Annotated in this window: 124 protein-coding genes (2 of these 124 running past the window's edge); 52 read left to right on the top strand and 72 right to left on the bottom strand. The window is 55.8% G+C overall.

From position 1 onward, the window contains the following. Positions 1 to 76, top strand: partial view of a response regulator gene (locus AC0L7R_RS12945; protein ID WP_473657280.1) — the 3' end only. It extends 266 nt beyond the left edge of the window; 76 of the gene's 342 nt are visible here — the last part of the coding sequence; the start codon falls outside the window, past its left edge; its stop codon occupies positions 74 to 76. Between the two features lie 182 nt (positions 77 to 258). After that, a complete protein-coding gene (gene ptsP / locus AC0L7R_RS12950; RefSeq protein ID WP_473657281.1) occupies positions 259 to 2,502 on the top strand; it encodes a phosphoenolpyruvate--protein phosphotransferase in 2,244 nt (747 codons plus the stop codon). Here ptsP and AC0L7R_RS12955 read toward each other — a convergent pair. Next, on the bottom strand, positions 2,499 to 3,317 hold the full coding sequence (locus AC0L7R_RS12955; protein ID WP_247126177.1) for an EcsC family protein: 819 nt from the start codon (positions 3,315 to 3,317) through the stop codon (positions 2,499 to 2,501). The genes ptsP and AC0L7R_RS12955 overlap by 4 nt on opposite strands. Before the next feature lie 25 nt (positions 3,318 to 3,342). After that, positions 3,343 to 3,849 (bottom strand): GNAT family N-acetyltransferase, encoded by a 507-nt coding sequence (locus tag AC0L7R_RS12960; RefSeq protein ID WP_473657283.1) that lies wholly within the window; start codon positions 3,847 to 3,849, stop codon positions 3,343 to 3,345. Between the two features lie 82 nt (positions 3,850 to 3,931). Here AC0L7R_RS12960 and AC0L7R_RS12965 point away from each other — a divergent pair, with 82 nt between their 5' ends. Then, entirely contained in the window at positions 3,932 to 4,540 is a 609-nt protein-coding gene (locus AC0L7R_RS12965) for a flavin reductase (RefSeq protein ID WP_473657284.1), read from the top strand. A gap of 80 nt (positions 4,541 to 4,620) precedes the next feature. Here AC0L7R_RS12965 and AC0L7R_RS12970 read toward each other — a convergent pair whose 3' ends face one another. Continuing rightward, a complete protein-coding gene (locus tag AC0L7R_RS12970) occupies positions 4,621 to 6,270 on the bottom strand; it encodes a SulP family inorganic anion transporter (RefSeq protein WP_473657285.1) in 1,650 nt (549 codons plus the stop codon). Between the two features lie 146 nt (positions 6,271 to 6,416). Next, positions 6,417 to 6,944, bottom strand: a complete 528-nt coding sequence (pyrE, locus tag AC0L7R_RS12975) for an orotate phosphoribosyltransferase (RefSeq protein ID WP_473657286.1) — start codon at positions 6,942 to 6,944, stop codon at positions 6,417 to 6,419. 129 nt (positions 6,945 to 7,073) lie between these two features. On the opposite strand from pyrE, the gene AC0L7R_RS12980 reads away from it, so the two are divergent. From AC0L7R_RS12980 to AC0L7R_RS12990, 3 genes are all read left to right on the top strand, one after another. Then, positions 7,074 to 7,937, top strand: coding sequence for an S-methyl-5'-thioadenosine phosphorylase (locus AC0L7R_RS12980; RefSeq protein ID WP_473657288.1), 864 nt, complete (start codon positions 7,074 to 7,076; stop codon positions 7,935 to 7,937). Between the two features lie 13 nt (positions 7,938 to 7,950). Next, complete coding sequence (locus AC0L7R_RS12985; protein WP_247126167.1) at positions 7,951 to 8,481, top strand: adenine phosphoribosyltransferase; 531 nt, start codon at positions 7,951 to 7,953, stop codon at positions 8,479 to 8,481. 98 nt (positions 8,482 to 8,579) lie between these two features. Next, positions 8,580 to 8,885, top strand: a complete 306-nt coding sequence (locus AC0L7R_RS12990; RefSeq protein ID WP_247126165.1) for an arginine transporter — start codon at positions 8,580 to 8,582, stop codon at positions 8,883 to 8,885. 73 nt (positions 8,886 to 8,958) lie between these two features. Here AC0L7R_RS12990 and AC0L7R_RS12995 read toward each other — a convergent pair whose 3' ends face one another. Continuing rightward, on the bottom strand, positions 8,959 to 9,381 hold the full coding sequence (locus tag AC0L7R_RS12995; RefSeq protein ID WP_473657290.1) for a hypothetical protein: 423 nt from the start codon (positions 9,379 to 9,381) through the stop codon (positions 8,959 to 8,961). An 83-nt stretch (positions 9,382 to 9,464) separates the two neighbouring features. Then, positions 9,465 to 10,163 carry a site-2 protease family protein gene (locus AC0L7R_RS13000; RefSeq protein ID WP_473657291.1) on the bottom strand — a complete coding sequence of 233 codons (699 nt, stop codon included), beginning with the start codon at positions 10,161 to 10,163 and terminating at the stop codon, positions 9,465 to 9,467. Positions 10,164 to 10,302: 139 nt separating this feature from the next. Here AC0L7R_RS13000 and meaB point away from each other — a divergent pair, with 139 nt between their 5' ends. Then, complete coding sequence (meaB, locus tag AC0L7R_RS13005; protein WP_348107106.1) at positions 10,303 to 11,283, top strand: methylmalonyl Co-A mutase-associated GTPase MeaB; 981 nt, start codon at positions 10,303 to 10,305, stop codon at positions 11,281 to 11,283. 9 nt (positions 11,284 to 11,292) lie between these two features. Then, positions 11,293 to 12,108 (top strand): zinc-dependent peptidase, encoded by an 816-nt coding sequence (locus AC0L7R_RS13010; RefSeq protein ID WP_473657293.1) that lies wholly within the window; start codon positions 11,293 to 11,295, stop codon positions 12,106 to 12,108. A 10-nt stretch (positions 12,109 to 12,118) separates the two neighbouring features. On the opposite strand, the gene AC0L7R_RS13015 is transcribed toward AC0L7R_RS13010, so the two are convergent. Together AC0L7R_RS13015 and AC0L7R_RS13020 are read right to left on the bottom strand one after the other, a co-directional pair. Beyond that, on the bottom strand, positions 12,119 to 12,307 hold the full coding sequence (locus AC0L7R_RS13015; RefSeq protein WP_348107108.1) for a CTP synthetase: 189 nt from the start codon (positions 12,305 to 12,307) through the stop codon (positions 12,119 to 12,121). Between the two features lie 118 nt (positions 12,308 to 12,425). Beyond that, a complete protein-coding gene (locus AC0L7R_RS13020) occupies positions 12,426 to 13,634 on the bottom strand; it encodes a BCCT family transporter (RefSeq protein WP_473660415.1) in 1,209 nt (402 codons plus the stop codon). Positions 13,635 to 13,934: 300 nt separating this feature from the next. On the opposite strand from AC0L7R_RS13020, the gene rpmB reads away from it, so the two are divergent. The 3 genes from rpmB (at position 13,935) to hrpB (ending at position 17,227) form a co-directional block, all read left to right on the top strand. Beyond that, the gene (gene rpmB, locus AC0L7R_RS13025; RefSeq protein WP_247126154.1) at positions 13,935 to 14,219 is read left to right on the top strand and encodes a 50S ribosomal protein L28; all 285 of its coding nucleotides are present in this window, start codon (positions 13,935 to 13,937) and stop codon (positions 14,217 to 14,219) included. Between the two features lie 74 nt (positions 14,220 to 14,293). After that, positions 14,294 to 14,749: a GNAT family N-acetyltransferase gene (locus AC0L7R_RS13030; protein WP_473657295.1), complete on the top strand. Its 456-nt coding sequence runs from the start codon at positions 14,294 to 14,296 to the stop codon at positions 14,747 to 14,749. Positions 14,750 to 14,815: 66 nt separating this feature from the next. Further along, on the top strand, positions 14,816 to 17,227 hold the full coding sequence (hrpB, locus tag AC0L7R_RS13035; RefSeq protein WP_473657297.1) for an ATP-dependent helicase HrpB: 2,412 nt from the start codon (positions 14,816 to 14,818) through the stop codon (positions 17,225 to 17,227). 88 nt (positions 17,228 to 17,315) lie between these two features. On the opposite strand, the gene argF is transcribed toward hrpB, so the two are convergent. Both argF and AC0L7R_RS13045 read right to left on the bottom strand, forming a co-directional pair. Further along, on the bottom strand, positions 17,316 to 18,221 hold the full coding sequence (gene argF, locus AC0L7R_RS13040; RefSeq protein ID WP_247126149.1) for an ornithine carbamoyltransferase: 906 nt from the start codon (positions 18,219 to 18,221) through the stop codon (positions 17,316 to 17,318). 77 nt (positions 18,222 to 18,298) lie between these two features. After that, positions 18,299 to 19,468, bottom strand: a complete 1,170-nt coding sequence (locus AC0L7R_RS13045; protein WP_473657298.1) for an acetylornithine transaminase — start codon at positions 19,466 to 19,468, stop codon at positions 18,299 to 18,301. Between the two features lie 239 nt (positions 19,469 to 19,707). On the opposite strand from AC0L7R_RS13045, the gene AC0L7R_RS13050 reads away from it, so the two are divergent. After that, entirely contained in the window at positions 19,708 to 20,589 is an 882-nt protein-coding gene (locus AC0L7R_RS13050; RefSeq protein ID WP_473660417.1) for an EamA family transporter, read from the top strand. 36 nt (positions 20,590 to 20,625) lie between these two features. Here AC0L7R_RS13050 and AC0L7R_RS13055 read toward each other — a convergent pair whose 3' ends face one another. Further along, positions 20,626 to 21,441, bottom strand: coding sequence for an ABC transporter permease (locus AC0L7R_RS13055; protein ID WP_473657300.1), 816 nt, complete (start codon positions 21,439 to 21,441; stop codon positions 20,626 to 20,628). A 127-nt stretch (positions 21,442 to 21,568) separates the two neighbouring features. Between AC0L7R_RS13055 and AC0L7R_RS13060 the strand changes: the two genes are divergently transcribed. Beyond that, the gene (locus AC0L7R_RS13060) at positions 21,569 to 22,177 is read left to right on the top strand and encodes a GcrA family cell cycle regulator (RefSeq protein ID WP_473657301.1); all 609 of its coding nucleotides are present in this window, start codon (positions 21,569 to 21,571) and stop codon (positions 22,175 to 22,177) included. 105 nt (positions 22,178 to 22,282) lie between these two features. On the opposite strand, the gene tmpT is transcribed toward AC0L7R_RS13060, so the two are convergent. The 4 genes from tmpT to AC0L7R_RS13080 are packed head-to-tail and all read right to left on the bottom strand — an operon-like array spanning position 22,283 to position 24,791. Further along, complete coding sequence (gene tmpT, locus AC0L7R_RS13065; protein WP_473657302.1) at positions 22,283 to 22,918, bottom strand: thiopurine S-methyltransferase; 636 nt, start codon at positions 22,916 to 22,918, stop codon at positions 22,283 to 22,285. Further along, complete coding sequence (locus AC0L7R_RS13070; RefSeq protein ID WP_473657303.1) at positions 22,918 to 23,115, bottom strand: hypothetical protein; 198 nt, start codon at positions 23,113 to 23,115, stop codon at positions 22,918 to 22,920. The genes tmpT and AC0L7R_RS13070 overlap by 1 nt, the downstream gene beginning before the upstream one ends. Position 23,116: 1 nt before the next feature. Beyond that, positions 23,117 to 23,626: a DUF1697 domain-containing protein gene (locus AC0L7R_RS13075; protein WP_473657304.1), complete on the bottom strand. Its 510-nt coding sequence runs from the start codon at positions 23,624 to 23,626 to the stop codon at positions 23,117 to 23,119. Position 23,627: 1 nt separating this feature from the next. After that, positions 23,628 to 24,791: an iron-containing alcohol dehydrogenase gene (locus tag AC0L7R_RS13080; protein ID WP_473657305.1), complete on the bottom strand. Its 1,164-nt coding sequence runs from the start codon at positions 24,789 to 24,791 to the stop codon at positions 23,628 to 23,630. 216 nt (positions 24,792 to 25,007) lie between these two features. On the opposite strand from AC0L7R_RS13080, the gene AC0L7R_RS13085 reads away from it, so the two are divergent. Then, positions 25,008 to 25,781, top strand: coding sequence for an SDR family NAD(P)-dependent oxidoreductase (locus AC0L7R_RS13085; RefSeq protein WP_473657306.1), 774 nt, complete (start codon positions 25,008 to 25,010; stop codon positions 25,779 to 25,781). 42 nt (positions 25,782 to 25,823) lie between these two features. On the opposite strand, the gene AC0L7R_RS13090 is transcribed toward AC0L7R_RS13085, so the two are convergent. The 3 genes from AC0L7R_RS13090 to AC0L7R_RS13100 form a co-directional block, all read right to left on the bottom strand. Further along, positions 25,824 to 26,060, bottom strand: coding sequence for an HP1242/YdcH family protein (locus AC0L7R_RS13090; protein WP_348107122.1), 237 nt, complete (start codon positions 26,058 to 26,060; stop codon positions 25,824 to 25,826). A 43-nt stretch (positions 26,061 to 26,103) separates the two neighbouring features. Then, a complete protein-coding gene (ppk2, locus tag AC0L7R_RS13095; RefSeq protein ID WP_473660419.1) occupies positions 26,104 to 26,937 on the bottom strand; it encodes a polyphosphate kinase 2 in 834 nt (277 codons plus the stop codon). A gap of 151 nt (positions 26,938 to 27,088) precedes the next feature. Next, on the bottom strand, positions 27,089 to 27,889 hold the full coding sequence (locus AC0L7R_RS13100; protein ID WP_473657308.1) for a hypothetical protein: 801 nt from the start codon (positions 27,887 to 27,889) through the stop codon (positions 27,089 to 27,091). Between the two features lie 133 nt (positions 27,890 to 28,022). On the opposite strand from AC0L7R_RS13100, the gene rimO reads away from it, so the two are divergent. Further along, positions 28,023 to 29,414: a 30S ribosomal protein S12 methylthiotransferase RimO gene (gene rimO / locus AC0L7R_RS13105; protein ID WP_473657309.1), complete on the top strand. Its 1,392-nt coding sequence runs from the start codon at positions 28,023 to 28,025 to the stop codon at positions 29,412 to 29,414. A gap of 54 nt (positions 29,415 to 29,468) precedes the next feature. Here rimO and AC0L7R_RS13110 read toward each other — a convergent pair whose 3' ends face one another. The 3 genes from AC0L7R_RS13110 to AC0L7R_RS13120 all read right to left on the bottom strand — a co-directional run bounded on the left by AC0L7R_RS13110 (position 29,469) and on the right by AC0L7R_RS13120 (position 31,176). Next, entirely contained in the window at positions 29,469 to 30,146 is a 678-nt protein-coding gene (locus AC0L7R_RS13110) for a hypothetical protein (RefSeq protein ID WP_473657310.1), read from the bottom strand. A gap of 276 nt (positions 30,147 to 30,422) precedes the next feature. Next, positions 30,423 to 30,689: a DUF6455 family protein gene (locus AC0L7R_RS13115; RefSeq protein WP_473657311.1), complete on the bottom strand. Its 267-nt coding sequence runs from the start codon at positions 30,687 to 30,689 to the stop codon at positions 30,423 to 30,425. A gap of 145 nt (positions 30,690 to 30,834) precedes the next feature. Next, complete coding sequence (locus AC0L7R_RS13120; RefSeq protein ID WP_473657312.1) at positions 30,835 to 31,176, bottom strand: YigZ family protein; 342 nt, start codon at positions 31,174 to 31,176, stop codon at positions 30,835 to 30,837. A 57-nt stretch (positions 31,177 to 31,233) separates the two neighbouring features. On the opposite strand from AC0L7R_RS13120, the gene AC0L7R_RS13125 reads away from it, so the two are divergent. From AC0L7R_RS13125 to AC0L7R_RS13135, 3 genes are all read left to right on the top strand, one after another. Then, complete coding sequence (locus AC0L7R_RS13125; protein WP_473657314.1) at positions 31,234 to 31,602, top strand: DCC1-like thiol-disulfide oxidoreductase family protein; 369 nt, start codon at positions 31,234 to 31,236, stop codon at positions 31,600 to 31,602. Positions 31,603 to 31,610: 8 nt separating this feature from the next. Continuing rightward, a complete protein-coding gene (gene trhA / locus AC0L7R_RS13130) occupies positions 31,611 to 32,300 on the top strand; it encodes a PAQR family membrane homeostasis protein TrhA (RefSeq protein WP_473657315.1) in 690 nt (229 codons plus the stop codon). A 178-nt stretch (positions 32,301 to 32,478) separates the two neighbouring features. Next, positions 32,479 to 32,775, top strand: coding sequence for a CBU_0592 family membrane protein (locus AC0L7R_RS13135; RefSeq protein WP_348107131.1), 297 nt, complete (start codon positions 32,479 to 32,481; stop codon positions 32,773 to 32,775). Here the strand turns inward: AC0L7R_RS13135 and AC0L7R_RS13140 are convergent. Then, the gene (locus AC0L7R_RS13140) at positions 32,772 to 33,527 is read right to left on the bottom strand and encodes a M48 family metalloprotease (RefSeq protein WP_473657317.1); all 756 of its coding nucleotides are present in this window, start codon (positions 33,525 to 33,527) and stop codon (positions 32,772 to 32,774) included. The two genes, AC0L7R_RS13135 and AC0L7R_RS13140, sit on opposite strands and share 4 nt — an antisense overlap. Positions 33,528 to 33,700: 173 nt before the next feature. Here AC0L7R_RS13140 and AC0L7R_RS13145 point away from each other — a divergent pair, with 173 nt between their 5' ends. The 4 genes from AC0L7R_RS13145 (at position 33,701) to AC0L7R_RS13160 (ending at position 36,407) form a co-directional block, all read left to right on the top strand. Beyond that, positions 33,701 to 33,940, top strand: coding sequence for a hypothetical protein (locus tag AC0L7R_RS13145; protein ID WP_247126112.1), 240 nt, complete (start codon positions 33,701 to 33,703; stop codon positions 33,938 to 33,940). 62 nt (positions 33,941 to 34,002) lie between these two features. After that, positions 34,003 to 35,103, top strand: a complete 1,101-nt coding sequence (locus AC0L7R_RS13150; protein WP_473657318.1) for a class II histone deacetylase — start codon at positions 34,003 to 34,005, stop codon at positions 35,101 to 35,103. A gap of 36 nt (positions 35,104 to 35,139) precedes the next feature. Then, a complete protein-coding gene (locus tag AC0L7R_RS13155; RefSeq protein ID WP_473657320.1) occupies positions 35,140 to 35,718 on the top strand; it encodes a nitroreductase family protein in 579 nt (192 codons plus the stop codon). Beyond that, positions 35,715 to 36,407 carry an EI24 domain-containing protein gene (locus tag AC0L7R_RS13160; RefSeq protein ID WP_473657322.1) on the top strand — a complete coding sequence of 231 codons (693 nt, stop codon included), beginning with the start codon at positions 35,715 to 35,717 and terminating at the stop codon, positions 36,405 to 36,407. Before AC0L7R_RS13155 ends, AC0L7R_RS13160 begins: the two co-directional genes overlap by 4 nt. On the opposite strand, the gene AC0L7R_RS13165 is transcribed toward AC0L7R_RS13160, so the two are convergent. Both AC0L7R_RS13165 and mce read right to left on the bottom strand, forming a co-directional pair. After that, entirely contained in the window at positions 36,394 to 36,681 is a 288-nt protein-coding gene (locus tag AC0L7R_RS13165) for a DUF1467 family protein (RefSeq protein ID WP_473660421.1), read from the bottom strand. The genes AC0L7R_RS13160 and AC0L7R_RS13165 overlap by 14 nt on opposite strands. A gap of 92 nt (positions 36,682 to 36,773) precedes the next feature. Next, positions 36,774 to 37,178, bottom strand: coding sequence for a methylmalonyl-CoA epimerase (gene mce / locus AC0L7R_RS13170; protein WP_473657323.1), 405 nt, complete (start codon positions 37,176 to 37,178; stop codon positions 36,774 to 36,776). A 162-nt stretch (positions 37,179 to 37,340) separates the two neighbouring features. Between mce and AC0L7R_RS13175 the strand changes: the two genes are divergently transcribed. Beyond that, the gene (locus AC0L7R_RS13175) at positions 37,341 to 38,057 is read left to right on the top strand and encodes a response regulator (protein WP_348107136.1); all 717 of its coding nucleotides are present in this window, start codon (positions 37,341 to 37,343) and stop codon (positions 38,055 to 38,057) included. On the opposite strand, the gene AC0L7R_RS13180 is transcribed toward AC0L7R_RS13175, so the two are convergent. Both AC0L7R_RS13180 and aspS read right to left on the bottom strand, forming a co-directional pair. Next, on the bottom strand, positions 38,050 to 38,760 hold the full coding sequence (locus tag AC0L7R_RS13180) for a GNAT family N-acetyltransferase (protein ID WP_473657325.1): 711 nt from the start codon (positions 38,758 to 38,760) through the stop codon (positions 38,050 to 38,052). The two genes, AC0L7R_RS13175 and AC0L7R_RS13180, sit on opposite strands and share 8 nt — an antisense overlap. Positions 38,761 to 38,897: 137 nt before the next feature. Beyond that, positions 38,898 to 40,751, bottom strand: a complete 1,854-nt coding sequence (gene aspS, locus AC0L7R_RS13185; RefSeq protein WP_473657326.1) for an aspartate--tRNA ligase — start codon at positions 40,749 to 40,751, stop codon at positions 38,898 to 38,900. Between the two features lie 253 nt (positions 40,752 to 41,004). On the opposite strand from aspS, the gene carB reads away from it, so the two are divergent. Then, positions 41,005 to 44,337 carry a carbamoyl-phosphate synthase large subunit gene (gene carB, locus AC0L7R_RS13190; protein WP_473657327.1) on the top strand — a complete coding sequence of 1,111 codons (3,333 nt, stop codon included), beginning with the start codon at positions 41,005 to 41,007 and terminating at the stop codon, positions 44,335 to 44,337. 52 nt (positions 44,338 to 44,389) lie between these two features. On the opposite strand, the gene AC0L7R_RS13195 is transcribed toward carB, so the two are convergent. Continuing rightward, on the bottom strand, positions 44,390 to 45,019 hold the full coding sequence (locus tag AC0L7R_RS13195; RefSeq protein ID WP_473657328.1) for an RES domain-containing protein: 630 nt from the start codon (positions 45,017 to 45,019) through the stop codon (positions 44,390 to 44,392). A gap of 61 nt (positions 45,020 to 45,080) precedes the next feature. Beyond that, positions 45,081 to 45,461, bottom strand: a complete 381-nt coding sequence (locus tag AC0L7R_RS13200; RefSeq protein WP_348107140.1) for an MbcA/ParS/Xre antitoxin family protein — start codon at positions 45,459 to 45,461, stop codon at positions 45,081 to 45,083. A 159-nt stretch (positions 45,462 to 45,620) separates the two neighbouring features. Between AC0L7R_RS13200 and AC0L7R_RS13205 the strand changes: the two genes are divergently transcribed. Then, the gene (locus AC0L7R_RS13205; RefSeq protein WP_473657329.1) at positions 45,621 to 46,835 is read left to right on the top strand and encodes an alpha/beta hydrolase; all 1,215 of its coding nucleotides are present in this window, start codon (positions 45,621 to 45,623) and stop codon (positions 46,833 to 46,835) included. 67 nt (positions 46,836 to 46,902) lie between these two features. Then, positions 46,903 to 48,021 (top strand): beta-ketoacyl-ACP synthase III, encoded by a 1,119-nt coding sequence (locus AC0L7R_RS13210; protein ID WP_473657330.1) that lies wholly within the window; start codon positions 46,903 to 46,905, stop codon positions 48,019 to 48,021. Here the strand turns inward: AC0L7R_RS13210 and arsH are convergent. Both arsH and AC0L7R_RS13220 read right to left on the bottom strand, forming a co-directional pair. After that, a complete protein-coding gene (gene arsH, locus AC0L7R_RS13215) occupies positions 48,018 to 48,758 on the bottom strand; it encodes an arsenical resistance protein ArsH (protein ID WP_348107143.1) in 741 nt (246 codons plus the stop codon). The genes AC0L7R_RS13210 and arsH overlap by 4 nt on opposite strands. Beyond that, entirely contained in the window at positions 48,745 to 49,197 is a 453-nt protein-coding gene (locus tag AC0L7R_RS13220) for a hypothetical protein (protein WP_247126089.1), read from the bottom strand. Before AC0L7R_RS13220 ends, arsH begins: the two co-directional genes overlap by 14 nt. 301 nt (positions 49,198 to 49,498) lie before the next feature. Between AC0L7R_RS13220 and AC0L7R_RS13225 the strand changes: the two genes are divergently transcribed. Beyond that, positions 49,499 to 50,083, top strand: coding sequence for a thymidine kinase (locus tag AC0L7R_RS13225; RefSeq protein WP_247126087.1), 585 nt, complete (start codon positions 49,499 to 49,501; stop codon positions 50,081 to 50,083). Between the two features lie 84 nt (positions 50,084 to 50,167). On the opposite strand, the gene AC0L7R_RS13230 is transcribed toward AC0L7R_RS13225, so the two are convergent. From AC0L7R_RS13230 to AC0L7R_RS13270, 9 genes are all read right to left on the bottom strand, one after another. Beyond that, complete coding sequence (locus AC0L7R_RS13230) at positions 50,168 to 51,121, bottom strand: NAD(P)-dependent oxidoreductase (RefSeq protein WP_473657332.1); 954 nt, start codon at positions 51,119 to 51,121, stop codon at positions 50,168 to 50,170. After that, positions 51,118 to 51,459, bottom strand: a complete 342-nt coding sequence (locus tag AC0L7R_RS13235) for a tRNA-binding protein (RefSeq protein ID WP_473657334.1) — start codon at positions 51,457 to 51,459, stop codon at positions 51,118 to 51,120. Before AC0L7R_RS13235 ends, AC0L7R_RS13230 begins: the two co-directional genes overlap by 4 nt. Next, the gene (proC, locus tag AC0L7R_RS13240; protein ID WP_473657335.1) at positions 51,452 to 52,267 is read right to left on the bottom strand and encodes a pyrroline-5-carboxylate reductase; all 816 of its coding nucleotides are present in this window, start codon (positions 52,265 to 52,267) and stop codon (positions 51,452 to 51,454) included. The genes AC0L7R_RS13235 and proC overlap by 8 nt, the downstream gene beginning before the upstream one ends. 49 nt (positions 52,268 to 52,316) lie before the next feature. Continuing rightward, positions 52,317 to 53,279: a LysR family transcriptional regulator gene (locus AC0L7R_RS13245; RefSeq protein WP_348107147.1), complete on the bottom strand. Its 963-nt coding sequence runs from the start codon at positions 53,277 to 53,279 to the stop codon at positions 52,317 to 52,319. 27 nt (positions 53,280 to 53,306) lie between these two features. Then, positions 53,307 to 53,861 carry a polyhydroxyalkanoate synthesis repressor PhaR gene (gene phaR / locus AC0L7R_RS13250; RefSeq protein WP_348107148.1) on the bottom strand — a complete coding sequence of 185 codons (555 nt, stop codon included), beginning with the start codon at positions 53,859 to 53,861 and terminating at the stop codon, positions 53,307 to 53,309. A gap of 134 nt (positions 53,862 to 53,995) precedes the next feature. Further along, positions 53,996 to 55,480, bottom strand: coding sequence for an inorganic phosphate transporter (locus tag AC0L7R_RS13255; RefSeq protein ID WP_473657337.1), 1,485 nt, complete (start codon positions 55,478 to 55,480; stop codon positions 53,996 to 53,998). A gap of 70 nt (positions 55,481 to 55,550) precedes the next feature. Then, on the bottom strand, positions 55,551 to 56,009 hold the full coding sequence (locus AC0L7R_RS13260; protein ID WP_473657338.1) for an NUDIX domain-containing protein: 459 nt from the start codon (positions 56,007 to 56,009) through the stop codon (positions 55,551 to 55,553). Positions 56,010 to 56,247: 238 nt separating this feature from the next. Beyond that, positions 56,248 to 56,697, bottom strand: a complete 450-nt coding sequence (locus tag AC0L7R_RS13265) for a phasin family protein (RefSeq protein WP_247126070.1) — start codon at positions 56,695 to 56,697, stop codon at positions 56,248 to 56,250. A 238-nt stretch (positions 56,698 to 56,935) separates the two neighbouring features. Then, on the bottom strand, positions 56,936 to 58,729 hold the full coding sequence (locus tag AC0L7R_RS13270; protein WP_473657340.1) for a class I poly(R)-hydroxyalkanoic acid synthase: 1,794 nt from the start codon (positions 58,727 to 58,729) through the stop codon (positions 56,936 to 56,938). Positions 58,730 to 58,829: 100 nt separating this feature from the next. Between AC0L7R_RS13270 and phaZ the strand changes: the two genes are divergently transcribed. Then, positions 58,830 to 60,272, top strand: a complete 1,443-nt coding sequence (gene phaZ / locus AC0L7R_RS13275; protein WP_473657341.1) for a polyhydroxyalkanoate depolymerase — start codon at positions 58,830 to 58,832, stop codon at positions 60,270 to 60,272. Positions 60,273 to 60,303: 31 nt separating this feature from the next. On the opposite strand, the gene AC0L7R_RS13280 is transcribed toward phaZ, so the two are convergent. From AC0L7R_RS13280 to AC0L7R_RS13300, 5 genes are all read right to left on the bottom strand, one after another. Then, positions 60,304 to 61,014, bottom strand: coding sequence for an alpha/beta fold hydrolase (locus AC0L7R_RS13280; protein ID WP_473657343.1), 711 nt, complete (start codon positions 61,012 to 61,014; stop codon positions 60,304 to 60,306). A gap of 118 nt (positions 61,015 to 61,132) precedes the next feature. Then, positions 61,133 to 62,002, bottom strand: a complete 870-nt coding sequence (locus AC0L7R_RS13285) for an alpha/beta fold hydrolase (protein ID WP_473657344.1) — start codon at positions 62,000 to 62,002, stop codon at positions 61,133 to 61,135. Next, positions 62,003 to 63,343: an MFS transporter gene (locus tag AC0L7R_RS13290; protein WP_473657345.1), complete on the bottom strand. Its 1,341-nt coding sequence runs from the start codon at positions 63,341 to 63,343 to the stop codon at positions 62,003 to 62,005. It abuts the gene before it with no gap. Positions 63,344 to 63,428: 85 nt separating this feature from the next. Then, a complete protein-coding gene (locus AC0L7R_RS13295) occupies positions 63,429 to 64,187 on the bottom strand; it encodes an alpha/beta fold hydrolase (protein ID WP_473657346.1) in 759 nt (252 codons plus the stop codon). A gap of 59 nt (positions 64,188 to 64,246) precedes the next feature. Beyond that, positions 64,247 to 64,840 carry a hypothetical protein gene (locus tag AC0L7R_RS13300; protein WP_473657347.1) on the bottom strand — a complete coding sequence of 198 codons (594 nt, stop codon included), beginning with the start codon at positions 64,838 to 64,840 and terminating at the stop codon, positions 64,247 to 64,249. Positions 64,841 to 65,075: 235 nt separating this feature from the next. Here AC0L7R_RS13300 and thrS point away from each other — a divergent pair, with 235 nt between their 5' ends. Then, positions 65,076 to 67,025 carry a threonine--tRNA ligase gene (gene thrS, locus AC0L7R_RS13305; protein WP_473657348.1) on the top strand — a complete coding sequence of 650 codons (1,950 nt, stop codon included), beginning with the start codon at positions 65,076 to 65,078 and terminating at the stop codon, positions 67,023 to 67,025. Positions 67,026 to 67,125: 100 nt separating this feature from the next. Here the strand turns inward: thrS and AC0L7R_RS13310 are convergent, their stop codons facing one another. Next, a complete protein-coding gene (locus AC0L7R_RS13310) occupies positions 67,126 to 67,494 on the bottom strand; it encodes a hypothetical protein (protein WP_348107875.1) in 369 nt (122 codons plus the stop codon). 36 nt (positions 67,495 to 67,530) lie between these two features. Beyond that, a complete protein-coding gene (locus AC0L7R_RS13315; protein ID WP_473657349.1) occupies positions 67,531 to 67,857 on the bottom strand; it encodes an ArsC/Spx/MgsR family protein in 327 nt (108 codons plus the stop codon). A 137-nt stretch (positions 67,858 to 67,994) separates the two neighbouring features. On the opposite strand from AC0L7R_RS13315, the gene AC0L7R_RS13320 reads away from it, so the two are divergent. Next, a complete protein-coding gene (locus AC0L7R_RS13320; protein ID WP_247126051.1) occupies positions 67,995 to 68,201 on the top strand; it encodes a cold-shock protein in 207 nt (68 codons plus the stop codon). A gap of 66 nt (positions 68,202 to 68,267) precedes the next feature. Here the strand turns inward: AC0L7R_RS13320 and AC0L7R_RS13325 are convergent, their stop codons facing one another. Both AC0L7R_RS13325 and AC0L7R_RS13330 read right to left on the bottom strand, forming a co-directional pair. Continuing rightward, the gene (locus tag AC0L7R_RS13325) at positions 68,268 to 68,750 is read right to left on the bottom strand and encodes a dihydrofolate reductase (protein WP_473657350.1); all 483 of its coding nucleotides are present in this window, start codon (positions 68,748 to 68,750) and stop codon (positions 68,268 to 68,270) included. Between the two features lie 3 nt (positions 68,751 to 68,753). Then, positions 68,754 to 69,560: a thymidylate synthase gene (locus AC0L7R_RS13330; protein WP_473657351.1), complete on the bottom strand. Its 807-nt coding sequence runs from the start codon at positions 69,558 to 69,560 to the stop codon at positions 68,754 to 68,756. A 382-nt stretch (positions 69,561 to 69,942) separates the two neighbouring features. On the opposite strand from AC0L7R_RS13330, the gene AC0L7R_RS13335 reads away from it, so the two are divergent. The 4 genes from AC0L7R_RS13335 (at position 69,943) to AC0L7R_RS13350 (ending at position 73,629) form a co-directional block, all read left to right on the top strand. Continuing rightward, on the top strand, positions 69,943 to 71,064 hold the full coding sequence (locus tag AC0L7R_RS13335; protein WP_473657352.1) for a hypothetical protein: 1,122 nt from the start codon (positions 69,943 to 69,945) through the stop codon (positions 71,062 to 71,064). After that, the gene (locus AC0L7R_RS13340) at positions 71,051 to 72,430 is read left to right on the top strand and encodes a surface lipoprotein assembly modifier (protein WP_473657353.1); all 1,380 of its coding nucleotides are present in this window, start codon (positions 71,051 to 71,053) and stop codon (positions 72,428 to 72,430) included. Before AC0L7R_RS13335 ends, AC0L7R_RS13340 begins: the two co-directional genes overlap by 14 nt. A 63-nt stretch (positions 72,431 to 72,493) precedes the next feature. Continuing rightward, positions 72,494 to 72,922 carry a VOC family protein gene (locus tag AC0L7R_RS13345; RefSeq protein ID WP_473657355.1) on the top strand — a complete coding sequence of 143 codons (429 nt, stop codon included), beginning with the start codon at positions 72,494 to 72,496 and terminating at the stop codon, positions 72,920 to 72,922. A 17-nt stretch (positions 72,923 to 72,939) separates the two neighbouring features. After that, complete coding sequence (locus AC0L7R_RS13350) at positions 72,940 to 73,629, top strand: DUF1194 domain-containing protein (protein ID WP_473657356.1); 690 nt, start codon at positions 72,940 to 72,942, stop codon at positions 73,627 to 73,629. On the opposite strand, the gene AC0L7R_RS13355 is transcribed toward AC0L7R_RS13350, so the two are convergent. From AC0L7R_RS13355 to AC0L7R_RS13365, 3 genes are all read right to left on the bottom strand, one after another. Then, positions 73,630 to 74,148 carry a MarR family winged helix-turn-helix transcriptional regulator gene (locus AC0L7R_RS13355; protein WP_247126044.1) on the bottom strand — a complete coding sequence of 173 codons (519 nt, stop codon included), beginning with the start codon at positions 74,146 to 74,148 and terminating at the stop codon, positions 73,630 to 73,632. An 84-nt stretch (positions 74,149 to 74,232) separates the two neighbouring features. Beyond that, complete coding sequence (locus AC0L7R_RS13360; protein ID WP_473657358.1) at positions 74,233 to 74,508, bottom strand: succinate dehydrogenase assembly factor 2; 276 nt, start codon at positions 74,506 to 74,508, stop codon at positions 74,233 to 74,235. Then, the gene (locus AC0L7R_RS13365) at positions 74,505 to 74,894 is read right to left on the bottom strand and encodes a helix-turn-helix domain-containing protein (RefSeq protein WP_473657359.1); all 390 of its coding nucleotides are present in this window, start codon (positions 74,892 to 74,894) and stop codon (positions 74,505 to 74,507) included. Before AC0L7R_RS13365 ends, AC0L7R_RS13360 begins: the two co-directional genes overlap by 4 nt. A gap of 78 nt (positions 74,895 to 74,972) precedes the next feature. On the opposite strand from AC0L7R_RS13365, the gene AC0L7R_RS13370 reads away from it, so the two are divergent. From AC0L7R_RS13370 to AC0L7R_RS13380, 3 genes are all read left to right on the top strand, one after another. Further along, positions 74,973 to 76,175: an aminotransferase class I/II-fold pyridoxal phosphate-dependent enzyme gene (locus AC0L7R_RS13370; RefSeq protein ID WP_473657361.1), complete on the top strand. Its 1,203-nt coding sequence runs from the start codon at positions 74,973 to 74,975 to the stop codon at positions 76,173 to 76,175. Positions 76,176 to 76,254: 79 nt separating this feature from the next. After that, on the top strand, positions 76,255 to 76,668 hold the full coding sequence (locus AC0L7R_RS13375; protein WP_473657362.1) for a hypothetical protein: 414 nt from the start codon (positions 76,255 to 76,257) through the stop codon (positions 76,666 to 76,668). 323 nt (positions 76,669 to 76,991) lie between these two features. Further along, positions 76,992 to 77,270, top strand: coding sequence for a hypothetical protein (locus AC0L7R_RS13380; protein ID WP_348107886.1), 279 nt, complete (start codon positions 76,992 to 76,994; stop codon positions 77,268 to 77,270). Between the two features lie 54 nt (positions 77,271 to 77,324). On the opposite strand, the gene AC0L7R_RS13385 is transcribed toward AC0L7R_RS13380, so the two are convergent. The 3 genes from AC0L7R_RS13385 to AC0L7R_RS13395 form a co-directional block, all read right to left on the bottom strand. After that, positions 77,325 to 78,695 carry an MATE family efflux transporter gene (locus AC0L7R_RS13385; protein WP_473657363.1) on the bottom strand — a complete coding sequence of 457 codons (1,371 nt, stop codon included), beginning with the start codon at positions 78,693 to 78,695 and terminating at the stop codon, positions 77,325 to 77,327. A 101-nt stretch (positions 78,696 to 78,796) separates the two neighbouring features. Further along, positions 78,797 to 79,294 carry a hypothetical protein gene (locus AC0L7R_RS13390; RefSeq protein WP_473657364.1) on the bottom strand — a complete coding sequence of 166 codons (498 nt, stop codon included), beginning with the start codon at positions 79,292 to 79,294 and terminating at the stop codon, positions 78,797 to 78,799. 80 nt (positions 79,295 to 79,374) lie between these two features. Beyond that, a complete protein-coding gene (locus tag AC0L7R_RS13395) occupies positions 79,375 to 80,313 on the bottom strand; it encodes a 2OG-Fe(II) oxygenase family protein (RefSeq protein ID WP_473657365.1) in 939 nt (312 codons plus the stop codon). 175 nt (positions 80,314 to 80,488) lie between these two features. Here AC0L7R_RS13395 and AC0L7R_RS13400 point away from each other — a divergent pair, with 175 nt between their 5' ends. Both AC0L7R_RS13400 and AC0L7R_RS13405 read left to right on the top strand, forming a co-directional pair. Next, positions 80,489 to 81,784 (top strand): alpha/beta fold hydrolase, encoded by a 1,296-nt coding sequence (locus AC0L7R_RS13400; RefSeq protein WP_473657367.1) that lies wholly within the window; start codon positions 80,489 to 80,491, stop codon positions 81,782 to 81,784. 90 nt (positions 81,785 to 81,874) lie between these two features. After that, positions 81,875 to 83,842: a DNA gyrase/topoisomerase IV subunit B gene (locus AC0L7R_RS13405; protein WP_247126033.1), complete on the top strand. Its 1,968-nt coding sequence runs from the start codon at positions 81,875 to 81,877 to the stop codon at positions 83,840 to 83,842. Between the two features lie 3 nt (positions 83,843 to 83,845). Here AC0L7R_RS13405 and AC0L7R_RS13410 read toward each other — a convergent pair whose 3' ends face one another. Then, complete coding sequence (locus AC0L7R_RS13410) at positions 83,846 to 84,547, bottom strand: AbiU2 domain-containing protein (RefSeq protein WP_473657368.1); 702 nt, start codon at positions 84,545 to 84,547, stop codon at positions 83,846 to 83,848. Between the two features lie 308 nt (positions 84,548 to 84,855). Here AC0L7R_RS13410 and AC0L7R_RS13415 point away from each other — a divergent pair, with 308 nt between their 5' ends. Beyond that, positions 84,856 to 85,488: a hypothetical protein gene (locus AC0L7R_RS13415; RefSeq protein ID WP_473657369.1), complete on the top strand. Its 633-nt coding sequence runs from the start codon at positions 84,856 to 84,858 to the stop codon at positions 85,486 to 85,488. Between the two features lie 47 nt (positions 85,489 to 85,535). Here the strand turns inward: AC0L7R_RS13415 and AC0L7R_RS13420 are convergent, their stop codons facing one another. From AC0L7R_RS13420 to AC0L7R_RS13430, 3 genes are all read right to left on the bottom strand, one after another. Continuing rightward, positions 85,536 to 86,318, bottom strand: a complete 783-nt coding sequence (locus AC0L7R_RS13420; protein ID WP_473657370.1) for a prolyl oligopeptidase family serine peptidase — start codon at positions 86,316 to 86,318, stop codon at positions 85,536 to 85,538. Then, positions 86,318 to 86,959: a DUF3047 domain-containing protein gene (locus tag AC0L7R_RS13425; protein ID WP_473657371.1), complete on the bottom strand. Its 642-nt coding sequence runs from the start codon at positions 86,957 to 86,959 to the stop codon at positions 86,318 to 86,320. The genes AC0L7R_RS13420 and AC0L7R_RS13425 overlap by 1 nt, the downstream gene beginning before the upstream one ends. A gap of 88 nt (positions 86,960 to 87,047) precedes the next feature. Then, entirely contained in the window at positions 87,048 to 87,443 is a 396-nt protein-coding gene (locus AC0L7R_RS13430) for a c-type cytochrome (protein ID WP_473657372.1), read from the bottom strand. A gap of 108 nt (positions 87,444 to 87,551) precedes the next feature. On the opposite strand from AC0L7R_RS13430, the gene AC0L7R_RS13435 reads away from it, so the two are divergent. Beyond that, positions 87,552 to 87,986, top strand: coding sequence for a DMT family transporter (locus AC0L7R_RS13435; RefSeq protein WP_348108549.1), 435 nt, complete (start codon positions 87,552 to 87,554; stop codon positions 87,984 to 87,986). On the opposite strand, the gene AC0L7R_RS13440 is transcribed toward AC0L7R_RS13435, so the two are convergent. The 4 genes from AC0L7R_RS13440 to AC0L7R_RS13455 are packed head-to-tail and all read right to left on the bottom strand — an operon-like array spanning position 87,983 to position 91,358. Then, the gene (locus tag AC0L7R_RS13440; RefSeq protein ID WP_473657373.1) at positions 87,983 to 88,957 is read right to left on the bottom strand and encodes an Ldh family oxidoreductase; all 975 of its coding nucleotides are present in this window, start codon (positions 88,955 to 88,957) and stop codon (positions 87,983 to 87,985) included. The two genes, AC0L7R_RS13435 and AC0L7R_RS13440, sit on opposite strands and share 4 nt — an antisense overlap. Before the next feature lie 24 nt (positions 88,958 to 88,981). Next, positions 88,982 to 89,662, bottom strand: coding sequence for an ABC transporter ATP-binding protein (locus AC0L7R_RS13445; protein ID WP_348108547.1), 681 nt, complete (start codon positions 89,660 to 89,662; stop codon positions 88,982 to 88,984). Next, positions 89,655 to 90,944, bottom strand: a complete 1,290-nt coding sequence (locus AC0L7R_RS13450; protein WP_473657374.1) for an ABC transporter permease — start codon at positions 90,942 to 90,944, stop codon at positions 89,655 to 89,657. The genes AC0L7R_RS13445 and AC0L7R_RS13450 overlap by 8 nt, the downstream gene beginning before the upstream one ends. 51 nt (positions 90,945 to 90,995) lie before the next feature. Beyond that, a complete protein-coding gene (locus tag AC0L7R_RS13455) occupies positions 90,996 to 91,358 on the bottom strand; it encodes a MerR family transcriptional regulator (protein WP_473657375.1) in 363 nt (120 codons plus the stop codon). A gap of 74 nt (positions 91,359 to 91,432) precedes the next feature. Here AC0L7R_RS13455 and AC0L7R_RS13460 point away from each other — a divergent pair, with 74 nt between their 5' ends. Continuing rightward, positions 91,433 to 91,831, top strand: coding sequence for a hypothetical protein (locus AC0L7R_RS13460; protein ID WP_473657376.1), 399 nt, complete (start codon positions 91,433 to 91,435; stop codon positions 91,829 to 91,831). Positions 91,832 to 91,867: 36 nt separating this feature from the next. Here the strand turns inward: AC0L7R_RS13460 and AC0L7R_RS13465 are convergent, their stop codons facing one another. Both AC0L7R_RS13465 and AC0L7R_RS13470 read right to left on the bottom strand, forming a co-directional pair. Then, on the bottom strand, positions 91,868 to 92,575 hold the full coding sequence (locus AC0L7R_RS13465; protein WP_473657377.1) for a ThuA domain-containing protein: 708 nt from the start codon (positions 92,573 to 92,575) through the stop codon (positions 91,868 to 91,870). Beyond that, a complete protein-coding gene (locus tag AC0L7R_RS13470) occupies positions 92,572 to 93,165 on the bottom strand; it encodes a DUF2937 family protein (RefSeq protein ID WP_473657378.1) in 594 nt (197 codons plus the stop codon). The genes AC0L7R_RS13465 and AC0L7R_RS13470 overlap by 4 nt, the downstream gene beginning before the upstream one ends. A gap of 173 nt (positions 93,166 to 93,338) precedes the next feature. Here AC0L7R_RS13470 and AC0L7R_RS13475 point away from each other — a divergent pair, with 173 nt between their 5' ends. Genes AC0L7R_RS13475 through AC0L7R_RS13490 form a run of 4 tightly spaced genes read left to right on the top strand, consistent with a single transcriptional unit; the run spans position 93,339 to position 95,282 of the window. Further along, the gene (locus AC0L7R_RS13475) at positions 93,339 to 93,788 is read left to right on the top strand and encodes a hypothetical protein (protein WP_247126012.1); all 450 of its coding nucleotides are present in this window, start codon (positions 93,339 to 93,341) and stop codon (positions 93,786 to 93,788) included. A gap of 3 nt (positions 93,789 to 93,791) precedes the next feature. After that, positions 93,792 to 94,004, top strand: a complete 213-nt coding sequence (locus AC0L7R_RS13480) for a helix-turn-helix transcriptional regulator (protein WP_247126011.1) — start codon at positions 93,792 to 93,794, stop codon at positions 94,002 to 94,004. Between the two features lie 22 nt (positions 94,005 to 94,026). Continuing rightward, a complete protein-coding gene (locus AC0L7R_RS13485) occupies positions 94,027 to 94,671 on the top strand; it encodes a DUF2306 domain-containing protein (RefSeq protein WP_473657379.1) in 645 nt (214 codons plus the stop codon). Continuing rightward, positions 94,668 to 95,282 (top strand): methyltransferase domain-containing protein, encoded by a 615-nt coding sequence (locus AC0L7R_RS13490; RefSeq protein ID WP_473657380.1) that lies wholly within the window; start codon positions 94,668 to 94,670, stop codon positions 95,280 to 95,282. Before AC0L7R_RS13485 ends, AC0L7R_RS13490 begins: the two co-directional genes overlap by 4 nt. Here AC0L7R_RS13490 and proS read toward each other — a convergent pair. After that, on the bottom strand, positions 95,279 to 96,616 hold the full coding sequence (gene proS, locus AC0L7R_RS13495) for a proline--tRNA ligase (protein ID WP_473657382.1): 1,338 nt from the start codon (positions 96,614 to 96,616) through the stop codon (positions 95,279 to 95,281). The genes AC0L7R_RS13490 and proS overlap by 4 nt on opposite strands. 214 nt (positions 96,617 to 96,830) lie before the next feature. On the opposite strand from proS, the gene AC0L7R_RS13500 reads away from it, so the two are divergent. From AC0L7R_RS13500 to AC0L7R_RS13520, 5 genes are all read left to right on the top strand, one after another. Next, positions 96,831 to 97,346 (top strand): fasciclin domain-containing protein, encoded by a 516-nt coding sequence (locus AC0L7R_RS13500; RefSeq protein ID WP_473657383.1) that lies wholly within the window; start codon positions 96,831 to 96,833, stop codon positions 97,344 to 97,346. Positions 97,347 to 97,467: 121 nt separating this feature from the next. Next, a complete protein-coding gene (locus tag AC0L7R_RS13505) occupies positions 97,468 to 98,526 on the top strand; it encodes an AI-2E family transporter (protein WP_473657385.1) in 1,059 nt (352 codons plus the stop codon). 3 nt (positions 98,527 to 98,529) lie between these two features. Further along, positions 98,530 to 99,198 (top strand): P-loop NTPase family protein, encoded by a 669-nt coding sequence (locus AC0L7R_RS13510; RefSeq protein WP_247126001.1) that lies wholly within the window; start codon positions 98,530 to 98,532, stop codon positions 99,196 to 99,198. Positions 99,199 to 99,259: 61 nt separating this feature from the next. Continuing rightward, positions 99,260 to 101,437, top strand: a complete 2,178-nt coding sequence (locus tag AC0L7R_RS13515; protein ID WP_473657386.1) for an RNA degradosome polyphosphate kinase — start codon at positions 99,260 to 99,262, stop codon at positions 101,435 to 101,437. A 68-nt stretch (positions 101,438 to 101,505) separates the two neighbouring features. Next, the gene (locus tag AC0L7R_RS13520; RefSeq protein ID WP_473657388.1) at positions 101,506 to 103,056 is read left to right on the top strand and encodes a Ppx/GppA phosphatase family protein; all 1,551 of its coding nucleotides are present in this window, start codon (positions 101,506 to 101,508) and stop codon (positions 103,054 to 103,056) included. A 4-nt stretch (positions 103,057 to 103,060) separates the two neighbouring features. Here the strand turns inward: AC0L7R_RS13520 and AC0L7R_RS13525 are convergent, their stop codons facing one another. The 6 genes from AC0L7R_RS13525 to scpA are packed head-to-tail and all read right to left on the bottom strand — an operon-like array spanning position 103,061 to position 108,423. Beyond that, the gene (locus AC0L7R_RS13525) at positions 103,061 to 103,435 is read right to left on the bottom strand and encodes a hypothetical protein (RefSeq protein ID WP_473657389.1); all 375 of its coding nucleotides are present in this window, start codon (positions 103,433 to 103,435) and stop codon (positions 103,061 to 103,063) included. Positions 103,436 to 103,471: 36 nt separating this feature from the next. Continuing rightward, positions 103,472 to 104,482 carry an endonuclease/exonuclease/phosphatase family protein gene (locus AC0L7R_RS13530; protein ID WP_473660423.1) on the bottom strand — a complete coding sequence of 337 codons (1,011 nt, stop codon included), beginning with the start codon at positions 104,480 to 104,482 and terminating at the stop codon, positions 103,472 to 103,474. Positions 104,483 to 104,490: 8 nt separating this feature from the next. Further along, positions 104,491 to 105,195, bottom strand: coding sequence for a TerB family tellurite resistance protein (locus tag AC0L7R_RS13535; RefSeq protein ID WP_473657390.1), 705 nt, complete (start codon positions 105,193 to 105,195; stop codon positions 104,491 to 104,493). Between the two features lie 31 nt (positions 105,196 to 105,226). Next, positions 105,227 to 105,703, bottom strand: a complete 477-nt coding sequence (locus AC0L7R_RS13540) for a GNAT family N-acetyltransferase (protein WP_473657391.1) — start codon at positions 105,701 to 105,703, stop codon at positions 105,227 to 105,229. After that, positions 105,700 to 106,296, bottom strand: coding sequence for a VOC family protein (locus tag AC0L7R_RS13545; RefSeq protein WP_473657392.1), 597 nt, complete (start codon positions 106,294 to 106,296; stop codon positions 105,700 to 105,702). Before AC0L7R_RS13545 ends, AC0L7R_RS13540 begins: the two co-directional genes overlap by 4 nt. Continuing rightward, a complete protein-coding gene (scpA, locus tag AC0L7R_RS13550; protein WP_473657394.1) occupies positions 106,297 to 108,423 on the bottom strand; it encodes a methylmalonyl-CoA mutase in 2,127 nt (708 codons plus the stop codon). A gap of 89 nt (positions 108,424 to 108,512) precedes the next feature. Between scpA and AC0L7R_RS13555 the strand changes: the two genes are divergently transcribed. Continuing rightward, a complete protein-coding gene (locus tag AC0L7R_RS13555; RefSeq protein ID WP_473657395.1) occupies positions 108,513 to 108,959 on the top strand; it encodes a DUF4174 domain-containing protein in 447 nt (148 codons plus the stop codon). 13 nt (positions 108,960 to 108,972) lie between these two features. Here AC0L7R_RS13555 and AC0L7R_RS13560 read toward each other — a convergent pair whose 3' ends face one another. Beyond that, a protein-coding gene (locus AC0L7R_RS13560; protein WP_473657396.1) for an acetyl-CoA carboxylase biotin carboxylase subunit crosses the window boundary here: on the bottom strand, positions 108,973 to 110,530 show its 3' portion. It continues 440 nt past the right edge of the window; only the last 1,558 of its 1,998 coding nucleotides appear in the window; its start codon lies off the right edge, out of view; it ends in the stop codon at positions 108,973 to 108,975.

A 110,530-nucleotide genomic window follows, 5' to 3' on the forward strand; every position in this document is an offset into this window, starting at 1 on the left:
CGGTTTCGCAGGGGCCAAGACGTTGGGAAAGCCATATTTGACCGAAGATCTCATTGCATTGTTGCCTGCCAATTAGCGCGGATCGCGCCCTTCCCGTCATGACTATCACCCGCGCCCAATCGCCGCGTTTTTAGGCCCGTCGGCACAAAGCCCCCAAAAAATACCACTATAAGGCGAATTGCACGGGATCACCTGCCATTAGCTCTCCCAATCCGGCTTGTTTGCCCATATAGCGGTGGCAGGAACAAAGGGAACATCATGCCGCACCGGGTTGAATCCGAAAGCAGAAAACTGCTGGGCAAGTTACGTCAAACGATGGCGGCACAGACCGCCGGTCAGGAACGGCTGGACGAAATCGTCGCGTTGATCGCGATGTCGATGCAGGCCGAAGTGTGTTCGATCTATCTGTTCCGCGATTCTGAAACGCTCGAACTTTGCGCGACGCAGGGTCTGGCTGCTGCTGCGGTTCACGAAACACGGATGCGTTTGGGCGAAGGTCTAGTCGGGCGCACCGCGCGGTCCCGTCGTGTGATCAACACTGCAGATGCGCCGTCTGAACGCGGTTTTCGTTATATGCCTGAGACGGGCGAAGAACGGTTTTCGTCGTTCTGCGGTGTCCCTGTACAGCGTGTTGGCGATATCCTTGGCGTGCTTGTCGTTCAGTCCAAAACCGCCCGCAAATTCACGCCTGACGAAGTCTACGCGCTTGAAGTCGTGGCGATGGTGCTGGCCGAAATGGCCGAGCTTGGCGCTTTTGTCGGTGAAGGTGCGGCTCTTGCTGCCCCCCATCAGCGCCCAAGCCTGATCAAAGGGTCGATTGCACAAGAAGGTGCCGCCGAGGGCCGCGTTTACCTGCACGAACCGCGCGTCGTTGTCACAAACCCGATCTCGGACGATCCCGAAGTCGAATTGGCCCGTTTGCGCGAAGCGATTGAAACCCTGCGGACATCCGTCGACGACATGCTGTCCGGTAATCGTTCGCTAAACGGTGAACAAAAACAGATCCTTGAAGCCTATCGCATGTTTGCCAACTCGCGCAGTTGGAAAAAGCGGATGGAAGACGACGTCAGCAACGGTCTGTCTGCCGAAGCCGCCGTCGAAAAAGAACAATCCCTTGCCAAGGCCCGCCTCAGCCATGCGGGCGACGCTTACATGCGTGAACGCCTGAACGATCTCGACGATCTGTCGAACCGTTTGCTGCGTATTCTGACAGGCCAAGGGGCAGAAACCGGCGCGGAAATGCCGGATAACCCGATCCTTGTCGCCAAAAACATCGGCCCCGGCGAACTGCTGGACTACGGCAAAAAGCTGCGCGGGATTGTGTTGGAAGAAGGGTCTGTCGGGTCTCACGCGACCATCGTTGCGCGGGCTTGGGCCATTCCGCTTGTGATCAACGCAAAAGGCGTCACGACACAGGCGCTGAACGGCGACAACATGTTGGTCGATGGCGATCAGGGTTTTGTGCACCTGCGTCCGGACGAAACTGTGCAAAGCGCCTTCCGCGAAAAAATCGCAATGCAGGCGCTGGCACAAGAACGTTACGCATCGATCCGCGAACATCCGGCGAAGACCAAATGCGGGTCAGTCATCCGGCTGGATATGAACGCGGGACTGATGGCCGATCTGCCGTCGCTTGAAGGGTCCGGTGCCGAAGGCGTTGGCCTGTTCCGCACCGAATTGCAGTTTCTGGTCCGCAACAAGATGCCCCGCCGCGGTGAACTCTCCGCGCTTTATTCGCGGGTGCTGAAAGCCTCTGCTGGTAAACGGGTTGCATTCCGGACGCTTGATATCGGGTCTGACAAAGTGCTGACCTACATGAAACCGAACGACGAACCGAACCCTGCGATGGGCTGGCGTGCGATCCGCGTAGGGCTTGATAAGCCCGGCGTGCTGCGGATGCAGTTGCAGGCGTTAATCCGTGCGGCAGACGGTGGGCCCCTGACAGTCATGTTCCCGTTCATCACGCTCCACGAAGAATTCATCGCAGCCAAGGCCGAAATGGACAAAGCCTTGGCGCGCGAAAAACGCTTGGGACATCCGGTACCGTCATCATTGGAAGTCGGCGCAATGATGGAAACACCATCACTGGCCTACGCGCCTGACGCATTCTTCAAAGATGTCGATTTCATCTCGATTGGCGGGAACGACCTGAAACAGTTCTTCTTTGCGGCCGACCGTGAAAATGAACGGGTGCGCAAACGCTATGATACGTTGTCGCCGAGCTTCTTGAATTTCCTGTCCATGGTGATCGCGCGCTGCGAACAGAACGGCACGCCGATTTCATTCTGCGGCGAAGATGCCGGTCGCCCCGTCGAAGCTTTGTGCTTTGCCGCACTCGGCCTGCGGTCACTATCGATGCGCCCTGCCTCTGTCGGTCCAGTCAAGCATATCCTGCGACGTGTCGATTTGGGCGAAGTACGTGCCGTGATCGATCAATCTATGGTGGATGGCGACACATCGGTCAGACGCGCTGTTGCCGATTGGCTAGCTTACCAAGTCTAATCGGTCGCCCGATTGATCGGCAGATCATTGGTCACCAAGAACTTGTGAAACGCATCCAGCACGGGGTCTTCGCCGTGTTCGCGCATCAATTTGCGCAAGCCGAAATGCACGTGCGCCATGCTGATGTAGTAATTCACGAACGCATAGTTTGTCCCGGCACCTGCAATCGCCCCCAGAACCGGCACAGATTGTGACGCCAGTTTTTGGGACATCACGGTCGCAAAACGTGGTGCCACCTTGCTGATCAACGTGTTCAAGGCTGGTCCTGTAATGCTCAATCGTGCGCCGATGAACGACGTATCAACGCCATCATCATCGGTGCCAGGCCCACCTGCCCCAAACACGGCCAAGCATTCCATGCGTGTTTCGGCTGATTGCGGGTCTTCGCCGTATTCTTCGGCGACCGCTTGGACCGACCGAAAGATGATCGTCGTCGCAAATGGCAATTCTGTCAGTGCCGTCCCGATGCCCGCAACGCCGCCAATCGCGCCAGATACCGTGCCCAACACGCGGTGCATCCGATCCGTACCAATCGCGCGCCCGATCCGGCCTGTGCGGGTGCGCGCGGCGAGGTTAAAGCTTTTTTCAAGCGCGATCCGCGCCACGTTATCGATCTGATCACGCACGCCTTGTGGAAAAACGTTCATGCCGCTTTCCACCTGACCACCAACATAGTTGATGGCCTTCATCAGAACGCCATTCGCCGAATTTTGACGCACGGCGAGCGCCTTGATCTGACGAAGAGCATCTTCATCCAAGGCAACACGGTTGGTCTTGTCAGGCATCACTTGGACGTCGTTCTGCGATTTGTTCATGCGACCTAAATGGGTCCTCTGCAGATCAAATGCAATCTTTTGGGCGTCTAACCTGCCCCGTGATGCCGTCCCAAGCCCCATTAACCAGCGAAAGCCCCAAGACACGATCCGGATTGGTCGGCGGAGGCATGATGACGTCTGCCACAGGATCAAAGCCGAAGCGTTTGTAATAGGGATGATCGCCCACCAACAGGACACGTGACCAGCCAGCTGATCGCGCAGCATCGATGCAGTTCATCATCAAAATCGCGGCAATCCCTTCACCTTGACGGGTTGGATGGACGGCGATGGGTCCCAACAGAACCGCAGGCGCGTCACCAACACATGTGGGCCAGCATCGCACGACGCCCGCCAAAACGCCCGATGGGTCGCGGGCTGTCAGGCAGAGATCGGGCAGCGGCGCTACGTCTTCGCGCAAACGATAGGACGACAGGGCGGTCCGGCCCGGTGCGAATGTGAGGTCATACAGTTCTTCCACCTCCCACCAATCGTCGGGGACTTCGCGCGCCAGATGTATCTTGATCTCTTGCATGCGGGTCGCTCGGGCTTTTGTCTGGTGTCAGGGCTGTCGCCACGCTACCCAAGACGAAGACAAAGGTTAAGGGACTACCGTCATGTTTTATGAACCAAAAAATGGGCACGGACTGCCGCACAATCCGTTTAATGCGATTGTGACGCCGCGCCCGATTGGTTGGATTTCAACCCGGGGTGCGGATGGCAAGGATAACCTCGCGCCTTATTCATTCTTCAACGCCGTGGCGTACACCCCGCCGCAAGTGATGTTTTCCTCAACAAGCGCGAAACCGGACCGCGACGGGACCAAAGATAGCGTTGCAAATATCCGCGAAACGGGCGTGTTCGTGGTCAATGTCGTCAGCTATGCACTGAAAGACGCGATGAACGTGACCTCTGGTCCTTGGGACAAAGATCAAGATGAATTTGGTCTGGCTGAGTTGGAAAAGGCCGAATCTAACACCATCAATTGCCCGCGCGTTGCGGCATCCCCCGCAGCTTTGGAATGCAAATTGACGCAGATCGTGGACCTTGCGGGTGACTACAACACGATGATCATCGGAGAGGTGACAGGCGTCCACATGGACGATGCGTGCTTGAAAGACGGGATGTTTGATGTGACAGCGTTCAATCCGCTGTCGCGCTTGGGCTACAAGGACTATTCTACAGTCCGCGACCTGTTTAGCCTGACGCGCCCCGGCCAAGACTAGGGACTGTACGGGGTTTCGTTGACGTCTTTCAAATCCCCGCCGGAGGTATGGAGTCCCTTCTTCAGGGACCCCATTTTTGTTTAGTGACCGCCCAGAATACCGGTGCGGACAGAGTAATCCACAGCGATTTCGTAATCCGGATCATCATCACTATCGACCATAAGGTGACCCGCTTTTGACAGCAGATTATGGCAGTCGCGGCTGAGGTGACGTAGCTGGATTTGCTTGCCTTGTGCCTCGTATTTGCCAGCGATGCCTTCGATGGCCTGCAACGCAGATTGGTCCACGACACGGCTGTCCGCAAAGTCCACGATCACCAAGGATGGGTCATTGTAGACGTCGAACAATTCGGCAAACCCTTCGGATGACCCGAAGAACAGCGGGCCTTGCACGCCGTAGACTTTTGCACCCTCTGGTGTCTGGTGGATTTTCGCAGAGATGCGTGTCGCGTTGTTCCATGAATAGGCCAAGGCCGACACAATCACGCCAACAACAACGGCCGTCGCAAGGTCGGTCCAAACGGTTACGATCGTCACAAGGATCGTCACAAACGCGTCCATTTTCGGGACCTTACGCAGGATCGTCAGCGAGTTCCAAGCGAACGTTCCGATCACAACCATGAACATCACACCGACCAGTGCGGCCAGCGGGATTTGTTCGATCAGGCCTGATGCAAACAGGATGAACGCAAGCAGGAACAGCGCTGCGGCGATGCCCGCGATCCGTGTCCGGCCGCCGGATTTCACGTTGATCATCGATTGACCGATCATCGCACAACCGCCCATGCCACCGAAGAAACCAGTCACGGTGTTGGACACGCCTTGCGCGATACATTCCTGCGACGCACCGCCCCGTTTGTTGGTCATTTCACCAACAAGGTTCAGCGTCAGCAGGCTTTCGATCAGGCCAATGGCCGACAGGATCAGGGCGAACGGCAAGATAATCCAAAGCGTTTCCAGATTGAACGGCGCCAGCATCGTTCCGTAGATTCCCATACCGTCACCGAAAGGCACGTGGAACTGCGGCAAACCACCGGAAATGGACGCCAAATCACCAACGCGCGGCACATCCAGACCAAAGCCGATCACGACCGCGGCCACGATACCAATGCCCGCCAGCGGGGCCGGAATGACTGTTGTGATCTTTGGCATCACCCAGATGATCGCCATTGTCACAACGACCAGACCCAGCATCAGATACAGCGGCATGCCCGACAGCCATTCACCGCTGGCCATACCGTGACCAGATGCTTCGGCAGAACCCGGCACTTGGAATTGACCTAGTTGGGCCAGGAAAATAACGATCGCGAGGCCGTTTACAAAGCCCAACATCACCGGATGTGGCACAAGGCGGATGAACTTACCCCACTTCATAATGCCGACGAATATCTGGATCAGGCCCATCAAGATGACAGTCGCAAACAGATACTCCACGCCGTGCAACGACACGAGCGACACCATCACAACCGCCAAGGCCCCTGTTGCACCCGAAATCATCCCCGGCCGTCCGCCGAAGATCGCCGTGATCAGACCTACGATAAACGCGGCGTAAAGACCGACCAGCGGGTGAACGCCGGCCACAAAGGCAAAAGCAACGGCTTCAGGCACAAGCGCCAAAGCCACGGTAAGACCGGACAACACTTCAGTCCGGAGACGTCCCGCGTTCAACGGGGCGTCCTTGTCAGTCAAAGCAATACTATCGGCGAAGCTCGCCAGAAGTGCGCGGGGCATATCGATATCCTGTGAGGAAGGTCAGTTGCGCCCGCCCCTACCCTAGGCCAGCCCAAATGTCACCCCCGCAGGTGTGACAGCCATGAACCGCCATTCAATACCTGCAATCTAGCCTGACAAAATGAAGACCAGCTTAACAGCGCCGCTTATTCCAGATCGGCGCGCGTAAAGACCGGATAGACTGGCAGCGTTGGCGCGTTCGCAATCGCAGGGTCGCCTTCACCGCGCCAGATCGCACAGATCACCCCCAGCACATTCGCGTCTTCCTGCTTGGCCAAGCCGTAGGCGTCCGCCACGGCACCACCTGTGGTGATCACGTCCTCAATGAATGTCACCTTCTTGCCAGCCACATCTTGGCCTTCAATCGCGCGACATGTCCCGTATGTCTTCGCTTCCTTGCGGATGAACGCCGCTGGCAGTCCGGTTTCAATCGAAAGCGCCGTCACCAACGGCACCCCGCCCAATTCCAGTCCTGCGATGATCTCTGTACCTGCGGGCAACAGCTTTGCCATTTCTTTGGCCAACGGTTGCAACAGCTTCGGATCGCCTTCGAAACGGTATTTGTCGAAATACCGGCTCGACACTTGGCCTGACCGCAAAGTGAATGACCCCTCCAACGTCGCAATATCAGCGATTTGGCGCGCGAGTTCGGCGTGGGATATGGCTTGGGTCATGGTACTTCTCTCATTTGAAGAATTTGTGCGGACATAAACGACCGCGTTGTGACCATCAAGGCGCGCACGCCCTCTTGTCAGCATGTTAACGCTCTGCTTGTCTGGTGGCGCGGCAACAGGGGCATATCCATGACAAAATTAGGCATCATCGGCGGGTCAGGCATCTATCAGATGGCCGGTCTGGAAAACGCGCAGTGGGAAACGGTCGAAACGCCTTGGGGGACGCCATCCGACGCGGTTTTGACAGGGCAACTGGGCGGAACCGACATGGTGTTCCTGCCGCGCCACGGAAGGGGCCATACGCACACGCCAACGACCGTGCCGTATCAGGCCAACATCGACGCGCTCAAACGGCTTGGCGTGACCGATATCATTAGCATCAGCGCCTGCGGATCGTTCCAAGACGACATGGCGCCCGGCGATTTTGTTCTTGTGGATCAATTCATTGACCGGACATTCGCGCGGGAGAAATCATTCTTCGGTCCGGGGTGCGTGGGGCACGTGAGCGTCGCCCACCCGACCTGCCAACGTCTGTCCGACGCCTGTCTGCAAGCGGGCCAAGACGCAGGCATCACCATGCACCAAGGCGGAACCTATCTGGCGATGGAAGGGCCGCAGTTTTCATCAATGGCCGAATCGCAGCTGTATAAATCGTGGGGCTGCGATGTGATCGGGATGACCAACATGCCCGAAGCCAAACTCGCTCGTGAAGCTGAGATTTGTTACATCACCGTCGCCATGGTCACCGACTACGACAGTTGGCATCCTGATCACGGTGCGGTGGACGTCAGCGACGTCATCAAAACGCTCCAAGGTAACGGCACCAAGGCCGCTGATCTGATCACCCGCCTGCCCGCTTTGCTAACCCAGCGTCCTACGACTTGCCCCCACGGGTGCGATACGGCATTGGAACACGCGATCATGACCGCACCCGACCATCGGGATGCGACCCTTGTAGCAAAACTAGATGCGGTCGCAGGCCGCGTGCTGTGAAAGAAGACACCTGATGAAAACCGTCCAAGATTACATTCGCACGATTCCGGATTTCCCACACGAAGGGATCATGTTCCGCGACGTGACCACGCTGTTCAGCGACCCGCGCGGGTTCCGTCTGGCCATCGACCAGTTGCTGCATCCTTACGTCGGCGTGAAAATCGACCGGATTGTGGGGCTAGAGGCGCGCGGTTTCATCCTCGGCGGGGCGATTGCGCACCAGTTGTCGCTTGGCTTTGTGCCAATCCGCAAAAAGGGCAAACTGCCCGGCAAGACAATCGAACAAGCCTACACGCTGGAATACGGCGAAGCCGTGATGGAAGTGCACGACGACGCGCTCCAGCCCGGTGAAAAGGTTCTGATCGTCGATGATCTGCTGGCCACAGGCGGGACGGCAGAGGCAGGCATCAAACTGGTCGAAAAAATGGGGGCAGAAGTCATTGGCTGCGCCTTCATCATCGATCTGCCCGATCTGGGTGGCCGCAAAAAGCTGGAAACGATGGGCATGGACGTCCACGCACTGTGTGCATTCGACGGCGACTGACCGCTCATAAACAGTCGTGCGCGCAATTTGTCTGATTGCATCAGGCCTGCGGGCGCGGCATAGTTAGCGCATCCCATTTCGACGAAAAAGAGGCCCCCATGCGTCGTGCATTTGTGACACTTTCCCTTGTAGCATTGACCGCCGCCTGTAGTTCCGGCGTGAACGGCAAAGTGGGCAAAGCATGTATCGACGCGGACAGGTCCGCCGCCAGCAACCGCTTGTGTTCATGTGTGCAACGCGTGGCCGACCAATCGCTCAGCGGCTCTGACCAGTCCCTTGCGGTGAAATTCTTCGAAGAACCGCAGCTGGCCCAAGACACACGGCAATCCGATAATCCGCGCTCCGAAGCATTCTGGCAACGCTACCGCGCCTTCGCCAACTCTGCCCGCCGTCAATGCGGCTAAGGGCTGCGCCGCCGCCCCCTTCTTTTGGTCCTAAATATCTCGGGGGTTTGGGGGCTGGCCCCCAAATCTGAGATCAGCGTAAAACACCACGTCGCGTCATGGCGCGCGCGTAGATCCACAGCAACACCAGCACCACATATATCGCCACCGTAAAGCCGAGTTGGGTCGGCGTCATATCCATTCCGGTGCGGTCCGCGATGCCAAAACTGTAAACGGACGACACAATCAGCCCCACCAGCGACAGGCCAAAGGCAGGCCCCGCCAAACGTGACCGCAACAGCAGCAACAAAGCCCCCAACATCGAAAACCAGACCCCAACAGCCCAAGCCGCTTCGAACCAGATCGGCCCGTTATCAAGAAACGCCTTTTGCGCGTCGCTCAGCATCGCGAGATAGGCTTCGTTTTCGGTCTGCGTCATTACATAATCATACGCGCCACCCGCATTCCAAATCAGCGCTATGATCCCGACGATCCACACATGAAACGGTGTTTTCATACCCAATCCCCTTACCAATCACGCTTGAATGCTATGACGGGCTTGCCATTCGGGCAAGGATTGCTTCGCGGGTCAGGTTCGGATCAGTAGGCAGGTTCACCCCGCATCATGCGGTAATGCGCAGCAATGGACGGGATAAAGAACAGCACCCAGCCTTGGAAATAGAACACGGCAACCATGGCCGGAATCCACATGATCGACATGGCCAAACCAACTGCGCCTGTGACCTGTTGGGCCGCCTCACCGCGCATAAAACGCAGCATCAGCAGATGGAATAACTTACCGCCATCCAGCGGCTGCACAGGGATCATGTTGAACACTGCAAGGTAGAAATTGATCTGCCCGAACAGCCAAATGAAATACATGACCTCGGACGCCAGATAGCTGGGTTCGGTCCCCGCATTCGCCCAATGGTTCCACATGAAGGTGTCAAACAGCGAACAAGTCGCCCAAAGGGTCGCGTTCACAATCGGGCCCATCGCGACGATCAGTTCTTGCTGATACGCGCTCGACGTCCGTTTGCTTTCGCAAAAACCGCCCGACCCGTGCAGCATGATCCGCCTGACGGGAACGCCTTGGATTTGGTTGCCCCAAGCATGCCCCAGCTCGTGTAGATAGATCGCCAACACGATGGCGACGCAGATCATCACGGCGTAGGCCAGATCAACGCCAATGCTGAAATAGAACAGGATCGCGAGCAGCCCAAGCAGCGTTTGCCCAACCTCCACCCGAACGCCCAGCGGGCCGACAAAGCTGAAAATTACCGTATCTTTGTTCATCATTAGGCAGGTCCCACACGCGTTATTCGATCGATATGCCCGCAACCATCGGATGAAACAGGGGCCGGATTGTGGCGCATCCATGATCAATTGGTGGATTTGACGCAGTGGACATCCCCCTACGGCGCGATAGAAAGCAACCATGACGCATGATCCAAAACTGACCGAAACCGCCGCCAAAATCGCATCGGGTGACCGTCGCGCGCTCGCCCGCGCGATTACACTTGTCGAAAGTGCGCGGGATGATCACCGTGCAACCGCGCTTGCTTTGCTCGACACCTTAGGCACCAGCAAGCAGGCCTTGCGCATCGGTCTGTCCGGCACACCCGGCGTTGGCAAATCGACCTTCATCGAAAGCTTTGGCTTGATGTTGACGGGTCTTGGCAAAAAGGTTGCCGTGCTGGCTGTCGATCCGTCTTCGGCCCGATCCGGCGGGTCCATCCTTGGCGACAAAACCCGCATGGATTTTCTGGCCCGCGATCCTAACGCCTTTATCCGCCCGTCCCCGTCGCAAACCCAATTGGGTGGCGTGGCGCGGCGCACCCGCGAAGCAGTGGCACTTTGCGAAGCTGCTGGGTACGACGTTGTGCTGATCGAGACTGTGGGCGTCGGCCAATCCGAAACCGTTGTGGCGCAGATGTCGGACTTGTTTGTCTTGCTTTTGGCCCCTGCTGGCGGGGATGAATTACAAGGCGTCAAACGCGGCATCATGGAAATCGCCGATATGGTTTTGGTCAACAAAGCCGACGGCGAATTGAAAGCCCAAGCCACCCGCACCTGTGCCGATTATGCAGGCGCGTTGCGGCTTTTACGGAAACGCCCCCAAGATCCCGATGGATTCCCGATGGCCCGCACCGTGTCCGCGCTTGAAACCGAAGGCCTGACAGAGGCATGGGATCAGATGCAGACGCTGATGCAGTGGCGGCAAGATAACGGCGTCTGGGACACAACCCGTGCGGATCAAGCGCGGCACTGGTTCCAAGAAGAAGTCCACCTTCAGCTTATGGCGCAATTGACCGCAGATGCAGGTCTGCGCGACCGTCTGACGCAAATGGAAGGCCAAGTCGTTGCAGGGACTATGTCCCCCGCCGCCGCAGCCGCGCACGTCCTGCGTCAATCATAAGGCGGTCCTATGATATACCTGATCCCTATCCTGATCATCGCGGGCCTGTGCTACCTCGCCTATAGGTCATGGGCAGCGGCACAGACCCGCAAACACCTGTTGGCCAGCCCCCTTTCTGACGCAGACCGCACGATCCTTCACGCACAGGTCCCGCTGATCCGGCGGTTACCGCCAGAACTGCACGCGCCGTTAGAAGGTAAGATCAACCTCTTCCTGCACCAGACAGATATGTACGGCTGCGACGGGCTAGAGATCACCGATGAAATGGTCCTGTCCATCGCGGGCCAAGCCTGCCTGCTGATCGTCAATACCGACGCATGGTACAAAAACCTGCGGACCATTTTGATCTACCCAAGCGCATTTCATTCGGTTCGGAAATCGAGCGACGGTTTTGTCGTCAAAGAAGAACGGGTGATCCGATTAGGTGAAAGCTGGGCGCGCGGCCCTGTGATCCTGTCTTGGGCGCATAGCCAACAGGGTGCGATGAACTATCAGGACGGGCACAACGTTGTGCTCCATGAATTTGCCCATCAGCTTGATGATCTATCAGGGGGTGTAAACGGCATCCCTGTGCTGCAAAAGCGTCAGTCATTCGCGCAATGGGAACGGGTCTTTGTTGACGCCTACGACAGGCATCTCAAAAAGGTGCGACGCGGGCGCAAGACTTTGCTGGATGCTTACGGGGCCACGAACCATCAGGAATTCTTGGCCGTTTCAGTCGAAGCATTCTTCGAAAAATCAGAACAACTGCAAGAACACGAACCGGCACTCTATGCGCAGCTATCCACACTGTTGCAGCTTGATCCGGCCGCATGGCCGGATTGAGGCGACCGATCTATTTCACGTTTTTGACGATGGCTTGGGCAATATAGAAACTGGCAGGCACGGCCAGCACAGCCCCAATACAAGCCGCGACAATCAGTTGAAGCCATGTGTCGTATCCAGCGACCAAGGCCGCAACGATCAAACTGCCAGCCAATGTCGTGGCGATCATAGCGTAAAGCATTGTGGCGAGACGGAACATGAAAACTCTCCTTCAGGAAATCGTTCCCTATGGATAACAAATCCGTCTGCGGGTGCTTTGACCCAAATCAAAAGGGGCCCAACGGGCCCCTTTCGCTATCGTGATGTCGTTAGGTTATTTACGCGTCGTCGATTTTGCTGAAGTCAAGCGTATTGGCCTTGGGGGACCGTGTGATTCCCAGCACCGCATCGCGCTTAACGAACACAACGTAGGCCAGACAGGCAACGTAGATACCCACAACAATCGAACCGACCCACTGGATTTGCAGCCATTGGCTTTGGAACAACAAGGTCAGTGCAAACAACACAACCGCATTGCCCAGCACATATGTCGCCGTTCCCAAGCGGTTCGTCGTCAGGTTCAGGTTATCTGTGTAAAGCCGGATCAAACTGTCGAATGAATTGATCACGAAGATGATCCCGACGATGGTCATGAACCAGTTCGCTGCACCCGCAGTCGCAATGCCGTTCTCGTGGTAGAAATACAGAACCGAGAACCAGATACCCAATGGGATTGACGGGAACACCAGCAATGACGCCAGCAATTGCCACGTCTTCAGGCCACCCACAAAACGCGCGGTGAACTGGCCAATCATGATCGACCAAGCAAACCACCAGAACAGGTAGAATTCATGGTAATCCGTCAGCGGAATGATGAATTTGTGGATGTTCGCAAAATAACCGCTGATATTGCCAGCCGTGCCCGTGAAGTCCGCAAAGCCCATGCCAGCGTTCAGCCACATGAAGGCGATCAAGGCAAAGAACAACACACTGGAGCTGATTGAGAGGATCTTCACGAACTTGATGTCTGTTGACGAAAACGCGGCCAGAAGAATCACTAAGAAACAGATCAGGTAAAAGACCGGCAAAATCGTCTCACCATCGCCCACTTCAGCGATGTAATACGGCATGTAGATCAGGAACAACGCGCCCGTGAAGGCACAGGTCGTGATGATCACGATGTTATTCAGCAATTTAACCGCCGGTATTTCGAAAAACTTCACGCGCGGCTCAACCACACAGAAGTAAAACGCAGTCAGGAAATAGAAGGCCCAGATCAGGAACCCCCAAAACCCGAATTCAAGCGCCAAAGGGTTGGTGAACCCGTAAGCAGGCTCTGTCGCTGTGTCCGCATAGAGCGGATAATCAAAGGCCAGCGGGAACATAATCAAACCGACATCCAAGCCGGATGTGAACAAAATCGCAATAAACGTGAACAATGGGACGGGTGTGACCCCGACAATACGCAAATTCCACCACTTAATCGTGCAAAACAGCGTCAGGCCCAAGGCCAGCACCGTTCCGAATGTAATGATCGACGTAAGCATTGCGGCCATCGTCTTCCCCTTTTCTGTCTAAATGAATATTGGGCAATCAGGTCGCTGAACGACCCCGTTGATACGTCGCGCCTAACATGCGATGGGGCAAAGACAACAGGCGAAGAACGACAGCAATGTCGTAATCCGCATTTTGGGGCCAACTTCACGTCAATCTGGGTTGACGCACGACAGGAATCCTCATATCTGGCCGGAACTGATTTATGGCTATGCCCCGCATGGCCCTTTTGCTGATACCGAGGTGACCCGCCATAGGGGCGTGTGACACCTGCTAAGACAAGGAATGATCATATGTCGCGCCGTTGCGAACTTACCGGAAAAGGCCCAATGTCTGGCAACAATGTCAGCCACGCGAAAAACCGTACACGTCGTCGGTTCTTGCCAAACCTTCAGGACGTGACTTTGCAGTCCGACGTTCTGGGCCGCTCTTTCAAATTCCGTATCTCTAACGCTGCCCTGCGCACCGTTGATCACCGTGGTGGTCTGGACGCGTTCATGGCGAAAGCAAAAGACGCTGAGCTGTCCGATGGCGCGCTCAAAGTCAAAAAAGAGATCTCAAAGGCGACTGCGGCTTAAGCCAGTCCCGTTGATTTGAATTGGAAGGCCCGGTTGTTTCAGGACAGCCGGGTTTTTCGTTTTGAGGATAGCTGATGCCCCCTTTCACCATCCGCCCGCTTGAAACGGATGACATTCCGGATGTCGTGCGGATGATTCACGAACTGACCGCCTTTCACGATGACACCGGCACCGCCAGCATCGAAACGGTGACGCGCGACACCACAGGCCCAAACCCGTGGTGGCATGTTTTTGTCGCGGTTCTGGACGGGCAATTAATCGGCTACATGGTGCTGCTACCGCTCACCAAGGTCGCAGACGGGTCGCGGGGGATCGACATCAACCACCTCTACCTGCGCGACGGGCACAGGGGCGCAGGCGTCGGGCGTGCTTTCATCGAGACAGCCGCGCGGTTTGCGGCGGCCAACGCCTGCAGCTACCTGCACATCGCAACAGCAGCTGAAAACACGGCAGCGCAAAACGCATACCTCGCGTGTGGTTTTGAAGCACGCCCAGACCCCGGCGGCCCCAGATTTCGCATGGCGATCTAGGCACGGGTTTTTCCAGAAAATCCGCCCCCAGCTTGACCCCATACGCACAAACACGCACCAAGCAGCATGACCAAACTTCCCGTCGATATCGTCTTACCGGACCTGATTGCCGCCCTGCGCAGCCACAACCGCGCCGTTCTGCAAGCCCCACCTGGCGCAGGTAAGACATCGCGTGTGCCTTTGGCGATCCTCGACGCGGACGTGACCACCGGCAAAATCATCATGCTCGAACCCCGCCGCCTTGCCGCGCGGGCGGCAGCGGATCGTCTTGCGGAACAACTCGGGGAAAAAACAGGCCAAACCGTCGGTTACCGCATGCGCGGCGATAGCAAATCGGGCAGCAGGATCGAGGTCGTGACCGAAGGCATCCTGACCCGCATGATCCAATCCGATCCCGAACTACCGGGCATCGGGGCCGTGATATTCGACGAATTCCACGAACGGTCACTAAACGCTGATCTTGGTCTCGCCTTCGTTTGGGAAATCGCCCAAGTCCTGCGTGATGACCTGCAGATTGTCGTCATGTCCGCCACTTTGGATGCAGCACCCGTCGCGGCCCTTTTGGACGACGCGCCGATCATCACCTCCGAAGGCCGGACCTTCCCTGTCACCCGCCATTATCTGCCCCGCGCCCTGCCCCCGAAAACGCGGATCGCACATGCGACAGCGGATATGATCCACGAGATCGCGCCGCAATCCACAGGTGGTATCCTCGTCTTTCTCCCCGGTGAAGGCGAAATCCGCGAAACTGCGAAACGTCTGAATCTGCCCTCTGACCATTACATCCGTCCGCTGTACGGCGCTATGCCCTTCAAAGACCAACGTGCCGCCATCGCACCCGTCACACAGGGTCGCAAAATCGTGCTGGCAACATCCATCGCCGAAACCTCGCTGACCATCGAAGATATCACGGTGGTCATCGACGCGGGCCGCGCCCGCAGGTCACGGTTCGATCCGAACTCGGGCATGTCGCGCCTTGTCACCGAAAAAGTCAGCCGCGCCGAAGCCACCCAACGCGCAGGTCGGGCGGGTCGTGTCGCGGCTGGCGACGCATATGCGCTCTGGACCAAAGGCGAAGACGGGGCGCTCGCGGCCTTCCCGCCCGCAGGCATCGAAGTGGAAGACCTCGCCCCGCTGGCCATAGAACTGGACGTATGGGGCAGCGACGACCTGTCGTTCCTGACCCCACCACCACCGGGACCATTGGCCGAAGCACGCGCGCTGCTCACAACTCTTGGCGCACGCGACGGACAGGGTAAAATCACCGCGCACGGCCGCAAACTAGCCGCGCTCCCAGTCCACCCACGCCTGGGGCACATGCTGCTCACTGCGGGGAAACAAGCAGCCCCCACAGCAGCCCTCCTTTCTGCCCGCGATCCATTGCGCGGCGCACCAGCGGACCTGTCGTTGCGGATGAAAGCCTTGCGTGGCAATTACGACGGCCCCGGTCAAATCAATCATGCAGCTTTGCAGCAGATCAAAGCTGACATTCCGCGCCTTGCCAAAGGGTTGGATGACAAACCTCATCTGGAATTGGCCGCACAACTGGCCTTAGCCTATCCCGACCGGATCGGGCTACGGCGCAAAGGGGACGCGCCACGCTATGTCCTGTCAGGGGGCAAAGGGGCGGTCTTTGACGCGGCTGACACCCTCGCCGGCCAACGTCTGATCGTCGCAACAGATCTGGACGGCGACACCCCCGAAGCCAAGATCAGGCAGGCGGCCGCAATCGACGAAGCCACTCTGCGCGACCTCTACGGCGACCAAATCCACTGGCACGACATTTGCACATGGTCCAAGCGCGATGGACGGGTTCTGACGCGCAAACAAGAAACCTTCGGGGCGCTCATCCTCGACGACCGCAACTGGACTGACCCCGACCCGACGATGATCGCTACCGCAATGTGCGACGGCATCAGGCAGCTCGGTCTTCGCTTTTCAGCAGCGGCAAACCGTTTCCGCGCCCGCGTCGCATTGGGACGCGACAGCGACCCCAGCCTGCCGGATATGACCGACGAGACGTTGATGGCGACACTCGACGACTGGCTTCTACCGCACCTAGACGGTGTAAAAACCACGGCAGATTGGAAAAACTTCGACGCATTGCAGGCGCTACGATCAATGCTCGACTGGGGGCAAATGCAACGGCTCGACACGGCCGTGCCACCGCATTTCACAACCCCCATGGGGCGCAAAACACCCATCGACTATGACGGCGAAGTCCCTGAAATCACGCTGCGTTTGCAAGAACTTTTCAGTGTCACCCGCCACCCGACAGTCGGCAAAACACCGCTGCGGATCACACTGCTTTCACCGGGTCAAAAACCGGTACAAACGACGACTGATCTGCCGAATTTTTGGAAAACATCCTACGCAGATGTGCGCAAAGACATGCGGGGCCGCTACCCACGCCACCCATGGCCCGAAGACCCCACGCAAGCGGACCCCACGCTCAGGGCAAAACCCCGCGGCACGTGACCCTTCTTTTGGTCACAAATATCTCGGGGAGGTCTGGAGGGGCTGGCCCCTCCAGCGGCGCGACGCCAAAGGCGGCGCAAATCCTCGCTTAGACACCCAAACAGTGACGCATAATCGCCTTTTGGGCATGCAACCGGTTCTCGGCCTCATCAAAAATCACCGAATGCTTGCCGTCCATCACCGAACTGGTGGCTTCGTCATCACGGTGTGCCGGCAGGCAGTGCATAAACAATGAATCCGGCTTTGCCTTTGCCATCAACGCGTCATTCACCTGATAACCGCGCAGCTGGTTGTGGCGACGTTCACGTGCGGATTGCGGATCGTGCATCGACACCCACGTGTCTGTCACAACCAGATCAGCCCCTTCAACGGCTTCATTCGGATCACGCACCGTGGTGTAAAGACCAGCCAAAGCAGGCTCTGGGTCCAGCGGTTCTGGCCCCGTAAAGACAAGATCAAATTCAAACTGCTTGGCGGCATGGGCGAAGCTGGCAAAAACGTTGTTCCCGTCACCGGACCACACAACTTTCTTGCCTTTGATCGGGCCGTTATGTTCTTCGAACGTCATGATGTCCGCCATAATCTGACAAGGATGCGTCCGGTTTGTCAGACCGTTGATCACAGGGACTGTTGCGTATTCCGCCATGTCGAGCAGTGTCTGCTCTTCAAATGTCCGGATCATGATCAAATCAACGTAACGCGACAACACGCGGGCCGTGTCTGCAATCGTTTCACCATGACCCAATTGCATATCGGCGCCGGACAACACCATTGTCTGACCGCCCAACTGGCGCACACCAACGTCAAAACTGACGCGGGTTCGTGTGGATGGCTTTTCAAAGATCAGCGCGACCATGTGATTGGCCAGCGGCGTGTCGGCGTCGGGCGTGCCCTTGGGCAGACCCTTGCGTGCTGTCTTCATTGATTTCGCTTGGTCGATAATCTTGTGCAGATCAGCAGGATCGGTTGTGTGAATGTCTAGAAAATGTGTCATTGTATGCTCTTATTTGCGAGGTCGCTTGGGGGTTTCACACCCCCAAACCCCCGTGGGATATTTCGGGCCAAAAGAAGTCAGCCAAGGCTTTCTGCGGCGCTGTTGAGACGTGTCACCGCTTCTGCGATGTCTTCGTCCGGAATGTTCAATGCGGGCAACAGGCGGATCACGTTGTCAGCCGCTGGCACCGTCATGACGCCCGCTGCGTAGCCCGCGTTCACCACGTCGATGTTAGGCTTTTTGCATTTGATGCCCAGCATCAGACCAGACCCGCGCACCAGTTCAAACACGTCAGGATGTGCAGCAACCAAACCTTCCAATTTCTGGCGCAGTAAACCTGCCTTCCGGTTCACTTCTGCGAGGAAGGCGTCGCTGCCGATTTCTTCCAAAACCGCGCAGCCGACTGCACAGCCCAACGGGTTGCCGCCATAGGTGGAACCATGCGTGCCCGCCGTCATGCCGGATGCCGCATCTTCGGTCGCAAGTACACAGCCCAGTGGGAAGCCGCCACCGATGCCTTTTGCCACCATCATAATGTCAGGTGTGACCCCTGCCCATTCGTGCGCAAACAGCTTTCCCGTTCGGCCCACGCCGCATTGCACCTCGTCAAGGATCATCAGAATGCCGTGGCTATCGCACAGATCGCGCAGCCCTTTCAGGCAGGCGTCTGGCAGCGGGATAATCCCGCCTTCGCCCAATACAGGTTCAACGATAATCGCCGCCGTTTTGTCGCTAATCGCCGCCTGTAACGCATCATGATCACCCAAAGGTAAATGCGTGAAGCCCGGCAAAAGCGGCCCAAACCCTTTGGTCATCTTCTCGGACCCGGCCGCTGCAATCCCTGCGGCCGACCGCCCATGGAACGATCCTTCGAACGCGATGATCTCGGTCCGATCGGTCTGGCCTTTCTCAAACCAGTACTTACGGGCCATTTTCACGGCCAATTCGCAGGCTTCTGTCCCGGAATTCGTAAAGAACACGGTGTCCGCAAATGTCTTTTCGACCAACATATCCGCCAGCTTTTGCTGGGCCGGAATGTGGTACAGGTTCGATGTGTGCCAAACCGCTTGCGCCTGTTCAGTCAGGGCTGCAACCAATTTAGGATGCGCGTGCCCTAATGCATTCACCGCGATCCCTGCGCCTAAATCCAGAAAACGTCGTCCGTCGGCTTCTATCAACCAAGACCCTTCGCCTTTGACGAAGGACATCGGAGCACGAGAATAGGTAGGCAAGATTGAGGGGATCATAGCGATCAGCCTTTGCGAAAAATGAAGCCCGAGTGGTGCCAAGCGGCAGGGGCTAAGTCAACGATATTTGTGAAAAAGAAGAGAGGACGTGCAGAAACGGCGGACGGGCTTAGCGTCGGCGTCGGATGTTCTGTGTGGTCAGTGTCTTCATGACGCTTGACTTAGCGGACAGCGGACGACCTGTGAACCCCTTAAATCAGGTGCTTTACAGCGGCCCTGTTTGGGACAATGACCGTCGCATGACTTTGAAACGCCCGAACCCGCCACTTGCCATCGCATTTATGCTGACCGCGACCGCGTTTATCGCGGGCACCATGGTCTTGGCCAAGACCATCGGCACGGGCGTGTTGGGCGACCCCTTGCATCCGCTCCAAGTCAGCCACGCCCGTTTTGTTTTTGCATTCCTTGCGATTGGCACTGCGACCCTTGTGATGCGGCCCACATTTTCGCGACCTGCGCTTCCGATCCACATCGGACGTACTTTGTTCGGCTGGGGCGGCGTAACGTTGATGTTCGCGGCAGTCGCCTTCATCCCCCTGCCCGACGCAACCGCAATCAGCTTTCTCAACCCGGTTTTCGGGATGTTGCTGGCGATCCCGCTTCTCGGCGAACGGGTTGGTCCGTGGCGGTGGACGGCGGCTGGTCTGGCTTTGCTAGGCGCGATGATCTTGCTGCGACCCGGACCTGAGACGTTTCAATGGGCCGGACTTTTGTCATTGGGGGCCGCTGCACTGCTGGGGATGGAGCTGATTTTCATCAAAAAGCTGGCAGACCGCGAACCACCTTTTCAGATCTTGCTGATCAACAACGCGCTTGGCCTGCTGATCGCGTCAATTGCGGTGATCCCGTTCTGGTCAACGCCAACGCTGGGCCAATGGGCGGCACTTGCCGGTATCGGCGTTCTTATGGCGGGTGCCCAGACCTGTTTTATCAACGCAATGGCGCGGGCGGACGCCAGTTTCGTGACGCCCTTCAGTTATCTGACACTGATCTTTGCGGCGATCTACGACGCGCTATTCTACCACCAAGTCCCCGACATCATCAGTTGGACGGGTGCTGCAATCATTATCGGGGGTGCCGCGCTGCTGGCCTGGCGGGAAGGCCGCGCAAAGCGATCCTAACACGCGCCGCCGCCCCCTCATTTTTGCGAAAAATCGTTACGCCTTCAACCGATATCCGCGATCCAGCCACGTCCAGCAAATCGCCATCACAACCGCACAGGCCAGCATCACAATACCAAGCCCGACCCACGGGCTACTGTCGCTCACCCCGATCATGCCAAAGCGGACACCGTCAATGATGTAGAAGAACGGATTGATGTGACACAGCGTCTGCATCAGTGCCGGCAGCGCATCGATGGAATAAAAAGTCCCCGACAAAAACGCGAGCGGCGTCACGATGAAGTTCGAAATCGCGGACAATTGGTCAAATTTGTTCGCATAGATGCCGGCAATCAAACCCAAACCGCCCATAAAGATGGACCCGAGCAAAACAAATGTGATCACCCAGAACGGGTTCTGCATGCCCACGCCCAAGAACAACCAAGACCCAAGCGCGATGACTGCGGCGACCATCGCCCCCCGCGCAAACGATCCGAAGATATACCCTGCCAGCAGTTCGCCCGCGGACAACGGCGGCATCAACGTATCGACAATATTGCCCTGCACCTTAGCAGACGCCATCGACGACGATGTGTTCGCAAAAGCGTTCTGAATAACGGTCATCGTCAGGATACCAGGGGCCAGAAACGTCATGAAATCGACGCCCATCACATCGCCACGGTTCGGACCAATTGCGATGGTGAAAATCATCAACAACAGACCCGCATTGATCAACGGCGCCATAATTGTCTGCGACCAGACGTTCATAAACCGCCGGACTTCACGCTCCATTAAGGTCGCTGTGCCAGTCCAGTTCACGCGCCCAAACCGGCGTTCACCCATGTTTGCTGCTAAAGTTGTCTGTTCCGACATTGCCATACCTCATTTCATTTCAGCGGATGCGCTTCACATCCCCGCTTGCAATGCTTAGAATAGGGGATCAAGGAATTAGACAAGGCCAGATGTCAAAACATTCGGCACCCTGACATAAGGAAATTGCATGTCCTGGACAGACGAGCGCGTCGAGACGCTCAAAAAAATGTGGGGCGAAGGCCAGTCGGCGAGCCAGATTGCCAAGGAACTTGGCGGCGTCACCCGCAACGCGGTTATCGGTAAAGTGCATCGGCTTGGGCTTTCCAACCGTGCGGGATCAGGTGCGTCTGCGCCTGCCAAACCTGCGGCCAAGGAAAAAGCAGCACCCGCTGCGCCCACAAAGATGGAAACCAAACCCGCGATCAAGCCAAAGCCAGCCACGCCAAAGGCATCCGTGCCTGCGGTGAAGGAAGAGGTTTTGCTGGACGAAAACGGTATTCCTATTTCCGCCGCCCGTCGCGCGATTATTCCAGCTGGTCAGCCGCTGCCGCCGCAACCGTCTGCGAACGAAATTTCGCCGGAAGCATTGGCAAAGGTCAACGAAGTTGAAAAGTCAGCTAAGAAGATCAGCCTGATGGAATTGACCGAAAAGACCTGCAAATGGCCTGTTGGTGACCCTGCGACACCTGACTTTTGGTTCTGTGGCCTGCCTGTGCAATCCGGCAAACCATACTGCGAAGCCCACGTCGGCGTGGCCTTCCAACCGATGAGCAGCCGTCGCGATCGCCGTCGGTAAGACCTTCTGACAAAACAGAATTAAAAAGGGCGGCAGATTATCTGTCGCCTTTTTTGTGTCAGGCCCTTCGTTTCGGCTGCAGTCCCGAACGATCACCCCAGCGACTTATTGACTAAGAAGCCAAGCGGTTTCAGTTGCAGGCACTTCGCCCTTAAATCCACCCGGAACGTCCTGCGTTTTCAGGTTCGTCAGTGTGTAGCTGTCCGCATACAGCGCTTTGATCATATCCTCAGATATCAAAAACGGAGGGCCATTCATTTGGCTTTGATCGTAGGTGAATGTGACCACCAGTTGCGGCGCATTTCCTGTAATTTCAAGAAGATGCATCGTGTATTTCCGGCGCACGGTATCCGGCAGGGCTACCAACGCGGCCCGATCAAACACCGCATCAACTGACCCCAACAGCTGTGCAGTCACTGCGAAAACGTCGCCAACAAAGACGGTGACATCACCGCTTGCGTATCGCTTGATGTCCCCCAAATCGACAACTTCGGGAACGATGCCCATCTCTGCGAACAGGTCCTGCACCGCGATTTCGGACAGTTCCGCCCCGATGACCTTGCACCCTTGATCCCTGATCCACGCGATGTCGCGGGTCTTGCCGCATAAGGGCACAAAAACGCTCGCCCCCTCGGGCAACTTCAGATGATCGAAGAACGCGACCAACAGCGGGTTACCTGCGCTCTGGTGAAACCCGATCTGTTGTTTTTCCCATTTGTCGTGCCAAAACGCAGCATCCATCAGTCAGTGATCCCTAGCCAAAAAAGCGCCAGCCATATCACGCCGACGCCAATAAAGATGATAGCCACAACGCCAAGCACAGGACTGGATAAAACTCCGCCTAACCAGCCGATACCAACACCAAGCGCAATCAAGATCAGCGGCGTCAGCGTCCAGAATGCAATGTCTTTCAAAAGACCCCAAAGAAATTGCGCCACGTTATCGTCCCGTCATCGCTACCAGTTTCGCAACCGTGTTCATGTTTCGCGCGGTCCCCGCCGCGGCGGCGGGGATCATCAATTTCGACCCACCCTGCCCTTGCGGATAATGCACGTATATTTCGCGCGATCCCAGCGTAATGGCTTCGTCTTTGATATTGCGCGCTTGTGTCGCTGCATCCGTCGGGATCAGGTCGTCGCAAAAGATGGTCACGACCTTATTGCCGGCCGCGTCGGCATACGGATTAGCCGCCAGCACAGCCGCCATTTCGTCCGCCGTTCGGATCATGACAGGAACGGCCTTTCCGGCATACTGCGCGAGGCTTTGTTCCAGTTTCGCTTTGGCCGTCGCCGCATCCAACGCAGATGAAAATACGACGTTCCCGCTCGCTATGTAGGTGGCTACGTCGATGAACCCGATGTCTGCACAGATCGCGCGCAAATCCGCCATCGGCAGCTTGCCCGTGCCGCCGACGTTCACCGCCCGCAGAAGGCCAACGTAGCAGATCATTTCACCACATTTCCTTGTAAAGATCGACAATCTCCGCCTCAGTCGGCACCTTCGGGTTATGCGCGGGCGACCCTGATGCCAGCGCTTGTCGCGCCATCAAACCCAGCATGTCATCATCTGCAACATGGCCCAATGCGGACGGCGACGGCACCGCCAGATCATCATTCAACCGCCGCAAACCATCGATCAGCTTGCCGCATGCCACATCGTCCGCGTCCGTGTCCTGCGCCATGCCCATGACACGCGCACAGGTCGCATATCGGTCCGGCGCGGCATCGACAGAAAACGCGGTCACAGCGGGCAACAACATCGCGTTCGATAACCCATGGGCCACGTGGAAATGGGCGCCGATCGGGCGGCTCATGCCATGTACCAAGGCCACAGAGGCATTCGAAAACGCCATTCCGGCCTGCCCTGCCGCCAACATCAATGCCTCGCGAGCGACGGCATCTTCAGGATCGGCATAGGCGCGGCGCACATGGTCCGCGATCAGCGGCATCGCGGACAAGGCAAAGGCGTCGGTATAGGGAAACGCGCGACGGCTGACGAAGGCTTCGATCGCATGGGTCAGGCTATCAACGGCGGTATCGGCCGTGATGCGCGGCGGTTTTGTCACGCTAAATGTCCAGTCGATCAACGCAACTGTCGCAACGCAGGCAAGACCGGAAAGGTTATACTTTTCAGGGCTTTGCGTATCCGTGATCACACACCAACGCGTCAATTCAGACCCTGTTCCGCCCGTCGTCGGCATCAACACAATCGGGACGCCACACCGATCAATCTGAAACGGCGCTTTATAATCGCGCACATGACCAGGGTTAACCGCCATGAAAGATACGGCCTTCGCGGTGTCCATGGGACTACCGCCGCCAAACCCGATCACGCAGTCGAAATCACCCGCACGAAATGCAGCCAAGGCTTCATCGACACAGGTATCCGTCGGGTCTTCGACAACGCCATCAAACACCGCATAGGACATCCCCGCAGCATCCAGAGGTCCGGTCACGGCGCCCAGATGGCCCAGCGACCGCACGCCCTTATCCGTCACAATCAACGGACGTGACAAACCAAGCTGAGCTAAGGTTTCCGCGACCTCACCCGCAACACCGCCACCAATCCGAATTATCCGCGGCGATTGCACCCGCCCTATCGTTCCTGACAGCATCCGTTCGTCCCCCCAATTATTGCGACCAGCAAACCGGACGCACCCAAAACACACAAGGTTTTTCGCCCAATCGCCCAAGACTTTTGCAACGGACGGGAACCAATCGACCTGCCTGCGGTACCTCTAACGCAATGACAAACGGGCGTCGGCCCCACTTACAAACACCAATCGACGACTTACATCTTCTCAAAGCCTGCCACAAAAGGATGACATCACATGGCAAATACAGCACTTGTAACTGGCGCTTCCTCTGGGATTGGCGCGGAATTTGCACGGTATCACGCGGAAAAAGGCGGCGATCTGATCATCACGGCACGACGTGGCGACGCGTTAGATGCGCTCAAAACCGAAATCGAATCCGCGCACGGCGTCACCGTCACCACCGTGGCCCTTGATTTAGGTGCCGCAGATGGCGCGCAGGCGCTGTATGATGCGGTGAAGGGTCACAAGATCGACATTCTGATCAACAATGCAGGGTTCGGCGGGCACGGGTTGTTCATTGAACGCGATCTAGACGCGGACCTCGCGATGATCGACCTGAACGTCAAAGCCTTGGCATCGCTGTGCCACCTAATCGGTGCCGACATGGTCAAGAACGGCGGTGGCAAAATCCTGAACGTATCGTCCACAGCATCCTACATGGCCGGACCGTTGCAAGCGACTTACTTTGCGACAAAGGCCTACGTGTCCAGCTTCTCGATGGCGTTGGACGAAGAACTGCGGGACAAGGGCGTGACCGTCACAGCACTTGAACCGGGCTATGTCGAAACAGAATTCGCGGCCTCCGCAAACCTCGAAGATACGCCACTGACCAAATCCGGCGCGACGCCGCGTTCGGTCGCGAAATACGGCTACGACGCCATGCGGCGCGGCGAATTGCGCGCGATCAATGACGGAAAACTGCGGTTTATGTTGAACTGGGTGTTCCCATGGCTGCCAAACCGCATGAAGCTGAAGCAAGTCCGCAAAATGCAGGAAAAATCCAGCTAAAAGCGGCGGCTTGGCCAGACGTTTCAGGCCAAGCCCCACCAACTATTTCTTCAGATAGGCAAACAGATCGTCCTTCAATGCAATGCGTTCTTTCCGCATCTGCGCAAGGTGATCATCCGACGTTGGTTCAACATCGGTTTCGGCACGATGAACGTCGCGGTTCAGCTGATGATAAGCATCGGCCATCTTCACAAAATGCGCATCCGTTTCGCGCAGGCTGTGGATTTTATCTGCAAACTCTGGAAAGTCCGCAGCGAGTTCGTGTGGCGTATGTGACATTGTAAGCCTCTCTTTTAGATAGATTTATTGTTTTCAGCATCCACTAGAAATGCGGGGCGCTGTGCACCACATCATCGGGGTTGTGGACGATTTTGGGATCAGGTGCCTTGGCCACCTTCAGATCCTTATCCGGATAATCCAACACGGATAGAAAGTGACGCATGCAGTTCAAACGCGCCCGTTTCTTGTCGTTGGATCGGATCACGGTCCATGGCGCGTCGGCGGTGTCGGTGTAAAAGAACATCGCTTCCTTGGCTTCGGTATATGCGCCCCATTTGTCCAGACTGGCGCGATCAATCGGCGACAGTTTCCATTGCTTCAGCGGGTCGGTTTCGCGTGATGCAAAACGCAGCCGCTGCTCTTCTTGCGTGACCGAGAACCAATATTTGAACAGCTTAATCCCGCTGCGGGTCAGCATCCGTTCAAATTCAGGCGTTTGGCGCATGAATTCGAGGTATTCATTCGGTTCGCAAAACTGCATGACGCGCTCGACCCCTGCACGATTGTACCAAGACCGATCATACAAAACCATTTCACCCGCAGTCGGCAAGTGTTTGACATAACGCTGGAAATACCATTGCCCGCGTTCTTCGTCCGTTGGTTTGTTCAACGCAACAACACGCGCCTGACGCGGGTTCAGATGTTCCGTGAACCGCTTAATCGTGCCGCCCTTACCAGCAGCATCACGGCCCTCGAACAAGAGCACAAACTTCTGATCCGTCTCCTCGATCCAGTGCTGCACCTTCAACAATTCGACCTGCAACGCAGCCTTCTCAGCTTCATAAGCACGCCGCGTCAAACGCGTCGCATACGGATATTCGCCCTGTTCAAAACCAGTAATCTGTTGCGACCGGACCTTGCGATCCTCTCCCAGCATCGTCTCTTGATCATCCACCATCGCGGCCCCCTCTTTGTTAAGGTCTACCTAACAAACAGCAGCAGCCTCGGCTTTGACCTGCGTCAAGAAGATCAAACGATAATGCCAGCGCGTTGCCGCAGGCATCGCACAACGTCGGGACAGGGTGGGCTTAGTTCGTCACCCCAATTGCGCCGACGATAAGTGTTGGCAGCGATGACTGATCTGCGAGGTTACCGTCCACCCGACCACCGAACGCGATTCCGCCTTCGACAAATGCCACCTCATTCGGCCCTCGGACGGAAACGAATGTATTTTGCATGTCATCCGGCGCATCGGGAAAGACCACCGAACCGTTTAAGCTAAGGCTGGCACCAATCGGTGCGGACGGGTTGATCCCTGTATCATTCACGTTGCCCGTCATTGAAACTGAGCCCAAGACAGAACGTGCCCCAGCAGTATCGCCCAAAATGGTGGACCCGTCAGGGAAATAGACAAACGATCTCGCTATGCCACTCATGTCATCGCCGTTGAACGGGACAGTCAGGTTAAATTGGCCTGAAACGAAATCATTAGACGTTGGCCCAGTATAGCCGTCAGCACGTCGAATTGTCATTATTCCGTGATAAAAAGCGCGGCCAACTGGCGCGTCCATGTTCGTCAATTCCGGGCCCGAAAAATCACCATTGCGAAGCGCTAAAGCAACATCAGATGCGTTGTTCTGCAGTTCATCCAAGGCCTGAAATGAAGGCGTCCCGACAATAATTGGCTGTTCAACAACTGGTACCGTCGGTTCGGTCGGCGCACCATCATCGACATTGCCTTGTTCTTCATCGAACGCGAGGATTTCGTCAGTTACTTCATCCACCGGTAGGTCGGGCGTTTCGACATTTTGGATGGCCGGTCCGCCTGATCCACCACAAGCAGACATAAAGACGAAGCCAACAAGCCCCCAACAAATTCCTTTTAGCATGCGTACACCGCTCCATAGATTACAACCGTCGCAGAGGGATGCCTATTACAAAAAAGAGTGCCCGATCAAGCCGTCGCGGCCCACGCGATATCTTTCCATTCCCAACGCCCCACACATCGGCTAAACCCGCCAAATGTCCCAGAATCCGCCAAATCTTCGCCCCGACCTTGCCCCGAAAGCCACGTTCACAGAGCCCAAGCGCCCTGATCAGCCGACCATCGGTATGGTGTCGCTGGGCTGCCCTAAGGCTTTGGTCGACAGCGAACGCATCCTCACGCGCCTGCGGGCCGAAGGATACGCGATTTCGCCTGATTACGCAGGCGCCGAGGCGGTGATCGTGAACACCTGCGGGTTCCTCGACAGCGCAAAGGCGGAAAGCCTCGATGCCATTGGCGAGGCCCTACAGGAAAACGGCAAGGTCATCGTGACTGGCTGCTTGGGGGCAGAACCGGACTACATCCGCGAACATCATCCGCAAATCCTCGCTGTCACCGGACCGCACCAATACGAACAGGTGCTCGACGCCGTTCATGCCAACGTTCCGCCCGCGCCTGATCCGTTTATCGACCTGCTGCCTGCGTCAGGCGTGTCCCTGACGCCGCGCCACTACAGCTACCTCAAGATTTCAGAGGGCTGTAACCATAAATGTAAGTTCTGCATCATTCCGGACATGCGCGGAAAACTCGCGTCACGGCCCGCCCACGCGGTGCTGCGCGAGGCGGAAAAACTGGTCGATGCTGGTGTCAAAGAACTCCTTGTGATTTCTCAGGATACCTCAGCTTACGGGCTGGATCGTAAATACGACGTAAACCCGTGGAAAGATCACGAGGTGCGCAGCCATATCCTTGATCTTACACGGGAATTGGGGACGCTCGGGGCGTGGGTGCGGCTGCATTACGTCTACCCCTACCCGCATGTGCGCGACCTGATTCCGGTCATGGCGGACCCGTCAAACGGCGTTCTGCCCTACCTCGACATCCCGTTCCAACACAGCCACCCCGACGTGCTGCGGCGCATGGCGCGGCCTGCGGCGGGGGCCAAAACGCTGGACGAAATCGCAGCGTGGCGCGCCCAATGCCCTGACATCACCCTGCGGTCGACCTTCATCGTCGGCTACCCCGGTGAAACCGAAGCCGAATTCCAACACCTGCTCGATTGGCTGGACGAAGCACAACTGGACCGTGTGGGCTGCTTCCAATACGAAAACGTCGCAGGGGCACGATCAGCCGCGCTGCCCGACCACGTCGATGCAGATGTAAAGCAAGACCGCTGGGACCGCTTCATGGCTAAAGCACAGGCGATTTCAGCGGCGAAGCTGGAAGCAAAAGTCGGGCGGACGCTAGAGGTTATCGTAGACGAAATCGACGATGAAGCCGCCACCTGCCGCACATGGGCCGACGCGCCAGAGATCGACGGGAACCTGTTCATTGATGAAGGGTTTGAAGGGCTTTCGGACGGAGACGTGGTTCGCGTTGAAGTTGAGGAAGCGGGAGAGTATGATTTGTGGGGGTCACTCGCGAAATAGAAAAGGTCCAGTGGACCTTTTCAGCGAGTGACGGGCGGAGCCCCGGGGATTGTCTCATTCATCAGGATCGATGGTTATCACCCAAGGTGCCTCTCGTCTTGTTCCGTCCGGAAGTATCCAGTCGTAATCGACACTTAACAGCGCGCCTTGAATAAGGATCAAGCTTTGAGGCTGATCACGGCTCGTGTAAAAACTCTGCGTCAAATTCAATTGTTTCGGCGAGAGAACATGCAATATCTCAGGCTCGGCATTCCTGTTTTCCTCAAGTGGTAAACAATTCAGTTCGAGCGGGTGCTTATCACTTGCACATGCTGCCTTTACAAAATCTCTTGCCCGTCCATGCAACCGAGGAGGAATAGTGCCGAGAACGTCATAAGAGCTCGGTATTGGGGGTGATGTAAAACCAGCGGTCCGCGTCTCTTCGGAATTACTTTGAAAAACAAGGGAGCAGTTACTGTTGGCAGACGCAATTTGATAGGTGAACGGGGCATTCGTGTTTTGACCAACAATAAATACCTCTCCGAATCTTTCTCGGTCTGTCGGAGGTCGATTGACCAGACGCGCATTTGGTACGTTGCCACAAACCCAAGCATACCCAAAATCGCCTGTGGGTGATGCCGATGCCGCATCGACAAACTGGAAATTATAGTCAGGCTCTGTCGAGGCAACACCAAATCCACATGCTGCAGTCGCACAAAAAACTGCGACGATTGAAGTTTTTAAAATACTCATTGTTTTACAAATTCTGTGTTAAAATGCTGAGAGAAGTATGCTGAAACTCAGTCTATTTATCAACTCATCTAATTGAAACAAAATTTCACTCCCGCCGGGCAGCGCCCGGACCTCCCCCATGGGGAGGGCGCTACACGCAACGCTCCACCAACCACTATCCTCAAAAATAGTATTAAGGGCTCGCCCCACGACAGGCTCCCCGAGGTCCGCGCGCTGACCGGCTGCGTTCCGCGCAACATCAACCTCCGGCTGGTCGCAGGCGGGCCGCGTTCCGCCTTACTTCAACCCTGCAAACACATCCTTATTCACGCAATAGCTTGGCGCCGCGTCGAGCGTTGGTCTGTCCTCCAACAAACGTCCACAGGCAGCTGTGCCCGTACATCCGCGGCACCGATTGATCATGGCTGCGTGGTCGGCTGTCGAAAGCGCGCCCTTGTCCCAAGCATCTGCTAACGACACCCCCACGGCGGCAGCCATATCGGTTACTTTCCAGTAATGATCCCGGGCCGCGCCCAAGGGTTTCAGGTTTGGTTTGGTATCCATCGCGTTCTCCTTTGGTGGGTTCAGCCTGCCCTGCCGGAAAACGCTGCGCTTTGCGCTAGATCAAATGACGCGCCCAAACGCCGCCAACCCCGACACCGCAGTGCACGGGTTGTGCACGCCTTGTGCACGCAAATCACAATTGGTTTTAGGCCAGATCGTCCAGATACACGCGCACCGCATCTTGGACACGACGGAACCGATCTCCGCCCAGTTTTGTGCCCCCGAACCAGCGGGTGACGACGATGATATGGCCCGTCAAGTCTTCGCGTTCGAGCATCCGCAAGATCACAATCCCCGCCCCGCTTTCGCCGTCGTCGTTCTTGATCGGGGTTCCGTCCGGCAGGATTACAGCCCAAGTGTTATGCGTGGCCTTGGCGAATTTCTTGTTGCGACACAGCTGTTTAACAAAGGCCTTGGCGTCGTCCTGCGTCGTCACAGGTCCGCCAGACACCGCGTATTTCGATCCACGGTCTGTTAACGCATTCATGATAGTCTTAATGACGCACCCCCTTGTCCGGTGCTGCCCAGACAGTATCTGTGTCTTATGACAAAAACCGACGTATTATATAATGGCGAATGTCCCGTTTGTTCGTTCGAGATGGACCATTACGCCAAAATCGCGGATCGCGACGATCTACCAATGACGTTCCAGCCGCTAAAGGACAACGCCGCCGATTGGGGCATTGATCAGGATGATGCAGCAAAGCGCATCCATGTGCGCCGCGATGGCCAGATTTATGTCGGTATGGATGCCTTCATCCTGCTGTGGCGCGATTTGCCCCGTTATGGGTGGCTTGCGACGCTGTGCTCATGGCCTGTGGTCCGCCCCGCGACCGTGTTTCTGTACGATCGTGTGGTTGCCCCGCTGATCTATGGCTGGCACAAACGCCGCCAACGCAAGGTTGTGACCTAAGGGAACGATTGACCCAGTGCCTCGCGGACAGCACCCTGCCGCCAAAGGATAAAGAGGCCCAGATGTACCCGACCTACGCAAAATCAGAACGTATTGCCGACGGCAGCATGCACGCCATTGGCGTGATCGGCGCGTTGACCGGAACGATCCTGTTGATGGTCTGGACAGCGGGCGATGTATCGGCGTGGCAGATGACCGCGCTGGCCGTTTATGGCGTTGGGCTGATCACAACCTTTGCCGCGTCTGCATTTTACCATATGACACCGTGGCCCACGATCCGCCCGATCCTGCGCCGGATTGATCACGCCGCGATCTATCTCAAGATTGCCGCCACCTACACGCCTTTGGTCGTCATGGTCGGCACGCCATTTGCTTATACGATCCTTGGTATTGTCTGGCTGCTGGGGCTGATCGGCATGACGCTAAAACTGTTCTTCTGGCAGACACCCGGTCGTTATGGCCCTGCCCTTTATCTGGTGATGGGTTGGCTGAGCGTCGGGCTGATCTGGTCAATCTGGCCTGTGCTGCCTGGGTCCGTCATCGCGCTGATCGCGGCGGGTGGGCTGACTTACACGGTCGGCGTTCTGTTCTACATCAGTAAGAAAAAGTACACGACAGCGATCTGGCATGGGTTTGTCGTTGCGGCGTCCGCTTGCTTCTGGGCCGCGATTCTGATCGGTGCCATGTCGTCAATCTGACAGCGCATTCCGAAAAGGCGGGGAAACCTTACCCTGCATTCCCCTCAAAGTCAGGATTGCCTGACCTGACGTCAGGGTTGGCCGTTTCTACAGTGTCCATACCGCACCGTGGACGGCCTCCCAAAGGACTATTTGCTTCCTTGTTCACGGTGCTCTTTTTGACAGGACACATAGAACGATGACGTATTTTAGCAGTCTCCCAACCGAAGTTCTCGACGCCATAGGCGTCGCGGGCTTCGGTTTATACGTTTTGAATTACAGCCTTTTAACCGTACAGCGGATCCAGTCCCATCAGGCCTTGTATTTCATGATCAATGGCTTGGCCGCGACCATGGTTTTAATTGGCCTGTTGAGCGCGTTCAATTTGGCCGCAGCCCTGATACAGATCTTCTGGATCGTGATCTCGATCATTGCGATCTTCATCCGCCTGCGCAAACGGGTCGACCCGGTCTTTGCCCACCAATCCAAAAATTAGAAGCCAAACCGCGCGGCGGTGCGCTGCACAATTGCGACCCGATCAGCGTTAGCCGGATGGGTGCCCAAGAACGAATTGCCCGGATCAGGAATACGGAAAAAGAAGTCAGCACCGCGCAGCGGATTATACCCTGCTTTTGCGGTGATAATGGTGCCTAGCGCGTCGGCCTCGAGTTCGAAGTCTTTCGAATAGGTCCGCGCCCCCAACGCCGCACCAAATTCTTGCGCTGCTAACACAGCATCCGGATTTGCCCCCCCGATCAAGCCCGCCACCTGTCCAAAGACCGCAGCCCCTACGGTCGCGTTCTGACGCTGCCGCATCAAATGTCCTTCGATGTGATGGGCCGCTTCATGCGCAAGGATGAAAGCCATTTCATCGCGATTACGGACCTCGACGATCAGCGGAATTGTGAATGCTACAATTGGCCGACCGTTGTCATCCAGCGTTTGATACGCATTGGGCGGCAGGTTAGGACGGTCGTCCACAACGATGCGGAAATCACAGTTGGCTTGCGGGGCTCTTGCGCGGCATTCGGCTTCGGCGACCGGTTCGACGGTTTCGATCACTTCGATAAAACTGCGGACCGCATTGCGGGCAAATGCGCGGGAACCTTCGGGAATGGTCGCGGGATCAGGCGCGCTGACCTCTACGGGCGTTTTGGCGATTGTATCGGGCGTGTTGCCACTGCGATCAATCGGAACAGCACATGCGCCAAGCAAACCACACAGAAGCAATGGGAGGTGTCTGACCATGTTGATCGGCGTCCTTATCGTTTGCATGATGTTCTAGCGACCATTCATGAACAATCCTTGTATGACGGCAGTTTACGAAGCTTCGCGCAGTTCTTCCAGCCCTGCACAGACCATGATCACACGATTGGCATACTGTCGCTTGCAAACCGTCCGGACACAGGTAAGCTTCTGATATGTTTACAATCGAGCACACATTTGACTGTTCCGTCATCACACTTGTGGACGAAGGACAGGCCCCCCTGAACGAAGACGTGATCCTGAATGCATTTGAAGACTGCATTACAGTGACGCAGTTTGATCCGCGCACGGAAGAAGCTGTCAAAATCACGCTTTCCCTTGAACAAGTCCGTGATCTGGGGGCCGCTTTGGATCTGCCGGAAGGTATTTACCGGATCAGGCCAGAACAAGATTAGGCGCGTGGCACAGGCCCCTCCGGAGGGGGTATTTAACGCCTAAAATAGCAAAGGGACCGATGATGACGACTGGGTTTTATTGGGATGAGCGGTGCTTTTGGCATGGCGGCGGCAACTATGCTGGCACCTTGCCCGTCGGTGGTTTGGTTCAGCCCTTGGATGGCGGCCTTCCCGAAAGTCCCGAGACAAAACGGCGGTTGAAGAATTTGATCGACGTGACGGGGCTTGCCGGTGATCTTGATCTGCGCGGTGCGCCCCCTGCCAGCATGGAAGACCTTTTGCGCGTTCATCCCGAAAGCTATCTGGCGACGTTTAAAGCCATGTCAGACGCAGGCGGCGGTGAAATCGGCCTGCGCACGCCCTTTGGTCAGGGCGGTTTCGAAATCGCAGCCCTGTCGGCGGGGCTTGCGAAACAGGCTTTGCTCGATGTTTTGGACGGTCATGTCAGCAATGCTTATGCGCTGTCACGCCCGCCCGGACATCATTGCCTACCCGATTTCCCGAACGGGTTCTGTCTGCTGGCCAATATCGCAATCGCGATTGAAGCCGCCATGGCGCAAGGCAAGGCCCAGAAGATCGCGGTGCTGGATTGGGACGTGCATCACGGTAATGGCACAGAGGCGATTTTCTATGACCGTGCAGATGTGCTGACCGTGTCCCTGCACCAAGAACGCAATTACCCGCTTGATACCGGCGACTTTGCAGATCGCGGGCGTGGCGCCGGCGAAGGCGCAAACCTGAACATCCCCCTGCCTCCCGGAACAGGCCACATCGGGTATCTGCAAGCGATGGATCGCCTTGCCCTGCCCGCGATCCGTGCTTTTGCCCCTGATGTGTTGATCATCGCTTGCGGTTTCGATGCAGCAGCGACCGACCCGCTATCACGCACGATGGCGCATCAAGGCACGTTTCAAGCCATGACCGCCCGCGTCATGGACCTCGCCGCAGAGGTCTGCGCGGGTAAATTGGTGATGGTGCACGAGGGCGGATATTCAGAAACCTATGTCCCGTTTTGCGGCCATGCGGTGCTGTCGGAAATGTCCGGCAGCGGGATCACGGCACCTGATCCTTACGGCGAAACCTGGATCAAACGCCAACCGGATGCCCGTTTTGATGCTTACCTCGACGGGATCATTACAGATATGGCACAAGCGCTGGGTTAACCTTATAACACGTCCAAACGGTCTTTCGGAGCCTTCATGCCTACACGTAACGACGCTGCCCTCGATTTCCTGATGACCCGCCGATCACGTCCTGCGAAGACGCTGACGGGGCCTGTACCGGATAAGGACACGTTGCTGACATTGCTAACGGCCGCAGCCCGCACGCCCGATCATGGTAAACTGGAACCTTGGCGCTTTATCGTTCTGGAAAAACAGGCGTTATTGCGCCTGTCATCGCTGGTTCTGGATCGTGGAACTGCTTTAGGTAAAGACAAGGATATGATTACAAAAGCCATCGATCAATATGCGAATGCAGAATTGGCCGTGGCGGTGATTAGCGCACCAAAACCGTCCGAAAAAATCCCTGCTATTGAACAAACCTATTCGGCGGGCGCGGTCTGTTTGTCGTTGCTGAACGCGGCACTAGCAGCTGGTTGGGGGGCGAACTGGTTGTCCGGATGGGCATCGCACGATGCAACATTTGCGCGCGAGGGACTTGGTCTAGCTGATCACGAAACGATTGCGGGCTTTATCCATATCGGAACAGAAACATCTGCCCCGCCCGAACGCCCGCGTCCGGACATCGACGCAATCACCACATGGGTAGCCGAATGATATTCGACGATTTTTTCAAAGCCATCGGCCAAATGCCGGACCCACGATTCCGGCGCGTTCTGTGGCTGGGGATTATGCTGACGATCGTATTGCTGGTCGGGGCTTATGCGCTTATCCTGTGGTTCATTTCAGCCACCACCAGCGAAGGGATCGAGATTCCGGGCGTTGATGGTCCTGTGACATGGATCGGTGATTTGCTTGGCTGGGGATCGCTTGCGATTATGCTGGTCCTGTCGGTGTTCCTGATGGTGCCCGTCGCGTCAGCAATTACATCGCTCTTTCTGGACGACGTCGCCCAAGCCGTCGAAGACAAACACTACCCGCATCTCAAACCTGTACCGCGCGTACCGTTCTTTGACGGTTTGCGGGACACGGTGAATTTTCTGGGCGTTTTAATTGGCGCAAATATCCTTGCAATATTTGCTTATATGGCGCTGCCGTTTCTGTCGTTTGCCATCTTTTACGGTCTCAACGGCTATCTGCTCGGTCGGGAATATTTCCAAGTCGTCGCGATGCGGCGCTTGGGACGCCAAGGCGCAAAAGACCTGCGCAAACAGCACAAAGGCCAGATCTGGATGGCAGGCTGCCTGATGGCTGTGCCGCTATCTATCCCGCTGATCAATCTTGTGATCCCGATCTTAGGCGCGGCGACATTTACCCATCTGTTTCACAGGCTTAATCGGCGCTGACTGCAGGGGTGGCCATCCGGTCGAACCAATCAAGATCGCGCACGGTGATCGCACCTGACAGGATCGTCCCCGCGATGATGACCCAAAGGCCAAACGCCCAATAGGTCGTAATCATGGCTTTGCGTTTCACCTGCGGGTGGGCCGGTGCAGACGCATGGGTGCCCGGCACGATTTCGCCTTCGTCGCCTTGACTGACCATACGCAGGGGCAGCACCACAAAAAACACCATGAACCAGATCACGGCAAACAGAACAATCGCAGACGTAATGCCCATCATGGACCTTTCCGGGCACAAGGCCCTGTTTCTTTTGGCTCTAAATATCCCCGCCGGAGGCTCCGGCAAGGGCCAATCGCGCAATCAGTCGTTTAGACCTGTTCGAGCTCAACCAAGCATCCGTTGAAGTCCTTGGGGTGCAAAAACAAAACCGGCTTGCCATGCGCACCGATTTTTGGCTCGCCGGACCCCAAAACCCGCGCGCCTTCGGCAAGCAAATGGTCGCGTGCAGCAAGAATGTCATCAACTTCATAGCAAATGTGATGGATACCGCCTGCTGGGTTCTTTTCCAGAAAGCCGTTGATCGGGGATTCGTCGCCAAGCGGGTACAACAATTCGATCTTCGTATTTGGCAATTCGATAAAGACGACAGTCACACCGTGATCCGGTTCATCCTGCGGGGCGCCGACATTTGCACCAAGCGTGCTGCGATACTGCGCGCTTGCGGCTTCTAGATCAGGAACGGCAATAGCAACGTGGTTCAAGCGACCGATCATATCGGGTCTCCTTTGGATCAGGTATTCGTCTTTGACTTGGGGTGTTATGCCAGCCAACCTCTGCCCCCGCAATTGGCCAAGCTGCGGCATTCTGGCCTGTCTTAAGGGCCTGTTCACCTTGAGATGCGTCAATAGGGACAGCTATCAGAATCGGGGAACAACATGGACGGCACAGAGGATCTATTTCTACACCAACCCGCCACCGCGCGACGGCCCCTTCTGGGATTAACGGTCTTGGTGGTCGAAGACAGTCGTTTTGCAAGCGAAGCAATTCGCCTGCTTTGCTTACGTTCAGGCGCACGTATTCGGCGCGCCGACAGCCTGTCGCATGCTGAACGACATCTGCGCATTTACCGGCCTTGTGTGATGATCGTCGATGTTGGCCTGCCTGACGGATCGGGGCTGAAGCTGATCAACGATATGTCCAGCGCCGTGCCACGGATCGACGTTATTCTCGGCACCAGTGGTGACGACACGATGGCATCGCAGGTCATGGCAAACGGGGCTGACGGGTTTCTCGCGAAACCGGTGCTGTCATTGTCTGCTTTTCAGGACGCGATCCTGTCGCATTTGCCGCAAGACAGGCAACCGCCCGGTCCGCGTTTGTTAAGCGATGAAGAGGTGCAGCCAGACATGATTGCGTTCCACGACGACCTAAGCCACGTGGCACAAGTTCTGGATGGCGGTCAGGAGCTTGCATCAATCGACTATGTGACACAATTCCTTGGCGGCGTTGCGCGTAGTGTATCGGACCCTGATCTAGGTAACGCGGTCGACGAACTTGCCCTGCGACGCACCAACGGTGAACCGTTAAAGCCGCAAATCGCGCAGCTTGCAGCGCTGGTGCAGGCGCGATTAGCGAGCGCGGAATTTATGTGACCGGATCGGCTTGAAACAGATGTGGGCGCGTCAAATCGGCTAGCGACACCCGTTGTTGGCCAGACGCATCGAAATTGGATGGGGCGAACCATTTCACAAATGCGGATTGCACATTGGGCCAATCATCGTCCGTCAGCGCGAACCAAGCTGTATCCCTGTTCCGGTCTTTCACAATCAGATGTTTACGAAACACGCCTTCATACGAAAAACCCATACGCTGCGCCGCTTTGCGCGATGGCATATTCAGCGCGTTACATTTCCATTCGACACGGCGATACCCGTTGGCAATCGCCCAATCGATCATCAGGAAAAACGCCCCTGTCGCGATGGGTGTGCGCTGCAACGCGGGCGACAGGTTCACATTCCCAATCTCGATACTGCCCATATCGGGATCAACCGTCCAGAAGCAGGCATAGCCGAGCGGTTTTGGATCATCGGCCGCAGTGATCGTATAGCAAGGCTGCATGGGGCGTGATGCGTTCTCGTGCACGATCTTGGTAAACGCTGCTTTGTTGGCGGGCGCTTCCCCGTAAAGGTAATCCCAGACCTGTGGTGCATCCCGAAAGACGTCCCACAAACCGTCGACATCGGTCGCCGCGTCGAGCGGGCGAATAGCGGCCCAACGTCCTGACAATGTTAGATCTGTCGGGCGTTGGGCAGGTATCCAGTTCTCGACAATCGGACCAAGAGGGCGGGACATCATTCACTTTCTTTCTCGATTTTGGCCAACGTGGCCCAACTTGGTGGGCATTTGCTAGGGCAAAACCACAAGACAGCGATCAAAAACGAAAATGGGCGCGGAAGCTAATGCCCGCGCCCATTCACAAACTCTAATGATCTTTAGCTTTCGACTGGCAGAACGCGCAGGTTCAATTCGCGCAGCTGTTCGTTCTGCGGATCGTTTGGCGCGCCCATCATCAAATCTTCAGCGCGTTGGTTCATCGGGAACATGATGACTTCGCGAATGTTAGTGGCGTCGGCCAGAAGCATCACGATCCGGTCGATCCCAGCGGCGCAACCACCGTGTGGCGGGGCACCGTATTGGAATGCGTTAACCATCCCGCCGAAGCGCTTTTCGACTTCGTCTGCGCCATAACCTGCGATTTCAAACGCCTTGAACATGATTTCAGGACGGTGGTTCCGGATCGCACCGGACACCAATTCGTAACCGTTACAGGCCAAATCGTATTGGTAGCCCAAGACGTCCTCTGGATCGCCTTCGAGTGCGGCCATACCACCTTGTGGCATGGAGAACGGGTTGTGTTCGAAATCGATTTTACCAGTTTCATCGTCACGCTCGTAGATCGGGAAATCAACGATCCATGCAAATGCAAAGCGGTTCGTGTCGGTCAGGCCAAGTTCATCACCGATAGTGACACGGGCACGGCCAGCGACCGCTTCAAACGCTTTCGGCTTTCCGCCAAGGAAGAAAGCCGCATCGCCAAGACCAAGACCCAACTGCTGACGGATCGCTTCGGTCCGTTCTGGCCCGATGTTTTTCGCCAGTGGCCCTGCGGCTTCCATGCCGCCTTCAACTTCGCCGGACTTCAGTTTGGCTTGTGCTTCTTTCACAGTGATCCCAAGCTCTTGGGCCACGGCATCCGCTGTCTTTTCGCGCCAGAAGATATAGCCCATGCCAGGCAGACCTTCTTTTTGCGCGAAGGCGTTCATGCGGTCACAGAATTTACGCGATCCGCCTGTTGGAGCAGGAATGGCGCGGACTTCCGTGCCGTCTTGTTCCAACAACTTCGCGAAGATCGCAAAACCGGAATCTTTGAAATGCTCGGACACAACCTGCATCTTGATCGGGTTCCGCAGGTCAGGCTTATCAGACCCGTACCACAGGGCAGCATCGCGGTAAGAAATTTGTTCCCACGTCTGGTCAACCTTACGGCCACCGCCGAATTCTTCGAAAATACCAGTGATAACAGGCTGGATCGTGTCGAACACGTCCTGCTGTTCGACAAACGACATTTCGAGGTCGAGCTGGTAGAAATCTGTCGGCGAACGATCAGCGCGTGGGTCTTCGTCGCGGAAACACGGCGCGATCTGGAAGTACTTGTCGTAGCCAGACACCATGATCAGCTGTTTGAACTGCTGTGGGGCCTGCGGCAATGCGTAGAATTTGCCCGGATGCAGACGAGACGGGATCAAGAAGTCGCGCGCACCTTCTGGCGATGACGATGTGATGATCGGCGTCTGATATTCGCGGAAACCGGTGTCCCACATGCGTTTGCGCATGGACGCCACAACGTCTGACCGCAGCTTCATGTTCTCTTGCATCGCTTCACGACGCAGGTCGAGGTAGCGGTATTTCAGGCGTGTTTCCTCAGGATATTCCTGATCGCCGAATACCATCAAAGGCAGTTCTTTGGATTCACCCAACACTTCGATCGCGCGAATGAACACTTCGACTTCGCCAGTTGGCAATTTGCTGTTCACCAACTCGGGGTCGCGTGCCTTCACTTCGCCATCGATGCGGATACACCATTCTGACCGTACCTTTTCCACGTCCGCAAAGGCCGCCGAATCTGGGTCACATAGCACCTGCGTGATGCCGTAATGGTCGCGCAAATCGATGAAAAGGATACCGCCGTGATCGCGCACCCGATTGACCCAACCGGACAGACGAACAGTTTCGCCAACATTGGCGGCAGTCAGGGCGGCGCAGGAATGGGAACGATAGGCGTGCATTATAAGGTCCTTCACGAGACGAATTTGCCCCGTCTACACCTTGTTGCACAACCAAAGTCAAGCAAACCAAACCGCGACATGGCCTGTTTTGTGCAAACAGCGCAACGCACCCCGAATTTTCGCGAAATTTCATCCGATTTTTCCGGAAAAATCGCCGCGCCGTGTCGACTGTGAAAAACATCAAGAATCCATCTTGCACATGCCTGCGCCATCCCTATAACGCAGGACAATTTGCACATACTGGGGGTCTACCATGCCAAAACGTGATGATATCAAGTCGATCATGATTATCGGTGCAGGCCCTATTATTATTGGGCAAGCCTGCGAATTCGATTATTCCGGTGCTCAGGCCTGTAAGGCGCTGCGCGAAGAAGGTTACCGCGTCGTTCTCGTGAACTCTAACCCTGCGACGATCATGACTGATCCGGGTCTGGCGGACGCGACTTATATTGAACCGATCACGCCTGAAGTCGTCGCTAAGATCATCGAAAAAGAACGTCCCGATGCGCTGTTGCCAACAATGGGCGGTCAGACCGGTTTGAACACATCCCTTGCCCTCGAAGAAATGGGCGTTTTGGAAAAGTTCAACGTTCAGATGATCGGCGCAAACCGCGAAGCCATTGAAATGGCAGAAGATCGCAAACTGTTCCGCGAAGCGATGGATCGTCTTGGCATCGAAAACCCGAAGGCCACGATCGTCACAGCACCGAAAAATGATGCCGGTAAATTCGACATCCAAGCAGGTCTTCAGCTTGCGATTGATGCTATCGAATACGTGGGTCTGCCAGCCATTATCCGCCCTGCCTTCACCCTTGGCGGCACCGGCGGTGGCGTCGCATACAACCGCGAAGAATACGAATTTTACTGCCGCTCTGGGATGGAAGCGTCCCCTGTTGGTCAGATCCTCGTCGATGAATCACTGCTCGGCTGGAAAGAGTTCGAGATGGAAGTCGTCCGCGACAAAGCCGACAACGCGATCATCGTGTGTGCCATCGAAAACGTCGATCCAATGGGTGTGCACACGGGCAATTCGATCACCGTGGCCCCTGCCTTGACGCTGACTGACAAAGAATACCAGATCATGCGGACCCATTCGATCAACGTTCTGCGCGAGATCGGAGTCGAGACTGGCGGGTCCAACGTACAGTGGGCTGTGAACCCTGCTGACGGTCGTATGGTCGTCATTGAAATGAACCCGCGGGTGTCGCGTTCGTCCGCTTTGGCATCCAAGGCAACAGGTTTCCCGATTGCGAAAATCGCCGCGAAACTGGCGGTTGGTTACACGTTGGACGAGTTGGACAATGATATCACCGGCGTCACCCCTGCGTCGTTCGAGCCGACAATCGACTATGTCGTCACAAAGATCCCGCGTTTTGCGTTTGAGAAATTCGCAGGCTCTGAACCACATCTGACCACAGCGATGAAGTCCGTTGGCGAAGCCATGGCAATTGGTCGGACGTTCCACGAATCCATGCAAAAGGCGCTGGCGTCGATGGAAACGGGTCTGACTGGTTTTGACGAAATCGACATTCCCGGTGCGCCTGAAATTCCTGCGATCACCAAAGAGCTGGCCAAACAAACACCGGATCGTATCCGCGTGATCGCCCAAGCCATGCGGCACGGGTTGTCCGACGACGATATCCATGCGGTCACCAAATTCGACCCTTGGTTCCTCGCGCGTATTCGCGAGATCGTTCAGAAAGAAGCCGAAATCGCGGTGAACGGCTTGCCCGTGACCGAGTCTGGTTTGCGTGCCGTTAAGATGATGGGCTTTACCGACGCCCGCCTTGCAAAGCTGACGGGTCGCGATGAAGATAACGTGCGCCGCGCGCGTCAGAACCTCGGCGTTAACGCGTCGTTCAAACGGATCGACACATGTGCGGCGGAATTTGAGGCGCAAACGCCTTACATGTATTCCACCTACGAGGCCCCCGTGATGGGTGACGTGGAATGCGAGGCGCGCCCGTCTGATCGCAAGAAAGTCGTGATTCTTGGCGGCGGTCCAAACCGGATCGGCCAAGGGATCGAATTCGACTACTGCTGCTGTCACGCTTGTTTTGCCCTGACCGATCAGGGCTATGAGACGATCATGATAAACTGCAACCCAGAAACCGTGTCGACCGACTATGACACATCTGACCGTTTGTATTTTGAACCGCTGACGTTCGAACACGTGATGGAAATTCTGCGGGTTGAGCAGGAAAATGGCACGCTTCACGGTGTGATCGTACAGTTTGGCGGTCAGACACCGTTGAAACTGGCGAACGCGCTGGAATCCGAAGGCATTCCGATCCTTGGCACCACGCCAGATGCAATTGATCTGGCCGAGGACCGTGAGCGTTTCCAACAGCTTGTGAACAAACTTGGTCTTAAGCAGCCTGTGAACGGCATCGCATCAACAGATGCTGAGGCGCTTGAAATTGCTGAAGGCATCGGTTTCCCGCTGGTCATTCGTCCGTCCTTTGTTCTGGGTGGTCGCGCGATGGAAATCGTGCGCGATATGGACCAGCTGCGCCGCTATATTTCAGAGGCCGTTGTGGTGTCCGGCGACAGTCCTGTTCTGCTCGACAGCTACCTGTCCGGTGCGGTTGAGGTCGATGTTGACTGCCTGTCTGATGGCAAAGCGACCCATGTCGCGGGTATCATGCAGCACATTGAAGAAGCGGGCGTTCATTCCGGTGACAGTGCCTGTTCCCTGCCGCCGCACAGCTTGTCCGACGCGATGATTGCTGAAATTCGCAAGCAAACTGAAGCACTTGCAAAGGCGCTGAACGTTGTTGGCCTGATGAACATCCAGTTCGCGGTTAAGGACGAAACGGTCTATCTGATTGAGGTGAACCCACGCGCATCCCGCACCGTGCCGTTTGTCGCGAAAGCAACAGACAGCGCAATCGCATCTATCGCTGCGCGTCTGATGGCGGGTGAACCGCTGTCAAACTTCCCGCTGCGCGATCCATATCCTGTGTCTGAAAACCCAATGGATGTGCTGCCGATGGGCGACGCGTTTACATTGGCCGATCCAAAAACACCGTGGTTCTCGGTGAAAGAAGCCGTTCTGCCATTCGCACGCTTCCCTGGCGTGGATACGATCCTTGGGCCAGAAATGCGGTCGACAGGTGAAGTCATGGGCTGGGATCGTAACTTTGCCCGCGCATTCCTGAAAGCGCAGATGGGCGCAGGTGTTGATCTGCCAACCGAAGGCACCGTGTTCCTGTCGATCAAAGATATGGATAAAACCGACGCGATGATCGAAGCCTGCACCATCATGACATCGCTTGGCTATGACGTCGTGGCGACGCGCGGGACAGCATCGTGGCTGTCAGAGAACAACGTTACCTGCGAAGTTGTGAACAAAGTCTATGAAGGCGGATTGACGATCGTTGACCGCCTGAAAGACGGGCATATTGCGCTTGTCATGAACACCACCGAAGGTGCGCAAGCTGTTGAAGATAGTCGTGAAATCCGCGCCGTCGCACTTTACGACAAGATCCCGTACTTCACTACGGCTGCGGCGTCCCACGCTGCCGCCTTGGCCCTGCGCGAAAAAGCAGGTGGTGAAGTTGGTGTGCGGTCTTTGCAGGGCTAACCTGACAACAATCGGTTTGAAGGATGGCTGTGCTGATAAGCATGGCCATTTTTTATGGGATGATTATCCTTGGGTCGTCCGCGAACATGGTAAACGGGAATTCTAACCGCCCTTCCCCGAACCGTTGGGTTGCGAAAAGGCCGTGTTTCCCAAATCGAAACCACCACCCTTGGGTTTCACCGATGCCAGATTTGAACGCGGCACATGTGAGCACGGCAAGATTCACCCCGCCTTTATCGCGAACCGACGGGAACCGGATAATCTGGCCATCTGCTGCGCGAACTTGTGCTGCCAACGCGTGAGGTGCTGCATAATTCGTTGGGTCCACATATGGCCCGACGTCGTCAAAGGTCGTGATATCAGCAGACGGCCCGCCTACTTGCGTCCGAAACGCCGTCATCTCAAACGGGCGCGGTGATGGGGATGTATCGGGGCTTTCAAGGTAAAATAGCACACGATAGAAGGCGACTTCGGTCGCGCATGTTTCGACCTTTTCAGAGGCGTAGTAGACGCCGCGTCGGTCCCCCTTTTCGCGAAACCGCGTCGCGTGGCGGGCTGTGTAGCGGAAGGGCGTGTATTGCAGATAGTGCAGGTGTTGGCAGGCCGCAGGCACAGGCGGTTTGGACACATCCAGCATGTCTTCCAGCAACGCCTGTTCATCCACGCTATCGACAAGTTTCATCGTGGAGGATGTATTCTGATCCTCCACAAACCGCCAACAGGCCCCCAGATAGGGGCTTAGTTCAAAGGGGGGCGCGGCGTTGGTCAAGGTAGCTGACGGTATCAACGAGCCCGTAAACAGATTTCATGTATTGCAACGGCGGTGCACCCAGTGCCGTGTTTTCATGACGCAACCAAGCAGCAGCAGTCGCTTCATCACCACCAACGATCGCATCCAATGACCGATACGCACGGATAAAATGAGCCGCAAGTTCCGCAGGTTTGCTTTCCATCGCCAAAACGGCGGACCCAGATTTCAGGTTGCTGACAAACGAAGGGGAAACGCCAATAATTTCAGACAGTTCCCTATTCGTGACCTTTAACAATGCCGCAGCGCGCAACACTGCCTTGGTCAACACAGTTGCCCTTTGATCAACGTCACGTGGTTTCAATTGTAAGGTCATTGGTGCTCCTTTACAGGATCAACATAGCAACACTGATGCATAATTTCAACCATTACTACACGGGTGCTCTATGGTGACAGCAAAATGCCCCCTATGCAATCATAGCTGTCGCTGCCAAACTCCGTACATTCCAATTTTAGTAAGACGCTTGGCATTATCATGATCCTATTGCGACTGATTACAATGATTGCTGCCCTCTTGGGGTACAACTGGACAGCCAGCCCGCAACCCGCTGTGCCTGAGGCAATGATCGTGGTGCCCGATGCGCCGTGGGATGGCGGTGATATCAACCGCGGGTCGGAACCCCCAATCGGAGGACTCTTTCCCCAAGCTGTGCCACCACCACCGGTGGCAGCTGCACCACCGCCGGTGCAGGACGAAAGCTACGCGACCGTTAATCTGACCTTTGCAACAAACCGTGCCGAAATTCCCAATGCCCCACTCCCCGAACGCTTTGGCGGGGATCTGGCTGAACTCGTCTATGGTACAGCAACGGTATCGATCCCACACGACCATGAACCAGGTGTGCTGGAAAGTCAGAACTGGTTCATGTCGCTGATCGTCGCGCCTAATCCGGAAAGCCATGTGTTGGTCCAAGACCTTGCGGTCATTGACCGCGACACTGTTTTATCGATCTTGAACGGTCAAGCCGCCGAGGGGAACCGCGCCATTTTGGCTTACATCCATGGCTACAACACTAGTTTTGACAAAGCGGCGCGGCGCATGGGGCAGATGGCGTATGACCTGAATTGGACGGGCGGGACGTTCTTTTATAGCTGGCCGTCGCAAGGTCAGGCGAAGGATTATCTGGTTGATGACACGACGGCAGAACGATCCGTTAGGGTCATGAAACAAGTGCTGACCGACCTCGGAACCTCCGCAGATGCCGACCGGATCATTTTGATTGCGCATTCGATGGGGACGCGGGTTTTAAGCCGTGCGTTGCAAGAACTTGTCGCCGAACGAAACCCTGCGGCGGACCGGATCACGACAGTCATCCTTGCCGCCCCTGACATCGACAAAGCGGTTTTCATTGACGATATCGCGCCGCGGCTAACCGCCATGAACAACGCGACCGTCACTTTGTATGCGTCATCCGAAGACACGGCCCTGAAGGCATCTCAGGCCGCGCGCGGTTTTCCGCGGATTGGCGATAGCAGTGACGGGCTTGTTCTGATCGACGGGATTGAAATCGTTGATGCGACAGGTGCGGAAAGTGATTTTTTTGGACACACGTATTTCGGGGACAATGCGCGGATCATCGACGACATGAGCGGGTTGATCAACGACGGATTGCCAGCTGCAAGTCGCCCGATGCTGTCGCCCGTTCCCTTTGGCGACGGTACATTCTGGCGCATACGTAACGTAGAGTAACGTGTCGTTAAGATGGACGCTTCGCCCAACCGCGCATAAGGTTTGCGGACCTAAAATGGATGGTCTCATGTTCAAAGTTGCAATCACCGGCACCGGCGTCTTTACCCCTAAAGACGCGATCACCAACGACGAATTGGTCGTCGCGTTTAACGCCTACGCGGATAAGCAGAACGCCAAAAACGCGGATGCGATTGCAGCCGGTGATATGGACCCCGTACCGCATTCATCTGCGGACTTTATCGTTGCGGCATCGGGCATTGAGCAACGCTATGTCTTGAATAAATCAGGCATTCTTGATCCCGACCGTATGTCCCCATCGCTGGCGCCACGCGACGACGACGCACCAAGCATCATGGCTGAGATCAGCGTCGACGCCTGTCAGAAGGCGTTGGACGAAGCAGGCATCGATGCCGCAGATGTGGATCTGGTGATCTGTGCAGCGTCCAATCATGAACGCGCCTACCCCGCCATTGCGGTTGAAATCCAACAGCTTCTTGGTGCGGGCGGCTTTGCTTTCGATATGAATGTCGCCTGTTCTTCTGCCACCTTCGGCATCCAGACAGCCGCCGACATGATCAAATCCGGATCGATACGCCGCGCTTTGGTCGTGAACCCAGAGATTTGTTCGGCGCATCTGGAATGGCGCGACCGCGACTGCCACTTTATCTTTGGCGACGTCGCCACAGCAACCTTGCTAGAACGCGACGAAGGCCTGACCAAGCCGCATTTCAAAGTCAAATCGACGCGGTGTGCTACACAGTTTTCGAACAACATTCGCAACAACAATGGCTTTTTGCGCCGCGCCCACGACCAAATGGGTGATCAGCGCGACATGCAATTTATGCAGAACGGGCGGAAAGTTTTCAAAGAGGTCCTGCCGCTTGTCAGCCGCCATATTGCGGAACACATGGCCGACGAAGGCGTTCAAGCGGACGATCTGAACCGTCTGTGGCTACACCAAGCCAACAAGACGATGAACGATTACATTGGTAAAAAGGTACTGGGCCGTGAACCTGCCGAGGGTGAACAACCGAACATCCTGCAAGATTACGCCAACACGTCCTCTGCGGGATCGATCATTGCGTTCTCTCAGAATTCCAAGGATTTGCAGGCTGGTGACACTGGAATCATCTGTTCGTTCGGCGCGGGCTATTCCGTCGGTTCCGTGATCGTCATACGCAGCTAAAGCTTGATGACACGCTCGTGCGTCTGTTCCAGCGTTTCAACGCGTTCGGAATAGCGATCCGTCAATTGCGGCCGACCCCGCGTCATGATCGTGAAACGCGCGAGTTCTTCCATCACGTCAACGATCCGGTTGTAATGCGACCCGGGCAGCATCCTGCCCTTTTCAAACTTGTTATACGCGGCAGGTACGGACGACTGGTTCGGGATCGTGATCAGGCGCATCCAGCGCCCCAGAATGCGAAGCTGGTTCACAGTGTTAAACGATTGCGAACCGCCACACACCTGCATCACAGCAAGGGTCTTGCCCTGCGTCGGGCGAATTCCGCCAATCGGAGATAAGGGGATCTGATCGATCTGCGTCTTCATCAAACCCGTCATCGCGCCATGCCGTTCGGGGCTGGACCATACCATTCCTTCGGACCACATTACCAGATCACGCAATTCTTGAACCTTGCCTTCGTCCGCTGTCGGATCATCCGGCGCGCCAAGACCTGTAGGATCAAAAAAGCGGACATCGCAGCCGAGAACACGCAAAACACGCGCCCCTTCTTCGGCGGCAAGCCGTGAATAGCTGCCAGAACGCAGGCTTCCGTATAGAATCAGGATGCGTGGCGGATGTTGCGGCCCATCCGGCCCAGCGAGTGACGTAACGTCGATTGGATGCAGCGCATCCGGCACAATCAAGGGAAGATCGGCTAGATCGATCGGTGCGGATGGATCGTAATCACTCGTGCTCATCTTCAAGATGCAACTTCATTTCGATCAGAACTTTTTGCAAAGCGAGCGTTTCGCGCAGCAGGCGCTTTGCTTCGTTTGCAGAGATTACACCGTCTTCTATCGACTGGTTGTATTCACCCATCAACATCGCAAAACGTTGGCTCAGCATGATCACATCAGAATTGATGCCGCCTTCTTTATTCGGGCGTTCATCATTGTAAGACATTGTAATGCCGCGCATTTCTGCCAATGCTGACGTGACATGCGGATAGGATGCGGCTGCTTCCAATGCGGCAACAGCATCAACAGGCATGAACCGATCAGAATGTTCTTCGCTGTCAGAATAGTACCGTCCCAACGTTGCCTTGGACCGACCAGTTAGCTTACATGCGTTTTCAATACCGACATCCTTGACCAAGGCTTCGGTGTGCTTCTTTAGGTAACCGTTATATTCGGCCATCGTGTCCCCCAAGGTGTTTCATGCACTTTACGCACCCCACCACGTATAGGCAATGGAGGGGAAAAGCATTCTGTCATTCCCATTATTCAAATCACGGTTGTTTGTCATTTGGAAAGTGTCCTTGGGACGGGGGCACACAGAAGACCCGACCATCTATTGCATTCGCTTTCTGATTTGAAACGCGGTGCAGCCAGTTTCCAACAACTGGCCACTCACGGTTGATGGTAAGGGTCTGACGTCTGGTGGCTAAAGCGCAGATGACGATCTTGCATTTAGTCGCCAGGCGACGCTATTTGGGCGCATGGCAAAGCTCTATTTCAATTACTCGACAATGAACGCAGGCAAATCGACTGTCCTTTTGCAGGCATCCCATAACTACATCGAACGGGGCATGCAGACCTATTTGCTGACCGCCCAATTCGACAATCGTGCCGGCGAAGGACGTATTGCCAGCCGCATTGGTATTGGCGAAGACGCCGACACGTTCTGCCCTGGCGAAGACCTTTTTTCTAAGGTCAAAACGCGCCTCGACGCAGGTCCATGCGCCTGCGTCTTTATCGACGAAGCACAATTCCTAGGTGAAGATCAGGTTTGGCAATTGGCCCGTGCAGTGGACGATCTGAAAGTGCCGATTATGTGCTTTGGCCTGCGGGTCGATTTCCAAGGAAAACTATTTCCAGGCTCCGCTGCATTGCTCGCGATTTGTGACGAAATGCGCGAAGTCCGCACGATTTGTCATTGCGGGAAAAAGGCAACGATGGTCGTGCGCAAAGACGACACTGGCCGCGTTTTAACGGACGGGGATCAAGTATCCATCGGCGGAAATGAACGCTATGTTTCTTTGTGCAGACGCCATTGGCGTGCCGCCGTTGGCGACACGAATTAACTACCCAAAAGAATAGCGACCCTAGCCGTAAGAATTTCCGGCGGTCACGGAAATTTGTTTGTTCTGAGCAACAATCGTTTCAATTCAAACGGATTGCGGCGGAACGTTTCCGTTTGACCACGCAATAATATTGTCCAAGGCCATTTGGCCCATCGCCTGTCGTGTTTCGACTGTCGCGCTGCCAAGATGCGGCAGTAGCACACAGTTATCCATTGTCTTGAGCGCATCAGGCACGATCGGTTCGCTCTCGTAGACGTCTAGACCAGCCCCAGCGATCTGCCCTGTTTCAAGCGCCGCGACCAATGCAGGTTCATCAACAACTTCACCACGACTGATATTCACGAAAATGCCGGACGGTTTCATCGCCGATAGGGCGGCGCTGTCGATCAGGTGGGTCGTCGCCGCACCACCAGGGGTTGCCACAACAACAAAATCAGCGGCCCCCATCGTGTCCGCGAGCGTCGGCAGTTGCGTCGCGGGGAAGTCGACAGCCTTCGCGGAACGGTTGTAGAAAACGACGTCCATTCCGAAACCAAAATGGCATCGCCGCGCAATCGCTTGGCCGATCCGGCCCATACCAACGATCCCGACGGTTTTCCCTGTCACATGCGTGCCAAGCAGATCCTTCGGGCCAAAGCCGCCCCAGTTGCCAGACCGGACAAGCCGTTCGCCTTCCCCTGCCCGCCGCGCGGTTGCCAGAAGCAACGTCATCGCGATATCTGCTGTCGCGTCGGTCAGCACGTCAGGCGTGTTGGACACCAGCACGCCGGCCTGTTTCGCAGCGGCCACGTCGATATGGTTGTAGCCCACTCCAAAATTGCCCAGCATTTTGCAACGCATATTTCCAGCCGCCCCTGCAAACGCCTGCGCGCTGAATAGATCGCCCAAAGTCGGCAAAATAGCGTCGTAGCTTTGTAACGCTTGTTCTGCTGCGGCTTCATCTAATGCGCCCGTTTCGCTGACGGTCACATCAAACAATTCACGGGCTTGGTCGATCACCGCTTCGGCAATGGGGCGCGTAATCAGAAGTGTTTTCAATGCAGTCGCCCTCCCACGGGTACATTCTGGTCTGGGCCAACAAGAACCACACCACCATCTTTGTCAGGCATGCCAAGCACAAGAACCTCTGACATGAACTTACCAATCTGGCGCGGAGGAAAGTTCACAACGGCCAGAACTTGTTTGCCAATAATCATATCGGGATCGTAATGCGCAGTGATCTGGGCAGACGTTTTTTTCTCGCCAATCTCTTCGCCGAAATCGATCCAAAGCTTGATCGCGGGCACGCGTGCCTCTGGGTAGGCTTCGGCGCGCAGGACGGTGCCGACACGCACATCTACCTTCAGGAAATCGTCAAATTTAATCTCGTCAGTCACGGCCCAGTTCCTCTGATTTGTCGGCAGCGGCATCAACTGCACGCATTAGTAGCGCGGGAAAACCATCATTTTGATTCATAAGCACATTGAGCGCCGCCTGCGTCGTACCACCCGGAGATGTCACGTTTACCCGTAATTGGTCGGGTCCTTCTTCCGCTTGCGCGGCCAATGCACCTGCGCCAGCAACCGTCGCTTTCGCCAGCTGCATCGCCATGTCCGCAGGCAGACCACGCGCGGTCCCCGCTGCGGCCAAGGCCTCTATCAGGTGGAAGACGTAAGCAGGGCCTGATCCCGACACAGCCGTCACCGCATCCATTTGTCCTTCATTTTCCAAACGCACCGTCTGCCCCACTGCAGCCAAAAACTGATCCGCGAGATCAAGCTGCGTGTCTGTTACACGGGCGTTCCCGATCAACGCGGTGATCCCCTGCCCGATGGCCGCGGGTGTATTTGGCATGGCGCGCACAATGGGGGTCTGTGCCCCCAAAACGTCTTGGAATGTCGCAATTGAGGTACCAGCAGCAACGGACACGAACAATGTTTCGCCATTGCCAAGCGCCTGTAGGCTGGGCAAAGCATCGCCCATCATCTGCGGTTTCACAGCGACCAAAATGATCGCGGGGTTAGCGGGTAAATCTGTATTGACATGAACGCCTTGGGCCTTCACCCAATCCGACGGATGCGGGTCCAACACCCAGACCGACGCAGCAGGTAAACCACCCGCCAACCAACCGGCCAGCATTGCAGAGCCCATCTTGCCGCATCCCAGCAAGACCAAACCGCGTTCAGCGACATCGTTGTTTTGCATCACGTCCCCCTTTTTCAAAATGTCTAAGGGGTCGTCGCACAAACGGCAATCAAATCAGGCGGAGTTTTTCAGCCAACCAAGGATGCTCTGCCACGGCCGGGTCAACGATCATGTCTTTGAGCAACGGGCGCAACCGTTCGGCGATCGTCGCGGGCATCGTTGACAGCACATCTTTGCGGGACGTCAGCGTGATTTTGCGTGAAATTGGCGCAAATGGCAGTTCAATCAGATCCACATCATCGCGGAACCGCGCAGCCCGCATCCAACCAAGTGGCGTCAGGATAGACCATCCTGCCCCTTCAGCGACCATGGCCATAATGGCGTGATAGCTGTCCAATTCGAACCTGTGGGACAAGGTGATGCCTTCTTGATCCAAGTGCGCTTTGACCATGCGCCCCATATGATGGCGCGTTGTGTATTGAATCAACGGCATGCGGCGTAGCTGTTTGGCGATGTCGCCTTCTTTGATCCGGCCCTTTGGCACAGCGGCGACAAACGGTTCTTCCATCAGCGGGTAAACTTCAACGCCCGGATCATGGCGACCTGTCTCTGCAGCAACGATGATATCCAAGGCCCGAGAATCGAGAAGTTCGGTCAGTTGATGGGTCGCGCCCGTCTCGAGTAGGAAGTGGCAGTTCATCAAATCAGCAGACATTTCGGCGAGCAAAGCTGGCGTCACATCCGCCGAGAAATCTTCGACCATCCCTAGGCGTAACCGCGTCAGACGCGACAAATCTGCCATCGCCAATTCGGCACGGGCTTGTTCTGCTTCGTTCAAGATGGTGTTCGCGCGGCGCAGGAACATTTCGCCAGCAGGTGTTAACGTCACGGGACGTGCGCCCCGATCAAGTAGGGTCGTGCCAATCGCGCCTTCAAGGTTCGTCAATTGTTGGCTGACCGTCGCTGCAGATGTGCCCAGCCGCCGCGAGGCTGCTGAAATCGCCCCTTCTTCTGCCGTCGCCACAAAGACTTCGATCCCCCATAAGGTGACACGTCCGGCCGTCGTAACCATCGTTTTATCCTTCGCGCCCAAAAGGCGTTATTTGCCCATTTTGGCCAGTTTTTCTTGCAATGCGGACAGCTGGTCCTTGATGTCGCTCAGGTCGTCGCCGGATGATTTTTCAGGGGACGAACTGTCCGGTGTCGTACCACCAGGCATCATGCCACCAGTCATCGCCTTCATGAACATTTCTTGCTGCGCACGCATCGCATCAAACCCGGGCATCGCGGCCATCGGGTTCACCTTGGTCATGTTCTCCATCGCCTTGGATTGACCGTTTTGTAGCATCTCAAAGCTCGCCCGCAGAAAATCCGGAACGACGGAAGACGCCTGACTGGTGTAGCTGCGCACGAGATCGGTCAGAATATCAACGCCCAACACGCTTTCGCCGCGGCTTTCGTGTTCTGCGATAATTTGGAGCAGATACTGACGGGTCAGGTCATCACCTGATTTCAGGTCAACGATCTGGACTTCACGCCCTTCACGAATGAACGTCGCGATATCTTCCAGCGTCACGTAATCGCTCGTCTCGGTGTTGTAGAGACGACGGCTCGCGTAGCGCTTGATAAGCAATGGTTTGTTAGCCTCGGCCATATGCTGTCCCTCCCTAGACGTACTGCATTGCAGCAAAGCCTAAGCGGCAGTGCCGCAAAAGAAAAGAAAAGAAAACGGGAGGGGTCGTTTCGGAGATAGCAAAGGGGGCCGCGCGGCCCCCTTTTTTGGTTTACTTAACCAACGATCGCAGTGATCCCGAAGAAGATCAGCGCAGACAAAATCGCAGCAGCAGGCACAGTGATGACCCATGCGGCGATGATCGTCATGAAGTGTGAACGGCGCACCAACTTGCGGCGACGGCGTTCTTCTGGACCGTAGCTTGGCCGATCAGGCATCGCCTGACGCGCGGCTTTGATCCGGCGTTCCGCATCCCATTCGCGGAAGAAACCAACACCAAACACACCACCAACGGCAATGTGAGTAGAGCTAACAGGCAGCCCCAGCCAGCTGGCCACGATCACGGTGATCGCCGCAGACAGCGCCACACAGTACGCACGCATCGGGTTCAGCTTTGTGATCTGACCACCCACCATGCGGATCAGCTTTGGCCCGAACAGGAACAAACCAAAGGAAATCCCGAAGGCACCGATGATCATAACCCAAGCAGGAATACTAAACGCCTGCGTGAAATCACCGGATTCAGCCACCTGCACAATCGCAGCCAATGGGCCAACGGCGTTCGCTACATCGTTCGCACCGTGCGCAAAGCTGAGCAATGCAGCCGACACGACCAACGGAATGCCGAACAAAACCTTCAGGGATTTGTTGCGATTTTCCAGACCTTCGGACTGCTTTTTGATGACAGGGATCATTACCAGCCACGTGATCACACCAATCGCCGCACCGATCGCAAGGGCGGTCAGGATGTCGATTTTGATCAGTTTCTTGATGCCTTTCAGCGCCAGATAAGCGGCAAAAGCAGCCGCCATGATGCCCACCAAAATTGGCACCCACTTGCGTGCAGCGGCGATTTTGTCAGGTGTGTAGATGATCTTGGCCTTGATCAACCACAGGAAACCGGCGGCAATCGCACCACCCAGGACAGGCGAAATCACCCAGCTTGCGGCAATCGCGCCCATTGTCGGCCACGTCACCGCGGCAAAGCCAGCCGCAGCGATCCCCGCGCCCATCACACCACCAACGACCGAATGGGTCGTGGACACAGGTGCGCCGACCCACGTGGCAAGGTTCACCCAAAGTGCGGCAGACAAAAGCGCTGCCATCATTGCCCACATAAACGTTTGGGCGTCGCCCATGCTTTCTGGTTCAATGATGCCCTTTGCAATTGTGGACACCACGTCGCCGCCTGCGATCAATGCGCCAGCACTTTCAAAGACAATCGCGATCCCGATCGCGCCGCCCATGGACAGCGCATTGGCACCAACGGCTGGCCCCATGTTGTTGGCAACATCGTTCGCACCGATATTCAAGGCCATGTAGGCGCCCAAACATGCTGCGATTACAACGATCAAAGTGTTCGTCGTTTGCCCGAGGAACAACAAGGCCAACAGGCCCGCCAATACGACGAACAAGATCGAAATCCCGGGCCCGACCATGGGGCGGGACACGTATTGTGTCGCAAGTTCTAAATTTGAAAATCGTGCTAAATCACGATCGAGCGTATCTAAGTGACGCCCGTCGTCGTTTTTGTTGGTCATGTCCCACTCCCGTATAGTCGGGGGCAGCTTTCAACGATTATTCGCAATAAAGCAACAAAAGCCTATCGTTTTAGATGCTGCGCAAGATGTTCTGCAATTCCGGTTCTTGCACCAGATCAGCGGCATCGTCTGGGCTTACCCATTGACGTTTGCGCTGTGACACCTCTGGAAATTCATCCTCGATGGTTTCCACAGCGACAGGATAAACCATCGTCTCAACGGGTATGGACCAACCTGTCGACTGACGTTTGTCGTATGTATACGTGCCAATCACGTCAGTATCCGTTGTGCCTTTACGCACCCCAGCTTCTTCCCATGCTTCCTGCATCGCAGATTGGGGGCCGTTTTTGCCACGGATCGGCCAGCCCTTTGGAATAATCCAGCGGCCGGTATCACGACTGGAGATCAGCAATACCTCTTTGTCCGCCCCATCGCCACGATAGCAAAGGGCAGCAACTTGCTGGCGCTTAGGACGCTGCAAAAGCGGGCCGAGGATGTTATCCCAGACGCTGTTTAGAATTGTGAACATTAGAAGAAACCGCTCAAGTCATTATTTTTATTGGAAACGTTATACGCACTTACGACAAAAGTTGCAAATCACAGCACTTCAGCGCGACGTGATCTGGATTGTTTTGCACCAACAACCTTCACAAATCGTTAACCGGATGTGACGGCTGTTCGGTACGAAAAAAGGCGGCCCGCATTGCAGACCGCCTCGAAATACCGACACCTAAGGGAGGAGAGGCGCGGTTAATTTTCAACAACGCTTACTTTGCAGAAGCAGTCGCTTTTTTCGCAGCTGTTGTCAGTTCTGTCTGTGCTTTCTTCGCAGCAGCAGTCATGTCTTCGGACATGTCTTTGCCAGCAGCCATCATCAGTTCCATTGTCTGAGTCTGAACTTTTTTCGCGATTTCAGCGAATGCTGACATGTGCTCTGCAGCAGCTTCGGCAGATGTAGACGCGAAGTCTGTCATTGCTTTTGCGTAATCAGCAGGCTCTGCCTTTGCTTTGGACATTGCTTCAACTTTAGCAAGTGTGTCCTGTGTCCATTTTGCGGACAGCTCAGCAGATTTGCCAGCAGCGTCGATTGCAACGCCGGACATTTTTTCAGCCAAAGTCGTGGAAGACTTGAACTGCTCTTCAACTGCTTTTGTGTCGATTGGGAAAGAACCCATCATGTCTTTGAAAACAGCTGTGAAATCTTGTGTGTTAGCCATGGTACTGACCTTTCAGGTAAATGGTTTCGCGGGGGAGGACCGCATCATTTCGTCTGACACCAATATGCATGCTGCAATGCGGCATTTCAAGTCTTTTTCTGCATTGCAGCATAAAAATTCTGCACGTGCATATTATCCAGTCTTTACGTGGGGTTAAGTCGCATAGCCCTTAAAAACAGGGATCATACAAACATAAAAATTGGAAAAAACACGCTTCAGGCGAACGCGATTTCGCGACTCACTTGGCCACATATGTCCCCGGAGCAGGCCCAAGAACCGGGTGTTTCTTGTCCCCCGGCGTGCGCGCCTTCACCTGTTTACCTGATCGTGGCGCAAGCCATGCATCCCAACGTGGCCACCAAGACCCTTCGTGTTTGTCCGCATCAGCGAGCCAATCGTCCGGCGTCAGCCCCAGTTCGGGGTTGGTATAGTGTCCATACTTCTTCTTCGAAGGTGGATTGATGATACCCGCGATGTGACCAGACTCTGACAAAATGAACGTTTTGTCCTTCGACCCCATCCCCTGAACCCCACGGTAGCTGCTTTTCCAAGCCGCAATATGATCGGTTTCGCAAGCAATGGCGCAGATCGGCACTGTCACCTCTGACAGGCGAACAGTGGTGTCCGCGATGTCAAAACCGGACGTCGCAAAACTGTCGCCTTGGCAGAGGCCCCTGAGGTATTCGACCGACATTTTCGCAGGCAAGTTCGTCCCGTCCCCGTTCCAATACAGCAGATCAAACGCAGGTGGGGCTTTGCCCAGCATGTAGCTTTTGATCGCCGGACCGTAGATCAAGTCATTCGAACGTAAGAAGCTGAAAGTCCGCGACATATAATACCGGTCAAGCACGCCTGCTTCCGCAACTTCGGCTTCGATCCCGTCAACGAAGTCGTCATCCAAGAACACACCAACTTCGCCCCGATCCGAGAAATCGGTCAGAGTTGTGAACAAGGTGGCTGAATTGATCGATTTATCGCCACGCTGCGCCATCAATGCCATGGTGATCGACAGGGTTGTGCCTGCGATACAATAACCAACTGCGTTCACCTTCTTGACGTCGCAGATCGATTTCACTTGATCAATCGCCGTCAGGTAGCCGTCTTCGACATAGTTAGTCATTGACGTATCACGGTAGGTTGCGTCTGGGTTGACCCAAGACACCACAAAAACGGTGTACCCCTGCTCTACCGCCCATTTGATCATGCTGTTGGCTGGTTTCAGATCAAGGATATAGAACTTGTTGATCCACGGCGGAAAGATCATCAACGGGATTTCATGCGCCTTTTCGGTGCTCGGGGTGTACTGGATCAATTCAAACAGGTGATTGCGGTACACGACCTCTCCGGGTGACGTGGCAAGGTTGCGCCCCACTTCAAATGCTTCCTTATCGGCAAGCGTCACAACCAGATCACCGTCGTTTGCTTCAAGATCACGGATCAGGTTTTCTAACCCCGCGACAAGGCTTTCACCTTCTGTCTCAGCCGCAAGACTTAATGCTTCGGGATTGGTGGCAAGGAAGTTTGTCGGGCTGAACATGTCGACAATCTGTTCCCCGAAATATTCGAGACGACGCTTTTCGCCGTCGTCCATCGTATCAATCGCGGAAATCGCATCACGTACGGCGTCCGCGTTCATCAGATACTGCTGCTTGATGAAATTGAAATACGGGTTCGTGTCCCACAGTTCATGGGCAAACCTACGGTCAGGCGCGGTTTCATCTACAGGATGCGCCAATTTGCCTTGGGCCAGAAGATGCTGCGACTCAATATAGTGTTTGACCGATTTGCCCCAGAACGCGACCTGCTGTTCGATGATCTTGCCCGGATTGTTCATCATTTCGGTGACGTATGCGGATGCTGCCTTTGCATAAAGGTCTGGAGACGGACCTTGCAACGACGTTGGGACGTGCCGTTTGGGATTCATTGCAACAAGCAACCGCTGAGTAAGCTCTTCTATTCGCGAAAGATTCGCTTCAAGCGTCGTTGCATTTGTTTCATTTATTGCGCGGTCGTCTGATTCAGTTGTTGTCATCTTAATCTATGCGTCCTACCGTGCAGTTGCAGCATTTCGTTACTTTTGCATTAACAGGCGTTAATAAATACCTAATGCGCGCGAACAGGAGCCGTCTCAAATGAAATACATGATGACATACGACCTCATGGAAGCCACTCGCAACACCAACCAATGGTTGGGCGCAACAGCACGCGCATTTGCAGACTACCCGATGATGTCGCTTACCACAAACCCTGCAATGGACTGGTTGCGCGCTTGGGGCGAAGTAACTGAGCGGACATTCGGTCGCATGGTTGTAAAACCGGATTGGAACATCCCGCCTGTTCCCACAGGCGACGGTCGCGACCACCCTGTCGACGTCAAAGTTGTGCTGGAACGCGATTTCGGCGACTTGATCCATATCGAGGTCCAAGGCCGCGAACCGATGAAGCGTCGCGTTCTGCTGGCCGCGCCAATGTCCGGCCACTACGCGACGTTGCTACGCAAAACCGTGATCAGCCTTCTGCCCGATTGCGAAGTCTATGTGACCGACTGGCACAATGCGCGCGACATCCCCGTCAGCGCCGGCAAGTTCGACGTCGAAGACTACACATTATACCTCGTCGATTTCATGAAAGAGCTTGGCTCAGATATCCACGTGATTGCTGTTTGTCAGCCCGTGCCGCTCGCACTTGCTGCGACCGCCTATCTCGCCGGCGAAGATCCGACAGCCCAGCCTAAATCCCTGACGTTGATCGGCGGCCCAGTTGACCCCGAAGCGAACCATACTGAAGTCACTGACTTTGGGCGGTCGGTCACCATGGGTCAGCTTGAACAGACTATGATCCAGCGCGTTGGCTTCAAATATGCAGGCGTTGGCCGCATGGTGTATCCAGGTCTGCTACAATTAGCGTCCTTCATTTCAATGAACGGCGAAACCCACGCAAACGCATTCCGCGACCAGATCATCAAATCCGCGAAGGGCGAAGCCCGCGATCACGACAAACACAACATCTTCTACGACGAATACCTTGCCGTGATGGACATGACCGCTGAATTCTACCTGTCCACGGTTGAACGTATTTTCAAAGGCCGCGACATCGCGCGCAACGCCTTTGTTGTGAACGGCCAACAAGTCGATATCGGCAAAATTGATAATGTCGCGGTGAAGATTGTCGAAGGTGAAGAAGACGATATCTCGGCGCCGGGCCAATGCCTTGCGGCCTTGGGGCTTTTGACCGGATTGGACGATAGCAAAAAAGCGTCACACCTTGAACCGGGCGCTGGTCACTACGGTATCTTTGCGGGGCGCAGCTGGCGCGACAACATCCGTCCATTGGTGCTGGATTTCATTGACGCCAATTCCGATGACCCAGCGCCCGTGGCCAAGCCAGCAGCGGCGAAGGCTGACCTGAAAGTTGTCGCAGACAATCCACCGAAGAAGCCTGCCGCCAAAAAAGCGAATGCGGCCCCAAAGGCCGAACCGGTGAAAACTGCAGAAAAGCCGGAAAAGAAACCGACCAAAGCGAAAGCAGCCCCCAAAACAAGGGCCGGACGCAAAGCGGCAAACAGCAAGAAATAAAAGAAGGCGGTCCCAATGACCGCCTTTTTCTTTAGCGCAGCACCAGCGGTTGGCGGCACCAGTCCCTGAGAATTTTCGATAGCTGCGCGGGCTGTTCAAGCGATGGCAAAAGCCCTGCGCCTGTGATCACCTCGTGTTTGGCATACGGGATCATCTCGGCCACGAAATCTTGCCTGCGTTTCGTGTTATCTGGGTCGCTATCGCTCGAAATCACCAAGGCCGGCTGCTTGATCTTGCGCAGCACGGCTTGTTGGTCTTTGCGGCGCTGGACAGCACGCGCCTGTTTGACGAACGCCTCTGCACCAATGCCCTCTGCCATGTCCTGCAGCAACGGCATCAAGGCTGTGACGTCAGTGTCTGCGCAAAACCGTTCTGGTGCGAAGCGTTCGGCGATCACATCGTTAAAACGGCCCGCCTTGGCCGCAATGATGATCGGTTCGCGGTCTGCGGCGGTTTTGGGGGTATCGGCTTGGGCATTCACATTGATGAATGCCACTCGCGTGATGCGTTTGGGCGCGCGGCGCAGCAATTCAAGCGCGACCATGCCGCCCATGCCACCACCGGCCAAAGCAAATTCCTGCGGTGCCCATGACAAAATCTGGGCCGCGATCGCCTCGATCGTATCCATCCCACGCGTCGGTGCAAACAGGACGGGATTGTCGCGCGACAATTCGGCGATTTGATCCGCAAAAACACGGGCATCGCACAACATTGGCGGAATAAAGACTACCGGATCGCCCATACTAACTGAGGGCCTTGAACAATTTCATGGGTCTGCTTGCCTGATACTTTTTTGATTGTGACGACACTGCCGTCCGCATTCTTTAGGCGCAAGTCTTTCCCCAATGGAAGGGGGAAAGTCAGAGATTATGTGCCCATTCGACAATACGTGCCGCAAGTGGTGCAGTTTGGCCGGGACTAAAGACATCGCCTGCCATGACATGTCCCATAGCGTCGTCATCCTTGGTCTGCTGCAGCGCCAACTTGTATGTCGGGCCGCCCCATTCCATTATCACTTTGCGGGCACGCGTCGGGTTAATCACCTGATCATCCGGGTTCACGGCCATAAACATTGGTGTATCAATGCCTGACAAATTAGATCGCATCGCCGCACGCACCGCATCCCCCATCGGTTTTACCGCCTTGGTCGGATAGCGTGTCGTCCAGAACTGAGCGTGACCGTCGCTGATGATGTCGAATTTGCGTTCTTTACCAATTAAATAAGGGGCCCAGTATTCCGAGAACGGGATGTCCAACACGGCCTGCGCCGCCTTGTGCCGCAGTCCGAAATTAGGTGACACAAACACCGCGCCTAGCGCTGTGTCTGGTGAAATGTCACCATTCGTCAGCCCTAAAGTCGTCAGCGTGCACCCGGTCGAACAGCCCATGAAGAGCACTTTCTTGCCAAGGCTTTGCCCGATGGCTGCTGCCTCGCGCACATCAGCGCGCCATCCTTCCAACGTCGCGCGACCCATTGCGTTCCCGTTTTGGCCATGCCCCATCAAGCGCGTGCAAAACAGGTTTGCGCCCAGCGCCTCTGCGATCATTTCTGGCAATGGGCGCAATTCACCGCATGTCGCTGAAAACCCGTGGATAAACACGACGGCCACATCCGTTTGTACGCCTGCGTCCCCTGCCCAACTGATACATTTGGCACATCCATCACGCAGATGGTCTACCTTTGCTTCCGCCGCCGCGATGTCCGCTTCTAGCGTTTGGATCTCATACATTTATCTGCCAAGTGCTGCCTGTGCCAACGGTCGGTATACCAAACCCAGCCCCAAAAGAGAAATCACCAAAATGGTTGCAGGGATCATTGTGATTGCAACATGAAGCATTGTGATCGCGGTCGGTTCTTGGGTCACCACGCCTGCTGTTGTTTCTAGCCAGCCCGCTGCCTGCAAGAAAAGCCCCAACACCAACGGTGCTAGCGCGTTTGCCAGTTTTTGACCGAACAGCCATACTGCAGAAAACGCGCCTTCGATCGCAGCCCCTGTCTTGGCTCGCGTGACATCCATCAGATCAGGGTACAGCGCCCAAGGGATTTGCTGGTACGATCCGTTCGCAAATCCAGCGAGCACAAACATTCCCGCCATCGTCGTGACATTGACCGACGGCAGCACAGAAAACAGCCCGCACAGCAACGTCACATATAAAACAAGTCCGCCCTGCAACGCCGCTAATTTGCCGATCTGGTTAGACAGTCGAACCCAAAACGCTTGGCTGACGATAGAACCGACAACAAAGGCCGCGAACATCAAGCTGAGCGTCGTCAACGCCTCAGCCACGCCTGACAGCGCGTTGTCCCCTGCATCAACGATGAGATAAATCGCAGCAAACGGCAATCCGGCGGTGATCAGTGCAATCGCAAGGGTCATCACGCCGTAAAGCGCCACCAACACCATGAAAGCGCGGTTGTCGAAAACCAAACGATAGGCTTCTTTCAACGGGATCGGGGCGTCTTGCGCCAGTCGCGGGGCTTTGCGCGTCGCAAACAGGGATATCCAGATCGCACCGATGATCAGGGGGCTGACGGCCACAGCGGCCATGGCGTATCCCATGTTTGTGGCCAATCCGGGCACCAATGCGCCGCCGATTAGGATACCAACACTCGCGAACCCCATGCGCCAGGCGGTCATGGCGGACCGTTCACGCGGATCTTGGGTCATTTCGCCCGCTTGCGCACTAAACGGGATCGCAACCATCGTGAAGCCAATGGTGGCGACACCAAAAAACGCGATGACCCAGGCCAGATCGCCGGCTAAGGGCAGCCCATCGGGTACTGCAAACAATACGGCCATTCCTGCAGCCATCACAACCGCGCCAACCGCCATCCAAGGGGCGCGTCGCCCGAACCGGCTATGGGTTCTGTCGCTATAGTGACCGACAAGCGGGTCTGTAACCATATCGAAGATCAACACAGCCGTGGTGACAAAGCCTGCGATCCCCACAGGGACCCCTAAAACGGACGTCAGAAAAACCAGCACGAGCAGTTGTTTGACCACGACAAAGACCACGATGCCCATGTCGGCCAGCCCCCAGCCCGCCTTTTGTCCCAAAGATAACGCCATGCCCTAATCCTCCCACGTATTTGGTTGGATCGTGCCTAAGCGGTCTGTGGCGCTGTCCCTAGCGTGACGTCACGTTTGATCGGCTTTAGGTCAGGGACTGCAGCACATCCACGACGGAAGTTTGAATCAGATCAAGGCAGGTCTCATCAGAAAACCGGTGATCCGCCCCATCCACAAGCGTTAGCCGCATGTCAGAGCCACTGGCATGATCAAGCAGGTGCAATGCGACGGACATATCCACATCAGCGTCCGCCGTACCCTGCAAGAACCGTGTCGGGAACGGCAGATCCAGCGGATCACGCAGGACAAGGCGATCACGCCCTTCTGCGATCAAGCGCCTCGTGATGATGTAGGGATCACCATACTCTGACGGGAGTGCGACTTGCCCGTCAGTTTCCAACGCCGCCTTCTGCACATCATCAAATCCGGCCCACATGCTGTCTTCTGTAAAATCAGGAGCGGCAGCGATGGTCACCAACCCTGCAATCCGTTCAGGCATATCGCGGGCCAAGAGCAACGAAATCCACCCGCCCATTGAGGACCCGACCAAGACAACCTTGCCAGCGATCAAGCCGATGGCGGCGCGGGCATCTTCGAACCAATCGCCAATCGCGCCGTCCGTGAACGCGCCGTCGCTTTCCCCATGCCCCGAATAATCAAACCGCAAAAAAGCGCGACCTTCACGACGCGCCCATTCTTCAAGGTGGATGGCCTTTGTGCCCATCATATCGGATTTGAAACCGCCTAGGAAAACAACCGCAGGCGCGGCGCCGTCCGTGAGGTGATAAGCAATACGACGGCCCTGCGGCGTCACGAAAAATGCGGGATCAGATGTCTGTGTCATGGGGCCAAATGATCACACAGCCCACCGCCCCGCAAGATCGTATTGTGCAGGTTGTGCGACTACTGACGTTCGACGATGAACCCACCCTCAAGCGTCGTAGTAATGATTGGCCCGTCGCCTGGCAGTTGCCAGTCATAGTCCAATTCGACAAGCCCAGCCACGATTTCGCCGCTGTCACCTGCGACACCTCCAGCTATGATGCCTTCCACGTCTTTCACTTCGCCGTAAATCTCTAGGTCACCGGAAACCTCAGCACCGACGAAAACCCCGTCTGCAAAAGCAAAAGCCGCGCCGCTCGATAGGGCCAATGCACCGTCAAGGGCTTCGCCATCGCGGCTATAGAAATCAACAACTTCGCCAGTCACATCACCAGTATCGAAATCGACGCCCATGGTCATATCACCGCCCAAGCCGATCCCACCATATGAGTCAGGCAGCAATCCAACTGCCAAAACACCTTTAAATTCGGCGCCTCCGGTGACTGCAACTGAATCGGCGGGCGTGACATCGAGCGTCTCGCCTATTGCGGCTAGTCGGGACGTTTCCGCGCGGAGCGCATTAATCCCAGATATTGGCGGCGGATTTGACGTGCTTCCCCCGCCACAGGCCGACAGGATCGCCAAAGCGAAAAAACCCAGTAAAATCTCTCTCATTAGATGACACCTTGCTCATAAGAATACTACTTGGCGCCGTTTTGCCGCCCAATTGTGGCGCAAGGACGGATGCTGAATGGCGATTGCGTGTCGCGCGCCGTCACCTTTCAAGATGGCGGACCGCGGGCGCACAGGTGGTGCCTTGACCGCTTCGCGAAGTTTCGCCATTTAGGCCAAACACATAACCCGCAACCGGGCGCTTCGTAGGCGCCAAACTGACGAGGAGCCCAATAGCATGGCCCAAATCTCTCTTACATTTCCTGACGGCAACGCGCGCCAATACGAGGCTGGCATCACTGCGGCTGACGTGGCTGCTGATATCTCAAGCAGCCTGCGCAAAAAGGCGATTTCTGCGACCGTGAACGGGCAGCATTACGACCTGCAGTGGCCGATTGAAGAAGATGCATCCATCGCGCTGCACACCATGAAAGATGAAGAGCAAGCACTGGAACTTGTTCGCCACGATCTGGCGCACATCATGGCGCGCGCTGTCCAAGAATTGTGGCCAGACGTGCAGGTCACCATTGGGCCTGTGATCAAAGACGGTTGGTACTATGACTTTGACCGCAAAGAACCTTTCGTTCCCGAAGATCTCGCGACCATTGAAAAGAAGATGAAGGAAATCATCAACAAACGTGATGAAGTCCGAACCGAGATTTGGGATCGCCCAAGGGCAATCCAGCACTACAAAGATAAGGGCGAACCGTACAAGGTCGAACTGATAGAAAGCATCCCGGGTGATGAACCGCTGCGCATGTATTGGCACGGCGACTGGCAGGACCTGTGTCGTGGGCCGCACCTGCAGCACACTGGGCAGATCGCGGGTGATTGTTTCAAACTGATGTCCATCGCAGGTGCCTACTGGCGCGGCGACAGCGACCGTCCGATGTTGCAACGTATCTACGGCGCGGCCTTCACCAACAAAGAAGGTCTGAAACAACACCTGCACCGTTTGGAAGAAGCAGCTTTACGTGATCATCGCAAGCTGGGCCGCGAAATGGACCTGTTCCATATGCAAGAAGAAGCGCCCGGTCAGGTGTTCTGGCACCCGAACGGCTGGCAGGTGTACACCGAACTGCAAGACTACATGCGCCGCCAACAGCGCAAAGGCGGCTACGTCGAAGTAAACACGCCACAAGTCGTGGACCGCAAATTGTGGGAAGCGTCAGGTCACTGGGAAAAGTACCAAGAAAACATGTTCATCGTCGAAGTTGACGAAGATCATGCACGTGAAAAAGCGGTCAACGCGCTCAAGCCGATGAACTGCCCCTGCCACGTGCAAATCTTTAACCAAGGCTTGAAATCTTATCGCGATCTGCCGCTGCGCATGGCCGAATTCGGGTCCTGCGCACGGTATGAGCCGTCAGGCGCGCTGCACGGCATCATGCGCGTGCGCGGCTTTACCCAAGACGACGGGCACATTTTCTGCGCCGATGACCAGATCACTGCAGAAACCAAGGTCTTCATCGACTTCCTGTCCCGCGTCTACAGCGATCTCGGCTTTGACGACTGGACCATCAAACTGTCCACACGTCCTGAAAAACGGATCGGGTCGGATGAAACTTGGGACCAGATGGAAGCAGCGCTTGGCGATGCATGCAGCGCCGCTGGTCACGAATTCGAAATTCTCGAAGGTGAAGGCGCGTTCTACGGGCCAAAGCTTGAATTTACCCTGACCGACGCGATTGGCCGCGACTGGCAATGTGGCACACTTCAGGTGGACGCAAACCTGCCCGAACGGCTCGACGCGAGTTACATCGGACAAGACGGTAACAAACATCAGCCGGTCATGCTGCACCGCGCGACCCTCGGATCCTTTGAACGCTTTATCGGCATTCTGATCGAGGAACACGCGGGCAAACTGCCGTTCTGGTTGGCACCGCGTCAGGTCGTCGTGGCCTCGATCATCTCGGACGCCAATGACTACGTGCATGAAGTTGTTGCGGCGCTGAAAGCTGCGGGCGTGCGGGCTGAAGCCGACATTCGCAACGAAAAGATCAACTACAAGGTCCGCGAACATTCGCTTGGCAAGGTGCCTGCGATCCTCGCGATCGGCGCGCGTGAAATTGAAGAACGGACCGTCAACCTGCGCCGTTTGGGTGAAAAGCAGACCAAGGTGATTGCACTCGACGAGATCGTCAAAGATCTCGGCCTAGAAGCCACCCCACCCGACCTACGAAGCTGACGCAAAAGGGGGCCACCGCGGCCCCCTTTTCTTTTGGTCATAAATATCTCGGGGGTTTGGGGGCCGGCCCCCAATCACCGCTTGCGCCAAAATACAGCCCCTAAAAGTGGGCCTTTTCTTCGTCAGGTTTGCCCGCAGCAATCGCCAAGAGACCGCCCAAACCGGCGAACCCGATCGGGAACATCGTACCGATGTTGAACCCGAACGCCGTGTAGAACGCCGCACAAGACAGCAGCAACGCGATCCCGGCCCACAAGGCGCGAGTTTTGGCCATCGCACCACCCGCAATCGCTAATAGAGGGGCTAGAAAGCTCATCGCGCGAATGTAATCAGGGTTTTCAAGCAACCAGAATGTCTCGCCGACTTCCGGCACATTCGCAGTCAGTTCGGCATAGCCGTAGCCCACCAATCCAACCACGATCCCCATCAGGCCCGCGATAATTCCTAAAATGCCAGCTGCATTACGCATGTCGTTCTCCTTTGCCTGCAGATATGAACGGCATGCTCATGCGCCAAGCCATTTGGCCTGCGTGGCTTTGTCCCAGCCGATGGTCCAATCTTCACCGATCACCACCGGGCGTTTCATCAACGTTGGATGGGCCCGCAGCAAGTCTTTGGGATCGCTTTCTTTTTCGGAATCACTCAACCCACGCCACGTGGTTGATGCCTTGTTAATCGCCTTAGCGGGGAATTTTTCGACGATTTGCTCAATTTCGGCGTCGGTCAATCCATCGGCCCTGACATCGGTGACCTGCACATCAATTCCAGCAGCCTCTAACGCCTTCAGCGCCTTACGGCACGTGTCGCAGGTTTTCAGTCCAATAAAGCGCATTTCTGCCTCCTTTTTAGGCAATTCGAGCGCCTTTGAATTTTATTGTCGCTCAGATTTGCCTTCTCAAAAATCGCCCTATCCTTACGTGAAGCAATATCCAATTTGAAGACAACATCGAATGACTAGGAGACGTCCAAATGCCAAGCGGGACAGTAAAATGGTTCAACACAGCCAAGGGTTTCGGGTTCATTGCCCCTGAAGAAGGCGGCGCCGACGTTTTCGTGCATATTTCCGCTGTTGAACAATCAGGCCTGACGGGTTTGGCAGATGACGAAAAGGTCACCTACGAATTGATCGACGGACGCGATGGTCGTCAGATGGCCGGGAACATTGTGAAGCAATAAGACTATTGCGGGCCTGTCAGCGCCCTAGTCCACATTGCACCCAAAAGTGCGGCGGTGATGGTCGCCTCACTTAATTAATTCGCGCAACACGCAGGCTGGTCCTTCAGTGCGCAACACGTGCTGGCCGATCTGACGCCAATCGGTTTCATCGAATGTAGGGAAAAACGTATCGGCGTCCGACACATTCAGGTCAACTTCGGTGATCAAAAGCCTGTCCGCCAATGGAAGTAGCGCCGCATAGATACCCGCGCCGCCAATCCCGTAGACGCGGGTGTAGCCCGCTGCATGACATGCAGCGATGGCCGCTTCGATTGATCCGACGACATCATGGGGGCCATCAAGCGCAGACCGCGTGACCACGACATTATGGCGCCCTTTGAGCGGGCGGTAGGCTTCAGGCAGGCTGTCCCATGTCCGCCGCCCCATGATGACCGCCCCGCCCCGCGTTTCGCGTTGGAACATCGCGAGGTCTTCGGGCAGATGCCATGGCATATCCCCGTCCCGCCCGATTGCGTTGTTTTTGGCCCGTGCTACGATCAATGAAATCATGGTCTAAACCGCCACTGGCGCTTTAATCACCGGTTCTGGATTGTAGTTTTCGAACGCAAAGTCGTCGAACTTGAAGTCAAAGATGCTGTCGACTTTCCGTTTTATGACCAAACGCGGCGCTTCGTGGGGCGTGCGCGCAAGCTGGGTCGCGACCTGATCCATGTGGTTCGAATAGATATGCGCGTCGCCCATCGTGTGAATGAATTCACCCGCTTTGTACCCGGTCACATGTGCCAGCATTTCGAGCAGTAGAGCGTAGGACGCGATATTAAACGGCACCCCGAGGAACATATCGGCAGAGCGTTGATAAAGCTGCATATGCATCGTGTCGCCCTGTACGCGCACCTGCCACAACGTATGGCACGGCGGCAGCGCCATGTCGTCAACGTCGCCGGGGTTCCATGCGGACACGATATGACGGCGCGACGATGGGTTGGTTTTGATCGCCTCCACCAGCGCTGAAATCTGGTCGATCTCGCCCACTAGCGCCCCGTTCTTCACCTGCGGGAAGTGCCGCCATTGGTAACCGTAGACCGGCCCCAAATCACCATCCGCATCGGCCCATTCATCCCAGATGCGGACACCGTTTTCCTTCAGATACCCGATGTTTGTATCACCAGCGAGAAACCACAGCAGTTCGTGGATAATGGACTTGAGATGCAGCTTCTTCGTCGTCACCAGTGGAAAACCGTCGCGCAGATCGTAACGGCATTGCATCCCGAAATAAGACGTCGTGCCGGTGCCGGTCCGGTCGTCGGACGGCACCCCTTTGTCCAGAACGGTTCGAAGTGCGTTAAGATATTCTTGCATGCCGGTCCCCCTGTGACGCTCGAATCGCGGCGCCTTGTGAAGGCAAGACTTAACGGAGCAGGCAGGACCGACAAGGGTACTACTGGAATCAAGGCCCGCGATTTACCGCCGATCCAGACAAAAACACCGTGCAAACACATGAATAATTAACCATTTTCGCGCAACGTGTGGTGGAATGGAAATGTCTTGCTACAGCTATTTCAGGCCTAAAAATTGCCATTTTGATCTGTCACCAGACAACTACATATAGGGCGGCGTTGCCGAAAATCCGCGATATCACGTGGAAAATGCGTATATTTTCGCCTCTCGCACGTTGACACGCAGCCCCCCAAACACGAGAGTGACACAAATCTTGACTTTGCAGAAAAAGCGGACGCCACCTATGACACGCACCCCACTTACACTGGCCATGCTGGCCGTTCTCGCGGCTTGTGGCGATGGACAGCCGCTTTTCGATGTCGAAGACGCGACTGATGGCACCGAAACAGACATCCCCTTTCAGGACGTAGAGCCGGATGACGTTGACGAACCGGAAGACGTCTTGAACGCCGGTACTATTGCGCCACCGTTGCGCGGCGTTTTGTCTGATCGCGGTGACATTGTGCGTGTAGAGGCCCCGAATGAAATCGGTGGGGGCGTTACATCATTGTTCAACTATAGCGGCGATGGCGACGTTTTTGTCATCGACGGGATCGCATTTGATGGTCTGAACGAATACGAACGGTTTGCCGCGCTGCCACAAATTGGTACGGTTGCGGTCTATCAAGGCGATCTTCAAGTTACGGATACCTTGTCCGGTAACCAAATCGACCAGATCGTTCCATATTTTGCTTTATACGATGTCAGTGACGTCATCGTCGGCGAAGGTGAAGATGATCAAGCTTTCCGGACATCATTCGCAGTTGTACGGACCGGCGGATATGGCGACTACGGTTTTGGTACCTTTGCGTATCAGCGCGCGGGTGATTTCACCGTTCCGACGACAGGCCAAGCCACGTTCAACGGCACATATGCCGGGGTTCGTGTTTCGGACACATTCGCAACGTCTGACTTGCCAGTGCGTGATATCCTGACGTCCGCTGACATCAATATTGATATCGATTTTGACGACTTTAACGGAACACCTGGTATCAAAGGTGTCCTCAGCAATCGTCAGGCCTATAACGAATTCGGTTCTGCCATTGAAACGAACCGCAACATTGATGCGTCGCTTGGCAGCACAAATGCAGTCCAACTGCCGAACCTGCCATTCATTATCCGTGAAGGCGGTACGACAATTTCCGAGAATGGCGAAATTGGCGGCAACCTTTCCAACACAATTATCGACCGTACTGGCGCGATCCGTGTCTACGAAACGGGAACATACGCTGGTATCATCGCAGGTGACCTGACCGATGCGGCTGATGGTGGTGAAATTGTTGGTGTGATCGTGATCGAATCCGAAGATTCGCGTTTTCAGGGTGTAAACTTCCAAGAGACCGGAGGCTTTATTGCCACACGTTAAACAATTGGGGCGGCGCGTCTGCGCCGCCATTGTTGCGGCAACCCTAAGCGTTTCAACGGCTGTATCCCAGCAGGTGCAATTGACTGCGGGACAAGTTCAGCAGATCGCCCTTGCCGCTCTGCAACAAGGTGATGCACGCGTAGCCGCCCAAGCGGCCAACGCGCTCCTTGAACGTGATCCCCAAAACGCCGGCGCGCTCATTCTGCGCACTGAGGCTGCACTACTCGCAGAGGATTTTGCGGGTGCTGTGGATTTTGGTAGCCGTGCACATTGGAATGCGGCAACTGCAAATCAACGGTTCTCGGCGGCTCGTTTGGTCGCATTCGCGCACGTCGAACAAGAAAACTACACGCGGTCCCAAGCTTGGCTGCGTTTGGCGCGGCAGGATGCGCCAAACGATCAGGCGCGCGAATCTGTTGCACGGGATTTCCGCGCCGTTCGGTCACGCAACCCGCTGTCCGTCAATTTGCGTTTCGGCATCACGCCATCGACAAACGTGAACAATGGCAGCTCCAGCGAGACGACAGATCTTTTCGATCTTGGCCTGCCCTTCGTTCTCAACGGCGATGCACGCGCGTTATCCGGTTGGGAAGCCTCAGCGAGTGCAAACTTGCGTTATCGCGCCCATACGAACGAAATGTCAGCGACATTCTTGGATCTCGGATTCTCCGGCCGCACCTATTGGCTGACGGAAAATGCAAAAGACCAAGCTGGTGAAGGCGTCACAGGCGGTGATTTTTCAAACGCGACGCTCAGTCTTGGCGCAACACACCGCTTCCTCCTCTCGCCAGACATGCAACCGACCAGTGCGACGCTGTCCTTTGGGCAAAGCTGGTATGGCGGCGATGCGAACGCGCGTTTTGTAACGGCATCTGCATCCCAGTCGTGGAAGTTGTCGGATGTAGATACGATCCTGCTGTCCGGTTTTGCGCAAAAGCAAACCAGCCTCGAAGACAGTGATCCGGTCATGACATATAACCTGCAAACGGTTTGGGCGCGTGATCTTGCCGACTATGGTGACTTGGCGGTGTCTGTTGCTGTGCGCGATAGCCAGTCAGACAACGATGACGCGGATTACGATTCCGTGCGCTATGGCATCAACTACGATTTTCCAGAGCCGCTATTTGGTGTGCAAATCGGCACGACCTTTAGCTACGAAACACGCGATTTCGAAGCGTCCCGCTTTAGTGCTTTGGGGCGAGATGAGACGATCAAATCCGCCAGCGTTCGCGCGGTGTTCACAGATATCGAGTATCTTGGCTTCCAGCCAGTCGTGAACATCGAACGCACGGTTCAAGAATCGTCGATCGACCTGTTTGACCGCGAATTCACGAACTTCGGGTTTGATATCACGTCATCGTTCTGACCGATTGCGCTTGGCCAAAGCGCAACAGCGCCCTAGGTTGTGACCACAATCAAGGAGCCTTTAATGTCACTTAAATATTTGCACACCATGGTGCGCGTGAAAGACTTGGACGCGTCTATCGCGTTTTTTGAACTGCTCGGGATGAAAGAAACAAAGCGGCACGAAAATGAAGGTGGTCGTTTTACGCTACTGTTCATGGCCGCCCGCGGCGACGAAGATTGTCCGGTAGAACTGACGTATAACTGGGACGGCGATGATGGCCTGCCATCCGACAGTCGCCACTTTGGTCACCTCGCCTATCGCACATCCGATATTTATGCGTTGTGCCAGCATCTTATGGACAATGGCGTGACAATTAACCGACCGCCACGCGATGGCCATATGGCTTTTGTCCGCTCACCAGACAATGTGTCTATCGAACTGCTGCAAGAAGGTGAAAACCTACCCGCTCAAGAACCATGGGCGAGCATGGCAAACACCGGCCATTGGTAAGACACGCTGTCTTTTGTTTGATATTTGCGTGGGCAGCATTGCCCGCGCAAGCCTGCCGTTTGGCGCTGGTTCTTGCCATTGATGTCTCGAATTCGGTCGATGAAGCCGAAGATCAGTTGCAGCGCCAAGGTCTTGCCAACGCCCTACTCGCCCCTGACGTACAAAGCGCGTTTTTCGTGACAGATGATCCCGTTGCTTTGCTGGTCTATGAATGGAGCGGGCGTTATCACCAGAAAGTCTTGGTCGAATGGCGCGACATCACGCGTGAGCGTGATCTGCAGGACGTATCTAGAAGTATCGCAAATTCGACGCGCGGTCAGCGCGATTTTCCAACAGCAATGGGCTACGCGCTTGGCTATGCCGCAACGCGGTTACGCGAACGGCCTGATTGTTTCGCGAGAACTGTTGATATCGCCGGAGACGGTAAAAACAACGACGGCTTTGGCCCTGCCGAAGCCTACAATGCTTTTGCGTTTGACAACGTGACGGTGAATGGTTTGGTCGTCGATGCGTCCATTCTTGAAACGCGGGACGACCTTGTGACTTTCTTCCAAGACGAAGTCATTCGGGGGCCAGCGTCGTTCATCGAAGTCGCCGATGGCTTTGCTGATTACGAAGACACAATGCGTCGGAAATTGATCAGAGAGCTTCTATCTCAAATGATCGGGGATGCGGCACCACCGCCATCCCCCACCCCACGTGGCTGATCAATAGATATAGCGGATTTGTTCAGTCCAATAACGTTCGACTCGACGCAAGGCCGTTGTGATGTCGTCCATACCCTGATGATCAAGCACGCCGCGTCCCATCAGACCATCGGCATGTGTCGCAAATAGTTTCGCCACGATAGTTCGGATGTGCCGCCCTTTTTCCGTCAAGCTAACCCGTACTGACCGGCGATCAACTTCGGAACGTTGATGGTGCATGTATCCCATATCAACGAGTTTCTTCAGGTTATAGCTGACATTCGACCCCTGATAATACCCGCGCGATTTCAGTTCGCCTGCCGTCACTTCGTTGTCGCCGATATTGAACAACAGCAGCGCCTGCACCGCATTAATTTCCAATACGCCGACACGTTCAAATTCGTCTTTGATCACATCGAGCAATAGCCGATGCAGCCGTTCCACCAGCGTCAAACCTTCAAGGTAACTGGCCATAAACGCGACGGTGCTGGCCTGTTCGGGCGCTTTTTCGTCTGTCGCCAAATGGGAATGAATGCTCATCACTATCTCCGTCAATCACTGCTTCATTGAGCAATGACAGGCGAATCCCAACATTTCGTTAAATTTTCCCCAAAAACGGGGGACCTAATTGGGTCGGGTCAATCCTGACGCGAGGCCCATGATCACGGTCATAATACCTGCGTATTCTTCCGGTGCCTCGCCTTGCCCCGTGATCCAGCCGTAGATGTCGTGATCGTATTCTTTGAGAAAGCTGTCGTATGTCTCAAGCTCTGCGTCGGATAGATCCGGCATATAATCAGTGGCGTAAGCCGTCAGGATCAGGTCCATTTCCTTGATCCCACGGCGTATCGACCGCATATGAAGCCGCTTGATTTTGGTGTCTCGTGTCTCGGTCATCATTCAGTCAGCGCCTTACGCAGCCTTTTCTCCAGCTCGCCTAGTTTCACAGACGATTTTGCGATTTGCGCCCGCAGGCGGCGCATCTCGACCAACATGTCATTCACGTCATTCGAAATTTCGGTGCCGTCTTCAGGGTTCTCCGGCCCTTCGCCGACGCCCGTCAGCAACCAGCGCAATGACACGCCCAACAGGCCTGTCAGCATTTGTAGCCGGTTCGCCCGTGGTTCTTTCCAGTCGTTTTCCCACGCATCAAGCGTCGTCACTTTGACACCAAGTTGCGTTGCAAGTTCCACTTGGTCCAAGCCAGCTGCAGATCGTGCCGCAACCAACCGGTCCCCTAGCGTTGCTGCGTCGTCGCTGTACCAATTATCATCGTCAGTCATCATGTCGTCCTTGTCGCTTGCGTCAGGGGCCGTGTCCACCCTATGACATGGCTAACCTTAGTTGACCACAGGACCAGCGCCATGACCTTTCTGTCCGCGACACTCGACCGCGTTAAGCCGTCACCGACCATTGCAGTGACCACGAAGGCGCAGGAACTGAAAGCGGCTGGCCGTGATGTAATCGGTCTGGGTGCTGGTGAACCTGATTTCGACACGCCCCAGAACATCAAGGCCGCAGGCATTGCTGCAATTAACGCGGGAAAGACCAAATATACCGCCGTCGATGGTATCCCAGAGCTGAAACAAGCAATCTGCACCAAATTCAAGCGTGACAACGATCTGGACTATACCGCCGCCCAAGTCACCGTAGGTACGGGCGGCAAACAAGTATTGTACAATGCCTTTATCGCAACGCTGAACGCGGGCGACGAGGTGATCATCCCTGCCCCCTACTGGGTGTCATATCCTGACATGGTGAAATTGGGCGGCGGCGAACCTGTATTCGTCGAAGGCGTGATGGAACAAGGATATAAGATCACAGCAGACCAGCTTGAGGCCGCGATTACGCCCAAGACAAAATGGTTTCTGTTCAATTCGCCGTCGAACCCGACTGGTGCGGGCTATTCGTGGGACGAGTTGAAAGCGCTGACTGATGTGCTGGTTGGCCACCCCCATGTTTGGGTGATGACCGATGATATGTATGAACATCTGGCCTACGGCGACTTCAAATTCTGCACCCCGGCGCAGGTTGAACCCGCACTATATGACCGTACGTTGACCATCAACGGCGTGTCCAAGGCTTACGCAATGACAGGTTGGCGGATCGGCTATGCAGCAGGACCTGAGATGCTGATCAAGGCGATCCGCAAGGTCCAATCCCAGTCCACGTCGAACCCCTGCACGATCAGCCAATGGGCGGCGGTAGAGGCTTTGAACGGCACACAGGATTACCTCGCGCCAAACAACGACCTGTTCATCACCCGTCGCGATCTGGTGGTGGACCTGCTGAACAAGGCCCCTGGTATCGTCTGCCCGAAACCGGAAGGCGCGTTCTATGTCTATCCGTCGATTGCTGGCTGCATCGGAAAAACGTCGAAAGCGGGCGTGACGATTACCAATGACGAAGTCTTTGCAACAGCGCTTCTGGAAGAAACGGGCGTCGCTGTCGTGTTTGGCGCTGCGTTTGGTTTGTCACCGAATTTTCGGGTCAGCTATGCCACCTCGAACGAGGCGCTGCGCGAGGCCTGCAACCGGATTATCACGTTCTGTGAAGGCCTTTCCTGATCAGCAAAGCAAGGTAGCTTGTGCATCATCCTACTGCTAAGGTTCATGCATAAGCCCTGTTGATCACACGAGTTTCGCCATGTCCGCCGAATTACCAGACTACTACTTCCGCGTTCGCGAAAACGGCGCGTTTGTGTTTCGTGTCGACACGGAAAACCGTCAGCGCCGGATCGAGATGGATCAGATTGCGGTCGTGAATGTGCGCAACGGCGAGGTCAAACCACATGGCGACCGCGTTCTATCAGAAGCTGACATTGCAGCCATCCAAGACTGGTTAAACGACCGCGTCGCTTTGCTGGCCGAACGTGATGTCGATGACATTCTGCGCGCCGTGGATCACATGAACCTGACAACGCAATGGGTTCAATCGCGGGCAACAGAAGAGCAACTGGATCAGGTGACAGATTCCTTATTGCTAGCGATGCATGATCTTCGGACTGTGCTTGTACGGAAAAAAGCGGACCGTCTTTTGCGCGAAAGCAGCAAGGAATAATTCAGTTCCTGCGCTGCAGATTTCTATCCCGATGCCGCTGTTCTTTTATTTCTATTTGCGCATTACAATCGCCCAAAATGACGACGCGAATTGCAACCTGTAATAGACGAATTCATATCGTAGCCCTCAATAGAAATGCCCGCATTCAAGATGGCTGCCCGCAAAGACTGAAGCGTTAAAATTTTTAAAGGCGCAAAATCAACAACTTAAGTGACAAACTCCATCCTCCCCACGTTTTTCTTGAATTTCCCCGCAACCATTTTCGTTCCGCCCAGTTGCTATATCAACCGCAGCAAGCGGAAAACAAACGAACGGAGACGAAAATGAAAAACCTTATTAAACCAGCTGCCCTGAGCCTTTTTGCAATTACTGCTGCAAATTCAGCATTTGCCGATGCACATGCCGCTGCGGAAGACATGACATGTGCTGAATTCGGTGCACTTGAGCGTCAAGAACAAACACTGGCGTTGGCAGAACTGACTGGCGAAGTCGATGGTGTTGAGCGTGACGATGATTCAATCGCTACAATCATGCTGGAATGTAACGGCAACGACGAAAAAATGCTGTCAGCCGTTCTCGAGGAGACACCGTCTGAATCATGAAATTCTTACTGACGCATGTCAGTTCGAAACGAGGCGCGCCAGAAATGGCGCGCTTTATACGTTTGGCGAAAGTGACAAAATCCGCACAGACCGTCCCCAAAACCGCCACAACAGTAGAACTGCAGCAACTGCCAGCCCGACTACTAGCCCGAGCCATAGTCCCACCCCTTCTAGGCCAAGCGGGAAGGCCAAAATGTAACTGATCGGCAGTCCGATCACCCAGTAGCTGATCGTCGCCATGACCATCGGCACGCGAGTGTCCTGAACCCCGCGCAACAGGCCAAGCGCCATGACTTGCAATGCGTCCACAACTTGGAACAATCCGGCGCAAGCCAGCAAGGCGACCCCAATTTTCAACAGCTCCGCTTTGGCTGGTTCATCCGGATCGATAAAGGCTGAAATCAGGGGTTCGGGGAATAAGAAGAAGACGAACATCGTGAACACAGCAAAGACCGCGGACAATGTTATCGCAACCCTCCCCCCGCGCCGCAGACTGTCTTCGTCGCGTCGCCCCAATGCACGTCCCGCCCGCACAGTTGCCGCTTGGGAAAATCCGATGTGGACCATGAACGTCAGGCTTGCCAACTGGATCGCGATGCCGTGTGCCGCCAACGGCAACGGTCCCAGCCACCCGATCATCACGGCGGACGCACTGAACAATCCGCCTTCTGCCAAAGCTGTCAAACCGATGGGCCAGCCCAATGCAAAGACCCTTTTCATGACCTCTGTGTCTGGCGCAAAGACATTGCGCAGCAATTGGAACTGCGGCGTCTTCCACAACGCGTAAATCAACAGGATCACTACGTTCAAGATCGTCAGGCTCAGCGATGCAATCGCGGCCCCTTTGATCCCAAGTTCAGGTGCCCCCCAGTTGCCGAAGATCAGCGCGTAGTTCACGAACCCGTTCAGTACCGCTGATCCAATTGTCGACCATAGAATAATGGCCGTTTTTTCCAGTGCCGCCAGAAAGCTCTTTAGCGTCATCACCAGCAAGGCCGGAATCATCTGGAATGCTACGATGTGCAGGTAAATCTGGGCTTCTGCAGCGACAGCCGGGTCTTGGCCAATCGCGATCAAAAGCGCCTCAGTCCAAATAAACGGGATCATGATCACCCCGCCATAAATAATCGATAACCACAGCGCCATGCGTGTTGCGCGGCGGACCTGTTGATCGTCGCCTGCCTCTGCGGCGGCTGCGACCAATGGTGTCACGGCCTGCGCAAAGCCGGATCCAACGATGAACGTCAGAAAGAAAAATGTCCCCGCAATCGTTGATGCCGCAAGTGCGGTGACCGAATACCACCCCAGCATCACAGTGTCCGTGATATGGATCGCGAATTGCGCAAGATTACTCAGGATCAACGGCATCCCGAGCTTCATAATAGCGCGTGAATGTTCCGGATATGTGGTGGCTATTTGTTGCATGCCGTAGGCTTAGGCCTAGGGTTGGGATGCGTCCAGCCCTATCGCCCTATGGGCGCAAATTTTGGATGCTGTCCAGCCTGCAGCCGAGAACCCGATCAGGCCTATTGCATGATCGCAACCGATTGCGCGGGATTGGCACCGCGCAAAAGCGACCGTGCGTATAATTTGTGAAGCGGGGTAATGGCCCGCACGACAACCCCATCACCCGGTGTGACCGCCGATCCAAAATGTAGCCGCGTACCACCGTCTATGGGCGAAACCATAAACCACGACCGCGTGTGCCCCGCCATATCGCACAGAAGCACTTGGTCTTCGGTGCGATCTTCGACGGTCCATGCTGCGAATTCTTGGGTGTCGCCATGTGCAACGGCGTGGACATCTTCGTCTGTCGATGGCCGACGGACCGCATATTTAAGGATCAGCCGTTCCGCCCTGAACAACGGCGTCGTGTAAAAAGCGGTGATAAAGTCCGACAGACTGACATGCCCTGCAATGTCCTTCACGTAGCAATCAGTGTAGTTTTTCGGGTCTGCAGTGTAGCGTTGCAGCAGCGCGTCTGCTGGTAACGGGATTGCGTGTACGGCGGCGTTGGCAGGCATCGATTGATCCTCTCATCATGGCACAGGCGCACTATTCTCCTGCGCTGACCAGATGACAACGGTCTTCGGGTGCGACAGATTCACCCCGATGCCGCGTTGAATTTGCCCATCAGGTAATCCCCAAAGGCGATAGGCGGATACGCCGCTGATCCATCCAGCGGCTTGATCACCGCGTCCCAGTTCGGTTGGTAAAAGTAGGCGAGCGACAGGCGTTTTGGCTGGTCAGGTTTAGCCACGACACGGTGCAATGTGCTGACCCAACGGTCCGCCGTCCAGCGCGCCATAAGATCACCGATATTGATCACAAACGTATCTTTCGGAGCATCGACATCGATCCAGTCGTCATCTTGCTTTACCTGCAAGCCCTGCGATCCCTGCTGCGGCAACAGAATTGTCAGTGCCCCATAATCCGTATGCGCACCCGCCCGTTGCTGTCCGATGAGCGCCCGCCCCCGTGTTGCCGGATAATGCAAAGCACGTAAGGCGGATGCCGGTGCTGTGCCGAAGGGGGCAAAGAAATCCGCTGGCAAATCAAGCGCTTCTGCAAAGGCATGCATTATGCGTGCACCAAGATCTTCGACGGCTTGATAATAGGCCGCCCATGCCTCGCGAAACCCTACCAATTCGGGCCAAGGCGTTCGCGCGGACGCAAATGCCTGCGATTGCGGATCATCGACTTGAACCTGAAGCGGAAACGCACGTCCGTTAAAGCTTTCCTTTAAGTCCGGCGGAGTATCCACGCCTTTGCTTTTCGCCAGCGCTTCTTGGTCTGGGCCAAGATAACCATAGGGGCCACCGGCGACCGGAGGGCGGACCGCCTGTTTTGATGCACTATCCAGCGCAAAAAACGCATCGGCTGCAGCCCACATGTCGCGGATCGTTTTTGCAGCGACGCCGTGACCTGACAGCACTATAAACCCTGTCGTGCGGCACATTTCGTCAAGGGTAGCAGCACGCGCTTTACGGTCAGCCCCTGTCGCAGCTTCGAATGCTGCAAGATCAAATGCCCCAATGCTCACGCTTTTGCCCCGCCGCATGGCAGTAGCGTCACGTCACGACAGCCGATCGTCAAAACACGCATCTAGATATCCTTCAGCTTTGTACTATCGTTCTGGTTATCTGAGCAGCGCACGCCCCGAATAGCAATGCTTGTCGGTGTGCCGCTCACGTCTCATCTTTGGAGGAAGATACCCAATGCAAACCAAGACCACGGCCCTTGCCTTGTCCTTTATGGCAGGTTCTGCCCTTGCCGATGGCCATGCCACGAACCGCGTTGACGGGATGCGACCCGATGCGCCCGCGCTTGCAGCGCTCGGCGATTATAGGGTGGGGGTGCAGACATTCAGCTTCACCAATCCCGACCAGATCGACATCGTCAACACAGCCGCAGAAGGTGACATCGCGCGCGCGGATCGGACATTGGACGTAGAAATCTGGTATCCCGCCGATGCGGCGACACAGGCAGGCGGCACCTATAAAACCGTCACCCGAGACGGCGTCACGCCGGTTGTTTTACACGGTCAGGCCGCGCGTGATGCAGCACCGATGACAGGCGAAACCTATCCGCTTGTGATCCTCAGCCACGGCTATCCGGGCAACCGCTTCCTGATGTCCCACTTGGGCGAAAATCTGGCATCCAAGGGCTACGTCGTGGCGTCGATTGACCACACCGACAGTACCTATTCGGATCAGGCAGCGTTTGGGTCGACACTCGTAAACCGACCATGGGACCAACGGTTTGTATTGGACCAAATCGCGGCGCTCGACGGCGACTTAGGCGCGATGACGGACGCGGATAACGCTGCCGTCGTGGGCTATTCGATGGGCGGATACGGGGCGTTGATCTATGCAGGCGCAGGCGTAACCGAGGTCAGCACGACCTATGAATGGGGCGCGCCGCAAGGGCTGCTTAGCCGGAACCTTGCCGGATCAGAAAGCCATGCCGCACTGGACGATGACCGCGTGAAAGCATTCGTGGCCATCGGTCCGTGGGGCAAGAACACGGGGTTCTGGGACGATACGGGCCTTGCAGGCATCACCAAGCCCCTGATGTTGATTGCTGGTGGGATTGATGATGTGTCCATTTACGACGCAATCCGCGAAATTTTCGCAGGTACGGTCAACACAACGCGTCACCTCCTGACCTTTGACAACGCCAACCACAATGCCGCAGCGCCAATCCCTGCCCCCGCCGAAAGCTACGGCATTTCGGACACCTTGGGGCGCAGCACCTTTGATCACTACAGCGATGCGGTCTGGGATAACGTGCGGATGAACAATATCACCCAGCATTTTGTCACTGTTTACCTTGATCAACATCTCAAGGGGGCGGATACCGCTGACTTCCTCGACCTGACACCAAACGCCACTGACGGTGTTTGGGATATCGCGGAAGACGGCACCGTCGGTGCGGATCACACCTATTGGGCCGGTTTTGCGTATCGAACAGCCGTTGGGCTACGGTTCGAAACGCTCACCCAAGGCGAGTAGACCCAACATCTTGTGGATAAGGGCAAGGATGCGATTGCCCTTATCCACGCCGCACATCATAATGCGTCCAAACAAATAAGGGGCGGCAGTATGGCGAGCGATCTTCTTTCAGGCTCTGGCGGCAACGAGAAAAACACATATGACGCGTCCAGCATTCAGGTGCTGGAAGACATGGAACACGTCCGTCTGCGCCCCGGCATGTACATCGGCGGGAAAGACGACCGCGCGTTGCACCATATGGTCGCGGAAATCGTCGATAACTCGATGGATGAAGCGGTGGCCGGTCACGCCACGTGGATTGAAATCGAACTGCACGAAAATGGCCATTGCACAGTGCGTGACAACGGACGCGGCATCCCGACCGATCCGCATCCCAAAGACCCATCAAAAACCGCGCTCGAGATCATCTTCTGTACGCTGAACGCTGGTGGTAAATTCTCGGGCGATAGCTACGAAACCTCAGGCGGTTTGCACGGTGTGGGGTCATCCGTTGTGAACGCGCTGTCCGATCACCTACGGGTTGAAGTGGCGCGCAACAAAGAACTGATGATGATGGAGTTTTCACGCGGTGTGCCACAAGCGCCGCTGGCGAAAATCGGGGCGGCCCCAAACCGGCGCGGCACGTCTGTAACATTCCACCCTGATGCGGAAATCTTTGGGTCGTTGAAGCTGAAACCTGCCCGCCTGTTCAAAATGGCACGGTCCAAGGCGTACCTTTTCTCGGGCGTGGAAATCCGTTGGAAAACGGGCATCGACGATGGGGAAACGCCGAAAGAGGCGATGTTCAAATTCCCCGGCGGTCTGGCCGATTATCTGAACGAAACGCTATCGGGTGCGACGACATATGCGGACGCGCCTTTTGCCGGAACTGTTGATTTCAAAGATAAATTCAACGTACCGGGTAAGGTCGAATGGGCCGTGAATTGGACCCCGACGCGCGACGGTTTCATCCAGTCCTATTGTAACACAGTGCCAACGCCAGAAGGCGGGACGCACGAGGCCGGTTTCTGGTCCGCGATCCTGAAAGGCATCAAGGCGTACGGTGAACTTGTGTCCAACCGCAAGGCCAGCACGATCACCCGTGACGACCTGACGACGGGGGCTGGTGCGCTTGTGTCCTGCTTTATCCGCGAACCGGAATTTGTGGGGCAGACGAAGGACCGATTGGCCACGACCGAAGCGCAACGTATGGTTGAAAACTCCGTACGCGACCACTTTGACAACTGGTTGGCTGCGGACACGAAATCAGCGGGTGCGATCCTCGATTTCCTTGTGCTGCGGGCCGAAGAACGGCTGCGGCGCAAACAGGAAAAAGAAACCGCGCGGAAGACAGCGACAAAGAAGCTGCGCCTACCCGGCAAGCTGGTCGATTGTTCAGCCACGAACCGCGAGGGCACAGAGCTGTTTATCGTCGAGGGTGATTCCGCGGGTGGTTCTGCCAAAATGGCGCGAGACCGCAAAACGCAGGCCCTACTTCCGCTGCGTGGTAAGATTTTGAACGTCCTCGGGGCCGCGTCGAACAAGCTGGGCTCCAACGCAGAGATCAACGATCTGACACAAGCGCTTGGCGTGCAACTCGGGCCGAAATTTGTGGTCGATGACCTGCGCTACGACAAAATCATCATCATGACCGATGCGGACGTCGACGGCGCGCATATCGCGGCACTGCTGATGACGTTCTTCTTTACGCAGATGCGGCCGATGATCGACAACGGGCACCTCTATCTGGCCTGCCCGCCGCTGTACCGCCTGACCCAAGGCGCCAAACGGTTGTACGTGGCCGACGACGCCGAGAAGAACGTGATGATGGAAAAAGGTCTGGGCGGCAAAGGCAAAATCGACGTGCAGCGCTTTAAGGGTCTGGGCGAGATGGACGCAAAAGACCTGAAGGACACGACCATGAACCCCGAAACCCGCAAACTGATCCGCGTCTCAATCGACGACGACATGCCGGGCGAAACAGGCGATCTGGTAGAGCGGCTGATGGGCAAGAAACCCGAATTACGGTTCCAATACATCCAAGAAAACGCGCGGTTCGTGGAGGAGTTGGATGTTTGAGTTTCACATTAACGGAGGATCTTCTCTCCTCAGCCACTCAGGCAGCTCAAATTCTGACTTTTCAAGCTCTTCGAGTTTTGCGTAATCTCTAGCTTCCAGTGCAGCTTTTCGGGCAATCGCATTTTCCTCGATATGTTTTTGCCCGTAGTAGAGAGCTTTCAAGAACTGCCGCTCATCAAGGAACGTCGGGATCGGGTGTGTTCCTTGATCGGTCTCGTAGTATTCTAAAGAGAATAGCCTAATTATTTCAGAAACTGACTCGAGAGCGTTCTCAATTCTGTTTCGGCTCGCGCCTTCGAGTGGCACGTCGTTATACTTGGTTGCCAAATCAGCATGCGCAATTCGTTTATTTGACCAATTGCGGGCGAAACTACAGCAATCCGACGCGTTCGCAATTAGATTATCTAGTCGTGGGTTCGGGTAATCCACAAAATGGGGGAGCCCCCGAACGGTGACCGTCGTATTGCTACCCTTCCAATTTGATGGCTTATCTGTAAGTTTTCTAAGACCTAGTAAAGTTCTTTCAAACAGGACACGGTCAAGCGTATGGGCGGTTTGTCCTGAAACACTATTGAGAAGATCAATTGTTTCGGGGTTTGCACCGAATAGACTTTTGTAAAGCCGCCACTCTATTCGGAGCGTAAAGAAATCTTGTTTTAGCAACTCAAAATACGTGTCTTGATCGACCAAATCTGAAAGCGACATCAACACGCTGCCCTACCTTTTCTGCTTTGGAGGAAGAATATCCATTTGGTCTGCGGCGTCTATAGATGATTGGGTGCCGCTCGGACCTTGGGGAGGTTTTCAAGGGAACACTCCCTTGATCTAATCGAAACGGTTGGGGACGGCGAAGCATTGCGTAATGCGCCCTTCAATGGGGGAGGTCCGGGCGCTGCTCGGCTGTGCCGGGCCTGCCTTATCGATAGTTCAGTCCCCTGTGACGCCCGTCACATCCCTCCCCCGTCAGAATCGTTAACACTTTTCGTATCAACTTATTACGGAAGGCTTTGATCATGACATTTTCACGCAATTTCGCGCTATTACTCGTCCCCTTAACCCTCGCCGCTTGTGGCGGCACAACCACGCCCGCCCCAACGCCAACCCCGGTTCCTGTTCCCGTCCCGAACCGCACGTTTTCACAGCTTGAAAACAGCGCCGATGACCTCGAAAACAAATACGCCACCGTCGCCTTTTCCGATGAAGCGCAAATTCCGCTGGCCGGTTCGGCCACTTACGATGGCCCGTTTCTGCTTGATTTCGGCAGCGCGTTTGACAGCGACGAAAACGAAGCCGCTGGCGAAGGCGATCTTGCCTTCAACTTTAACCGCGGCGATGCGTTAAGCGGGACAATTACTGATCTGGTGCGCGAAGATGGCACAGACATCACGGGGTCCATCAGCCTGTCGAACAGTTCGATCGACCGGTCATCAGGCACATTTAGCACAAGTTCGAGCCAAGGATCAGTCGAAGCCAACATGTCCGGCATCCTGCGCAACCAAGAGGGCGACACGATTACCCTCAGCGGTGAACTGGAAGGCGATTTCAAGGGCCCAAGCCGCCAAGGTTTCATTGGCGAAACCGCTGGCACCATCAACGTGAACGGCAGTCGCTATAGCTGGGATGGTGAATTCTACACCGAACAGTAAGCAGCGCTGGGTGGCCAATTTGTTCCCCCGTTGGCCACCCGACTTAATTAGTTCGGCAACATTTCGATCGCTGCACGCAGATGTTCAAGCCGGAACGAATGTCCCCCTTCAAACATGCAGAACCCCAACGTTTGATCTTCGGCATTATCGCGCACAGCACAGTCAAGTCCGCCCACTTGCTGTGAAACCGCGTTCCCAAAGCCTCCGTGGCGTGCGTACATGCCAAGGGCCGTCGGGACGTCGCCTTGGTGCGACGTCCTGATCGCGCGTCCTGATAGGGGCACGGTTGGGTCGTTGTCGCCGTGAATGTGGATAACGCTAATGGGTGGCGTGTCGCAGGTGGTTGGGATGTCTTCCCAGAACGTGCCGGACATCGGCACAGCCGCCCGCAGCAGATTGGATCGGTCGCAAATCAAGTTCCACGTCATCATCCCACCCGCCGAAAAACCGGTTGCGATGATATTGTCTTGATCGATGCCAAACTGCGTTGCTGCATCGTCTAAGACAGCTTCGAAATAGGCCAGTTCGCCTGCCCCGTCCGATGACGGATTTGACGGGCTACCCGGCAGGTCCCACGTCCCATCCACGCCATTTGCCGCGATCAACGCATAGCCCATGTCCGCCGCTAGCCTGCGCAATCCGCCATTGTTCATGACCCCGCGCGCTGATCCGCGATGCCCGTGTGAAAACACGATAGCACCGGGGTTTTCCACGGTGTCTGGCATTGCAATCCGGTAGCTACGGTCACCGACGATACAATCCGTGTCGGCGCCGCATGCCATCCCTCCGGTTGGAAGGATCGCAAGCGCCAATGCAGCAAACCACCGCATCAGTTAAGCGTCAGGTTGCCGATGGCAGCGCGGATCGTGCTGTCCGTGTCGTCGCTGTCGCCGGACACAGCAATCCCCACAAGCGATCCCGGCTGGCCACCAAACGCCTGCGCATAATCCGCAGCCAGATTGACGTTTTCGCTATACGATCCTGTGCCCGCCTGCCGCAGCATCACATTCACGCCTTGGCCCCGCAGATACGGTGACTGGAACTGTGATCCACGTGCATGGTTTCCGCCCCACACGTACAGCAGAACGCGGACGTCATCGTTGCCCAGCAGTTGCCGGATGTTCGCGTTTTGCAGACCTGCCGCCTGATCATCGGGCACAAATACAAAGTAGAGCGAAATATTCCGATCATCGCCGCCTTTTTGGCGCAGGTCCGTCGCCGGCACGGATTGTTCAACCGTCCAGTTCCACCGCCCGTTTGTCGCCTGCCAGTCGCTTTGTGGAATGCGTTTCCACGCAATTGATACGCCACCGTCGGACGTCATGCTCAACGTGTTTCCAAAGCTGTAGCGATTGTTGGAAAACAGCGACAGTTTTTGCTCGGACCAGCCGCTGGAAAAGCTGACCGGGCCGGCGGCCGCGGTGTTTGCGACCAAAGTCGCTGCAATCGCTAAAGTACGGAAAAACGTCATGGGGTGCTCCTTTAGGTGACCTGTTGACCAAGTCACGTAACAGGATCACCCAAAGTTTCACCACACGTTTGCGTGGGTCACGGGAATGTTAAAGCTCTTGGATGCTTTCAAGGTAATCGGCGAGCGCGATCAACCCGACTGGCGTTGGCGTCCCAAGACCATCTTCACCCTCGACAATCACAGCTTCGCCTAGATCACCTGCGCCAAATTCCGGCATCGCATTGGAAAAGTGCGGATCGCGGTTCAAACCGTCGATGATCGCCATAATGTCCTGACGTGGGAAGGTTCCCCCGTTGCGCGCAGAAATCATTGTCAGATCCGCCGCGATAAGCCCAACGCCCGTGACAAGCGGACCGGACCCTTTACCGTCAACACCGTGACAGCCTGCGCAATTTTCCATGAACGATGCACGTCCATCTGGAATTTCAAGTTCTTCAACACATGCCGCCAGCATGAGTGGAATGAAAAGTGCCGATAGTCGCATCTTGGCCTCCCTGTTTTTGTTCGTTTTTCCGAGCGTCGCCGAAATTGACAGTTGTTACTTTGATATGGATCAGACTGCTTCTAAGCTAGTCATATATGAGGAGCCCAGATGCACAATTCCTATCTTATCATGCTCGCCGCTGGTATCGGCGTGCCCGTGCTGGCCGCATTGAACGCGGCGCTTGGCCGGACGATTGGGTCACCCGCTGTTGCAGCTGCCACGTTGTTCTTGGTCGCTTTTGCATCGGCGGCCATAGTGGCGCTTTTGACCGCTCCGCAGGCCGCTGCAAAAATCGCGACAGCCCCCAAACATCTGCTGCTTGGTGGCGTGCTAATCGCGTTTTACGTCCTGTCTATCACTTGGATCGCACCGGTTATCGGTGTTGGTAACGCGGTGTTTCTCGTCCTGATTGGACAAATGATTGCAGCAGCAACGATTGATCACTTTGGTTTGTTTGGTGCTAACGTCGCACCGCTAAACGCAACACGTGCGGCGGGCATATGCGTCATGGCAGCAGGCGTTTTCATCACTCAAAAAGCCTAAGCAGACAGGCCCTTCACAGACGCCCAAAGCGCGTCAGGTACGTCAACATCGACCAGAACCTTGCGGTTCGCGCCGGGAATGCGTCCGCCGCCTTGTTCTGCAATCGCGTCCGCCACACGCGCAAACCGATCCGCGAAATGGTCCCCGTGGGTTGCCGGATCAATCAGAATGTAGAACTGACCAAGCCCGTGAGGCGCGCCGTCCGGCAGTTTTAACCCACTTACGTCAAGCGAATTGACGCTGCCCGTCAGACCAGCGGCCAACAGTTCCACCATCAGGCCGAAGCCCCACCCTTTGTACCCCCCAGCAGAAACCAATGCGCCTTTCAGCGCCGCCTCTGGGTCGGTGGTCGGGTGCCCATCTTGATCAACGGCCCAGCCAAGCGGGATAGTCTCGCCTGCGGCTTTCGCCATCGTGATCTTGCCCAATGCCACGGCAGAGGTTGAAAAGTCGAAATGCATTGCAGGCGCGGGATCACCCGGTACCGTCATCGCAATCGGGTTTGTGCCGATCACGGCCTTGTTCCCACCCGGTGGCGCGACCACGGGTGACGCGTTGGTCATCCCGATCCCAATCAAACCCGCCGCCGCGATTTGTTCGGTAAAGAAGCCCAGCGATGTACACGTATGTGCATGCGCGACCGACAACGTTGCAATTCCCATTTCGCGCGCGGCCTCTATCGCGCGGGGCAGCCCTGCGGCAAAGGCGGGTTGCGCAAAACCGAATTTCGCATCTGCCATGATGGACGCGGGGCGCGGCGCAGACACGACTGGTGTGACTTGGCCATCGACCCGTCCAGACTTCAGCTGCGTGCAGTAGCTTTCAAGATAATACAGACCGCAGATGACATTGCCTGTTTCTTCGGCCCGCGCGACGGCCTTGGCAACATGGGCCGCTTGTTCTGTGCCCGCGCCGTGATGGATCAATGCGGCGTACGAGGCATCATAGATTTCAGGCACAGTCACTTGCATGTCGTCTCTTCCTTTGCGGTTTCGTCAGACAGGTGCCAACGTGCCTGCGGTCATCCGTACCGTCCGGTCCATCCGTGCGGCCAATTCGAGGTTATGTGTCGCGATCACAGCAGACAGACCAGTCCCACGCACCAATTCCATCAGCGCGTCAAACACCCGATCCGATGTGTCAGGGTCAAGATTGCCTGTCGGTTCATCCGCCAACAAAAGCGACGGATTGTTCGCCAATGCGCGGCAAAACGCGACCCGTTGCTGTTCACCGCCCGACAAGGCAGCGGGACGGTGTTTGGCCCGCGTATCAACGCCAACCCTGCCAAGCAGGTCCATCGCGTGTTCTGTTGCCGCACTTTCCGCAACGCCATTCGCCAGTTGCGGCAGCACGATGTTTTCTAGCGCTGTGAACTCGGGCAGCAAGTGGTGGAATTGGTAAATAAAACCGACCTCAGACCGTCGCACCGCCGTCCGTTTGCGATCCGACAGTTTCGTCATATCGGTGCCATTGATCGTCACCGTGCCGTCGTCCGGACTGTCGAGCAGGCCCGCGATGTGCAAAAGCGTCGATTTACCGGCACCGGACGGGGCCACCAACGCCACAACTTCACCCGGAGCAACAGCCAAATCAGCGCCTTGAAGCACGGTCACCGCGTTGGGTTTGCCTTTGTTATAGGTCTTTGTGATCCCGGCCACATTCAAAACGTTATTCATAGCGCAGCGCCTCAACGGGGTTCATCCGTGCCGCACGACGCGCAGGGAAAATGGTGATGATCCACGACAGCGACAATGACAACGTCACCGCAGAGACCACGTCTTTCAACTGCAGTTCCGCAGGCAACCGATAGATGCCCCGAATGGACGGGTCCCAAACGCCGCCGTTGCCGATGGAATTCACAAAGCCAAAGATTTGGTCGATATAAAGCGCAAACAAACAGCCCAAGATCACACCAAACAACGTGCCCGCCGTTCCGATCCCTGCCCCGCAGATGAAGAAAATCCGCAGGATCGACCCTTCGGTCAGACCCATTGTGCGCAGAATACCGACGTCGCGACCCTTGTTTTTAACAAGCATGATCAGGCCCGAAATAATGTTCATCGACGCGATCAAAACGAGGATCGACAGGATCACGAACATCACGTTGTCCTCGACTTCAAGCGCGCGCAAAAATGCGCCGGCGCTGTCGCGCCACGTCCAGACGTAGCCGCCTTCACCGATGGTCGCCATAACCTGTGGCAGGTACTTTTCGATCTCGTCAGGGTCTTCGACCATGACTTCGATCTCGGTTGCGACGCCGTCGCGGTTAAAGAATAACTGCGCCTCCGCGATCGGCAGATAAGCGCGGATTTTGTCGATGTCGTAGCGGCCAGCCGTGAAGATATAAACGACTTCATAAACGTTCACCCGTGGCGTGGTGCCAAGTGCGGTGCGTGCCCCGTTGGGCGAAATGATCTTGATCCGGTCGCCGACCCCAACGCCAAGGTCTTTCGCCAACGCTGACCCAATCGCAATGCCGTCCTCGAAGTTATTGATATCGCCTGACGAATCCTCAGGGTTGGCGATACGTGGGATCGTTAGAAGATTGTCAAAAGAAATGCCGTAAACATCCACAGCCGCGTTATTATCGCTGTAGTTGCCCATCACCTGACCGCGCACCAACGGTGCTGTCCGCGTGACACCTGGGATAGCGGCAAGGTCAGTCGCCAATTCATCGTAGCCCTTAATCAGCTGCGTGTAGCGGCCCGAATCCGGTACCACCTCTGACTGGCGATAAACGGCGACATGGGCGTTCGAGCCAAGGATCGTGTCGACAAATTCCGCCCGAAACCCGGACCGCACGGCCAAAGTCGCGATCAATGCGAACACTGCAAGCGTCACGCCGATCAGGCTGATCCACGTCATGACGCTGACACCACCTTCGGCCCGTTTCGCCCGAATGTAACGCCACGCGATCATCCACTCAAATTTCGCAAATGGGGCTGTTTTGCCTGCCATTTTCGGCCTCCTACTGCTCGGATTGCAAACTGGGGCTTGCGGGGTGCAAGGTCAAGCGCTGGGATGCAGCCCGAGCGGACAAACGTCATTCAGCCGCGTTTGCAGAATATCACGCAAAGACAGGATGTTCGCAGCTTTCGCTTCGAGTTCAGTGATCTTGGCTTGCAGCAATCCGCCCACATCGTCCGACGACATCTGTGCATCTTGCAATGCTGACGTCAGATCCGCGATTTCGCGCAGTGTAAATCCAAGCTGCTGCGCGAGCCGGATCATTTTAAGCAATTGCACCGTCGCGGGGCTGAAATCGCGGTACCCATTGGCCCGTCTGTCTGCCGCGATCAATCCGCGTTTTTCGTAGAACCGGATCGTGTCGGTGCTGACACCCAGTGAATCTGCAAGTTCCCCGATACGCATGATAAACCTCTTGACCTTGGATCATACTCCAAGGTGTAGGGCGATCCGGTCAATTGCAAGAAAGGAAATTGCAGATGCTATCGGAAACAACATTCCGGCGGATTTACCGGATAGGATCGTGGTACGATTTGATCGTCACATGGCCGCTCGCCACGCCGATCACGTTGGCCATGTTGTGGGCAACCATGGGCAGCATTCACACTCAATTCGGGCTCGCACCCTTACCCACACTGGACACCTACGCGGTCCTTTTCGCTAATATGGCTGGCACGGTTGTCCTGATCTGGACCGTGTTGCGGATCAGGTGGGACGACTTACGACTAGCGCGTTACGATGCCGTCGGGCGTTTCGCGTTTTCAACGTGGATGATCGTGGCACTTAGCAACGGGGGCAGCCCAATTCTGTACGGGTTTCTGGCATTCGAAGTGACGTTCGGCGTTCTACAGGCATTGCCATATCGCCGCGACACTTAAAAAACGGCGCCCCGACCGCAAAGTCGGGGCACTACATCACCAGTGATTGCCGGCCGTTTGCAGCGGGCGAAGATCACGACCTTTCGCGGCCTCTTTACTACCAGCCGCCCAAAGCACACCGCGTTTGATCATCTCGAAGGCAGGCCCATCGGCCACAACATTCGCTTGATGGCCCAGCGCGTTGTAATAAACGCGTCCAAGCCCCCACGTCCGCGTCCAAGCCACCGGCATATCCACAGCGCCGTTCGGCGTGTGATACCAATCGACGACATCGGTGCGGGTTGTCGCGAGGACTTCGTTTGCCGGATCGACGTGCAGGTAGTATTGCTCTGTCTCGACGTCGAAATCGCCGATACCCGCAACAAGCGGATCGTCAGATGTGATCTGCACCCGATGTTTCACCCCGTCACCGCCCGGATGTGCCACCCAATTGGCCCCCGTCATGAACTGCCACAACGGCACCCCGCGAAACGCGTCACACATCCCCCCATGACAGCCTGCCAGACCTGTGCCATGCGCAACGGCTTCTGACACGTTGGTCGCGGCATCACGGCTGATATCGCTCATGGTCCAGACCGGAATTATCAGGTCGTAAGTCTTCAATTTGTCCGGATCGTCGAAGCAATCAAGGCTGTCGGTGACGTCAGGCATGCCGCCAGCGTCCGTGATAATGGACCGGAAAATTTCGGCGACTTTATCTGGTTCGTGGCCATCCCAGCCGCCCCATGTGATCAATGCTTTCAAGGTCTTGTCTCCCCCATCAGGCGCGGTGCCTGGCTTACATTTTGGTGTGGTCGCCGGATCGGTGGATCGCGGCGAATTGAAACTTGATCGGGTTTTGCGGATGTCGTCCGGCGACGGCGGAAGGGCAGCGCAAGCAGCGCCAGGATGGCCCCCAAGCCAGCCCAACCACCTAGAAACCCAGCAGCGGCAGACGTCAGCCCCGCAGTCGTTATCGGCACAGCGGGCGCGAAATCAGCCCACGTGTTGCGCAGAATTTCCGCATCGTTCACCCGATGGAACAGGGCCAGACGCTCCATCTCTGTCGCGCTGCGCAGTTGGCTCAGCGCTGTCGTCAACGCTGTATGCCGCGCAAATGTCGTTTGCATATCCGCTTGGCGGGCATCCAGAAATGCAGTGCCGGACAATTGCGCCAAAGCCTGCGATCGCGTCAGCCCAGCGTCCAACGCAGACTGGTCAAAATCCGCGACGACCACATCCAACGCATCAACTTGTCCGGCTAGACGCTGGACATATTGCTGTGCAAATTCAGGATATTGGGACAAAACAGCTGCCCCGCAAAGTCCTGCACATAATGAAAGGACGCGGATCATCTATCCGCCCAACGGGTATGGGAAAGTGTCATGTTTGCCTGCCTGTATTTTTGAAAACTTTACCATGAAAATCAGATTCGGGGAGATCGATTTTGGGGTGACGTGTCTGGTATTATTGACTCAGTGTAAAAGATATTATACTTTGAGTACAGAATCATTAACCCGAGGCCACCATGTCCCACGAAGAACGCAATACCTTTGCAGGCATCATCACCAGCCTGATTGTCATCCTTTATTTCGGCAGCAAAATCCGCAGTAACTGGGGTGCTGGTCTTTACGACGGGCCGAACGGCGCAAGCGTTTGGGCGCAAGATGTTTTGTGGATGATCCCGGTCTGCATCGTTTTGATGATTGCCCTGACAATCGCGTTCAATATCTTGCACGCGATCATCACGAACACGCCGAACCCCAGCTCTCTCACCGACGAACGCGACACCATGATCGGACGACGGGGGTCCATTGCAACGATGATCGTCGCCAGCATGGGTTTTATCGCAGCCCTGATCGGCATGGCGATGGGCTGGACGGCGCTGGGTGGTCTCAACATGATCTTGGTCAGCTTCGCGGTGGCTGATTTGGTCGGGAACGTGACCAAGGTCGCGGCCTACCGGTTTGGCATCTAAAACATGGCCAAGTCGCATATCACCAATACGATCCGCAAATGCCGCTTTGACGCGGATGAAATGACCCAGAAAGCCTTAGCCGAAAAGGTCGGCGTCACCCGCCAAACCATCATGGCCATCGAGAACGCAAAATATTCACCGACGTTAGAACTCGCGTTCCAGATCGCGGCTGTCTTTGGCAAAAACCTAGACGAAATTTTTAAGTACGACCCTTAGTCAACCAACAAAGGTTATTCCTATGAAACGCATTCTTGTGCGCCCTATTGTGGTGCCGTTGGTACTGTTTTTGATCAGCGGCATGACAATTCTTTTCGCGTCAATCCAAGCTGTTCAAATCCCAACAGGCACCCTGCCCGCAGAAAGCGCACGGATCGCCACTGCACCAATCAGTCACTTTGTCCATGTGGTCGGCGGGATCGTCTTTGGTGTGTTGGGCCCAATTCAATTTGGCCGCGTTTTGGCCCGCAAATTCGGCAAGCTTCACCGCATCATGGGCCGCGTTTTCGTCTTGGCAGGCGCATGTCTGGCACTCAGTTCGCTGAGCCTATTGGGGTCGTTTCCCTCCGCCGCAGGCGACCTGGTGAACATAGGTCGCTTAGTATTCGGGATCGCATTGGCAATTGCATTAGGCATCGCCATGCAGGCCATCCGAGCCCGCGATATCCCGCGTCACCGCGACTGGATGATCCGCGCCTATGCGATTGGGATGGGCGCCACATTGGTGTCTGTCGCCTTCCTACCGATCTTTCTGATCACGGGAACGCCTCCGTCAGGTTTGATGTCTGACGTTATCTTTATCGGATCTTGGGCCGCGTGCATTGTGTTCGCAGAATGGATCATTCGCAGGGCGCAGCCCCGCACAACAGCAGGAGCAATCGCATGAGCCGCGACGTTACATTTTGGAACCTGATGGCCAAACGTTATGCAAAGTCCGACATCGCGGATGTCGCCGCCTACGAACGAAAACTGGCAATGACCCAAGCGGTCATGCACCCTGACATGGACGCGCTAGAATTCGGCTGCGGCACGGGATCAACCGCCGTGATCCATGCGCCATTTGTGAAACAGATGACGGGAATCGACTATTCCCGGAACATGATCGAAATCGCGCGGGCCAAGGCGGAAACGGTGCAAAACCTGCAGTTTGAAGTGTCCGAATTGGGCAATTGGCCGGCAAGCAATGCCAGCTACGATATCATTCTTGGCATGAATATTCTGCACTTACTGCCTGATCATCGCGCGGCTTTGGCCGACGTCCGACGCCTGATCAAAACGGGCGGATTTTTCGTCAGCACCACAGTTTGTCTGGGTGATATGTCCGGTATCTTGCCACGGCTGTTGCCGCTTCTTTCAGCCACAAGGCTCATCCCGAAGGTGGTGCCGATCGCGTCACACACGTTGGCTCAGGATATCCGCGACGCCGGTTTCGAAATCGTAGAGAACTGGCGGCCCGAACCGGGCCGCTCAGCTTTTATCATCGCAAAGGCGGTTTAAAGCGCCGCGTAGATCGCTTTGATCTTCGCGATTGCATCGGCGGCAGGCATTTCCTCGCTCTCGCCGGTGCGGCGCGATGTGACTTCGACAACACCGTTTTTGATGCCGCGCGGGCCAACAGTGATCCGCCATGGCAGACCGATCATATCCATAGTGCCAAACTTGGCCCCTGCACGTTCATCACGGTCATCGTAAAGCGGATCGAGACCAGCCGCGATGAACTGCTTGTACAGGTCTTCACACGCCGCGTCGCAAGCTTCATCGCCCGCACGCATGTTCAGAATACCAACGTCGAACGGTGTCACGCCTTCTGGCCAGATGATACCTTTGTCGTCGTGTGACGCTTCGATGATCGCGCCAAGCAGACGGGACACGCCGATACCGTGCGACCCCATGTGAACGTTCACCTTGCCACCCTGACCATCATCGACAGCAGCGTTCAACGCATCAGAATACTTAGTCCCGAAGTAGAAGATTTGACCAACTTCAATGCCGCGGGCTGTCTTGCGACGTTCTTCGGGCACCTCGTTGAACAACGCCTCGTCATGCGTTTCGTCGGTACGGGCATATTTCGTGGTGAATTCTTCCATCACTGCCGCACAGGCCGCTTTGTCATCAAAATCGATCTCGCGGTCGCCGAAGGTCAGGTCAGTAACGGCGCTATCGTAGAACACTTCGGATTCACCGGTTTCGGCGAGCACGAGGAATTCATGCGTATCCTCACCACCGATCGGACCGGAATCAGCCCGCATCGGGATCGCCTTCAGGCCCATGCGTTCGTATGTCCGCAGGTACGACACGAGGTGACGGTTATAGGCGTGCAGCGCATCTTCTTTTGTCAGATCAAAATTGTAGCCGTCTTTCATGTAAAATTCCCGACCACGCATCACGCCAAAACGTGGGCGGACTTCGTCGCGGAATTTCCACTGGATTTGGTACATCGTCAGCGGCAGGTCTTTGTAAGACGTGACGTTGGCGCGGAAAATGTCGGTGATCAGTTCTTCAGCCGTTGGCGTGAACAACATATCGCGGTCGTGACGGTCTTTGATCCGCAGCATTTCATCGCCGTAGGCATCATAACGCCCGCTTTCGCGCCACAGATCAGCCGACTGGATCGTTGGCATCAGCATCGCGTGGTGACCGGCCTTGGCCTGTTCTTCGTGCACGATGTTTTCGATCTTTTTCAGGACTTTGTAGCCCAATGGCAGCCAAGAATAGATACCAGCGCTGGCCTGCTTGATCATGCCTGCTTGCAGCATGTAGCGGTGCGACACGACCTGCGCCTCGCGCGGGGTTTCTTTGAGGACGGGCAGGAAGTAGCGGCTCATGCGCATGGGAGGCGACCTTTATCACGAGGGATGTTTCAGCGAACGGGTTTAAGGGCCGCACGCCAGCGTGGCAAGGTCGCGCGACGTATCTAGCGCGGTTTTGGATCAAAGATTTCACAGGTCTGACATTGTTGTCAGCCAAGTGAACCAGCCCCACAAAACCCGCGTAACCCTTATCACATGCACCAACGCATGACGGAACACTTTTAGGGGAAGAAAAATGACCGTGACCAAAACCTTCGCAATCGCCGCAGCAGCCGCACTGACCATGTTTGCAGCATCAGCCAAAGCCAACACAATCGTCGACATCGCCGCCGCGGACGACCGGTTCTCTACACTCGTCGCTGCCGTCGGCGCAGCAGGCCTTGCCGAAACGCTGTCCGGTCCGGGTCCATTCACGGTCTATGCGCCATTGAACGATGCGTTCGACGCACTGCCAGCAGGCACAGTCACCACATTGCTTCAGCCTGAAAACAAAGACCAATTGACCAACGTTCTGCTGTACCACGTAGACGACCGCGAACTGCAGGCGTCCGATTTCGCGGCTGGTTCGAACTATTACAAGCCGGTTCTGGCATCCGAACGCCTGTGCATCACCAGCCACGGTGGCGTTTCAATCGCTGACGGGACAGGCGACACAGCCAACGTCGTTGTCGCAAATATCCAAGCCAGCAACGGCGTGATCCACGTCATCGACAAAGTCCTGCTGCCGGGCACGCGCCCTGCTTGCCACTAAGCCGAATTAACGGGCTGGCCGTTTTTCGGGATGGTCAGTCCGAGACTTGAATACACGTCCAGACTTGCGCCTCCGGCCCCTTTGTCCCATTTGTTAGGGAACTAGCTGGGGATGAAGTCACATGGCGCTGAGCGTGCAACAACAAACGGTCTATTGGGGCGTCGCGACAGCGGTGTTCTGCGGTGTGTTGTGGGTCTTGGGCGACGTAATCATGCCGTTCATCCTTGGCGGGGCGATTGCATATTGCCTTGATCCGGTAGCGGACCGGCTCGAAAAAATGGGTCTTAGTCGTGTATTATCCGTCACGCTGATCACCCTCGCCGCATTCCTGATCTTCATTCTGTTGGTGCTCTTGGTCATCCCGACGCTTGTCACCCAAGCAACCGCGTTGGTCGAAGCAGCACCTGACGCGCCTGCACGTCTACGCGAATTCCTGACGACAAACTTCCCCGCCTTGCTGGACGAAGAAAGCACCATCTACAAACAGTTGCTCGCGATTGGTGAAACGATCCAAGCCAAGGGCGGCGAACTGATCAGTGGCTTGCTAAGCTCTGCCGCAGGGCTTCTGAACGTCCTTGTTTTGTTGGTCGTTGTGCCTGTTGTCGCATTCTACCTTCTGCTTGACTGGGACAACATGGTTGCCCGTATTGATGACCTGATCCCGCTGGATCACGCCGATACATTGCGCCATCTGGCCCGCGAAATTGACGGCACATTGGCGTCGTTCATTCGGGGTCAAGGCACGGTATGCCTCGTGATGGGGACGTTTTACGCGGTCGGTCTGATGTCTGTCGGACTGAACTTTGGGCTGGTCGTTGGGGCATTCGCGGGTTTGATTACATTCATCCCATACGTCGGCGCGTTGGTTGGCGGCGCATTGGCGATTGGTCTGGCCATCTTCCAGTTCTGGGGCGAATGGGGTTGGATGGCCGCTGTCGCTGCGATCTTTGCGTTGGGCCAATTCCTAGAAGGCAACATCATCACGCCGCGCCTTGTTGGCAATTCCGTGGGCCTTCATCCTGTCTGGCTGATCTTCGCATTGTCGGTTTTTGGCGCATTGTTCGGATTCGTTGGCATGCTGGTTGCCGTTCCTGTGGCGGCAATGATTGGCGTTCTGATCCGCTTCGGGATCACGAAATACAAAGAAAGCCTGCTGTACCGCGGCAAGTCAGGCGCCTAATAGATGGCAGAGCAACTTACATTCGACCTTCCGGCTGGGGTCGCGTTGACGGCTGGGGACTTTTTCGTGTCCGAAGCAAATGCTGCGGCCTACGTGCTGGTCACCCACGTCGACAGCTGGCCTGAACGTAAACTGGTTCTGACTGGCCCTGAAGGGTCCGGCAAAAGCCATCTGGCCCGTGTTTTTGCAACCAACGAAGACGCGATCATCATTCCTGCGGCGACCCTGACCGGCGAAATGACACGCCCGAAGAAACCCGTCGTGATCGAAGATATCGAAACCCTGACCGCATCGGGCGAAACGGCCCTGTTCCATCTGCATAACCATATGCGCGACGTTGGTTTGCCGCTGCTGATCACCGCCCGCAGCGCACCAACGCGTTGGAACATCGCGCTGCCCGATCTGGCAAGCCGCATGCAGGCTGCGACCCCGACTGTGATCGGTGATCCTGACGATGACCTGCTGACGGCGATCATCATGAAATTGTTCGCCGACCGTCAAATCATGCCATCCCCGAAACTGCCGTCTTATCTGACACTGCGGATTGAACGATCTTTCCGTGCTGCTGCTGAAATCGTCGAAGCGATGGATGCTGCGGCATTGACCCACAAACGGGACGTGAACGAAAAGCTGGCAGGTCAGGTCCTTGCGCAAGTAGAGGCCGAAGTCTAACCTGCAAAGATCACCGCTAAACCGTCATAAAACCATCGCTTTTCAGCTTTAAGCAGGGCCCATGATTAACGCAGACTTCCTAGAAAGCGATACGGCCGCGCCGCAATCGCTTGATCTCGATATGACCTCTGACGCGCGGTTCGTGAACCGCGAATTAAGCTGGCTTAGCTTCAACAACCGCGTGCTTGAAGAAGCCGAAAACCCGCGCGTGCCGCTGTTAGAACGCCTGCGGTTCCTATCGATTTCGGCGACCAACCTTGATGAATTCTATACCGTGCGCGTGGCAGGCCTGCGTGAATTGGCCCTTGCTGGCAACGTGACCCCGGGTTTGGACGGTCGCACGCCAGCCGAACAGTTGAAACTGATCGACGTCGATGCGCGCGCGCTATTGCACCGTCAGCAGGACGTGTTCCGGACGCTGATTGCCGAGATGGCCGAGCAAGACATGCATCTGCTCAGCCGTGCGACGATCACCGAAGACGACAAACCATTCCTGAGCGAAATGTTCTTGGATCAGGTGTTTCCGGTCCTGTCCCCTTTGGCAATCGATCCGGCGCACCCGTTCCCGTTCTTGCCGAATGAAGGGTACGCGCTGGCGCTCGATCTGGAACGCGCGAGTGACAAACGCCCGTTGCGCGCCCTGCTACCTGTGCCCGCGCAGATTGACCGTTTCATTTCGCTGCCAACCGAAAAAGGCCACCGGTTCCTGCCGCTCGAAGAACTGCTGTTGATGCATGTGGGACAGCTTTTCCCAGGCTACAAACTAAAGGGCCACGGCGCGTTCCGTGTGCTGCGTGACAGCGACCTGGAGGTCGAGGACGAAGCCGAAGATCTGGTCCGCGAATTTGAAACCGCCCTGAAACGCCGGCGTCGTGGTGAAGTCGTGCGGCTGAAAATGGCGGCGCGTGCGCCCGATACGCTCAAGGCGTTTATCATGGCCGAAATGCACCTGACGGCAGACGAAATGGTCGAGGTAAACGGGCTTATCGGCATCGCCGACCTCAAGGAACTGGTCATCGACGACCGCGCCGACCTGCTTTGGCCCGCGTTCACCCCACGCGTGCCTGAACGTGTGCAAGACCACGACGGCGACATGTTCGCAGCCATCCGCCAAAAGGACATGCTGCTGCACCATCCCTACGAAACCTTCGACATGGTCGTGCGGTTTCTGCGCCAAGCTGCTCGCGACCCTAACGTCGTTGCGATCAAGCAGACGCTGTACCGGACATCGCGCAAATCCCCGATCGTCGAGGCACTATGCGAAGCCGCCGAAGACGGCAAATCGGTCACAGCGCTCGTCGAACTCAAGGCCCGCTTCGACGAAGCTGCCAACATCCGCCAGTCGCGGCGTCTGGAACGGGCCGGCGCGCATGTCGTGTACGGCTTCCTGAACTACAAAACCCACGCCAAGATCAGCACTGTTGTGCGCCGCGAAGGCAGCAAATTGGTCACCTACACGCACTTTGGCACCGGCAATTACCACCCTATCACTGCTCGGATTTACACCGACCTTAGTCTTTTCACCTGTGACGCCAAACTTGGGCGCGACGCCACAAAAGTGTTCAACTACCTGTCTGGTTACGCCCAACCCGAAGGTCTGGAAAATCTCGCCATTTCGCCGATTGATCTGAAAAAGACATTGCTTGAACGGATCAAAGGCGAAATCGAGAACGTCAAAAACGGCAAACCCGGCGTGATCTGGGCCAAGATGAATTCACTCATCGAACGCGACGTGATTGACGCCCTGTACGAAGCGTCACAGGCAGGCGTGAAGATTGATCTGGTGATCCGCGGCATCTGTGGCCTGCGGCCCGGCGTGATTGGATTGTCCGAAAATATCCGTGTGAAATCAATTGTCGGGCGTTTTCTGGAACATTCCCGGATTGTTTGTTTCGGAAACGGTCACAAGCTGCCGTCGAAAAAGGCCGCTGTGTTCATTTCCTCTGCCGATTGGATGAGCCGGAACTTGAACCGCCGTGTCGAAACACTGGTCGAAATCAAGAACAACACCGTTAAAGCCCAAATCGTCAGTCAGATTATGGCAGCAAACCTTCATGATGTGGCGCAAAGCTGGGTCATGGGGCCGGAAGGCGATTTCACTCGTCCTATCATCCCCGATGGCGAATTTGCGTTTAACTGCCACCGCTTCTTCATGGAAAATCCGTCGCTGTCAGGGCGCGGATCAGCGGGTGCATCCGACGTGCCACAGTTGACGCATACCGAAGAAGACCCAGCTTAACCTTCGCTGTGAATTGACATGCGGGGCATGCCTGTCACAAGGTCGTTCTACGAATAAGGGGAGACACCATGCTGGGACCTGACAGCTCTGACGACGCCATCGACTGGGGCGGATTTGGCAGACCTTTATTCGAAGATGCAGCCGCCATGGGACTTGGCCGCGTTGGCGTGATCGACGTTGGGTCCAACTCTGTCCGGATGGTTGTGTTTGATGGCGCAGCGCGGTCGCCCGCCTATTTTTACAACGAAAAAATCATGTGCGGCTTGGGCGCAGGCCTGTCGGAATCCGGACGTCTGAACCCCGAAGGCCGCGTTCGTGCCTTATCCGCCATCCGCCGCTTCGCCGCATTGGCCGAAGGCATGGGCATTACCCCGCTGACAGCCGTCGCTACAGCAGCGGTACGCGAAGCATCCGATGGCCGCGATTTCCGCGATGAAGTTGAACGCAAAACAGGTATCAAAATCTGGATCATTGATGGGCGTGAAGAAGCACGTTTGTCAGCCCAAGGTGTCTTGCTCGGCTGGCCCGGATCATACGGTCTGGTTTGTGACATTGGCGGGTCGTCCTTGGAACTAGCCGATCTCGCCGAAGGGCGCGTTGGCCGACGTGTGACATCCCCGCTTGGTCCGCTGAAACTGCGAGATATCAAAGGCGGCAAGAAAGCGAAAAAAGCCCACATCAACGAAGTCATGACCCAATTGCACGCGGAAATGGGCACGCCCAAAGCGATGCGTCTCTTTCTGGTCGGTGGATCATGGCGGGCCATTGCGCGGATCGATATGGAACGGCGCGGTCATCCGCTGACCGTACTGCATGAATACCGGATGACAGCGCGTCAGGTGTCGAAAACAGCGGATTACATCGCCAAATCCGACCTGCAGGAATTGCGGGCGAAATGCCATATCTCCGACAGCCGGATGTCGCTGGTGCCGTTGGCCATTCTCGTTTTGAAATCACTGGTCCGCAAATTCAAACCCAAAGACATCGCCATTTCATCCTATGGCATCCGCGAAGGGATGCTGTACGAACAAATGCCGCGCGAACTGCGCGAACGTGATCCATTGATCGAGGCTTGTCGTTTTGCCGAAAGCAAAGATGCGCGCCTGCCCGGCTTTGGTCGTATCCTGTACGACTTCGTCAAGCCATTGTTTCCACGCGCAAATTGGCAACGCAAACGGATCATTAAGGCTGCCTGCTTGCTGCATGATGTCAGTTGGCGTGCGCACCCGGATTATCGCGCAGAGGTGACGTTCGACAACGCGACCCGCGCCAATCTTGGTGGGTTGAAGCACTACGAACGGGTCTTCATGGGCTTGGCTTTGATGTATCGCTACACGTCGAAACCCGGCGGCGGGCGGTTTAGTGATCTGATCGACATGCTGGATGATCGGCAAATCAAGGACGCCGAAATCCTTGGGCGGGCCATGCGTTTGGGGGCCATGTTGTGGGTCGATGGCAAACAGGACCCCGGCACGCTCAAGTGGAAACCAAAGTCAGGCGAATTGCATCTAAGGCTGACCAAAGACGCAGAACCGTTGTTCGGTGAAGTCGCCGAGGCTCGATTTAATGCACTCGCAACGGCGCTGAACGGCACGGGCAAGGTCAAGTTCGCGAAATAGCCCGCTAAAGTTCGATGTCCTCAGGCAGTTCAGGCGTAAATTCCGGCGCGTCATCGCGTCTGCGAATAATAATGTCCCCGTTCGGCAGAAACTCTGGCGCCTGATACTGGGTGATATCGTCGATCTGATCCAACAGGTCGGCAAAGGCAGGCCCCATTTGATCCGTCAGCATTTGCATCCGCGGCCCCATCTCTTCGGCGAGGTCCTGTAGATCATCCAATGCGGGTTCCATTTCCGTCAAAAGCCCGCGCAACAACAACTTGGCCCCCTCTTCCATCAGACTCACGCCATCATCTTCGGGTGCGGGCGCATCGGTTTGCGCAGCAAGCGGGCTTGCGGCAAGGGACAGGGCGAAAACGGGGATCAATATCTGTTTCATGCCTATAATATAGGGACACGATGCCGGTTTTCCAAATCAAAGCGCCAGGTCAAGCGTGACAGGAAAATGGTCAGACGCAGCAAGCAAGGCTTCGCGCAACGGCAAATTGTCATAGCAGGCGGGGTGATCAAAAGGGTGCCAAATCTGCCAGTTTGGATCCATTTTGCACAGGTCCGGTGACACCATAACGTAATCCAAAAGCGCGTTCAGATAAGTCCCGTTGCGCTGCTTGAACCGCGACGTCGCAGGGGCTACGCCGATCCGGCGTCCAAGAACAAGCGCCGCGTGCGGATCATATAGCGGGGCTGCGTTTTCTTCCCCCAGCACAATTTCGATACTTGAACGGCCAAACAGCTTTTCGAATTCATCCAGCCCCGGACCATCATTAAAATCGCCCATCACGATCAGGTCGTCGCCAGCATCAAGGTGTTGGTTCACCCGCTGCCGCAGCCAGATACATTGCGCGAGCTGTTTGCGGCGGTTCTGAATGGAAATCCGTGCAGCTTCCGCATCATTGCGCGCACCATGCGGGGCCTTTGATTTCGCGTGCACACCTATGAAACGAAACGCTTTTTCTTCGACCTTCGCTGCAATTTCCAGCGGCGGTTTTGACCACCTGACCACATCAAGCGCCGCGTCAGAATCAAGGTCGACGCGCAATTCGGCATCAAAACGCGGTGCAGGACTTTCGACATCCAGATCGCCGATCGGATCATGCACCGCCGTAATCACATCGGGATCGTAGAGAAACGCAATTTCCTGCTGCGTATCATTTGTAAACCCGATGACGGCGTTGCGTGCCCGCAACCCAAAATGCGCAGCAAATGTTTCCAGCGCAGTGACACCGTCGCGGTTACGGCTACTGTCAGGCGCTTCGATGATCATGATGCCATCGGCATCCATCGCCTGAAACACCAGCCCCAGCGCCGCTGTTTGTTGGGCGCGCGTAACATCCCACCGCCCCGACCATTCGTCGGAATTATGCAAAGCACCCGCATCATCGAACAAGGTGTTGAACCATTCCACGTTATAAGTGGCGATGCGCAGTTGCTTGGTCATGCGGGCGTGAAATCGTCATGATTGGACCGCGCCGCGTTAATCTGTTCCCACGCTTTATTCACGGCAATGAGGCGCGCCTCAGCTAGTTTCACGGCCTCTTCCGGCACCCCGCGTGCGCGCAGCTGGTCTGGGTGGCTTTCGCGCACCAATTGGCGCCATGCCTTGCGCACGGCTGCCATGTCCGCGCCTGTAGGCACGCCCAAAACGTCATAGGGATCGCGATCAGCATCTGGCACGAATTGCGACCGAATGCGTGTAAATCTTTGGTGACTGAACCCGAAAATCCCAGCGACTTCTTCAAGGAAGATGTTTTCGTTCGGATGGTATTCGCCGTCCGCCAACGCGATGTGAAACAACCCTTCCATCAGATCGCAAAGCGGCGCGTCGTCTTGCGCATACATCGCTTTGATTCGGCGTGCGTAGTCGTCGAAACCGGTCACATCCTGCCGAGCGAGGTTGAAAACGCGGGCCGCTTTGGGCTCATCTTCGGGCGCGATGTGGAACACTTCGCGAAAGGCCGTGACCTCATCACGGGTCACGTGGCCGTCCGCTTTGGCCATTTTTGCCCCCAAAGCGATGACTGCGATGGTAAACGCCACCGATTTGTCCGGCGACGTCCGCAATCGATCAAACACAGCAGACAACCCTTCACCAGAGGTAAGGGCAGACAGCGCGTCAGCAATGCGGGACCAAATCGACATGACCCAAGTTTAGCGGTTTGTGCCCCGGATGTCAGAGCCGTTTTTGCATAAAAATGAGATCAAGCGATTTGCCCCACTTTTGCCCCGCGTCAGGCAGTCGCCCGACCTGCGTAAACCCGTTGGAAAGATGAAACTTGATCGCGGCATCATTGTCGCTGCTTACAGCACCGATGATCTGCTTTATCGTGTTAGAACGCGCGAGGTCGCAAAGGTCATTTAACAAAGCCCGCCCCGTGCCGTGCCCTTGCGCGACTTCGGACAAGGCAATCGAATATTCGGCGACATGCGCATAGCCGGGGCCAGTGCGGAAACTGAAATAACGCGCGTAGCCCGCAACATCGCCGTCGAAATCAACAACCAGGCAGGGTTGCGGCGGCGAAATTTCTGACGCGACCTGATCAACTGATTTTGTCACGGTCGTAAAGGTCGCAGTCGTATCGGTAATAATCTGGTTCATGATCTCCGCCACCATGGGCGCATCAGCGCGGGTAGCGGAGCGAATGATCACAGCACAACGGTCCCGTTTGGCGTCTCGAAGGTAGCTTTGAAACCGACCGGACCAGACTGAAACCGAACAACGTCAGTATCAAGGGTGACCGCCTCGCGCAGCCAATCGGCTTGCGGGTGCCACACCTCCCATTTGGTCAGGCGTACACCGCTGGCAGGCAATGATCCGGACGGCGGCGTAATCCCTGCCCCCCATTTCAAAAGCGATGGATACCCGCCTTGCATCGGTAGCGATCCATCATCCGGAACCGTCAGTTGCCAGTGCAAATCATCCCGTGTCAGCGCCACGGGCGGCCCTGTAATCGCTTGTGCATTTTCAACGTCATTACTGCGACAAATCCAATTGGCAAGGCGTGGCGGTCCGGTGAAATTGTCCAATTCGAACCAAGTTGGGCGATCAACGGGCGCGTCTGGGTTCTTTGCAATCACCTCTAGGTACAGCCCGTCATCCAAGCCCAGAAGCCGGTTGTGCGTCCCGAAATGCGCGTGCTGTCCGCCCGCCTGCAACTTAACGCCCAGCCGTTCTTCGGCCCACGCGACGCCCTGTGCAAGGTCAGTGCAGCCAATCGCGATATGATCAAGCTGGTAGGTCATCTAGCCCCGTGTTTCGCGGATAATGCCAAGAATATCTTCGGCGGCTTTCGGGATGTTCGTGCCCGGTCCAAAGATCGCTTTGACGCCACTGTCGTACAAGAACTGATAGTCCTGTTGCGGGATCACGCCACCGCAAATCACGATGATATCCTCGGCACCGGCTTCTTTCAGCGCCTCAACCAATTTCGGGGCCAGCGTTTTGTGTCCGGCGGCCTGCGAACTGATGCCGATCACATGCACGTCGTTGTCGATGGCGTCTTGGGCGGCTTCCGCAGGCGTCTGGAACAATGGCCCAACATCAACGTCAAAACCAATGTCGGCAAAGGCAGTCGCGATGACCTTTGCACCACGATCATGCCCATCCTGGCCCATTTTCACGACCAGCATGCGCGGGCGACGACCTTCTTCTTCTGCAAAGTCATCAACAGATTTCTGGATCGCGGCAAAACCTGCGTCACCTTCGTAGGCCGCACCATAAACGCCTGCCAATGTCTTCACCTCGGCGCGGTGACGCCCGAATACTTTTTCCATCGCCATTGAGATTTCTCCAACAGTTGCGCGTGCGCGAGATGCCGCGACCGCTGCCTCCAACAGATTGCCGCCTTCTTCCGCACGACGGCTCAGTTCGGCCAATGCAGCGTCACATGCCGCCTGATCACGCCCTGCCTTCGTTCGTTCGATCCGCGCGATTTGCGCATCCCGTACGGCGGCATTGTCGATATCGCGGATATCAATCGGGTCTTCGTTGTCTTTTCGGTATTTGTTCACCCCGACGATCACTTCGGTGCCACGGTCGATCATCGCTTGGCGTTTGGCAGCGGTTTCTTCGATCCGCAGTTTCGGCATGCCCGATGCGACGGCCTTGGTCATGCCGCCCATTTCTTCGACTTCCTCGATGATCGCCCATGCCTGTTCGGCCAATTCGTGCGTCATGCTTTCAACGTAGTAAGACCCTGCAAGTGGGTCGACGACATTGGTCACGCCGGTTTCTTCTTGCAAAATCAACTGCGTATTCCGCGCGATCCGGCTTGAAAAGTCGGTCGGCAAAGCAATGGCTTCGTCCAAGGCATTCGTGTGCAACGATTGCGTGCCGCCCAAGACCGCCGACATCGCTTCGTAAGCCGTGCGAATGACGTTATTGTACGGGTCTTGTTCCTGCAACGACACGCCAGACGTCTGGCAATGGGTCCGCAGCATAGACGATTTTTCGTTCTTCGGTTCAAATTCTGCCATAACGCGCGACCAAAGCAGACGCGCTGCCCGCAGTTTCGCAGCCTCCATGAAAAAGTTCATGCCGATGGCGAAAAAGAACGACAGACGCGGCGCGAATTTGTCCACGTCCATGCCCGCTGCAATCGCTGTGCGCACATATTCGCGACCGTCCGCGATTGTGAAGGCGAGTTCTTGGACAAGGTTCGCGCCCGCCTCTTGCATGTGGTAGCCCGAGATCGAGATCGAGTTAAACTTCGGCATCTCGTTGGCCGTATACTCAATAATATCCGCGATGATCCGCATCGATGCCTCGGGCGGATAGACGTAGGTATTGCGGACCATGAATTCCTTCAGAATGTCGTTCTGGATCGTACCAGCGAGCAGCGATTTATCGTGGCCTTGTTCTTCACCAGTCACGATGAAATTCGCCAAAATTGGAATAACTGCACCGTTCATCGTCATGGAAACACTGACTTTATCCAGCGGGATGCCGTCGAACAGAATTTTCATATCCTCGACGCTATCAATCGCCACGCCAGCCTTACCAACGTCACCTTCAACCCGTTCGTGGTCACTGTCGTAACCCCGGTGCGTCGCCAGATCGAACGCTACCGACACACCTTGCTGACCAGCCTCCAACGCCTTGCGGTAGAACGCGTTGGATTCCTCTGCTGTCGAAAAACCCGCGTACTGCCGGATCGTCCAAGGACGGCCCGCATACATCGTGGCCTTTACGCCGCGGGTGTAAGGCGCCTGCCCCGGAATCCCGCCCATATGTGGCAGATCAGCGGTATCATCAGCCGTATAAAGCGGCTGCACAGGAATGCCTTCCAACGTGTTCCACGTCAGGTCGTCCAGTGGTTTGCCGCGCAGTTCTTTCGCGGCGATTTCGGACCATTTGGCTTTATCTATCATGTCAGGCTCCGGTGTTGGGCGATAAGTTGGATGCAGGGTTAGCAATCCGCACAAATGCACCTATATCTTTTGGTATGAAGAGAATTTTGATGATTGCAGCGCTGATCGCAGCCCCATTTGCCGCCAGCGCTAATACGTTTGAGGCGTGGCAGGCAGACCCCGCAAAAGTGTTCGCCCCAGACGAGGTCGATCTCGACGATCTGCAGTGGCAATTGCGCGCACTTGTTGTGTTTGGCCAAGGCGAAAACGACCCGTTGTTCCGCGAACAAATGGAATTGATCACCGCGCGGATGGACGAACTGATCGAACGTGACGTGATCGTGATTGCCGACACCGATACCAGCACGCTAAGCGATTTGCGCCGAAAACTGCGCCCGCGTGCGTTCATGATGGTGTTGATGGACAAAGCCGGCCAAGTCGAATTGCGTAAACCGGCCCCTTGGGACGTGCGTGAATTGTCACGCTCCATCGACAAGATGCCGTTACGCCAGCAGGAAATCAGCGACCGGCGCACGGGGGCATTGCCCCCGTTATAGGGGATGGCGCGGATCACTCAAACTCCATGATCACGTCATCAACGGCAAGGTTGTCACCCGCCGCCGCATTGATTTTGGACACGACGCATTTCTTTTCGGCCCGCAGGATGTTTTCCATTTTCATGGCTTCCACGGTGCACAGCGCCTGACCTTCTTGGATTTCGTCACCAACTTCGACGTTCACCGTGACGATCAGACCCGGCATTGGGCACAACAACAATTTGGACGTATCCGCCGCAACCTTTTCCGGCATCAATGCGGCTAGTTCGGCCTGACGCGGTGTGTAGACGTTCACAGGCATATCTGCGCCGCGATACCGAATGCGGAAACCGCCCGGCAATTTGCTGATCTTCAACACCAACGGCTTTCCGTCGACCATCAACTTGGCCAGCGGCTGGCCCGGTGTCCAATCGCTTTCCACACGGAATACATCGTCGCCAATGCCGATGGTCGCACCATCTTTGTCAGCAGCGACAGTCGCTTCAAGCGATTGATCTTGCAAGCGAACAACCCAGTCACCGCCAACCACACGTTCGTGGTTGTCCATCCGGCCCGAAATACGTGACCGCCGGATTTCAGCGACACGGTGCATGGCAGCAGCGGCAGCGGCGATACGGTTGATGTCCTCATCCGGCAGCGTCACTCCTTCGAACCCTTCGGGATATTCTTCCTCGATGAACGCGGTGGTCATGTTGCCGGACGTAAATTTCGGATGGTCGTACACGGCGGCAAGGAATGGCAGGTTATGCCCGATGCCCTCAACCTCGAACGCATCCAGCGCAAGGCGCATTTCCTCAATCGCATCCGCGCGGTTCGGCGCCCAAGTGCATAGTTTCGCGATCATTGGATCGTAATACATGCTGATTTCGCCGCCCTCAAAGACGCCAGTGTCGTTGCGCACAGCGCGCGTCGGCGTGGCCTCTTCGGCAGGCGGGCGATAACGGGTCAAACGGCCAATCGACGGCAAGAACCCACGATACGGGTCTTCCGCATACAGACGGCTTTCCATCGCCCAGCCGTTGATTTTCAGATCTTCCTGCTTCATCGGCAGCGTTTCACCGTAAGCGACACGGATCATCTGTTCGACCAGATCAACGCCGGTAATCAGTTCAGTCACAGGGTGTTCCACCTGCAAACGTGTATTCATTTCAAGGAAATAGAAGTTACGGTCACCATCAACGATGAATTCCACAGTACCAGCAGAGGAATAATCAACGGCCTGCGCCAAAGCGACAGATTGCTTGCCCATGGCAGCACGTGTTTCTTCATCAAGAAACGGGCTTGGCGCCTCTTCAATGACTTTCTGGTTCCGACGCTGGATCGAACATTCACGCTCATGCAGGTAAACTCCGTTACCGTGTTTGTCGCAAAGCACCTGAATTTCGATGTGGCGCGGCTGTGTCACGAATTTCTCAATGAAAATACGGTCATCGCCGAATGAATTGGCCGCTTCGTTCTTAGACGACTGAAACCCTTCACGGGCTTCCTCATCATTCCACGCGATACGCATGCCCTTACCACCACCACCGGCAGAGGCTTTAATCATCACCGGATAGCCAACCTCATTCGAG

It is taken from the genome of Yoonia sp. D2-7, assembly GCF_055809435.1.

Bases quoted from the DNA above. Each gene is read 5' to 3' on its own strand.
- AC0L7R_RS13000 (WP_473657291.1), bottom strand. From the start codon at position 10,163: ATGATGAACAAAGATACGGTAATTTTCAGCTTTGTCGGCCCGCTGGGC.
- scpA (WP_473657394.1), bottom strand. From the start codon at position 108,423: ATGATAGATAAAGCCAAATGGTCCGAAATCGCCGCGAAAGAACTGCGC.
- AC0L7R_RS13030 (WP_473657295.1), top strand. From the start codon at position 14,294: ATGCCCCCTTTCACCATCCGCCCGCTTGAAACGGATGACATTCCGGAT.
- phaR (WP_348107148.1), bottom strand. From the start codon at position 53,861: ATGGCCGAGGCTAACAAACCATTGCTTATCAAGCGCTACGCGAGCCGT.
- AC0L7R_RS13200 (WP_348107140.1), bottom strand. From the start codon at position 45,461: ATGACCTTACAATTGAAACCACGTGACGTTGATCAAAGGGCAACTGTG.
- AC0L7R_RS13175 (WP_348107136.1), top strand. From the start codon at position 37,341: ATGGACGGCACAGAGGATCTATTTCTACACCAACCCGCCACCGCGCGA.
- AC0L7R_RS13255 (WP_473657337.1), bottom strand. From the start codon at position 55,480: ATGACCAACAAAAACGACGACGGGCGTCACTTAGATACGCTCGATCGT.
- AC0L7R_RS12985 (WP_247126167.1), top strand. From the start codon at position 7,951: ATGAAAACCGTCCAAGATTACATTCGCACGATTCCGGATTTCCCACAC.
- AC0L7R_RS13015 (WP_348107108.1), bottom strand. From the start codon at position 12,307: ATGTTCCGTCTCGCCACAATGCTTTACGCTATGATCGCCACGACATTG.
- AC0L7R_RS13410 (WP_473657368.1), bottom strand. From the start codon at position 84,547: ATGTCGCTTTCAGATTTGGTCGATCAAGACACGTATTTTGAGTTGCTA.
- aspS (WP_473657326.1), bottom strand. From the start codon at position 40,751: ATGCACGCCTATCGTTCCCATTCCTGCGCCGCCCTGACTGCCGCCAAT.
- hrpB (WP_473657297.1), top strand. From the start codon at position 14,816: ATGACCAAACTTCCCGTCGATATCGTCTTACCGGACCTGATTGCCGCC.
- AC0L7R_RS13245 (WP_348107147.1), bottom strand. From the start codon at position 53,279: ATGGTTACGACGGCCGGACGTGTCACCTTATGGGGGATCGAAGTCTTT.
- AC0L7R_RS13290 (WP_473657345.1), bottom strand. From the start codon at position 63,343: ATGGCGTTATCTTTGGGACAAAAGGCGGGCTGGGGGCTGGCCGACATG.
- AC0L7R_RS13320 (WP_247126051.1), top strand. From the start codon at position 67,995: ATGCCAAGCGGGACAGTAAAATGGTTCAACACAGCCAAGGGTTTCGGG.
- AC0L7R_RS13295 (WP_473657346.1), bottom strand. From the start codon at position 64,187: ATGACACAGACATCTGATCCCGCATTTTTCGTGACGCCGCAGGGCCGT.
- AC0L7R_RS13165 (WP_473660421.1), bottom strand. From the start codon at position 36,681: ATGGGCATTACGTCTGCGATTGTTCTGTTTGCCGTGATCTGGTTCATG.
- AC0L7R_RS13440 (WP_473657373.1), bottom strand. From the start codon at position 88,957: ATGCAAGTGACTGTGCCTGAAATCTATGATGCCTCGTACGCCGCATTG.
- AC0L7R_RS13380 (WP_348107886.1), top strand. From the start codon at position 76,992: ATGAAAAACCTTATTAAACCAGCTGCCCTGAGCCTTTTTGCAATTACT.
- rimO (WP_473657309.1), top strand. From the start codon at position 28,023: ATGTCCCAGAATCCGCCAAATCTTCGCCCCGACCTTGCCCCGAAAGCC.
- AC0L7R_RS13205 (WP_473657329.1), top strand. From the start codon at position 45,621: ATGATCCTATTGCGACTGATTACAATGATTGCTGCCCTCTTGGGGTAC.
- pyrE (WP_473657286.1), bottom strand. From the start codon at position 6,944: ATGACCCAAGCCATATCCCACGCCGAACTCGCGCGCCAAATCGCTGAT.
- AC0L7R_RS13520 (WP_473657388.1), top strand. From the start codon at position 101,506: ATGCTGGGACCTGACAGCTCTGACGACGCCATCGACTGGGGCGGATTT.
- AC0L7R_RS13120 (WP_473657312.1), bottom strand. From the start codon at position 31,176: ATGAATGCGTTAACAGACCGTGGATCGAAATACGCGGTGTCTGGCGGA.
- proS (WP_473657382.1), bottom strand. From the start codon at position 96,616: ATGCGCATGAGCCGCTACTTCCTGCCCGTCCTCAAAGAAACCCCGCGC.
- AC0L7R_RS12990 (WP_247126165.1), top strand. From the start codon at position 8,580: ATGCGTCGTGCATTTGTGACACTTTCCCTTGTAGCATTGACCGCCGCC.
- AC0L7R_RS13060 (WP_473657301.1), top strand. From the start codon at position 21,569: ATGTCCTGGACAGACGAGCGCGTCGAGACGCTCAAAAAAATGTGGGGC.
- AC0L7R_RS13225 (WP_247126087.1), top strand. From the start codon at position 49,499: ATGGCAAAGCTCTATTTCAATTACTCGACAATGAACGCAGGCAAATCG.
- proC (WP_473657335.1), bottom strand. From the start codon at position 52,267: ATGCAAAACAACGATGTCGCTGAACGCGGTTTGGTCTTGCTGGGATGC.
- phaZ (WP_473657341.1), top strand. From the start codon at position 58,830: ATGAAATACATGATGACATACGACCTCATGGAAGCCACTCGCAACACC.
- AC0L7R_RS13220 (WP_247126089.1), bottom strand. From the start codon at position 49,197: ATGGCCGAATATAACGGTTACCTAAAGAAGCACACCGAAGCCTTGGTC.
- AC0L7R_RS13150 (WP_473657318.1), top strand. From the start codon at position 34,003: ATGACGACTGGGTTTTATTGGGATGAGCGGTGCTTTTGGCATGGCGGC.
- AC0L7R_RS13285 (WP_473657344.1), bottom strand. From the start codon at position 62,002: ATGTATGAGATCCAAACGCTAGAAGCGGACATCGCGGCGGCGGAAGCA.
- AC0L7R_RS13155 (WP_473657320.1), top strand. From the start codon at position 35,140: ATGCCTACACGTAACGACGCTGCCCTCGATTTCCTGATGACCCGCCGA.
- tmpT (WP_473657302.1), bottom strand. From the start codon at position 22,918: ATGGATGCTGCGTTTTGGCACGACAAATGGGAAAAACAACAGATCGGG.
- AC0L7R_RS13445 (WP_348108547.1), bottom strand. From the start codon at position 89,662: ATGAATAACGTTTTGAATGTGGCCGGGATCACAAAGACCTATAACAAA.
- AC0L7R_RS13360 (WP_473657358.1), bottom strand. From the start codon at position 74,508: ATGATGACCGAGACACGAGACACCAAAATCAAGCGGCTTCATATGCGG.
- AC0L7R_RS13485 (WP_473657379.1), top strand. From the start codon at position 94,027: ATGAAACGCATTCTTGTGCGCCCTATTGTGGTGCCGTTGGTACTGTTT.
- AC0L7R_RS13425 (WP_473657371.1), bottom strand. From the start codon at position 86,959: ATGACGTTTTTCCGTACTTTAGCGATTGCAGCGACTTTGGTCGCAAAC.
- AC0L7R_RS13110 (WP_473657310.1), bottom strand. From the start codon at position 30,146: ATGAGTATTTTAAAAACTTCAATCGTCGCAGTTTTTTGTGCGACTGCA.
- AC0L7R_RS13490 (WP_473657380.1), top strand. From the start codon at position 94,668: ATGAGCCGCGACGTTACATTTTGGAACCTGATGGCCAAACGTTATGCA.
- AC0L7R_RS13050 (WP_473660417.1), top strand. From the start codon at position 19,708: ATGACTTTGAAACGCCCGAACCCGCCACTTGCCATCGCATTTATGCTG.
- AC0L7R_RS13085 (WP_473657306.1), top strand. From the start codon at position 25,008: ATGGCAAATACAGCACTTGTAACTGGCGCTTCCTCTGGGATTGGCGCG.
- AC0L7R_RS13405 (WP_247126033.1), top strand. From the start codon at position 81,875: ATGGCGAGCGATCTTCTTTCAGGCTCTGGCGGCAACGAGAAAAACACA.
- AC0L7R_RS13375 (WP_473657362.1), top strand. From the start codon at position 76,255: ATGTCCGCCGAATTACCAGACTACTACTTCCGCGTTCGCGAAAACGGC.
- AC0L7R_RS13135 (WP_348107131.1), top strand. From the start codon at position 32,479: ATGACGTATTTTAGCAGTCTCCCAACCGAAGTTCTCGACGCCATAGGC.
- AC0L7R_RS13180 (WP_473657325.1), bottom strand. From the start codon at position 38,760: ATGATGTCCCGCCCTCTTGGTCCGATTGTCGAGAACTGGATACCTGCC.
- AC0L7R_RS13100 (WP_473657308.1), bottom strand. From the start codon at position 27,889: ATGCTAAAAGGAATTTGTTGGGGGCTTGTTGGCTTCGTCTTTATGTCT.
- mce (WP_473657323.1), bottom strand. From the start codon at position 37,178: ATGATCGGTCGCTTGAACCACGTTGCTATTGCCGTTCCTGATCTAGAA.
- AC0L7R_RS13450 (WP_473657374.1), bottom strand. From the start codon at position 90,944: ATGGCAGGCAAAACAGCCCCATTTGCGAAATTTGAGTGGATGATCGCG.
- AC0L7R_RS13390 (WP_473657364.1), bottom strand. From the start codon at position 79,294: ATGCCTGCCAACGCCGCCGTACACGCAATCCCGTTACCAGCAGACGCG.
- AC0L7R_RS13455 (WP_473657375.1), bottom strand. From the start codon at position 91,358: ATGCGTATCGGGGAACTTGCAGATTCACTGGGTGTCAGCACCGACACG.
- AC0L7R_RS13460 (WP_473657376.1), top strand. From the start codon at position 91,433: ATGCTATCGGAAACAACATTCCGGCGGATTTACCGGATAGGATCGTGG.
- AC0L7R_RS13080 (WP_473657305.1), bottom strand. From the start codon at position 24,791: ATGCTGTCAGGAACGATAGGGCGGGTGCAATCGCCGCGGATAATTCGG.
- AC0L7R_RS13315 (WP_473657349.1), bottom strand. From the start codon at position 67,857: ATGCGCTTTATTGGACTGAAAACCTGCGACACGTGCCGTAAGGCGCTG.
- AC0L7R_RS13555 (WP_473657395.1), top strand. From the start codon at position 108,513: ATGATTGCAGCGCTGATCGCAGCCCCATTTGCCGCCAGCGCTAATACG.
- AC0L7R_RS13280 (WP_473657343.1), bottom strand. From the start codon at position 61,014: ATGGGCGATCCGGTAGTCTTTATTCCGCCAATGTTGTGCGATGCCCGT.
- AC0L7R_RS13475 (WP_247126012.1), top strand. From the start codon at position 93,339: ATGTCCCACGAAGAACGCAATACCTTTGCAGGCATCATCACCAGCCTG.
- AC0L7R_RS12970 (WP_473657285.1), bottom strand. From the start codon at position 6,270: ATGCCCCGCGCACTTCTGGCGAGCTTCGCCGATAGTATTGCTTTGACT.
- AC0L7R_RS13515 (WP_473657386.1), top strand. From the start codon at position 99,260: ATGATTAACGCAGACTTCCTAGAAAGCGATACGGCCGCGCCGCAATCG.
- AC0L7R_RS13510 (WP_247126001.1), top strand. From the start codon at position 98,530: ATGGCAGAGCAACTTACATTCGACCTTCCGGCTGGGGTCGCGTTGACG.
- thrS (WP_473657348.1), top strand. From the start codon at position 65,076: ATGGCCCAAATCTCTCTTACATTTCCTGACGGCAACGCGCGCCAATAC.
- AC0L7R_RS12965 (WP_473657284.1), top strand. From the start codon at position 3,932: ATGTTTTATGAACCAAAAAATGGGCACGGACTGCCGCACAATCCGTTT.
- AC0L7R_RS13500 (WP_473657383.1), top strand. From the start codon at position 96,831: ATGACCGTGACCAAAACCTTCGCAATCGCCGCAGCAGCCGCACTGACC.
- AC0L7R_RS13345 (WP_473657355.1), top strand. From the start codon at position 72,494: ATGTCACTTAAATATTTGCACACCATGGTGCGCGTGAAAGACTTGGAC.
- AC0L7R_RS13260 (WP_473657338.1), bottom strand. From the start codon at position 56,009: ATGTTCACAATTCTAAACAGCGTCTGGGATAACATCCTCGGCCCGCTT.
- AC0L7R_RS13210 (WP_473657330.1), top strand. From the start codon at position 46,903: ATGTTCAAAGTTGCAATCACCGGCACCGGCGTCTTTACCCCTAAAGAC.
- AC0L7R_RS13365 (WP_473657359.1), bottom strand. From the start codon at position 74,894: ATGATGACTGACGATGATAATTGGTACAGCGACGACGCAGCAACGCTA.
- AC0L7R_RS13145 (WP_247126112.1), top strand. From the start codon at position 33,701: ATGTTTACAATCGAGCACACATTTGACTGTTCCGTCATCACACTTGTG.
- AC0L7R_RS13160 (WP_473657322.1), top strand. From the start codon at position 35,715: ATGATATTCGACGATTTTTTCAAAGCCATCGGCCAAATGCCGGACCCA.
- ppk2 (WP_473660419.1), bottom strand. From the start codon at position 26,937: ATGCTGGGAGAGGATCGCAAGGTCCGGTCGCAACAGATTACTGGTTTT.
- AC0L7R_RS13385 (WP_473657363.1), bottom strand. From the start codon at position 78,695: ATGCAACAAATAGCCACCACATATCCGGAACATTCACGCGCTATTATG.
- AC0L7R_RS13330 (WP_473657351.1), bottom strand. From the start codon at position 69,560: ATGCAAGAATATCTTAACGCACTTCGAACCGTTCTGGACAAAGGGGTG.
- rpmB (WP_247126154.1), top strand. From the start codon at position 13,935: ATGTCGCGCCGTTGCGAACTTACCGGAAAAGGCCCAATGTCTGGCAAC.
- AC0L7R_RS13270 (WP_473657340.1), bottom strand. From the start codon at position 58,729: ATGACAACAACTGAATCAGACGACCGCGCAATAAATGAAACAAATGCA.
- AC0L7R_RS13010 (WP_473657293.1), top strand. From the start codon at position 11,293: ATGATATACCTGATCCCTATCCTGATCATCGCGGGCCTGTGCTACCTC.
- arsH (WP_348107143.1), bottom strand. From the start codon at position 48,758: ATGAGCACGAGTGATTACGATCCATCCGCACCGATCGATCTAGCCGAT.
- AC0L7R_RS13020 (WP_473660415.1), bottom strand. From the start codon at position 13,634: ATGCTTACGTCGATCATTACATTCGGAACGGTGCTGGCCTTGGGCCTG.
- AC0L7R_RS13535 (WP_473657390.1), bottom strand. From the start codon at position 105,195: ATGTCGATTTGGTCCCGCATTGCTGACGCGCTGTCTGCCCTTACCTCT.
- AC0L7R_RS13430 (WP_473657372.1), bottom strand. From the start codon at position 87,443: ATGCGACTATCGGCACTTTTCATTCCACTCATGCTGGCGGCATGTGTT.
- AC0L7R_RS12955 (WP_247126177.1), bottom strand. From the start codon at position 3,317: ATGAACAAATCGCAGAACGACGTCCAAGTGATGCCTGACAAGACCAAC.
- AC0L7R_RS13325 (WP_473657350.1), bottom strand. From the start codon at position 68,750: ATGATTTCATTGATCGTAGCACGGGCCAAAAACAACGCAATCGGGCGG.
- AC0L7R_RS13300 (WP_473657347.1), bottom strand. From the start codon at position 64,840: ATGAGAGAGATTTTACTGGGTTTTTTCGCTTTGGCGATCCTGTCGGCC.
- AC0L7R_RS13415 (WP_473657369.1), top strand. From the start codon at position 84,856: ATGACATTTTCACGCAATTTCGCGCTATTACTCGTCCCCTTAACCCTC.
- AC0L7R_RS13335 (WP_473657352.1), top strand. From the start codon at position 69,943: ATGACACGCACCCCACTTACACTGGCCATGCTGGCCGTTCTCGCGGCT.
- AC0L7R_RS12980 (WP_473657288.1), top strand. From the start codon at position 7,074: ATGACAAAATTAGGCATCATCGGCGGGTCAGGCATCTATCAGATGGCC.
- AC0L7R_RS13505 (WP_473657385.1), top strand. From the start codon at position 97,468: ATGGCGCTGAGCGTGCAACAACAAACGGTCTATTGGGGCGTCGCGACA.
- AC0L7R_RS13370 (WP_473657361.1), top strand. From the start codon at position 74,973: ATGACCTTTCTGTCCGCGACACTCGACCGCGTTAAGCCGTCACCGACC.
- AC0L7R_RS13470 (WP_473657378.1), bottom strand. From the start codon at position 93,165: ATGATCCGCGTCCTTTCATTATGTGCAGGACTTTGCGGGGCAGCTGTT.
- carB (WP_473657327.1), top strand. From the start codon at position 41,005: ATGCCAAAACGTGATGATATCAAGTCGATCATGATTATCGGTGCAGGC.
- AC0L7R_RS13055 (WP_473657300.1), bottom strand. From the start codon at position 21,441: ATGTCGGAACAGACAACTTTAGCAGCAAACATGGGTGAACGCCGGTTT.
- AC0L7R_RS13355 (WP_247126044.1), bottom strand. From the start codon at position 74,148: ATGAGCATTCATTCCCATTTGGCGACAGACGAAAAAGCGCCCGAACAG.
- AC0L7R_RS13195 (WP_473657328.1), bottom strand. From the start codon at position 45,019: ATGAAACTTGTCGATAGCGTGGATGAACAGGCGTTGCTGGAAGACATG.
- AC0L7R_RS13125 (WP_473657314.1), top strand. From the start codon at position 31,234: ATGACAAAAACCGACGTATTATATAATGGCGAATGTCCCGTTTGTTCG.
- AC0L7R_RS13115 (WP_473657311.1), bottom strand. From the start codon at position 30,689: ATGGATACCAAACCAAACCTGAAACCCTTGGGCGCGGCCCGGGATCAT.
- AC0L7R_RS13435 (WP_348108549.1), top strand. From the start codon at position 87,552: ATGCACAATTCCTATCTTATCATGCTCGCCGCTGGTATCGGCGTGCCC.
- AC0L7R_RS13480 (WP_247126011.1), top strand. From the start codon at position 93,792: ATGGCCAAGTCGCATATCACCAATACGATCCGCAAATGCCGCTTTGAC.
- AC0L7R_RS13545 (WP_473657392.1), bottom strand. From the start codon at position 106,296: ATGACCTACCAGCTTGATCATATCGCGATTGGCTGCACTGACCTTGCA.
- AC0L7R_RS12960 (WP_473657283.1), bottom strand. From the start codon at position 3,849: ATGCAAGAGATCAAGATACATCTGGCGCGCGAAGTCCCCGACGATTGG.
- AC0L7R_RS12995 (WP_473657290.1), bottom strand. From the start codon at position 9,381: ATGAAAACACCGTTTCATGTGTGGATCGTCGGGATCATAGCGCTGATT.
- AC0L7R_RS13310 (WP_348107875.1), bottom strand. From the start codon at position 67,494: ATGCGTAATGCAGCTGGCATTTTAGGAATTATCGCGGGCCTGATGGGG.
- AC0L7R_RS13045 (WP_473657298.1), bottom strand. From the start codon at position 19,468: ATGATCCCCTCAATCTTGCCTACCTATTCTCGTGCTCCGATGTCCTTC.
- argF (WP_247126149.1), bottom strand. From the start codon at position 18,221: ATGACACATTTTCTAGACATTCACACAACCGATCCTGCTGATCTGCAC.
- AC0L7R_RS13075 (WP_473657304.1), bottom strand. From the start codon at position 23,626: ATGATCTGCTACGTTGGCCTTCTGCGGGCGGTGAACGTCGGCGGCACG.
- AC0L7R_RS13140 (WP_473657317.1), bottom strand. From the start codon at position 33,527: ATGGTCAGACACCTCCCATTGCTTCTGTGTGGTTTGCTTGGCGCATGT.
- AC0L7R_RS13400 (WP_473657367.1), top strand. From the start codon at position 80,489: ATGCAAACCAAGACCACGGCCCTTGCCTTGTCCTTTATGGCAGGTTCT.
- ptsP (WP_473657281.1), top strand. From the start codon at position 259: ATGCCGCACCGGGTTGAATCCGAAAGCAGAAAACTGCTGGGCAAGTTA.
- meaB (WP_348107106.1), top strand. From the start codon at position 10,303: ATGACGCATGATCCAAAACTGACCGAAACCGCCGCCAAAATCGCATCG.
- AC0L7R_RS13525 (WP_473657389.1), bottom strand. From the start codon at position 103,435: ATGAAACAGATATTGATCCCCGTTTTCGCCCTGTCCCTTGCCGCAAGC.
- AC0L7R_RS13090 (WP_348107122.1), bottom strand. From the start codon at position 26,060: ATGTCACATACGCCACACGAACTCGCTGCGGACTTTCCAGAGTTTGCA.
- AC0L7R_RS13265 (WP_247126070.1), bottom strand. From the start codon at position 56,697: ATGGCTAACACACAAGATTTCACAGCTGTTTTCAAAGACATGATGGGT.
- AC0L7R_RS13420 (WP_473657370.1), bottom strand. From the start codon at position 86,318: ATGCGGTGGTTTGCTGCATTGGCGCTTGCGATCCTTCCAACCGGAGGG.